At 72.2% G+C, this 112,137-nt stretch carries 109 protein-coding genes, 1 pseudogene and 1 riboswitch; of the genes and pseudogenes, 53 read left to right on the forward strand and 57 right to left on the reverse strand.

Going from position 1 to position 112,137, the window contains the following annotated elements:
• Positions 1-130: 130 nt before the first annotated feature.
• Positions 131-721, reverse strand: a complete 591-nt coding sequence (locus ACH34R_RS35230; RefSeq protein ID WP_397565898.1) for a GrpB family protein — start codon at positions 719-721, stop codon at positions 131-133.
• Positions 722-869: 148 nt separating this feature from the next.
• Between ACH34R_RS35230 and ACH34R_RS35235 the strand changes: the two genes are divergently transcribed.
• From ACH34R_RS35235 to ACH34R_RS35255, 5 genes are all read left to right on the forward strand, one after another.
• Positions 870-2,096, forward strand: a complete 1,227-nt coding sequence (locus tag ACH34R_RS35235) for an ABC transporter substrate-binding protein (RefSeq protein WP_397565900.1) — start codon at positions 870-872, stop codon at positions 2,094-2,096.
• Positions 2,093-3,001, forward strand: coding sequence for a carbohydrate ABC transporter permease (locus tag ACH34R_RS35240; protein WP_397565901.1), 909 nt, complete (start codon positions 2,093-2,095; stop codon positions 2,999-3,001). Before ACH34R_RS35235 ends, ACH34R_RS35240 begins: the two co-directional genes overlap by 4 nt.
• A complete protein-coding gene (locus ACH34R_RS35245; protein WP_397565902.1) occupies positions 2,998-3,825 on the forward strand; it encodes a carbohydrate ABC transporter permease in 828 nt (275 codons plus the stop codon). The genes ACH34R_RS35240 and ACH34R_RS35245 overlap by 4 nt, the downstream gene beginning before the upstream one ends.
• A gap of 24 nt (positions 3,826-3,849) precedes the next feature.
• A complete protein-coding gene (locus tag ACH34R_RS35250) occupies positions 3,850-4,758 on the forward strand; it encodes a dihydrodipicolinate synthase family protein (RefSeq protein WP_397565903.1) in 909 nt (302 codons plus the stop codon).
• A 373-nt stretch (positions 4,759-5,131) separates the two neighbouring features.
• The gene (locus ACH34R_RS35255) at positions 5,132-6,253 is read left to right on the forward strand and encodes an esterase-like activity of phytase family protein (protein WP_397565904.1); all 1,122 of its coding nucleotides are present in this window, start codon (positions 5,132-5,134) and stop codon (positions 6,251-6,253) included.
• A gap of 12 nt (positions 6,254-6,265) precedes the next feature.
• Here the strand turns inward: ACH34R_RS35255 and ACH34R_RS35260 are convergent, their stop codons facing one another.
• Genes ACH34R_RS35260 through ACH34R_RS35280 form a run of 5 tightly spaced genes read right to left on the reverse strand, consistent with a single transcriptional unit; the run spans position 6,266 to position 13,359 of the window.
• Positions 6,266-7,237: a hypothetical protein gene (locus tag ACH34R_RS35260; RefSeq protein ID WP_397565905.1), complete on the reverse strand. Its 972-nt coding sequence runs from the start codon at positions 7,235-7,237 to the stop codon at positions 6,266-6,268.
• Entirely contained in the window at positions 7,234-9,678 is a 2,445-nt protein-coding gene (locus ACH34R_RS35265) for an AAA family ATPase (RefSeq protein WP_397565906.1), read from the reverse strand. The genes ACH34R_RS35260 and ACH34R_RS35265 overlap by 4 nt, the downstream gene beginning before the upstream one ends.
• Entirely contained in the window at positions 9,678-10,835 is a 1,158-nt protein-coding gene (locus tag ACH34R_RS35270; RefSeq protein WP_397565907.1) for an exonuclease SbcCD subunit D, read from the reverse strand. The genes ACH34R_RS35265 and ACH34R_RS35270 overlap by 1 nt, the downstream gene beginning before the upstream one ends.
• 7 nt (positions 10,836-10,842) lie before the next feature.
• On the reverse strand, positions 10,843-12,624 hold the full coding sequence (locus tag ACH34R_RS35275; RefSeq protein ID WP_397565908.1) for an ATP-binding protein: 1,782 nt from the start codon (positions 12,622-12,624) through the stop codon (positions 10,843-10,845).
• A gap of 30 nt (positions 12,625-12,654) precedes the next feature.
• Positions 12,655-13,359 carry a helix-turn-helix domain-containing protein gene (locus tag ACH34R_RS35280; RefSeq protein WP_397565909.1) on the reverse strand — a complete coding sequence of 235 codons (705 nt, stop codon included), beginning with the start codon at positions 13,357-13,359 and terminating at the stop codon, positions 12,655-12,657.
• A gap of 96 nt (positions 13,360-13,455) precedes the next feature.
• Here ACH34R_RS35280 and ACH34R_RS35285 point away from each other — a divergent pair, with 96 nt between their 5' ends.
• Positions 13,456-14,097: a hypothetical protein gene (locus ACH34R_RS35285; RefSeq protein ID WP_397565911.1), complete on the forward strand. Its 642-nt coding sequence runs from the start codon at positions 13,456-13,458 to the stop codon at positions 14,095-14,097.
• An 11-nt stretch (positions 14,098-14,108) separates the two neighbouring features.
• Here ACH34R_RS35285 and ACH34R_RS35290 read toward each other — a convergent pair whose 3' ends face one another.
• Entirely contained in the window at positions 14,109-14,654 is a 546-nt protein-coding gene (locus ACH34R_RS35290) for an RNA 2'-phosphotransferase (RefSeq protein ID WP_397565913.1), read from the reverse strand.
• 72 nt (positions 14,655-14,726) lie between these two features.
• Between ACH34R_RS35290 and ACH34R_RS35295 the strand changes: the two genes are divergently transcribed.
• A complete protein-coding gene (locus ACH34R_RS35295; protein ID WP_397565915.1) occupies positions 14,727-15,119 on the forward strand; it encodes a hypothetical protein in 393 nt (130 codons plus the stop codon).
• Between the two features lie 33 nt (positions 15,120-15,152).
• Positions 15,153-16,115 carry a hydroxyacid dehydrogenase gene (locus ACH34R_RS35300; RefSeq protein WP_397565916.1) on the forward strand — a complete coding sequence of 321 codons (963 nt, stop codon included), beginning with the start codon at positions 15,153-15,155 and terminating at the stop codon, positions 16,113-16,115.
• A 78-nt stretch (positions 16,116-16,193) separates the two neighbouring features.
• Here the strand turns inward: ACH34R_RS35300 and ACH34R_RS35305 are convergent, their stop codons facing one another.
• The 8 genes and pseudogenes from ACH34R_RS35305 to ACH34R_RS35340 form a co-directional block, all read right to left on the reverse strand.
• Positions 16,194-17,123, reverse strand: coding sequence for an urease accessory protein UreD (locus ACH34R_RS35305; RefSeq protein ID WP_397565917.1), 930 nt, complete (start codon positions 17,121-17,123; stop codon positions 16,194-16,196).
• Entirely contained in the window at positions 17,111-17,743 is a 633-nt protein-coding gene (ureG, locus tag ACH34R_RS35310) for an urease accessory protein UreG (RefSeq protein WP_397565918.1), read from the reverse strand. The genes ACH34R_RS35305 and ureG overlap by 13 nt, the downstream gene beginning before the upstream one ends.
• 10 nt (positions 17,744-17,753) lie before the next feature.
• On the reverse strand, positions 17,754-18,431 hold the full coding sequence (locus ACH34R_RS35315) for an urease accessory protein UreF (protein ID WP_397565919.1): 678 nt from the start codon (positions 18,429-18,431) through the stop codon (positions 17,754-17,756).
• An 18-nt stretch (positions 18,432-18,449) separates the two neighbouring features.
• Positions 18,450-20,174, reverse strand: coding sequence for an urease subunit alpha (gene ureC, locus ACH34R_RS35320; RefSeq protein ID WP_397565920.1), 1,725 nt, complete (start codon positions 20,172-20,174; stop codon positions 18,450-18,452).
• Between the two features lie 243 nt (positions 20,175-20,417).
• Positions 20,418-20,720, reverse strand: a pseudogene (locus ACH34R_RS35325) (urease subunit beta); the annotation flags it as partial.
• A complete protein-coding gene (locus ACH34R_RS35330; protein WP_397565921.1) occupies positions 20,710-21,450 on the reverse strand; it encodes a sirohydrochlorin chelatase in 741 nt (246 codons plus the stop codon). The pseudogene ACH34R_RS35325 and the gene ACH34R_RS35330, both read right to left, overlap by 11 nt.
• A complete protein-coding gene (ureA, locus tag ACH34R_RS35335; RefSeq protein ID WP_397565923.1) occupies positions 21,443-21,748 on the reverse strand; it encodes an urease subunit gamma in 306 nt (101 codons plus the stop codon). Before ureA ends, ACH34R_RS35330 begins: the two co-directional genes overlap by 8 nt.
• Positions 21,749-21,761: 13 nt before the next feature.
• On the reverse strand, positions 21,762-22,712 hold the full coding sequence (locus tag ACH34R_RS35340; RefSeq protein ID WP_397565924.1) for an urea transporter: 951 nt from the start codon (positions 22,710-22,712) through the stop codon (positions 21,762-21,764).
• Between the two features lie 424 nt (positions 22,713-23,136).
• Here ACH34R_RS35340 and ACH34R_RS35345 point away from each other — a divergent pair, with 424 nt between their 5' ends.
• Positions 23,137-23,742: an ammonium transporter gene (locus tag ACH34R_RS35345; RefSeq protein WP_397565926.1), complete on the forward strand. Its 606-nt coding sequence runs from the start codon at positions 23,137-23,139 to the stop codon at positions 23,740-23,742.
• Here ACH34R_RS35345 and ACH34R_RS35350 read toward each other — a convergent pair.
• Both ACH34R_RS35350 and ACH34R_RS35355 read right to left on the reverse strand, forming a co-directional pair.
• Positions 23,669-24,661 carry a cytochrome d ubiquinol oxidase subunit II gene (locus tag ACH34R_RS35350; RefSeq protein WP_397565927.1) on the reverse strand — a complete coding sequence of 331 codons (993 nt, stop codon included), beginning with the start codon at positions 24,659-24,661 and terminating at the stop codon, positions 23,669-23,671. The genes ACH34R_RS35345 and ACH34R_RS35350 overlap by 74 nt on opposite strands.
• Positions 24,658-26,043: a cytochrome ubiquinol oxidase subunit I gene (locus ACH34R_RS35355; RefSeq protein WP_397565928.1), complete on the reverse strand. Its 1,386-nt coding sequence runs from the start codon at positions 26,041-26,043 to the stop codon at positions 24,658-24,660. The genes ACH34R_RS35350 and ACH34R_RS35355 overlap by 4 nt, the downstream gene beginning before the upstream one ends.
• A gap of 173 nt (positions 26,044-26,216) precedes the next feature.
• Here ACH34R_RS35355 and ACH34R_RS35360 point away from each other — a divergent pair, with 173 nt between their 5' ends.
• A complete protein-coding gene (locus ACH34R_RS35360; protein WP_397565929.1) occupies positions 26,217-27,050 on the forward strand; it encodes an SAM-dependent methyltransferase in 834 nt (277 codons plus the stop codon).
• A gap of 17 nt (positions 27,051-27,067) precedes the next feature.
• Here the strand turns inward: ACH34R_RS35360 and ligD are convergent, their stop codons facing one another.
• Complete coding sequence (ligD, locus tag ACH34R_RS35365; protein WP_397565930.1) at positions 27,068-28,042, reverse strand: non-homologous end-joining DNA ligase; 975 nt, start codon at positions 28,040-28,042, stop codon at positions 27,068-27,070.
• Positions 28,043-28,521: 479 nt separating this feature from the next.
• Between ligD and ACH34R_RS35370 the strand changes: the two genes are divergently transcribed.
• Positions 28,522-29,382 (forward strand): sigma factor-like helix-turn-helix DNA-binding protein, encoded by an 861-nt coding sequence (locus tag ACH34R_RS35370; RefSeq protein ID WP_397565931.1) that lies wholly within the window; start codon positions 28,522-28,524, stop codon positions 29,380-29,382.
• A 5-nt stretch (positions 29,383-29,387) separates the two neighbouring features.
• On the opposite strand, the gene ACH34R_RS35375 is transcribed toward ACH34R_RS35370, so the two are convergent.
• From ACH34R_RS35375 to ACH34R_RS35390, 4 genes are all read right to left on the reverse strand, one after another.
• Positions 29,388-29,801, reverse strand: coding sequence for an RNHCP domain-containing protein (locus ACH34R_RS35375; protein WP_397565932.1), 414 nt, complete (start codon positions 29,799-29,801; stop codon positions 29,388-29,390).
• Entirely contained in the window at positions 29,798-30,163 is a 366-nt protein-coding gene (locus ACH34R_RS35380; RefSeq protein ID WP_397565933.1) for an RNHCP domain-containing protein, read from the reverse strand. Before ACH34R_RS35380 ends, ACH34R_RS35375 begins: the two co-directional genes overlap by 4 nt.
• Positions 30,164-30,439: 276 nt before the next feature.
• The gene (locus ACH34R_RS35385) at positions 30,440-31,156 is read right to left on the reverse strand and encodes an HAD family hydrolase (protein ID WP_397565934.1); all 717 of its coding nucleotides are present in this window, start codon (positions 31,154-31,156) and stop codon (positions 30,440-30,442) included.
• Between the two features lie 36 nt (positions 31,157-31,192).
• Positions 31,193-32,152 carry a glycoside hydrolase family 19 protein gene (locus ACH34R_RS35390; protein ID WP_397565935.1) on the reverse strand — a complete coding sequence of 320 codons (960 nt, stop codon included), beginning with the start codon at positions 32,150-32,152 and terminating at the stop codon, positions 31,193-31,195.
• Between the two features lie 195 nt (positions 32,153-32,347).
• Here ACH34R_RS35390 and ACH34R_RS35395 point away from each other — a divergent pair, with 195 nt between their 5' ends.
• Positions 32,348-33,124 carry an SDR family NAD(P)-dependent oxidoreductase gene (locus ACH34R_RS35395; protein WP_397565936.1) on the forward strand — a complete coding sequence of 259 codons (777 nt, stop codon included), beginning with the start codon at positions 32,348-32,350 and terminating at the stop codon, positions 33,122-33,124.
• Positions 33,125-33,355: 231 nt separating this feature from the next.
• Here the strand turns inward: ACH34R_RS35395 and ACH34R_RS35400 are convergent, their stop codons facing one another.
• On the reverse strand, positions 33,356-34,288 hold the full coding sequence (locus tag ACH34R_RS35400; RefSeq protein ID WP_397565937.1) for a sporulation protein: 933 nt from the start codon (positions 34,286-34,288) through the stop codon (positions 33,356-33,358).
• A gap of 229 nt (positions 34,289-34,517) precedes the next feature.
• Here ACH34R_RS35400 and ACH34R_RS35405 point away from each other — a divergent pair, with 229 nt between their 5' ends.
• On the forward strand, positions 34,518-35,030 hold the full coding sequence (locus ACH34R_RS35405; protein WP_397565938.1) for a beta-class carbonic anhydrase: 513 nt from the start codon (positions 34,518-34,520) through the stop codon (positions 35,028-35,030).
• 17 nt (positions 35,031-35,047) lie between these two features.
• Positions 35,048-36,382, forward strand: coding sequence for a hypothetical protein (locus tag ACH34R_RS35410; RefSeq protein ID WP_397565940.1), 1,335 nt, complete (start codon positions 35,048-35,050; stop codon positions 36,380-36,382).
• Here ACH34R_RS35410 and ACH34R_RS35415 read toward each other — a convergent pair.
• Together ACH34R_RS35415 and ACH34R_RS35420 are read right to left on the reverse strand one after the other, a co-directional pair.
• Positions 36,303-37,079: a hypothetical protein gene (locus ACH34R_RS35415; RefSeq protein WP_397565941.1), complete on the reverse strand. Its 777-nt coding sequence runs from the start codon at positions 37,077-37,079 to the stop codon at positions 36,303-36,305. The two genes, ACH34R_RS35410 and ACH34R_RS35415, sit on opposite strands and share 80 nt — an antisense overlap.
• A gap of 84 nt (positions 37,080-37,163) precedes the next feature.
• Complete coding sequence (locus ACH34R_RS35420) at positions 37,164-37,748, reverse strand: TetR/AcrR family transcriptional regulator (protein WP_397565942.1); 585 nt, start codon at positions 37,746-37,748, stop codon at positions 37,164-37,166.
• A gap of 57 nt (positions 37,749-37,805) precedes the next feature.
• Between ACH34R_RS35420 and ACH34R_RS35425 the strand changes: the two genes are divergently transcribed.
• The 6 genes from ACH34R_RS35425 (at position 37,806) to ACH34R_RS35450 (ending at position 41,959) form a co-directional block, all read left to right on the forward strand.
• Complete coding sequence (locus ACH34R_RS35425; RefSeq protein ID WP_397565943.1) at positions 37,806-38,753, forward strand: ATP-binding cassette domain-containing protein; 948 nt, start codon at positions 37,806-37,808, stop codon at positions 38,751-38,753.
• Positions 38,750-39,580 (forward strand): ABC transporter permease, encoded by an 831-nt coding sequence (locus tag ACH34R_RS35430; protein ID WP_397565944.1) that lies wholly within the window; start codon positions 38,750-38,752, stop codon positions 39,578-39,580. The genes ACH34R_RS35425 and ACH34R_RS35430 overlap by 4 nt, the downstream gene beginning before the upstream one ends.
• Positions 39,581-39,656: 76 nt before the next feature.
• Positions 39,657-40,031 (forward strand): VOC family protein, encoded by a 375-nt coding sequence (locus ACH34R_RS35435; RefSeq protein ID WP_397565945.1) that lies wholly within the window; start codon positions 39,657-39,659, stop codon positions 40,029-40,031.
• A gap of 35 nt (positions 40,032-40,066) precedes the next feature.
• The gene (locus ACH34R_RS35440; RefSeq protein ID WP_397565946.1) at positions 40,067-40,462 is read left to right on the forward strand and encodes a YciI family protein; all 396 of its coding nucleotides are present in this window, start codon (positions 40,067-40,069) and stop codon (positions 40,460-40,462) included.
• Between the two features lie 156 nt (positions 40,463-40,618).
• A complete protein-coding gene (locus ACH34R_RS35445; protein ID WP_397565947.1) occupies positions 40,619-41,293 on the forward strand; it encodes a pyridoxamine 5'-phosphate oxidase family protein in 675 nt (224 codons plus the stop codon).
• Positions 41,294-41,545: 252 nt separating this feature from the next.
• Positions 41,546-41,959: a sensor histidine kinase gene (locus ACH34R_RS35450; protein ID WP_397565948.1), complete on the forward strand. Its 414-nt coding sequence runs from the start codon at positions 41,546-41,548 to the stop codon at positions 41,957-41,959.
• Positions 41,960-42,028: 69 nt separating this feature from the next.
• On the opposite strand, the gene ACH34R_RS35455 is transcribed toward ACH34R_RS35450, so the two are convergent.
• The 5 genes from ACH34R_RS35455 to ACH34R_RS35475 all read right to left on the reverse strand — a co-directional run bounded on the left by ACH34R_RS35455 (position 42,029) and on the right by ACH34R_RS35475 (position 52,524).
• A complete protein-coding gene (locus ACH34R_RS35455; RefSeq protein ID WP_397565949.1) occupies positions 42,029-45,301 on the reverse strand; it encodes a S8 family peptidase in 3,273 nt (1,090 codons plus the stop codon).
• Between the two features lie 427 nt (positions 45,302-45,728).
• Entirely contained in the window at positions 45,729-48,980 is a 3,252-nt protein-coding gene (locus ACH34R_RS35460; protein ID WP_397565950.1) for a S8 family peptidase, read from the reverse strand.
• Between the two features lie 335 nt (positions 48,981-49,315).
• Positions 49,316-50,134, reverse strand: a complete 819-nt coding sequence (locus tag ACH34R_RS35465) for a hypothetical protein (protein WP_397565951.1) — start codon at positions 50,132-50,134, stop codon at positions 49,316-49,318.
• On the reverse strand, positions 50,131-50,769 hold the full coding sequence (locus ACH34R_RS35470; RefSeq protein WP_397565952.1) for a hypothetical protein: 639 nt from the start codon (positions 50,767-50,769) through the stop codon (positions 50,131-50,133). The genes ACH34R_RS35465 and ACH34R_RS35470 overlap by 4 nt, the downstream gene beginning before the upstream one ends.
• A 69-nt stretch (positions 50,770-50,838) precedes the next feature.
• The gene (locus ACH34R_RS35475; RefSeq protein WP_397565953.1) at positions 50,839-52,524 is read right to left on the reverse strand and encodes a fibronectin type III domain-containing protein; all 1,686 of its coding nucleotides are present in this window, start codon (positions 52,522-52,524) and stop codon (positions 50,839-50,841) included.
• 240 nt (positions 52,525-52,764) lie between these two features.
• Here ACH34R_RS35475 and ACH34R_RS35480 point away from each other — a divergent pair, with 240 nt between their 5' ends.
• On the forward strand, positions 52,765-53,214 hold the full coding sequence (locus ACH34R_RS35480) for a hypothetical protein (RefSeq protein WP_397565955.1): 450 nt from the start codon (positions 52,765-52,767) through the stop codon (positions 53,212-53,214).
• On the opposite strand, the gene ACH34R_RS35485 is transcribed toward ACH34R_RS35480, so the two are convergent.
• Positions 53,166-54,416: an acyltransferase family protein gene (locus tag ACH34R_RS35485; protein ID WP_397565956.1), complete on the reverse strand. Its 1,251-nt coding sequence runs from the start codon at positions 54,414-54,416 to the stop codon at positions 53,166-53,168. The two genes, ACH34R_RS35480 and ACH34R_RS35485, sit on opposite strands and share 49 nt — an antisense overlap.
• Positions 54,417-54,556: 140 nt before the next feature.
• Positions 54,557-55,117: a DUF1707 domain-containing protein gene (locus ACH34R_RS35490; protein WP_397565957.1), complete on the reverse strand. Its 561-nt coding sequence runs from the start codon at positions 55,115-55,117 to the stop codon at positions 54,557-54,559.
• A gap of 113 nt (positions 55,118-55,230) precedes the next feature.
• Here ACH34R_RS35490 and ACH34R_RS35495 point away from each other — a divergent pair, with 113 nt between their 5' ends.
• Positions 55,231-56,325: an aromatic acid exporter family protein gene (locus ACH34R_RS35495; protein ID WP_397565959.1), complete on the forward strand. Its 1,095-nt coding sequence runs from the start codon at positions 55,231-55,233 to the stop codon at positions 56,323-56,325.
• A 4-nt stretch (positions 56,326-56,329) separates the two neighbouring features.
• On the opposite strand, the gene ACH34R_RS35500 is transcribed toward ACH34R_RS35495, so the two are convergent.
• From ACH34R_RS35500 to ACH34R_RS35525, 6 genes are all read right to left on the reverse strand, one after another.
• Positions 56,330-56,722, reverse strand: a complete 393-nt coding sequence (locus ACH34R_RS35500) for an STAS domain-containing protein (RefSeq protein WP_397565960.1) — start codon at positions 56,720-56,722, stop codon at positions 56,330-56,332.
• Between the two features lie 41 nt (positions 56,723-56,763).
• Positions 56,764-57,747, reverse strand: a complete 984-nt coding sequence (locus ACH34R_RS35505) for an NAD(P)-dependent alcohol dehydrogenase (RefSeq protein WP_397565961.1) — start codon at positions 57,745-57,747, stop codon at positions 56,764-56,766.
• Positions 57,744-57,995: a helix-turn-helix transcriptional regulator gene (locus ACH34R_RS35510; RefSeq protein WP_397565962.1), complete on the reverse strand. Its 252-nt coding sequence runs from the start codon at positions 57,993-57,995 to the stop codon at positions 57,744-57,746. Before ACH34R_RS35510 ends, ACH34R_RS35505 begins: the two co-directional genes overlap by 4 nt.
• A 3-nt stretch (positions 57,996-57,998) precedes the next feature.
• Positions 57,999-58,403 (reverse strand): hypothetical protein, encoded by a 405-nt coding sequence (locus tag ACH34R_RS35515; protein WP_397565963.1) that lies wholly within the window; start codon positions 58,401-58,403, stop codon positions 57,999-58,001.
• A 113-nt stretch (positions 58,404-58,516) separates the two neighbouring features.
• A complete protein-coding gene (locus tag ACH34R_RS35520) occupies positions 58,517-59,176 on the reverse strand; it encodes a response regulator (RefSeq protein WP_397565966.1) in 660 nt (219 codons plus the stop codon).
• Entirely contained in the window at positions 59,173-60,324 is a 1,152-nt protein-coding gene (locus ACH34R_RS35525; RefSeq protein WP_397565968.1) for a histidine kinase, read from the reverse strand. Before ACH34R_RS35525 ends, ACH34R_RS35520 begins: the two co-directional genes overlap by 4 nt.
• A gap of 223 nt (positions 60,325-60,547) precedes the next feature.
• On the opposite strand from ACH34R_RS35525, the gene ACH34R_RS35530 reads away from it, so the two are divergent.
• A complete protein-coding gene (locus ACH34R_RS35530) occupies positions 60,548-62,212 on the forward strand; it encodes a fibronectin type III domain-containing protein (RefSeq protein WP_397565969.1) in 1,665 nt (554 codons plus the stop codon).
• Positions 62,213-62,315: 103 nt separating this feature from the next.
• On the opposite strand, the gene ACH34R_RS35535 is transcribed toward ACH34R_RS35530, so the two are convergent.
• Positions 62,316-63,569, reverse strand: coding sequence for an MFS transporter (locus ACH34R_RS35535; protein ID WP_397565970.1), 1,254 nt, complete (start codon positions 63,567-63,569; stop codon positions 62,316-62,318).
• Between the two features lie 325 nt (positions 63,570-63,894).
• On the opposite strand from ACH34R_RS35535, the gene ACH34R_RS35540 reads away from it, so the two are divergent.
• From ACH34R_RS35540 to rfaE2, 9 genes are read left to right on the forward strand one after another with little or no spacing between them, the layout of a single operon-like run.
• Positions 63,895-64,962, forward strand: coding sequence for a hypothetical protein (locus ACH34R_RS35540; protein WP_397565971.1), 1,068 nt, complete (start codon positions 63,895-63,897; stop codon positions 64,960-64,962).
• A complete protein-coding gene (locus ACH34R_RS35545; protein WP_397565972.1) occupies positions 64,959-66,311 on the forward strand; it encodes a CocE/NonD family hydrolase in 1,353 nt (450 codons plus the stop codon). Before ACH34R_RS35540 ends, ACH34R_RS35545 begins: the two co-directional genes overlap by 4 nt.
• Positions 66,308-67,654: a YcaO-like family protein gene (locus tag ACH34R_RS35550; RefSeq protein ID WP_397565973.1), complete on the forward strand. Its 1,347-nt coding sequence runs from the start codon at positions 66,308-66,310 to the stop codon at positions 67,652-67,654. Before ACH34R_RS35545 ends, ACH34R_RS35550 begins: the two co-directional genes overlap by 4 nt.
• Entirely contained in the window at positions 67,651-68,862 is a 1,212-nt protein-coding gene (locus tag ACH34R_RS35555; protein ID WP_397565974.1) for a YcaO-like family protein, read from the forward strand. Before ACH34R_RS35550 ends, ACH34R_RS35555 begins: the two co-directional genes overlap by 4 nt.
• Positions 68,863-68,881: 19 nt before the next feature.
• Complete coding sequence (locus ACH34R_RS35560; protein WP_397565976.1) at positions 68,882-69,844, forward strand: ABC transporter substrate-binding protein; 963 nt, start codon at positions 68,882-68,884, stop codon at positions 69,842-69,844.
• Positions 69,841-70,932: a FecCD family ABC transporter permease gene (locus ACH34R_RS35565; RefSeq protein WP_397565977.1), complete on the forward strand. Its 1,092-nt coding sequence runs from the start codon at positions 69,841-69,843 to the stop codon at positions 70,930-70,932. The genes ACH34R_RS35560 and ACH34R_RS35565 overlap by 4 nt, the downstream gene beginning before the upstream one ends.
• Entirely contained in the window at positions 70,929-71,675 is a 747-nt protein-coding gene (locus ACH34R_RS35570; RefSeq protein WP_397565978.1) for an ABC transporter ATP-binding protein, read from the forward strand. Before ACH34R_RS35565 ends, ACH34R_RS35570 begins: the two co-directional genes overlap by 4 nt.
• Before the next feature lie 31 nt (positions 71,676-71,706).
• The gene (locus ACH34R_RS35575) at positions 71,707-72,768 is read left to right on the forward strand and encodes a glycosyltransferase family 9 protein (protein ID WP_397565979.1); all 1,062 of its coding nucleotides are present in this window, start codon (positions 71,707-71,709) and stop codon (positions 72,766-72,768) included.
• 56 nt (positions 72,769-72,824) lie between these two features.
• Complete coding sequence (gene rfaE2 / locus ACH34R_RS35580; protein WP_397565980.1) at positions 72,825-74,228, forward strand: D-glycero-beta-D-manno-heptose 1-phosphate adenylyltransferase; 1,404 nt, start codon at positions 72,825-72,827, stop codon at positions 74,226-74,228.
• A gap of 221 nt (positions 74,229-74,449) precedes the next feature.
• On the opposite strand, the gene ACH34R_RS35585 is transcribed toward rfaE2, so the two are convergent.
• The 10 genes from ACH34R_RS35585 to ACH34R_RS35630 all read right to left on the reverse strand — a co-directional run bounded on the left by ACH34R_RS35585 (position 74,450) and on the right by ACH34R_RS35630 (position 83,610).
• Positions 74,450-76,120, reverse strand: coding sequence for an amidohydrolase (locus tag ACH34R_RS35585; protein ID WP_397565981.1), 1,671 nt, complete (start codon positions 76,118-76,120; stop codon positions 74,450-74,452).
• A gap of 2 nt (positions 76,121-76,122) precedes the next feature.
• Positions 76,123-76,848, reverse strand: coding sequence for a phosphotransferase (locus ACH34R_RS35590; RefSeq protein WP_397565982.1), 726 nt, complete (start codon positions 76,846-76,848; stop codon positions 76,123-76,125).
• Positions 76,849-76,874: 26 nt separating this feature from the next.
• Positions 76,875-78,014 (reverse strand): ABC transporter ATP-binding protein, encoded by a 1,140-nt coding sequence (locus ACH34R_RS35595; RefSeq protein WP_397565983.1) that lies wholly within the window; start codon positions 78,012-78,014, stop codon positions 76,875-76,877.
• Complete coding sequence (locus ACH34R_RS35600) at positions 78,011-78,826, reverse strand: ABC transporter permease (protein WP_397565984.1); 816 nt, start codon at positions 78,824-78,826, stop codon at positions 78,011-78,013. Before ACH34R_RS35600 ends, ACH34R_RS35595 begins: the two co-directional genes overlap by 4 nt.
• Positions 78,819-79,712 (reverse strand): ABC transporter permease, encoded by an 894-nt coding sequence (locus ACH34R_RS35605; RefSeq protein ID WP_397565986.1) that lies wholly within the window; start codon positions 79,710-79,712, stop codon positions 78,819-78,821. Before ACH34R_RS35605 ends, ACH34R_RS35600 begins: the two co-directional genes overlap by 8 nt.
• 10 nt (positions 79,713-79,722) lie before the next feature.
• Entirely contained in the window at positions 79,723-80,781 is a 1,059-nt protein-coding gene (locus tag ACH34R_RS35610) for an ABC transporter substrate-binding protein (RefSeq protein ID WP_397565988.1), read from the reverse strand.
• On the reverse strand, positions 80,766-81,050 hold the full coding sequence (locus tag ACH34R_RS35615; protein ID WP_397565990.1) for a hypothetical protein: 285 nt from the start codon (positions 81,048-81,050) through the stop codon (positions 80,766-80,768). The genes ACH34R_RS35610 and ACH34R_RS35615 overlap by 16 nt, the downstream gene beginning before the upstream one ends.
• A 189-nt stretch (positions 81,051-81,239) precedes the next feature.
• On the reverse strand, positions 81,240-81,584 hold the full coding sequence (locus tag ACH34R_RS35620; protein WP_397565991.1) for an aminotransferase class III-fold pyridoxal phosphate-dependent enzyme: 345 nt from the start codon (positions 81,582-81,584) through the stop codon (positions 81,240-81,242).
• A 329-nt stretch (positions 81,585-81,913) separates the two neighbouring features.
• Positions 81,914-82,159 carry a hypothetical protein gene (locus ACH34R_RS35625; RefSeq protein WP_397565992.1) on the reverse strand — a complete coding sequence of 82 codons (246 nt, stop codon included), beginning with the start codon at positions 82,157-82,159 and terminating at the stop codon, positions 81,914-81,916.
• Positions 82,156-83,610 carry an NAD-dependent succinate-semialdehyde dehydrogenase gene (locus ACH34R_RS35630; RefSeq protein WP_397565993.1) on the reverse strand — a complete coding sequence of 485 codons (1,455 nt, stop codon included), beginning with the start codon at positions 83,608-83,610 and terminating at the stop codon, positions 82,156-82,158. Before ACH34R_RS35630 ends, ACH34R_RS35625 begins: the two co-directional genes overlap by 4 nt.
• Positions 83,611-83,738: 128 nt before the next feature.
• On the opposite strand from ACH34R_RS35630, the gene ACH34R_RS35635 reads away from it, so the two are divergent.
• Genes ACH34R_RS35635 through ACH34R_RS35665 form a run of 7 tightly spaced genes read left to right on the forward strand, consistent with a single transcriptional unit; the run spans position 83,739 to position 90,714 of the window.
• Positions 83,739-84,239, forward strand: coding sequence for a MarR family winged helix-turn-helix transcriptional regulator (locus ACH34R_RS35635; RefSeq protein ID WP_397565994.1), 501 nt, complete (start codon positions 83,739-83,741; stop codon positions 84,237-84,239).
• 28 nt (positions 84,240-84,267) lie between these two features.
• The gene (locus ACH34R_RS35640) at positions 84,268-85,299 is read left to right on the forward strand and encodes a hydroxymethylglutaryl-CoA lyase (RefSeq protein ID WP_397565995.1); all 1,032 of its coding nucleotides are present in this window, start codon (positions 84,268-84,270) and stop codon (positions 85,297-85,299) included.
• Entirely contained in the window at positions 85,292-86,038 is a 747-nt protein-coding gene (locus ACH34R_RS35645) for an enoyl-CoA hydratase/isomerase family protein (RefSeq protein WP_397565996.1), read from the forward strand. The genes ACH34R_RS35640 and ACH34R_RS35645 overlap by 8 nt, the downstream gene beginning before the upstream one ends.
• A complete protein-coding gene (locus tag ACH34R_RS35650) occupies positions 86,035-87,222 on the forward strand; it encodes a CaiB/BaiF CoA transferase family protein (protein ID WP_397565997.1) in 1,188 nt (395 codons plus the stop codon). Before ACH34R_RS35645 ends, ACH34R_RS35650 begins: the two co-directional genes overlap by 4 nt.
• On the forward strand, positions 87,222-88,028 hold the full coding sequence (locus ACH34R_RS35655; RefSeq protein ID WP_397565999.1) for an enoyl-CoA hydratase/isomerase family protein: 807 nt from the start codon (positions 87,222-87,224) through the stop codon (positions 88,026-88,028). The genes ACH34R_RS35650 and ACH34R_RS35655 overlap by 1 nt, the downstream gene beginning before the upstream one ends.
• Positions 88,029-88,081: 53 nt before the next feature.
• Complete coding sequence (locus ACH34R_RS35660) at positions 88,082-89,737, forward strand: AMP-binding protein (RefSeq protein WP_397566000.1); 1,656 nt, start codon at positions 88,082-88,084, stop codon at positions 89,735-89,737.
• A complete protein-coding gene (locus ACH34R_RS35665; RefSeq protein WP_397566001.1) occupies positions 89,734-90,714 on the forward strand; it encodes an NAD(P)H-dependent flavin oxidoreductase in 981 nt (326 codons plus the stop codon). Before ACH34R_RS35660 ends, ACH34R_RS35665 begins: the two co-directional genes overlap by 4 nt.
• Before the next feature lie 7 nt (positions 90,715-90,721).
• On the opposite strand, the gene ACH34R_RS35670 is transcribed toward ACH34R_RS35665, so the two are convergent.
• Positions 90,722-92,173 (reverse strand): MFS transporter, encoded by a 1,452-nt coding sequence (locus tag ACH34R_RS35670; protein ID WP_397566002.1) that lies wholly within the window; start codon positions 92,171-92,173, stop codon positions 90,722-90,724.
• A 124-nt stretch (positions 92,174-92,297) separates the two neighbouring features.
• On the opposite strand from ACH34R_RS35670, the gene ACH34R_RS35675 reads away from it, so the two are divergent.
• Together ACH34R_RS35675 and ACH34R_RS35680 are read left to right on the forward strand one after the other, a co-directional pair.
• Positions 92,298-92,783, forward strand: a complete 486-nt coding sequence (locus ACH34R_RS35675) for a MarR family transcriptional regulator (RefSeq protein WP_397566003.1) — start codon at positions 92,298-92,300, stop codon at positions 92,781-92,783.
• Between the two features lie 334 nt (positions 92,784-93,117).
• Positions 93,118-93,456, forward strand: a complete 339-nt coding sequence (locus ACH34R_RS35680) for a DUF3040 domain-containing protein (protein WP_397566004.1) — start codon at positions 93,118-93,120, stop codon at positions 93,454-93,456.
• Between the two features lie 105 nt (positions 93,457-93,561).
• Here ACH34R_RS35680 and ACH34R_RS35685 read toward each other — a convergent pair whose 3' ends face one another.
• Positions 93,562-93,828, reverse strand: coding sequence for a hypothetical protein (locus tag ACH34R_RS35685; RefSeq protein ID WP_397566005.1), 267 nt, complete (start codon positions 93,826-93,828; stop codon positions 93,562-93,564).
• Positions 93,829-93,894: 66 nt separating this feature from the next.
• On the reverse strand, positions 93,895-95,187 hold the full coding sequence (locus ACH34R_RS35690) for a DUF2252 domain-containing protein (protein WP_397566006.1): 1,293 nt from the start codon (positions 95,185-95,187) through the stop codon (positions 93,895-93,897).
• Positions 95,188-95,403: 216 nt separating this feature from the next.
• Between ACH34R_RS35690 and ACH34R_RS35695 the strand changes: the two genes are divergently transcribed.
• From ACH34R_RS35695 to ACH34R_RS35715, 5 genes are read left to right on the forward strand one after another with little or no spacing between them, the layout of a single operon-like run.
• Positions 95,404-96,471, forward strand: a complete 1,068-nt coding sequence (locus ACH34R_RS35695; RefSeq protein ID WP_397566007.1) for a dipeptidase — start codon at positions 95,404-95,406, stop codon at positions 96,469-96,471.
• Positions 96,449-98,089, forward strand: a complete 1,641-nt coding sequence (locus ACH34R_RS35700) for an ABC transporter substrate-binding protein (RefSeq protein WP_397566008.1) — start codon at positions 96,449-96,451, stop codon at positions 98,087-98,089. The genes ACH34R_RS35695 and ACH34R_RS35700 overlap by 23 nt, the downstream gene beginning before the upstream one ends.
• Before the next feature lie 40 nt (positions 98,090-98,129).
• The gene (locus ACH34R_RS35705) at positions 98,130-99,005 is read left to right on the forward strand and encodes a hypothetical protein (protein WP_397566009.1); all 876 of its coding nucleotides are present in this window, start codon (positions 98,130-98,132) and stop codon (positions 99,003-99,005) included.
• Positions 99,006-99,010: 5 nt separating this feature from the next.
• Entirely contained in the window at positions 99,011-99,217 is a 207-nt protein-coding gene (locus tag ACH34R_RS35710; RefSeq protein ID WP_111170334.1) for a tautomerase family protein, read from the forward strand.
• Positions 99,214-100,182, forward strand: a complete 969-nt coding sequence (locus tag ACH34R_RS35715; RefSeq protein WP_397566010.1) for a D-2-hydroxyacid dehydrogenase — start codon at positions 99,214-99,216, stop codon at positions 100,180-100,182. Before ACH34R_RS35710 ends, ACH34R_RS35715 begins: the two co-directional genes overlap by 4 nt.
• Before the next feature lie 61 nt (positions 100,183-100,243).
• Here the strand turns inward: ACH34R_RS35715 and ACH34R_RS35720 are convergent, their stop codons facing one another.
• From ACH34R_RS35720 to ACH34R_RS35730, 3 genes are read right to left on the reverse strand one after another with little or no spacing between them, the layout of a single operon-like run.
• A complete protein-coding gene (locus ACH34R_RS35720; RefSeq protein ID WP_397566011.1) occupies positions 100,244-101,122 on the reverse strand; it encodes an ABC transporter permease in 879 nt (292 codons plus the stop codon).
• Positions 101,112-102,053: a nickel ABC transporter permease gene (nikB, locus tag ACH34R_RS35725; RefSeq protein ID WP_397566012.1), complete on the reverse strand. Its 942-nt coding sequence runs from the start codon at positions 102,051-102,053 to the stop codon at positions 101,112-101,114. Before nikB ends, ACH34R_RS35720 begins: the two co-directional genes overlap by 11 nt.
• A gap of 48 nt (positions 102,054-102,101) precedes the next feature.
• A complete protein-coding gene (locus tag ACH34R_RS35730) occupies positions 102,102-102,593 on the reverse strand; it encodes an Lrp/AsnC family transcriptional regulator (RefSeq protein WP_111170331.1) in 492 nt (163 codons plus the stop codon).
• Between the two features lie 125 nt (positions 102,594-102,718).
• Here ACH34R_RS35730 and ACH34R_RS35735 point away from each other — a divergent pair, with 125 nt between their 5' ends.
• From ACH34R_RS35735 to ACH34R_RS35745, 3 genes are read left to right on the forward strand one after another with little or no spacing between them, the layout of a single operon-like run.
• On the forward strand, positions 102,719-103,750 hold the full coding sequence (locus tag ACH34R_RS35735) for an ABC transporter ATP-binding protein (RefSeq protein WP_397566013.1): 1,032 nt from the start codon (positions 102,719-102,721) through the stop codon (positions 103,748-103,750).
• On the forward strand, positions 103,750-104,733 hold the full coding sequence (locus ACH34R_RS35740) for an ABC transporter ATP-binding protein (RefSeq protein ID WP_397566014.1): 984 nt from the start codon (positions 103,750-103,752) through the stop codon (positions 104,731-104,733). The genes ACH34R_RS35735 and ACH34R_RS35740 overlap by 1 nt, the downstream gene beginning before the upstream one ends.
• Before the next feature lie 59 nt (positions 104,734-104,792).
• Positions 104,793-105,614, forward strand: coding sequence for a class I SAM-dependent methyltransferase (locus tag ACH34R_RS35745; RefSeq protein WP_397566015.1), 822 nt, complete (start codon positions 104,793-104,795; stop codon positions 105,612-105,614).
• Between the two features lie 4 nt (positions 105,615-105,618).
• Here ACH34R_RS35745 and ACH34R_RS35750 read toward each other — a convergent pair whose 3' ends face one another.
• Positions 105,619-107,436 carry an alpha/beta hydrolase gene (locus ACH34R_RS35750; protein ID WP_397566016.1) on the reverse strand — a complete coding sequence of 606 codons (1,818 nt, stop codon included), beginning with the start codon at positions 107,434-107,436 and terminating at the stop codon, positions 105,619-105,621.
• Between the two features lie 67 nt (positions 107,437-107,503).
• Positions 107,504-107,698, forward strand: a riboswitch (cobalamin riboswitch).
• Positions 107,699-107,884: 186 nt separating this feature from the next.
• Here ACH34R_RS35750 and ACH34R_RS35755 point away from each other — a divergent pair.
• The 4 genes from ACH34R_RS35755 to ACH34R_RS35770 are packed head-to-tail and all read left to right on the forward strand — an operon-like array spanning position 107,885 to position 111,518.
• Complete coding sequence (locus tag ACH34R_RS35755; RefSeq protein WP_397566017.1) at positions 107,885-108,880, forward strand: ABC transporter substrate-binding protein; 996 nt, start codon at positions 107,885-107,887, stop codon at positions 108,878-108,880.
• Positions 108,877-109,974 carry a FecCD family ABC transporter permease gene (locus ACH34R_RS35760; protein WP_397566018.1) on the forward strand — a complete coding sequence of 366 codons (1,098 nt, stop codon included), beginning with the start codon at positions 108,877-108,879 and terminating at the stop codon, positions 109,972-109,974. The genes ACH34R_RS35755 and ACH34R_RS35760 overlap by 4 nt, the downstream gene beginning before the upstream one ends.
• Positions 109,971-110,768: an ABC transporter ATP-binding protein gene (locus ACH34R_RS35765; protein ID WP_397566089.1), complete on the forward strand. Its 798-nt coding sequence runs from the start codon at positions 109,971-109,973 to the stop codon at positions 110,766-110,768. The genes ACH34R_RS35760 and ACH34R_RS35765 overlap by 4 nt, the downstream gene beginning before the upstream one ends.
• A gap of 18 nt (positions 110,769-110,786) precedes the next feature.
• Entirely contained in the window at positions 110,787-111,518 is a 732-nt protein-coding gene (locus ACH34R_RS35770; RefSeq protein WP_397566019.1) for a (2Fe-2S)-binding protein, read from the forward strand.
• Here the strand turns inward: ACH34R_RS35770 and ACH34R_RS35775 are convergent.
• Positions 111,460-112,053 carry a TetR/AcrR family transcriptional regulator gene (locus ACH34R_RS35775; RefSeq protein ID WP_111167640.1) on the reverse strand — a complete coding sequence of 198 codons (594 nt, stop codon included), beginning with the start codon at positions 112,051-112,053 and terminating at the stop codon, positions 111,460-111,462. The genes ACH34R_RS35770 and ACH34R_RS35775 overlap by 59 nt on opposite strands.
• Positions 112,054-112,137 lie beyond the last annotated feature (84 nt).

Below are 112,137 nucleotides of genomic sequence, written 5' to 3' on the forward strand. Positions count from 1 at the left end.
CTGGCCATCGGCCTGGTCCGCCTGATCGGCTGGACCAACATCGCCGCCGCCACCGATCACTACCGCAGCCACCCAATGGACGGCCTACAGCTACTCGGTCTTACAACCTGAGAACGCTTCGGCCCTGGGGTCAGGGGGCCGGGTCCGCGCGTTCCATGATGTCCTGGACGACCGAGGTCTTGGCGTCGGCGTAGTGCTGGACGTGTCGCCAGGTACGCCGGGCCAGCTCGCGTTTGGCGTCCGCGTACGTGTTCCGGTCGGCCTCGTCGGCGCGCAACCGGTCACGAAACCTCAGCATCCGGTCGATCTCGCCGACCCCTTCGCTGAACACGTGCATGTTGATGTCGGTGTCCGGTCCCTTGAGGAGCCGGTGCTCCAGCCATTCGGCCTCGCGGATCCACAGCCGGTACCCGGCCGCCTCCAGAGGCGGGACATAGGCGGACTCGTCGGCGGAGTCCGGTACGACCAGCAGCATGTCGATGATGGGCTTGGCGCACAGGCCAGGCACCGAGGTGGACCCGACGTGCTCCACGCGCAGGGCGGTGCCGCCGAGCACCGAGCGGACCCGCTCGGCCTCCCTGGCGAACAACTCGGGCCAGCGCGGGTCGTACTCGGCGAGGTGGACGGGCGCGTTGTGCGGCCGCACCGGACCGAGCCGGTACTTCTGGACGTCCGCGTCGCTGGTGTACGCGGGCTCAGCGCCGCTCTGGGCCGATGTCATCGATGATCTCCTTTCCGCAGGCAAGCCTTGCAACATAACAAGGATCCGGGGCGACCCATAATCGCGACTCTCCGTCATAGCGTTGACGACGTCAGATGTCTTACCTATGGTCCGAACCGTGTGACCCACGACACACGCTGGAGGGGCGATGCGGAGGGTCGGACCTGCTCGGTGGGCGGCGCTGCTGGTGGCGCTCGCCGCGTCCCTGGCCGGCTGCGGCGGCGACGGTGGAGGCGGGCCGGGCGCGCTCCGCTTCTGGCACTTCTACGGCCCGCCGGACAGCGCCACCGGAGGCCCGCTGGTCAAGCTGATCGAGAAGTACGAGCGGGCCCACCCCGGCGTGACGGTCGAGGTCAGGCACATCCCGTTCGGGGAGTTCAACCGCACACTGCTTCAGGCGGCGGCCGGGCGCGAACTACCGGACGTCGCGCTGATCGGGGCCACCGCGACGCAGGCCATGGCCGAGGCAGGCGTCATCTCGGACCTCACCCCGCGGGTCGCCGCCTGGGGGAAGCAGGCCGGCTTCCTGCCGGCGAGCTGGAACACCACCCAGGTCGGCGGCAAGACGTACGGCCTGCCCCACGTCGCCGACAGCTACGCGATCTACTACAACACCGATATCTTCCGCCGGGCCCGGACCGAACCGCCCAAGACCTGGGCCGAGCTGGGCGAGACGGCCCGGAAACTGGCCCGCGACGGCCGGCAGGGCCTGGCCATCAGCGGGATCGAGGGCGAGGAGGGGGCCACCGCGCTCGTCATCCGGCTGCTCGTGGCGGGCGGCGATCCGGCGAAGGTGGACACCCCGCAGGGCCGGGCGGCCCTGAGCCACGTCAAGGCCATGGTGGACCGCGGGGCCGTCTCCAAAGGGATGCTCGGCTGGAACGAGGAGGACGTCAAGAACCAGTTCGCCAACGGCCGGGCGGCCATGATGATCAACTCGGCCACCTACGTGAGCACGCTCCGCACCGAGAACCCCGACCTGAAGTGGGACGTGGCGCTGCTGCCCGGCGACGCCCGGCGGACCACCTTCCTCGCCGCCGAGAACCTGACGATCACCTCCGGCAGCGCGCGCCCGGACGCCGCCTGGGACCTGCTGACCTGGATGCAGCGGCCCGACGTGCTCGCCGGGTACCTCCCCGCGCGCAACAAGCTGCCCGCCAGGACCGACGTCCCCGACGACGGCGACGAGATCCGCGCGGTGTTCCGCGAACAGCTCCGCTCGGCCTGGGCCCCGACCGGCGCGCTGGCCCGCAACTCGACCGAGGTGTTCACCCACATCCAGGGGGCGCTCCAGGCCGCGGTCAGCGGCTCGGTACCGGTGGAGCGGGCCCTCGCCGACGCCCAGCGGAAGATCGACGAGGCGCTGACCCGGTGAAGCCCTCCCGCGTCCGGGCAGGGCGGCAGCGCGTGCCGCCGGTGGCCTATGCGTTCGTGCTGCCCGCCGTGCTGTTCATGGTGGCGACGGTGCTCTACCCGCTGGCCTTCACCGTCGACCTGAGCTTCCGCGACGTCGGGCTCAGGGAGATCGTGGCCGGCGGCGGCGAGTTCGCCGGCCTGGCCAACTACCGGGCCGAGCTGGGCGGCGCCGAGTTCCGCTCCGCGCTGTGGACCTCCATGGTCTACACCGTGGTCAGCGTGGCGCTGTCGTTCGCCGCCGGGCTCGCCCTCGCGGTGTTCCTCAACCACAGGTTTCCCGGCCGCGGCCTGCTGCGCTCGGCGCTGCTGGTGGCCTGGGTGCTGCCCTCGGTCGTCAGCGCCAACATCTGGCGCTGGCTGCTGGACGGCACCTACGGCCTGCTCAACGCCGCGCTGCGGGGGCTCGGGCTGCTCGACGCCGACGTGTTCTGGCTGGTGCAGCCGGCCACCGCGCTGGCGTCGGTCATCGTGGCCACGGTGTGGTCCACCGCGCCGTTCGCGATGATCCTGCTGTTGGCCGGGCTGCAGAGCATCCCCGGCCCGGTGCACGAGGCGGCCACCATCGACGGGGCCGGGCCCTGGCAGCGGTTCTCGCGGATCACGCTGCCCCTGCTGCGCCCGGTCAGCGTGACGGTACTGCTGCTGCTCTTCGTCACCACCTTCAAGACCTTCGACACGATCTACCTGATGACCAGGGGCGGCCCCGGCGACGCCACCACGATCCTGCCCATCCACGCCTACCTGGAGGCGTTCTCGTTCTTCCGGTTCGGCACCGGGGCCGCGGCCACCACGATCATGCTGCTGATCCCGCTGGCGCTGAGCCTGTTCTACTTCCGCGCGCTGCGCAAGGAGGAGGTCGCGTGAAGGGGGCGCGGGCCTGGCTGAGCACGGTGCTGGGGGTCGTGGTGGCGGGGGCGTACCTCATCCCGGTCTACTGGATGGTGGTCACCTCACTGAAGGAGCCGGGCGACATCTTCGCCACGCCGCCCCGGTTGCTGCCCGCGCCCGCCACCCTGGGCGCGTACACCGGCAGCGTCCTGGGCAGCCCCGGGGTGCTGCGCGGGCTGGCCAACAGCACGATCATCGGCCTGGCCACCACGCTGGTGACGCTGGCCCTCGCGCTGCCCGCCGCCTACGGCCTGGCCCGCTTCCGCATCCGGTTCGCCAACGCCGTCCTGCTGCTCTTCCTGGTCGCGCAGATGATCCCGGCGATCAACGTGGCCCTGCCGATGTTCGTGATCTTCAGCCGCCTGGACATGGTCAACACCTATGCCGGGCTGGTGCTGGCCAACTGCTCGCTGGCGCTGCCGCTGGCGGTGACCGTGCTGCGTCCCTACTTCCTCACCGTGCCCGGGGAGGTGGTGGAGGCCGCGCGGGTGGACGGCTGCGGCCACTGGTCGGCGTTCTGGCGGGTCGCGCTGCCGGTGTCGGTGCCGGGGATGGTGACCGTGGCGGTGGTGAGCTTCCTGGGGGCCTGGGGGGAGTTCGTGTTCGCGCTGTCGCTGACCACGCGGGAGGAGATGCAGCCGGTCAGCGTGGTACTGGCCGGGCTCACCAACGCCTTCGGCACCCGCTGGAACGACGTGATGGCCGTCTCGGCGGTCGTCGCCCTGCCGATCTTCCTGGCGTTCCTCTTCCTGCAACGGTTCGTCGTGGGCGGGCTGACCGCCGGGGCGACCAAGGGCTGAGCCACTACGAGCGAAGGACACCCGATGCACCACCCATCCAGCGCCGGCCTGGAGATCTGGGCGGCCACGCCGACCCCGTTCGGGCCGGACGGGGAGCTGCGCCCCGACGTCGTCGCCGAGCAGGCCCGCCACCTGACCGCGGCCGGGGTGAGCGGCGCGTTCGTCGGCGGGACGACCGGGGAGTTCGCGGCGCTGTCCACCGGGGAGCGGCTGGAGCTGGTGGCGGCGTGGGCCGCGTACCGGCCGCCGGGGCTGCGGCTCTGCGTCCATGTGGGGCACACCGCGCTCGGCGAGGCCACCGCGCTGGCCCGGCAGGCGGCGGAGCAGGGCGCGGACATGATCGCGGCGGTGGCACCGTACTACGGCTCGCCGTCCGGCGCGGAGGCGGTGGTGGACCACCTGGCGCAGATCGCGGCGGCGGCGCCCGGCGTGCCGTTCTGCTACTACCACGCCCCGGAGATGAGCGGCCTGCGCGTGCCCGCGTCCGCCGTGGCCGCCGTCGCGGCCAAGCGCATTCCCGCGTTCGGCGCGGTCAAGTTCACCGATGGCGACCTGCTGGAGTTCGCCCGCACGCAGGAGGTCTCCCCGCATGTCCGGGTCTACTTCGGCAGGGACGAACTGCTGCCCGCCGCGCTCGGGATGGGCGGGCACGCGGTGATCGGCAGCCTCTACAACTTCCTGGCCCCCGCGGCTCGCGAGGTGTACGCGGCGGCGTCCTCCGGCCGCCTGGACGACGCGGTACGCCTGCACCGCCCGTTCCGCGAGGTCGCCGACGTCGCCGCCAGGCACGGCACGCTCCCGGTCGTCAAGGAACTGGCCGCCCTCCTCGGCGGCCCGGACACCGGCCGCTGCCGCTCCCCCTGGCACCGCCTCACCGGCCCGGCCCTGACCGACGTCCGCCGCCTGGCCGACCGCCTCGCCACGCCCGGCTGAACAGGCCGCCGGGCGCGTTGCCGGCGGGATTCGGGCGCATTTCGACTACGTCCGCGACCGCGTGTTCGGGGCGGCCGAAAATGCCGCCGGCCGATAGGTGCACCAGTAAACCGGTATTTACCGACACGCCGAAAATCAGGTAGGGCGAATTCGTGGATACCCGTGAAAGACCTACGGCACGGCTTCGTGGACTTTTTTCCACCGATACGATGTCATTTTCCTCGCTATCCCCCAAAACGCGAGGAGAGAGATGAGAATTCGGCAAAGAGCGGGCCTTTCCCCGGCGGCCCATGGCGATGCCGGCCGGGATGCGCGAGGAAAGGACCGCCTTCGCCCCCCGTCCGGGAAGGGGTCCAGGCGGCGGGCGGTCGCGGTGGCCGCCGCGCTCCCCCTGGCGTTCGTGACGACCGTGGCCACCGTCGTACCGGCCGCCGAGGCCGCGCCCGCGCGGGTCCGCATCACCCGTTTCCTGGGCGAGCAGACGCTCCCCCACAAGCTGGAGTTCCAGAACACGACGGTCGGCGGCTTCTCCGGACTGGACCGCGACCCGCGCACCGGCACCTGGTACTTCCTGTCCGACGACCGCTGGCGCTACCAGCCGCCGCGCTTCTACACCGGGACCCTGGACATCGACAGGAAGACCGGGAAGTTCAGCGGGGTCAAGCTGACCGGCGTCGCCTCGCTGCGGCGGCCGGACGGCTCCGGCTACCCCGAGTACGGCAAGGCCGGTTCCCCCGACCCCGAAGCGATCCGCTTCGACCGGTTCAGCGGGCGGCTGCTGTGGAGCAGTGAGGGCGACCGCCCCGGCGGGACCACCACCGTGCCCGTCTCCCCGCTCAAGGTGCACTGGATGAACAAGAAGGGCACCGAGACCGGCGAGCTGCGGGTGCCCGGCAACCTGACCATGACCGACACCGACACCGGCCCCCGCCGCAACTCCGGCTTCGAGGGGCTCACCTTCACCCCGCACGGCATCGCCGCGATGGTCGAAGGACCGCTCCACCAGGACGGCGAGCCGGTGACCGCCGAACACGGCGCCCCGGCCCGGATCACCCTCTGGAGCCGCGGCGGCACGCCCAGGGGCCAGTACGTCTACCCGCTCGACCCGCTGCCCGCCGCCCCCGAGCCGCCCGACGGCCAGTCCGACGCCGGGGTGTCGGAGATCCTCGCCATCGACGACCACCGCTACCTGGCGCTCGAACGCTCCTGGCGAGAGGGCGCGGGCTACGCGGTGAAGCTGTACGAGATCGACCTGCGGCGCGCGACGAACGTGCTGCGCCGCGACTCGCTGGCCACCGGCCCGGCGTACCGGCCGGTGACCAAGAAGCTGGTGCTGGACCTCACGTCGTTCCGCAAGCCGGTCCAGAACCTCGAAGCCCTGGCCTTCGGCCCCCGCCTGGCCAATGGCCAGTGCACGGTGGTGATCGGCTCCGACGACAACTTCTCGCAGGAGGAGACCACGCAGTTCCTGGCCTTCGCCGCCAAGGGCTGCTGACCTGCCCGCGAGCTACGCCGAAGCGGCGGCGGTGCGCAACGCGCGGTAGAGCAGCCGCGGGTCGCCCAGCCGGTGGCGCAGCAGCTTTTCCAGGCCGCCGATCGGCGTGAGGTTCTGGGGGGCCCGCGGATCTTTGTAATCGACCCCGGCGAGCTGCGGCAGGGCCAGCGTGATCGAGTCGGCCAGCTCGATCACCTCGTCCGGCCGCAGGTCGGCGCCGGCCTCGCAGCGGGCGACCCCGGCCCACGGGGTCGCCGATCCGGACGGCAGCCGGACATACCAGGCGTGCCGCCGCCAGCTCGTGCCCATCAGGAAGATCGGGGTGCGCTGCCCGGGCGCGAGCGCCGACACCACCGCCGCCTGCGGCGGTGGCAGGTAGGCGGTGTGGTGGGTCTTGATGTAGCCGACCGTGCGCGGCAGGTGGGTGCGGCCACGCAACGGGCCGTCCACCAGCAGCAGCTCGTCCGCCCCCTCCTGCCGCCGGTGGCGTACGGCCAGCTCGACCTCCAGTTGGGTGACCTGCCGCTGCAACGCCAGCGACAGCTCGTCCATGCTGGCGTCGGCGGCGGGCAGCGCCTGGTAGACGGCGGCCGGTGTCTTCACGTCGGATGCGTACGGCGCGGCGCTGAACACCGACCGGCACACGTCGATCGCGGCCAGCGAGGCGCCCTCCGGGCCGCACCTGACGATCCCCGCCGCGTAGGAGGCGGCGATGCCGGGCGTCGGTGTCGCCCCCTGCGGGTCGTGCATCCACACCCGGGCGTCGATCCGGCGCACGCCGTCGGCGACCAGTAGTACGCCGGGCGGGGTGGCGCCGGGGGCGGGGCCGACCGGCCGCCAGCCGGCCGCCGCCAGCTCCACGTCGAGGTCGAGTTCGGCGCTGGTGGAGCCCAGCTCGGCCAGGGCCTCCTTGGTGAGCGCCGCGGCGTAACCCGGGTCCCACGGATCGACGCTGAACCGCGAATCCCGCATCGTCGTCGTCACGACATCACCCTCCGCAGGTGCGAGCCCTGGCCGTCGCGGTTGACCTCGAAGCGCACCGGCACCCGGTCGGCCAGCGCGGGCACGTGAGTGACCACGCCGACCATCCGGTCGTTGCCGGCGGCCAGGCGTTCCAGCGTGGCGGCCACCGTGTCGAGGGTGGCCGGGTCGAGCGTGCCGAAGCCCTCGTCCAGGAAGATCGAGTCCAGGCTTCTGGCCGCGGTCGCGGCGAGCCCGGCGACCTGGCTGGACAGCGCGAGGGCCAGGGCCAGCGCCGCCTGGAAGGTCTCCCCGCCCGACAGCGTGCGGGCGCTGCGCCGCAGCCCGGCCTCGGCGTGGTCGATGACCTCGATCTCGCCGCGCTCGCCGAGCACCAGCTCGTACTGGCCGCCGGACAGGTCGCTCAGCGTCACCGACGCCTCGGCCACCAGCAGCGCCAGGGCCTCCGCGCACAGCCACCGCTCGAAGGCGTTGGCCCGCAGCAGCAGGGTCAGCTCGTGCGCCACCTGCTCCTCGCGCTCCTTGGCCGCGGCCTGCTCGGCCAGCTCCTTGGCCTGGACGCGGTTCTCCCTGACCCGGGCGAGCCGGTGTTCGGCGTGGACGACCGACCCGGCCAGCGTCTCGTGGATGGCCTCCGGCGTGGCACCGGCCGCCACCTGCACCTCGTGCCCGGCCAGCCGGGCCACCAGGGCCGACCGCTCCTGGTCGCGGGCCCGCTCGACGGCCGCCAGCTCGGCCTCCACGCCGCCCAGCGCCTTGCGCTCGGCGGTGACGGCCTCCTCCCGCCAGGACAGCAGTGAGGTCCAGGCCGCGTGCAGGTCGGCGCGGTCGATCGGCGGGGCGCCCAGCGCGACCACCCGGTCGCGGGCGGCGTCCACCTCGCGCCAGGACCGCTCGGACTTCTCCCGCAGCTCCGCGGCCCGGCGTTCGGCGCGGGCCAGCTCGCCCCTGGCCGCCCGGGTGGCCCGCCGGGCCCGGGCCAGGCGTTCTTCGGCGGCCTCGATCGCGGTCAGCTCCGCGGCCACCCGCGCCCGGTCGGCGGCGGCGGCCCGGGCGGCCAGCACCGCGAGCTGGCCTTCCAGCTCGTCGGCCTTCTGCTTGGCCCTGGCGGCCTCGACCTCGGCCCGGCGGCGGTCGGCGCGGGCGCGTTCGAGGTCGGCTCCGCGGGCGCGGACCGTACGCTCGGCCGCGCCGAGATCGGCGGGCGCGGGGTGGTGCGGCAGCTCGGTGATGGCCCGCAGGCAGGTCGGGCAGGGCTCGCCGACGGCCAGGCGGCGGGCCAGGTCGGCGGCGGCGTGGGCGTCGCGCAGCCGCTCGCGGTCGCGCTCGGCCTCGGCGAGCGCCGCGCCGGCCCGTTGTTCGGCCTCGGCCGGCTTGGCCGCCCCGGTGGCGGCGGACGCGGCGGCGGCCTTGGCCGAACCGAGCGCGCGGGCCACCCGCTCCTGATCGTCCACGGCGGTGAGCAGGGCGGTCAGCGCGGCCTTGTCGCCGAGCGCGGCGCGTTCGTCGTCGGCCCGCTGCTCGGCCTCGGCCAGCTTGGCGACCTCGGCGGACATCCGGGCCAGCGCCTCGGCGGCCTGCCGTACGGAGTCGGCGAGCGTGGGGACGTCGGGCGGCATGGCCAGGGCGGTCAGGGCGGTGAGGCGCTGGCGCGCCGCCGTACGCTCCTGGCGCAGCGCCGCCGCCGCGTCGTCGCGTTCGCGCAGCGCCCGCAGGTCGCTCCTGGCCCGCTCGGCGAGGCCGCGCAGCGACTCAAGGCGGGCCGCGGCGGCCTGCTCGGCCGCCTCGTCGGCGTCGGCCAGCCGGGCCAGCCGGCCCCGAGCGAAGGCCGCGGCCTGCTTGGCGGCGTCCTCCTCGCGTACGGCGCGCTGCCTGATCCGCTCATAGACGTCGGCGTCGAGCAACTGGACCAGAAGGTCCTGACGTTCGCGCGGCTGGGCGTGCAGGAACTCGGCGAACCTGCCCTGCGGCAGCACCACGCACTGGGTGAAGAACCGGTATTCCAGGCCGGTGACCCGCTGGACCTCGGCGGTGACCGCGTCGCCCTCGGCGATCGGCCGCAGCACCGCGCCCATCAGGTCGTCCAGCCCTGCCGTGGCGGGCACCGACGGGTCCAGCTCGTCGAGCCTGGCCTCCTTGGTGTGCACCCGCCCCTTGGCGTCGCGTTGCAGGGCGCGGACCACCCCGTGCCGGTGGCCGGCGCTCTCGAACACCAGGGCCACCTTGCCGGAGGCGGCGGACGGCGCGAGCGCGTGCGCGATCACGTTCTCCCTGCCCCAGCGGGGGACCGTGCCGTACAGGGCGAAGCAGATCGCGTCGATGACCGTGCTCTTGCCGGCCCCGGTCGGGCCGACCAGGGCGAAGTAGTCGACGTCGGTGAAGTCGATGGTGACCGGCCGGCGGAAGCTGCCGAAGTCGGCGAGGTGCAGGTACAGCGGGCGCATCAGGTGGTCACCTCGTCATAGAGCCGGTCGAACAGCGCGGCGACGTTGTCGTCGTGCCGTCCGGCGGCGGTCAGGTAGTCGCGGAACAGCTCCCTCGGGCTGCGCCCGGCCGCTGCCGGACCGGCCTGGCGCACCGGGTTGACAGGGCGGAACCGCTCGTCGAGCACCACTTCGATGGCTCCGGGCAGGATCTCCCTGACGGTGTCGGCGAGCCCGGGGCGGGGTTTCTCCTCCACGATCACGCGCAGCCAGGTCTCGGTGTCCACGAGGTCGGCGGCCACGGCCGAAAGGCGTTCGAGCGTGCCGCGTACGGTGGCCAGCGCGCGGGGCGCGTCGAAGGCGACCTCGCGCACCACGGCGGGACGGCCGGGCTCGACGGTGATCAGCAGCGCGCCGGGCGCGTTGGCCTCCTCGCCGAAGTCGACCGCCAGCGGCGAGCCGGAGTACCAGATCGGGCAGGGGCCGGGGATCTGCTGGCGGCGGTGCAGGTGGCCGAGCGCGGCGTACTGGGTGGTGGACGGGAACGCGGCGGCCTCGAAGTAGTAGGAGAAGATCGACTGAGCCTCCCGCTCGCCGCCGCCGAACTTCCCGCCGGGCAGCGTGCCGTGCGTGGTGACCAGGTTGACGGTGTCGGCGGCGAAGCCGGCGGTGAGCGCGCCGATCAGCTCGCCGATCCGGCCCGCGTAGTCGCGGTTGTGGTCGGCGGCGGTGCCGGCCAGCACCTCGGCCGCGCGGATGACGTACCGGTGCGACAGGAACGGGAGCACGGCCAGCCGGACCGGCTCGCCCGAGCGGGCGGTGAAGGACAGCGTGCCGCCCGCCTCCGGGCGGCGAAAGCCGCCCACCACGTGGATGCCGAGCTTGCCGAGCACCGGCCGGTAGACCTCCAGGAGCTGCGGGTTGTCGTGGTTGCCCGCCAGCACCACGACGTCGCGCCCGCCCTCGCGCAGCGCCATCAGCGCGGGCAGCACCAGGCCCTGCGCCTCGGGGGTGGGCGCGGAGGTGTCGAACAGGTCGCCCGCCACGACCACCGCGTCCACGTCTTCGCGTCTGGCCAGCGTGACCAGCTCGCGGAGCACCGCGCGGTGCTCGTCCAGCCGGGAACGTCCCTTCAGGACCTTGCCGACATGCCAGTCGGCCGTGTGCAAGATCTTCATGTGTTCCTCAGAACGGAGGGATGTCGTCTTCCGGTGCGGTCCCGGGCAGCCCGGCGAACGGGTCGGCCGGTCTCGCCGCCGTCGTCACGGGCAGCGGCGCCGCCTCGGCGGGGCGGGTCGCCCAGGCCGGGAACGGGAAGTTCACCGTGAGCGGCACCGGGATCTCCGGCTGGGCGACGAACATGGTGCCCGGCTTGGCGATGGTCGCGCGCTCCCGGGCGGCCGTGGGCAGCCAGCCGTACTCCGAACGGGCGGCCTCGGCCGCGTCGAGCCGCCCGGCGACCCTGACCGCGCAGTTGGCCACGATCCGGCGTTCGACCTCCGAGGCGGTCTGCTGGGCCCCGATCAGGATCACCCCGAGGGAGCGCCCGCGCTCGGCGACGTCCAGCAGGATCTCCTTGATCGGCGAGTCGCCTTCGCGGGGGGCGTACTTGTTCAGTTCGTCGAGCACCACGAACAGCAGCGGGCGGGCCGAGCCGGTGCTCTCCTTGCGGGCGAACTCGCCGCGCAGCACCACGCCGACCACGAACCGCTGCGCCCGCTCGGGCAGGTTGTGCAGGTCGACGATGGTGACCTGGGCGTCAGAGGTGCGGATCGAATGCGCCGCCGCGGCCGGCAGGTCGCCGCGGACGATCGGCGAAAGCGGCCTGATCGCGCTGCGCAGCCGCCGCAGGAACGCGTTGACCGTGCCCAGCGGCACCTGCGCGCCCGCCCACACCGCGCGGGTGCCCTCGTCGGCGAGCCGCTGGTCGATGACCTCGACCAGGTCGGGGAAGGTGCGGATGGCGGGGGTGGCCTCGCCGTCCGGTGTGCGGATCAGCACCGCCCCGCCGTCGCCCACCGGCTCGGCCCACGCCCGCAGCCTGGCCGCGACCTGGCCGACCAGCATGGAATATTGGGCGCGCTCGTCATCGGCGTCGGCGAACACGAAGCGCAGCAGTTCCTCGCGGCAGAACTCGTGCAGGGTCCAGTAATAGGAGCCGACCCCGTGGGTGCGCGAGGAGACGTGCGGCACGCCGTTGGGGTCGCCGGGCCTGGGCGGGGCGAAGACGTGCACGCTCTGGAACGGCTTGGCGGGCAGCCCGAGCCGGCCGTAGGCGCGGATCGCCTCCGAATCCAGCCGGGTGTTGGCGTGGTCGAGGAACAGCAGGTCCTCGCCCTTGACCGAGAAGATCAGCGCCTTGGTGTTGGCGGCCTCCGCGCCCAGGGCCGGGGAGTTGAAGATCGAGTAGACCAGGAAGGTCGCGAAGGAGGTCTTGGTGGCCACGCCGGAGACCCCGGAGATCGACACGTGCGCGCCGCGCGTGCCGTCCAGGAAGTCGAAGTTGACGTACATCGGGTGCCCGTCGCGGCCGAGCCCGATCGGGACCCTGCGCTCCATGACGTCGAAGTAGAGCGCCTGTTCGCGGTCGGCCGACCCCGCCTTGTAGACCAGCGCGCCGGGCAGCGGCGGCACGAACACCTCGGGCTCCACCCGGGTGACGCGGACCTCGGCGACCTCCACGACGGCGGCGGGCAGCGCGCCCTCGGCGATCAGGAAGACGTCGGAGTCGTAGGTCGCGCCCTCGTGCCGCGCCTCGACCGCCGTGACCACCCCGGCCACCAGGACCGGGCCGTATCCCGGCACGTCTCGCCTGGTCACCACGACGTCGTCGAGCTGGGCGATCCTGCCGGGTTCGAACCCGACCCAGAACGACAGCGGCGAGGCCGCCTGGGTGCCGAGCACCCGCCCGACGGCCTCCCCCGGCTCGGCGTCACCGCCGGCGAGGACCGGGGCGTCGTCGATCACCAAACCATCCCCCAACCAATGAAATTGCGCTTATGCGATGAAATAGTCGAATTTACTGGCGTCGCCGAGCGTTCTCTCCAGCGTTCTGATCACCTTACGGGCATCGTCGTCGGGACCTGGCATGTAAAACGGCTTCCCGTCCCGCCCGAAAGTGATCGCCGAAGGCCCTTCCCACGGCCCGAGGTGATCGGCGCAGCGCGCGTAGTCCTGGTGCGGCTCGAAGCCGAGCCCGCGGGCGTACTCGACCCCGCCGAGCACCAGGTCGGCGGCCAGCTCGATCGGCACCTCGGTCCACCCCGAGGAGTAGTCGCTGAAGAAGAACTCCCGCCAGCGCCGCAGCTCCAGCTCGCTCATCACCTGCGGCCCGAACGCGTTCTTCGCACCCAGGCAGTAGGTGTCCACCAGGTAGCCGCAGACCAGCGTGTTGTCATAGCCGTGCCTGCGGGCCACCAGCACGCTGACCATGCCCGCCGCGCGGTCGTCCTCCGGGGCGGGGTCGGGCCACTGTCGCGAGGCGTCGATCGTGAGCCCCACGCTCCACCCGGCGCTCACCCAGCACCCCACCAGCTCGGCCCGGCCCGGCCCGGCGTCGCCGGCCGCCTTCTCCGCCGCCACGGCCCGGACCAGCGGGGTGATCACCGCCGGGGGGACGCCGAGCGCCCGCGCGATCTCCTTGGGCGATCTGCCCTGTCCGCGCAGCTCGCGGACCTCGCTCAACAGCTTTGCCGTGTCCATAGATGCGTCCATAGGAGCGCGAGCCTATCGAGGGCCACCGACAGCGGACCACCGACACCGCGGGTTTGTCGGTGCCGCCCTGCATCATGTGGGCCCATGGGACTCGCCATCGTCGTCGGCATCCTCGGCGCCGCCGACGGCCCGGACACCCGGGCCGAAATCACCGCCGAATTATCCGCCCTGCGGCGCCTGCTCACGCTGGCCGGGCTGCCCGCCTGGCACGAGCCACCGGAGCCCGGGGAGCGGCCGGCCGAATACGAGATGTACGGCTACCGCGGGCTGCACCACCTGCGCCGGCTCGCCGTCCACGTGGCGCACGCCGGGATGCTGCCCCCGCCGCTGGCCGCGGGCGGCGATCCCGCTGCCGACCCGCTGCTGCGCGCCGCCTACGACGGCGACCCCGACGGCGGCGGGTTCGACCACCTGGTCCACCACAGCGACGCCGAGGGCTACTACCTCCCCGTCGATTTCGCCGACGTCCTCTACGACGACTCGATCACCGGCGCGTACGTCGGCTCCTCCCAGCGGCTGCTGGCCGAATGCGAGCGCCTGGCCGCCATGCTGGGCCTGCCCGCCGGCCTCGATCCGTGGTCGGAGGAGGTCGAGGAGGCCATCGAGGGCGTGGGCCCGGCCGCCGCCGGGTGGCGGCGCTACGGGGTCGAGTCGTTCACCTGCCTGCAGCTCATCAGTGCCGCCCGCCGTTCCGTGACCACCGGCGCGGCCCTGGTCTTCTGCTGATCCCGCGCCCTTCACCCCGGGAAGCGGACGAACTCCGGCGGGACGTGCCCGACCAGCCAGACCCCGTTGTCGCTGACCTGGAACTCATGGCCTGCCCTGTGCATCGCCGCCGCGTCCACCACCAGCACCGCCGCCCGGCCGCGCCGCGCGCCCACCCGGGTCGCGGTCTCCCGGTCGGGCGACAGGTGGACGTGGTGGCGGTTCATCGGGCGCAGCCCTTCGGCGCGGATCGCGGCCAGGTTGCGGCCCACGGTGCCGTGGTACAGGACGGCGGGCGGCGGCACGACCGGCAGCCCCAGGTCGACCCGCACCGAATGCCCCTGACTGGCCCTGATCCGGCCGCCCTCGATGACGTATCGCCGCTTGTCGTTGTCGGCGACGACGCGTTCCAGTTCCTCCCGCGAGATCGGGAACCCGTGCGCGGCGGCGGCGCTCAGCAGCGTCTCGACGCCGACCCAGCCGTTCGGGTCGAGTTCGATGCCGATCCGGCCGGGCTCGTGCCGCAGGTGTTCGGCGAGATATTTCGAGATCCGAACCGATCGGCGGTCATCCATCATGCCGCCATTTTGTCGGACCACGTTGCTTTCATTGGCCGTGTCCATCGACATCGGTGAAGGCGGGGCCGGGCAATGACATCTGTGACGTTCCGTGACGAGACCGCGGCCGGAAGGCCGCTGGAGGAGTTCACGCTGCCCGGCCTGCCCGATCGGATATCCGCGCGGGCGCTCGTCCGGCTGCGGGTGCGCGAGGAGGTCGCCCGGCACAACGCGGGTCCCAGGCGGCGCCGCCGCGGCCTGGTCGCGCCGCTCGACGCGGAGGCCGAGCCGAACGGCTACGAGGCGGGCGGGCCGCGCCCGGTCGACTGGGAGCGCCAGGCCGACGCGGCGGAGGCGGCCTTCGCCCGCAACGGGTTCATCCTGCTGGCCGGTGAGCGTCAGATCGAAGACCTCGACGAGGAGATCGATCTGGCCGCCGATCCGGTGATCTCCTTCGTCAGGCTGCTGCCGCTGGTCGGCGGGTGATCACCGGCTGACCGGGGGCGATAGGTTGGCGGGGTGCTGAATGCGGCGTTCGTGCTGGACCCTGCGGTGTTCGACGACGTGTACGGGCCGTCGCTGGCCCGGCTGCGGCGGGTCGCCCGGGTGATCCACGGCCCGGCCGCGGAGCCGGGGCCCATGGCCGAGGTCGATGTGCTCTGCACGAGCTGGGGAGCGCCACGGCTGGACGCGGCGTTGCTGGCGGCGGCCCCGCGGTTGTCCCTGGTGCTGCACGCGGCGGGGTCGGTGCGGGCGTTCGTCACGCCGGAGTTCTGGGCGCGGGGCGTTCCACTGGTGTCGGCCTACCGGGCCAACGCCGTGCCGGTGGCCGACTTCACCGCCGCGCAGATCGTGTACGCGCTCAAACAGGGGTGGCGGCACGTCCTCGCGGCCAGGGAGCGGCGGGCCCCGGTCGCGCCGATGCCCGCGCCCGGCACGTACGGCGCGCGCGTCGGCCTGTTGTCGCTCGGCGCGGTCGGCCGGCTGGTGGCCGGACGGCTCGCCGCGCTGGACGTGGAGGTGATCGCGCACGACCCCTACGCCGGCCCCGCGACGGCGGGCGTCCCGCTGACCGGGCTCGACGAGCTGTTTTCGACCTGCGACGTCGTCAGCGTGCACACCCCGCTGCTGCCGGAGACCGCCGGGCTGGTCGGCGCGGACCTACTGCGTTCGATGCGCCCGGGGGCCACGCTGATCAACACGGCCCGCGGGCGGATCATCGACGAGCCCGCCCTGGTCGAGGTCCTGACCGAGCGGCCCGACCTGTTCGCGGTCCTCGACGTGACCGACCCCGAACCACCCGTGCCCGGCTCGCCGCTGTTCACCCTGCCCAACGTCGTCGTCACCCCGCACCTCGCGGGCAGCCTGGGCGCCGAACGCGCCCGCCTCGGCGCCCTGGTCACCGATGAGCTGGAACGCTTCGCCGCCGGCCTGCCACTGGAACACGCCCTCACCCGCGAAAGCGCGGAAAGGCTCGCCTGACCCACCGGCGGCTCACCCGCCGGGCCACGGCCACCGCGTCGCTCGCCGCCCCGCCGGCACGGCGGTGACCGTCGCACGTCAGAACCGGCGGCGGCCAGGGGCCGGGCCGCCGGTGATCAGTCGGCGCGCGGTGTCCCAGAGCCGGGCCAGCGCGTCGGTGATCTGCGGTGACTCGGCGGCGAGCAGCCGTGCCCAGGCCCCGGTATCGCCCGGCAGCACGCTCGCGCCCGCCGTCAGGCCGCCGCCCGGCTCGCGCAGCGCCTCGTGCAGCGCCCCGGCCAGCGCCGGGGCGGGCACGGCGGAGGTCACCGCGTAGAACGACGCCATCACCCCGTGATCGCCGAACACGGCGGGCCCGGTGACGGGCGAGCGGGCGGGCTCCAGCCGGATCGGGTCGGCGAACAGCAGCCGTCCGGCCTGGTCACGCGCCACAAGGTCGCCGCAGTAGGCGGTGTAGGCGTGCCGTTCGCCGTGGGCCAGCCGGCCGGCGAGCACGGTCTCGGCCACCAGCACGCTCGCCGAGCGGTCCACGTCGAGCTCGACCCGCTGGTAGAACCGCGACCCGGCGTACGGGATCACCGGATCGGGCAGATACTCCAGGTAGGCCCCCGGACCGGCGCTGATCGTGACGAGCTGGGTGGCGTAGTCCTGCTCCATCCGGTAGACCTTCGTGGCCGCCTGGGTGGTCACGTGCAGCGAGGCCCCCGCGCCGCACGACAGGTCCATCCGGTACCGGTCGCCCTGGAGCACCCCGCCGCCGGAGGACATGACGATCACGTACGGCAGGTCCGGGCGGTCCTGGTCGTAGTAGAGCGGGCGCATGATCTGGAGCGGCGTCTTCTGGTAGTGCCGGACCAGCTCGGTCCGCCCGCCGCGCCGGGCGAAGGCCAGGTCGAGCAGGCCGACCTTGCCCGGGCTGCCCACCGGCAGCGTGTCGAGCGCGGCGCCGTGCCCGGCCACCGCCTCGGGGACGCCGTCGATGGTGTACCGCGAGGTCACGGTGAGCACGCGACCGACCTGTGGCCGTTGACGAACGCGGCGACCTCCGGCACCCCCGCGCCGGTCAGGCAGTCGGTGAGGATGACCGGACGGCCCGAGCGGACCCGCAGGGCGTCGCGTTCCATCACCGCGAGGTCGGTGCGGACGTAGCGCGCGATGTCGGTCTTGTTGATGACCAGCAGGTCGGAGTCGGTGATGCCGGGCCCGCGCTTGCGCGGCATCTTCTCCCCCTCGGCGGTGTCCAGCACGAACACGAACACGTCGGCGAGTGCCGGGCTGAAGGTGAGCGTGAGGTTGTCGCCGCCGCTCTCGTACAGCAGCGTGTCCAGGCCGGGGAACCGGTCCACCAGCTCGGCCCCGGCGGCCAGGTTCATCGTCGGGTCGTCGCGGACGGCGGTGTGCGGGCAGGAGCCGGTCTCCACGCCCACCACCCGGGCGGGCGCGAGGATCCCGGCCAGGGTGCGCCGGACGTGCTCGGCGTCCTCCTGGGTGTAGATGTCGTTGGTGACGACGCCGACGCTGTGCCCCTGTTCGATCAGGATCGGGGTCAGCGCCTCGATGAGCGCGGTCTTGCCGGAGCCGACCGGACCGCCGATCCCGACCTTGAGTACGTTCTCGCTGGGCTCCATGGGCCGCCTTTCAGGTGGTGAACAGCCGGGCCGGAGCCCGTTCGTGCCGGGCCGAGACGGTGTCGGCGAGGGGCGTCGCGGCGTGCAGGTCGGCGGGGCCGCGGGCGGCGAGCGCGAGATCGGCGGCGCGCCGGATCGCGGGGGCGGCCCCGGCGAGGACGGCCTGCGCCCGGCGGAAGTCCAGCGCGCCCAGCCGTACGGCCGCGCCCGCCCACCCCGCCGCGTACCCGAACAGCTCGCAGGTGACCGCGTCCGCCACCGGCACGCCCAGCCCGGCGTGCGCGACCCCGGCGACCACGGCCTGGTTGCCCGGCGCGGCCCCGGACTCGACCAGCGCGGCCAGCCGGGCGAGCGACGGCGTGCCGAACACCAGCACCGCCGTCCGCAGCACCTGGCGGCCGGTGCGGACGGCGGCGGCGCGCACCTCGCGGTTGAGCTTGATCGCGTGCAGCCCGGCGTCGGCCTCGGCGACCGCGTCCCAGTCGCCCGCCACGGCGGCCCGGTGCGCGAGCGCCAGCGCCGCCGCGTCCCCAGGACCCGCCGCGTTCACCAGCATGTCGGCGAGCAGGCCCGGCACGTCCGTACCGCCCTCCTGGAGGTACCCCTCAAGCCCGTGCGACAACGTGTACCGGCCGCTCGGGAAGGCGGAGTCGGTGAGCTGGAGCGCGGCGAGCAGGGCGGGCCTCACGGTGGTCTCGCCTCGCTGTCAGACGAGGTAGAAGAGATGGTTCAGCGGCAGTTCGGCGGCGGGCTCGATGGTGGCGTGCTCGCCGTCCACGGTGACCTTGTACGTCTCCGGGTCCACCGTGATCTTCGGTAGCGCCGAGTTGCGGAGCATGTGCCGCTTGTCCACCGACCGGGTGTGGCGCACCCGGCGGATCAGCCGCCGCAGTCCCAGCTTCTCCGGCACGCCCTCGGCGATGGCCGCGTCGGACATGAAGGTCACGCTGGTCTTGCACAGGGCCAGGCCCATCGCGGCGAACATCGGGCGGTAGTAGACCGGCTGCGGCGTCGGCAGCGACGCGTTCGGGTCGCCCATCTGGGCCCAGCTCACCAGACCGCCCTTGATCACCAGCGCCGGCTTGGCGGCGAACGACGTGAACGGCCACAACACGATGTCGGCCAGCTTGCCGTCCTCCAGCGAACCCACCGTCTCGGCGATGCCCACCGTGCGGGCCGGGTTGATGGTCAGCTTGGCCAGGTACCGCAGCACCCGCGCGTTGTCGTTGCCCGGCGCGTCCTCCGGCAGTTCGCCGCGCTTGTCCTTGCAGTGGTGCGCGGTCTGAAAGGCCCGGGTGAACGTCTCCCCGATCCGGCCCATCGCCTGGGAGTCGGAGGAGAACATGCTGATCACGCCCATGTCCTGGAGCACCGTCTCGGCGGCGATGGTCTCGGCGCGCACCCGGCTGTCGGCGAAGGAGACGTCCTCGGGGATGTCGTGGCTCAGGTGGTGGCAGACCATCACCATGTCGAGCAGTTCGTCCACGGAGTTGACCGTGTACGGCAGCGTCGGGTTCGTGGACGACGGCAGCGCGTTCGGCTCCCCGGCGATGCGGATCAGGTCGGGCGCGTGCCCGCCGCCCGCGCCCTCGGTGTGGAAGGTGTGGATCGCGCGGCCGTTGATCGCGCTGATCGTGTCCTCCAGGAAGCCGGACTCGTTGAGGCTGTCGGAGTGCAGCGACACCTGGACGTCGAACTCGTCGGCCACCCGCAGCGCGCAGTCGATGACCGCGGGCGTGGCGCCGAAGTCCTCGTGCACCTTCAGCGCGCAGGCCCCGGCCCTGATCTGCTCGGCCAGCGCACCCGGCACGCTGCTGTTGCCCTTGCCCATGAGCCCGATGTTGATCGGCAGGCCCTCCACCGCCTGGAGCATCCTGGCGATGTTCCACGGGCCGGGGGTGCAGGTGCAGCCCCGGGTGCCGTCGGTGGGGCCGGTGCCGCCGGCGATCAGCGTGGTGATGCCGTTGCTGAGCGCCTGCCTGGCCTGCTGCGGGGAGATCAGGTGTACGTGCGGGTCGATCGCGCCCGGCGTGGCGATCATGTTCTCGCCGGACAGCATCTCGGTGCCCGCGCCGATGATCAGGCGGCGGTCCACGCCGTTCTGGGTGTGCGGGTTGCCCGCCTTGCCAATGCCGGCGATCTTGCCGTCCTTGATCCCGATGTCGCCCTTGACGACGCCGAGGACCGGGTCCAGCACCAGCGCGTTGGTGATCACCAGGTCGAGCGCGATGGTGGCGTTCAGCGCACTGGGGTCGGCGGCCATGCCGTCGCGGCCGGTCTTGCCGCCGCCGTACACCGCCTCGTCGCCGTAGTGGCCTGCGGTGTGGTCCTTTTCGACCTCGACCATGAGGTCGGTGTCGGCCAGCCGCACCCGGTCGCCCACCGTGGGGCCGAACATGTCCACATACTGTTTGCGGGTCATCGTGGCCATTCGGTGTCAGCCCTTCTTCCCCTTGCCGCCCTTGGCGGCGGCCTTGGCGCCGGTCGTCTGCCTGGCGGTCCTGGCGGCGGCGGTCTTCCTGGCGGCGGGCCTGCGCGCCGGGGCCGGGCGGCCGGCGGCCCGTTTGGCGCGGGCCGGGGCGTGCGTGGTCACCGTCGCGGCCGGTTCCGGCTGGTCGGCGAAGCCGAGTTCGCGCATGCGGCGCAGCGCGCGGGCACGCGCGTCCCTGGCCCTGATGCCGCCGTCGAGCAGGTTGTTGAACCCGACGACGCGCATGCCGCCGCCGTACTCGACCAGCGTGACCTTGTGCGTGTCACCGGGCTCGATCCGCACGGCGGTGCCGGCCGGGATGTCCAGGTGCATGCCGAACGCCTTCTCGCGGTCGAAGCGCAGTGCCCGGTTCGCCTCGAAGAAGTGGAAGTGAGAACCGACCTGGACCGCCCGGTCCCCCGTGTTGCGCACGGTCAGCGTGACCGTGGCCCGGCCGGCGTTGATCTCGATGGGATCGTCGGCGTACTCGATTCTGCTACGCGCCATGGTGGTCCGCTCCCTCGTGGTGATGGTGGTCGCGGGCCGCGAGCACGGCGGTGATGCCGTCCTCGTCGTAGCGCGAGAAGCGCTCCTCCGCGGTGGTGACCCGCTCGCGGACGAGCCGGACCATGGCGGCCGGGCCGAGCAGCGGCCCTCCGTCCACGATCCTCGGATCGGCGGGGAGCGGCGGGCGTACGAAGGCGGCGGGCAGCACGGCGACGGACTCCGCGCCGAGCCGCAGGCACCGCTCCACCCCCTCGGCCAGGTCGGGATCGCCGCCGAGCAGGGCGACCTCGACCAGGTCGGCCCCGTCGCGGACCAGCCGCGCCACCCGGAACAGCTCGGCGTCGGCCTCCGGCGATGCCGCCGGGGCGACCAGCAGCGCGGCCCGCCCCTTGGCGGCGTTCCCGCGGGCGGCGGCGAGCAGCAGGCTCACCAGGTGGTTCACCTCGCTGAGCGGCTCGGTGAGCAGCAGTTCGCCGCCGCGCCGCCCGCGCCTGGCCCAGGCGAGCGTCTGCGCGGCGTCCCTCAGCAGGTCCGGGTCCCGGCCCAGGGTCATCGGGACGACGGCCACCGGCGCGGGCGCGGCGAGCACCGCCGACAGCTCGCGCCCGGGGGCGACGGCCTCCGGCTCCAGCCCGCCGAGGGCCTGGCCGTACCCGCTCTCGTGCCCGCCCACCAGGACGACGCGGCGCGTCACCGGATCGGCGTGGTACGGCGCGCGCACCTCATCCACCGATCGGATCATGGACGGAGACGAGTTTCGAGCCGTCCTTGAACGACGCCTCGATCTGCATGAGCTTGAGCATCTCCCGCACGCCGTCCATGACGTCCGCGGGTTTCACGACCCGCTTGCCCAGCCGCATGCACTCGGACACCGTCTTGCCGTCCCTGGCGGCCTCCAGGATCGCGACGCTGATCAGGGCCACGGCCTCGCTGTAGTTCAGCTTGACCCCCCGGTCTCGGCGCCTGGCCGCCAGGTCGCCGACCACATAGATCATCAACTTGTCGATCTCGCGCGGTGCGAGGTTCATGGGAAGCTCCTTGTCAGGACGCTCGATGGATCTTGGAAAACATCGGGACGGCCGCCAGGAAGGTCCACGTGACCAGGACGAACGGCCAGGTCAGCGCTGGTCCGCCGACCGGCTTGAACAGGGCGCTGACCGCCGCGCCGACGACCACCGCGGCCACGGCCCCGAGCGCCGCGTACAGCGCGCCCATCGACGTGAGCGCCACGAACACCCCGCACAGGGCGATGGCGGTCAGCACCGCGTTGTAGCCGTAGAGGCCCGCGCCGATGTCGGCTGCGGTCGCCCCGAGGAGCGCGCCGACGACGATCCCGATCGCGCTTCCGGCGACCGCGGCGAGCGCCGCGACCCGGCTGGCGACCAGGAGGCCGACCAGGAAGACCAGCCCCACGTACCACTTGTCCTGGAAGAACACCTGGCCGATGCCGTTGAGCAGCCCCTGCCAGATGTCCGTGAAGGTCAGCGAGGCATCCCTGGCCACGGGGGGCCTGACGGGAAACCTCGCCTCCCACACCCGCCCGAACGCCGGGCCGCCGATCATCACGAGCGAGGTGACCACGCAGAAGGGCGCGGTGAGGGCCGGCACGTCATACGGCGCGAGCAGCGTGGTGAGCGCCGCGGTCACCACGGCGCCCAGTACCGAGGCGGCGATCACCACCAGCACGGTGACCCAGGTGAGGTCGAAGAACAGCACGAGGGCGACGCCGATCAGCGTCCCGTTGAACCCTTCGAGGCCGATCGCGATCCGGTCCCGGCCGACGCCGAGGACCCACGCGGTGACCGTCGAGACGAGCGCGCCCAGCAGGCCGAACACGGCGAACCGCCATCCGCCCAGGAACAGCGCGAGCAGGAACAACAGCGCGGTCCAGACATTGTTCTGAAACTCGACCTGGCAGACGCCGCGCAGGGTGGCGAGCGGCAGTTCGCGCGGCCGCACGCCGTCCTGGTGATCTGTGGAATTGGCGGACACGTTGGCGGACTCCGATCTGAACCGCTCGGACACCCTCGGGCGCCGCGGGAGACCACGGCGGCGGCCACCTCAGGGCGGCACCGGGCCGAGGCCCGAGAAGAAAGTGGGTTTCTGGACCAACTGTCGGAATCCTCCCCTTCCGTCCGCAGCGCAGTCCGGCGGCAGCCGATTCCGCGCGAATGATTTACCGAAAGCCGCGAAGTTCATCCACTCCCCCCTATTGAGAAAAAGGCGGATTGGAGGTGGTTTTGCGGCGTCCTGCCACGCGTACCTCTTCATGGAGCCCCCCGCCGAACGCGGGGCGAGGGTGGGCGATGCCGGCCGGACTGAACACCGGTGACTCCGCGTGGGTGCTGGTGAGCACCGCGATGGTGGTCCTGATGACCCCTGGCCTCGCCTTCTTCTACGGCGGGATGTGCTGAGCATGCTCTTCATGGCCTTCGTGTCGATCAGCCTGGTGACGGTCCTGTGGTTCGCGTTCGGGTACGGCATCGTCTTCGGCCCGGATGCCGGCGGCCTCGGGCTGATCGGCTTCGGCGATCCGCGCTTCGCCGGCATCACCCCGAGCGAGCTGCACGGCTCGGTGCCCACCCACGCGTTCGCGCTCTTCCAGCTCACCTTCGCGATCATCACGGTGGCGCTGATCAGCGGGTCCGTGGCCGGCCGGGTACGGCTCGGGCCGTGGATCCTCTTCTCGATCCTCTGGGTGCTCCTCGTGTACTTCCCGGTCGCGCACTGGGTGTTCGCCCCCTCCGGGTGGCTCAGCAGGTGGGGGGTGCTGGACTTCGCGGGCGGCCTGGTGGTCGAGCTGAACTCCGGCATGTCCGGCCTCGCCCTCGCCATCGCGCTCGGCTATCGCCGGGGCAGACCGCCGGTCAGGATGCGGGAGACCGAGGCCGAGCAGATCGCCGGCTCCGACGTGCAGTTCGGGCAGGAGGCGGGAACGGCGGGGCCGCTCACCGGCGTTGCTGGAGGTAGTAGAGCCAGACCAGCGACGGGACCAGCAGCACGGCCCCGGCCGCCACGCTGACCAGGGTGGCGGTGAGCACGGCCGGGGTCGCCGCGGCCTCCCGGTAGCCGAGGGACGGCGGCAGCATCAGCGGGTACTGGGCGACCGCCCACCCCCACAGCACGGCGGTCACCGCGAGCGCGGAGGCGGCGCGGGCCGATGCGAAGCGCCGCAGCCAGAGCAGGGCCAGCGCCGCCGTACCCGCCAGCGCGGAGACGACCACCAGCGGCAGCGCGCGGCCGGTGAGCCCGGCGAAGAGCGCGGGCGCGTCCGCGCGCAGCACGCCGATGCCGCCGAGCGCCACGATGCCCATCGCCACCCCGGTGACCAGGGCCCGGGTGCGGAACTCCGCGGCCAGGCCCGCCTCGCCCGCCCGCCGGGCGTCGTCGCACAGGTAGGCGGCGGCGAGGTACGCGCAGACGCCCACCGCGAGCACCCCGCCCAGCAGCCCCGTGGGGTTCAGCCAGCTTCCCACCAGGTCGCCCGCGGCCAGCCCGGGCGGCACCCGCCCGGAGGCGATCGCCCCCGCGACCGTGCCGAGGAAGAAGGGGGTGAAGACCGAGGAGAGCGCGAAGATCGCGCCGAACAGCCGCCGCTCCCACAGCCGCTCGCCGACCTTGCGGAAGGCGAAGGCCGCGCCGCGCGCGATGACGCCGAGCGCCACCAGGGTCAGCGGTATGTAGAGCGTGGACATCACCGCGGCGAACACCCCGGGAAAACCGGTCCACAACACCACGATCACGAAGATCAGCCAGACGTGGTTCGCCTCCCACACCGCGCCGATCGCGTGCTCGATCAGCCGCCGCCTGGGCAGGCCCGCCGTACTCCCGCCGGACACCAGGTCCCACAGCCCGGCGCCGAAGTCCGCCCCGCCGAACAGCGCGTACAGCGTGAGACCGGCCCACAGCACCCCCAGGGTGAGCTGGGCGGGCTCGGTCACGAGGGCACCTGTCCCGGCTCGGGCTCCGGTTCCTGCGGGGCGAGCGGCCGTTCGCCGCCGGCCAGCCGGCGTAGTACGTACACCGTGACGACGGTCAGTACCACGTACACGGCGGACACGATCAGGAACCCCGCCCAAAGCCCGGGCGCGGGGTTGACGGCGTCGGCCGTGCGCATCCTGCCGTACACGATCCACGGCTGCCTGCCGACCTCGGTCACCACCCAGCCGGCCTCCACCGCGACCGCCGCGGCGAGCCCCGACAGCGCGGCCAGGCGCGGGAACCAGCGGGAGCGCGGCAGGTCGCGCCGCCGCCACCAGGCCAGCGCGAACCACGCGGACAGCGCCAGCAGGAAGAACCCGATCCCGACCATGAGGTCGAAGGCCAGGTGCACCACGGTCACCGGCGGGCGGTCGGCGGGCGGCACCTCGGAAAGCCCGCGTACCACGGTGTCCGTGCTCTCGCCGACCAGTATCGAAAGGGCCCCGGGGATCTCCAGCCCGTACCGCAGCCCCTCGCCGGTCGCGAACCCGCCGATCGTCAGCGGCGCGTCGGGGCCAGTGCGGTACAGCCCTTCCATGGCGGCCAGCTTGACCGGCTGGTAGTGCGCGAGGAAGCGGGCGGCGAGGTCGCCCACCAGGATCTGGAACGGCGTGACGATCGCGGCCACGGTGAACGGGATGGCGAACCCCAGCCGGTGGTAGCGGTCCCGCCGGCCGCGCAGCATCGCCACCGCGTACACGCTCGCCGTGGCGAACCCGGCCACCATGAACGCGGCGAGGATCATGTGAACGGTCTGCGGCGGCGTCGCCGGGTTGAACATCGCCGCCCACGGATCGACCTGGGTGATCCTGCCGCCGTCCAGGGTGAAGCCGCGCGGCTGGTTCATCCAGGCGTTCGCGGTGACCACGAAGAACGCCGAGGCCACCCCGGCGACCGCCACGGGCACGAGCGTCCAGGCGCGCAGCGCCGGGGACAGCAGGCCGCCCGTGTAGAGGTAGATCCCGATGAAGATCGCCTCAATGAAGAAGGCGAACCCCTCCAGGGCGAAGGGCAGGCCGATGACCTCGCCGTACAGCCCCATCATGCCGGGCCACAGCAGGCCCAGCTCGAAGCTCAGGATGGTGCCGGAGACCGCGCCGACCGCGAAGAGCACGCCGGTGGTGCGGGCCCAGCGTTCGATGAGCCGGCGGCAGTCGGGGTCGCCCCGCCGTACCGCCCGCCACTCGGCGATCAGCAGCAGCGCCGGCATCCCGACACCCATGCAGGCCAGCACGATGTGCCAGCCGAGCGACAGGGCCATTTGAAGGCGGGCCGCGACGAGGTCGGCGCCGGCGGCCGGCCCGAGCGCGTCGATCGCCGACCGCACGATGCAGTGGGGCACCACCGGCGGATTCCCTCCGGCCGGTCGCGGCACTCCCCCGGGCGGCGGATGAAACGGTAAAACCCGGCGCGGCGACGCGCCGGATATGAAACATCACACAACGAAGAAAGATCCTGGTTAAAATCCGTACACCTCGTGACCGACGATCACGACTGTGGGGGGACGGAGCACGAATGACCGAGCGCGAGACGGCTCCGCCGGAGATCAACACCGGCGTGCCGAGCGTCGCACGGGTCTATGACCACTTTCTCGGCGGCAAGGACAACTTCGCCGCCGACCGCGCGGTCGTCGCTGAGGTGATCAGGGCGATGCCGCCCGGATGGCGCCCTTCGACGAGCGCGCTGGACAACCGGGCGTTCCTGCGCCGGGCGGTCCGGTACCTGGTTCGGGTGGCGGGCGTGCGGCAGTTCCTGGACATCGGTTCGGGCCTGCCGACGCAGGGCAACGTCCACCAGGTCGCCCAGGCGGCGCACCCCGACTGCCGTGTGGTCTATGTGGACAACGATCCGATCGTGCTCGTCCATGCCAGGGCGCTGCTGGCCCGCGATCCCGGTACCACGGTCATCACCGCCGACATCCGGCGTCCCACCGAGATCCTGGACAATCCGGTCGTCCGCGGCTTCATCGACTTCCAGCAGCCGGTGGGGCTGCTGCTGGTGGGCATCCTGCACCACATCCACGACCACGAGGACCCGGGCGGCATCGCCCGCCGCCTGGTGGCGGGCGTGCCGCCGGACAGCTACCTGGCCATCTCCCACTTCCGCGATCCGGGGCCCGAGCATCCGGAGGAGTCCGAGCTGGCCGCCCGGCGCGAGCAGATCTTCACCGAGCGGCTGGGCGTGGGCCGGTGGCGCACCCAGGAGGAGATCGTCTCCTTCTTCGGCGACCTGGAGCTGGTCGAGCCCGGCGTGGTGCCGCTCCAGGAGTGGCGGCCCGATCCGGGCGACCTCATCGAAAAGCACGAGATCTACCACACGTTCGTCGGCGGGGTGGGCCGCAAGCGCTGAGGCCGGGGCGGTGGGGGTCAGCCCGCGATCCGGCCCTCACCGTCCTCGCGGCGGACCTCGCCGGGGCTCTTGTCGGGTTTGAGCCCGCGCCAGGCCGGGTGGCGCATCATGCCGTCGCCGGTCCACTCACCGAACCGCACCTCGCCGACGAGCACCGGCTCCACCCACTGCGCCTCGCGGGCGTGCTCGCGCGGTACCGGCCCGTCGAACGGCGGGTCGTCGCGGCGCAGCGGGGCCAGCCGCCCGGCGAGGTCGCGCAGCGCCGCCTCGGTGAACCCGGTGCCGACGTGCCCGGCGAACACCAGCCGGCCCTGCGCGTCGGGTACGCCGAGCAGCAGCGACCCGATCGTCCCGGACCGCCGTCCCGCCCCCGGCTTCCAGCCTCCGATGATCACTTCCTGGGTGCGGAGGTTCTTCACCTTCGTCCATTCGGCGGTGCGCCTGCCCGGCCGGTACGGCGAGTCCAGCCGCTTGGCCACGACCCCCTCCAGCCGCCACTCCTTGCTCAGCTCCACCGCCCTCGTCCCGGCCCCCGCGCCGGAGAACCACGCGGGCACCTGCCAGCGCGCGCCCGGTGTCACGATGTTCTCCAGGAGTTCGCGCCGCCCGGTGTACGGCAGGCCGACCACCGCCTCGGCGTTCACGTGCAGCACGTCGAACAGCAGGTACGTCACCGGCACCGCGCCGACCAGCTCCGCGACGCGGGCGGGCCTGCGCTGGTGCATGCGCGGCTGCAACGCCTCGAAGGACGGCCGCCCCTCGTCGTCGAACGCGACGATCTCGCCGTCCAGCACGAGATCGCGCCCGCCCACCGCCCCGGCCATCATCGCCAGCTCGGGGTAGGCGGCCGTGACGTCCTTGGCGTTGCGCGAGACCAGCTTGACCGCGCCGCCCTGCACGTACGCCAGCGCCCGCACGCCGTCCCACTTCATCTCGAACCCGAAGCGGTCCTCGGCCGCCGCCTCCGGCAGGCTCCCGAGCATCGCCATCATCGGCGCATACGCTGGCAAACCAGTCACACGGTGATAAATACCCAGGTAGCCCCACTTGGCCCCCGCGTCGGGTCCGGCCACCCGGACCTCCGCCACATCACCCGTCCCGCCCGGCCGGTCCTGAATCAACGGGTAAAAAGAGGACCTTTTCCAGCCGCCAATTCCACGCTCCCGGATATATCGCCGAACCCTCGCGCACGGCCCGGCGGGAGTGACATGCTGAAGACATGCGAGGCGGCTACCGGGAAAAATGCAATGACGAAATGCCCACATTGCAGTGAATCGGCCGATCAGGCCGGTCCACCTGCTCGACTCTGCGAGGTCCCATGCCATCAGCGGAGGAAGTCCTTGCGTCCCTGATCCGGGACAAAAGAGCCGGACGAATACTGGCGGAAGCACTCGAAACAATTCCAGACGGAGAGTTCACGAACGCGCCGAGTGACGAGTCTGTCCAGAATGCGGTGAAGCTCAGCGCCCAGATGATTCGCCGGGTTTACCCCGACTCCTACGGCGACGCCCTGCCCGGCCTGCACCTGATCGCCGAGCACGAGATCGCCCCTCAGGAGATGGCCACCCGCTACCGCTACGCGCTGGCCCGCGACGGCATCCGCACCTGGGGCGACCTCGCGGACTGCGACGAGATCCGGCTCCTCGACATCCACATGTTCGGGTCCACCTGCCTGGCCGCCGTGGTCGAGGCCGCCGTGTGGCGCATGGCCGTGATCGCCCTGGACGGCTCCAACCAGTTCACCGGACCGGCCGCGACGCCGTCCGCGCCACCGGAGTGGATCGCGCTGCCGCTGCGTCCGCTGGTCGCCTGGGCGGTCGCCGAGCGCGGCGCGACCACCCTCGACGACCTCCTCGTCCTCTCCCCCGCCCTCGGCCCGCTGCCGGCCGGGATCACCAGCCAGTGGCGGCAGGCCAACGCGGTCAACCTGCGCGCCTTCGTCGGGGCCGCCGCCGACCCGCCCGACCTCGCCGTACTCCTGCGCGCCCTGCTCACCGAGGTGGACGGCCGGCGCGAGCTGATCTTGACCCAGCGCACCTTCGCCGCCCGGCCGCAGACCTACCAGGCCCTGGGCAGGCGGCTCGGGGTCAGCGCGGGCCGGGTCAGGCAGTTGGAGGAGTCGGCGCTCAGCCGGCTCGGCTACGCCGTCGCCACCCCGCGCTACACGCCGCTGCGGTGGCATCTCGACGAACGCCTGCGCCAGGCGCGCACCCTCGGCCGGCCCGCCGACACGACGCTGACCGACCCGGACCCGGTGCTCGCCAGGCTGCTCTCCTGGCTGTGCGAGACGCACGCGGACGCACACGCCTACTCCCCCAACCACCTGCCCTGACCCCGCTACAGCGCGAGCAGCGCGCGCACCGGCATGCGGGGGTCGGACAGCGGCCGGACGGCGATGCGGATCAGCGCCAGCGCGTTGTCATCGCCCGCGATGCGGTTGACGCTCAGCCCGCCACAGGACAGGCAGTGATGGATGATCAGCCACTCCCCGTCCGGCCTGGCCGTGACGCTCAGCGCCGCCATCCGGCCGCCGCAGCCCGCCCGCCGGTCGCCGGGCACCCGCTCGTCGAGGTGCCGGCTGGTCAGGCAGTTCGGGCAGTGGTTGCGATGGGCGGTGCCCGGCGCGGCCAGCGGCACGTCCAGCCGGCAGCCCACGCAGCGAAAGGCGTCGCCGCCCACGTCGCGGACATCCGCCTTGCGCCGCTGCGGCCTGCGCGGACGCGGTTTGCCCCGGGACCTCTCGCGCTTCACAGGTCACCGAACGCTTCCAGCGGGAACGGCGGCTGGGCCAGCGGCCGTACCGCCATCCGCATCAGGATGAGCTGGTTGTCATCCGAGCAGATCGGGTTGGAGGTCAGCTCGCCGCAACGGGTGCAGCGGTGGATGACCATCCATCCGCCGTCGCGCAGCACCGCGATGGCGATCGGCGCCATCCGCGATCCGCACTCGGACGGCCCGCCCTCGACCCGGTCGATGACGTGCTGGGAGTAGAGGCAGCTCGGGCAGTGGTTGCGCCGGGCCCCTGCGGGCCCGACGGCGGTGACGGTCAGCCCGCAGCGCACGCAGGCGAAAGTGTCGGTGCTGACGATGGAACGAATGGATTTGGCGGACACGGTGGAAGACTCCTTGCCGAGATGGTGCGTAGGAAAGCAGCAAGGAAGCGCCGAGCGTGTCTCAGAAGGCAGGCGTGCGCGAGCCGGGATCCGGGCCGCGCTGACACGAGAGGACGGTCAGTGACGGGTTTCGCGCACGGCACGCAGAGACGCGCTTGGCGCTGACTGGCACATAAACCGTTCCCCTTCCAGGCGCGAACGCCCAACCTCCACCGGTGTGTCAGCGGACACGCTAGCAACGCCCCGCCGCCGCGCGCGATCCATTTTTCCGGCGCGTCACCGGGCGGCCGTGCCCAGGATGGCGGCGATGACCTGCTCGGTGTCGGCGAGGTCGGGAAGGATCAGGTCCGCCCCGGCGGCACGCAGCGTCTCGGCGTCGCAGGAGCCGGTCGCCACCGCCACGACCCGCGCGCCGCCCAGGCGTCCGGCGCGCACGTCGTTGGGCGTGTCGCCGATCAGCACGGTGTCGGCGGGGGTGAACGGCCCGCCGTACTTGACGGCGGCCCGCTCCTGGGCCAGCCGGACCAGCTCGGGGCGGTCCTCGTGGTCCATCCCGTAGGCCCCGACGGAGAAGTCCACGAACCGGTCCAGCCCGAAGGCGCGCAGCTTGCCGATCGCGATCGGCTCCATGTTCCCGGTCAGCACCGACTGGATCACATCGTCCCGCCCGGCGAGCGCGGTCAGCACGTCAACGGCCCCGGCGAGGATGCCGCCGTACTCGCCGAGCCCGGCCTCGTACCGCACGAACGCCTCGGCCAGCGCGCCGCCCAGCGATTCGAGCAGCGCGCCGGTGGGGTCGGTGATGCCGTGGCTGCGCAGCATCTCCGCGCTCATCGCGCGGTCGGTGCCGCCCATCGTCAGGTCGGCGGCCTCGCGCATCGGCTGGCCGGTGACGCTCAGGAACGCCTCTCCGTAGATCATGCGGCCGAACCCGCGAAGGCTGATCAGCGTGTGGTCGATATCCCATAGGACGAGTGTTTTGTCGGTCTGCACGACACGCACGCTATCCGAGCCGCCCCGGGCGGTGGTTCAGCAGCTCAGGTTGCCGCCCGGGGTGGTGCCGAGGATCTGCACGAACCGCTGGTACGCCTGGATCCGGCTCTGCACCTGCTGCGGGTTGCCGCCGTTGCACTCCATCGCCCCGTTGATGCTGCGGATGGTCTCGCCGAAGCCGCGGCCGTTCACGATGGCGTCGTGCGGCGTCATGGTGCCGGGCCCGCTCTGGGTGTTCCAGTACCAAAGCGCCGTCTTCCAGGAGACCGCCGAGTCGTTCTCCACGAGCCAGGGGTTGCGCAGCAGGTCGAGGCCGAGGGCGTCGCCCGCCGCCTTGTAGTTGTAGTTCCAGCTCAGTTGGATCGGGCCGCGTCCGTAGTAGGCGGCCTGGCCAGCCGGGCACCCGTACGGCCGGCTCGCCTCGCAGTAGTGCGGGTAGTTGGAGGTGTTCTGCTCGACGATGTGGACCAGGCCACCGGTCTCGTGGTTGACGTTGGCCAGGAAGGCCGCGGCCTCCTGCCTGCGCACGGTGTCGCTGCCGGTCTTGGCGAAGCCGGGGTACGCGCTCAGTGCGGCGGTGAGCCCGGCGTAGGTGTAGAACGGCCGGCGGTTCGGGAACATCTGCTCGAACTGCGCCTCGGTCACCACGAACCCGGTCGGGTCGGGCGTTTGGGTCACCGTGGGCGTGGGCGTGGGGGTCGGGGTCGGTGTGGGAGTCGGCGTCGGGCTGGGCGAGGGGCCGCCGCCGTCGCAGGTCCCGCGGTCGGCCCAGACATAGGCGTTTCCGGGCACCTCGTTCTGCGTCCACCAGCGGGCGGACCAGTTGTGGCCGCCGTGGGAGGCGATCATCCCGCCGTGGTAGACCGAGGTCGGCTGCCATGCCGCCGCGCAGACCGCCGCGGCGGCGGAGGACATGGGGGCGATGATCGCCACCACGCCGGCGACGACCGCTGCCGCGGCCACCGACGCGGTGATCCTTAGTCCGCGTATCGACACCTGACCACTCCTTCGTACGGCGCGGCCGTACCGGCGGCGCACATTCTTTTAGGAAAGTTTCCTAAAAGTCAACGCGATAGTAGTTTTCGCCGCCCGCCTCCACAAGGCCCAACCGGCCCTGCTGCCAGTGACTCCAGCGTGCCTCGACCGGGGATGCGGATGCTTTGACGGTCTCGTTCACCACAAGGAGCACCGATGAGTGATATGTCCGACAAGACGGCCCTGGTGACAGGGGCGTCCCGCGGCATCGGCCGGGCCGTCGCGCGCCGGCTGGGCGCCCAAGGAGCCCTGGTCGCGGTCCACTACGCCACCAATGAGGAGGGCGCGGCCGAGACCGTGGCCGCCGTGCGGGAGGCGGGCGGGAGCGCCTTCGCCGTACGCGCCGAGTTCGGCACCGGCGCCCGGCCCCTGGAAGCGGAGATCGGCGAACTGCTCACCGAATTGGCGCGCGGACTGGACGGCAGGACGCTGGACGTGCTGGTGAACAACGCGGGCACCTGGGTGGGCTCGTTCGAGGAGGTCACGCCGGAGGAGTTCGCGCGGGTGTTCATGGTCAACGTGACCGCGCCGTTCTTCCTGGTCCAGCGGGCGCTGCCGCTGATGAGCGACGGCGGGCGGATCGTCAACATCTCCACCGCCAGCACCAGGATCGCCCTGGCGGGCGAGGCGCCCTACGCGATGACCAAAGGCGCGGTGGAGCGAATGGGCTTCGCCCTGGCCAACGAGCTGGGCAAGCGGGGCATCACGATCAACACCGTCGCCCCCGGCCCGACCCCCACCGGCAACAACCACCACTGGCTCGGCGACCCCCGCTCCTCCGCCGCCATCGCGGGCGCCACCGCCCTCAACCGCCTCGGCCGCCCCGAAGACATCGCCGACGTCGTATCCTTCCTCACCTCTGACGACGCCCGCTGGCTCACCGCCAACCTCATCGACGCCAGCGGCGGAATCTGGCTCGGCCCCAAACTCTGACCCACCCCGGACAGCCGCCGATATCCCCTCACCGATCCCCAGGGGTCAGACGACCGTGGGATATCGGAGTTCAGAGACCACGAACACCACCCCAAAGATCACACCACCCGCGACAAGACGACCTCACACACCCGCGAGACGGGGACTGCAGGCCGCCGCCTTACTCACTACCTCCCCCAAAGCCTCCCCCACCACCTATGGACAGATGGGAGGGGAGGCTCAGGAGATGGGCTACCAGTCGCCGTCGGACTCTTCGTCGTCGGACTCGAAGATCTCTTCGGCGACCTCGGCGGCGACCAGGCCGCCCGCCAGGCCGACGGCGCCTGCGGCGGCGACCGTGCCGAGGCCGGGGCCGCCGTGGTGGTGGTCGTGGTGCTCGTAGTGGCCGGTGTGGCCGGCGTATTGGGACAGGGTGTTGAGCCAGGCGTCGATCTCGGTGGGCCAGTCGCGGTGGAGGGCCTCGTCGTGGGTGGTCTGGAGGCGGGCGATGGCGTCGCCGCCGAGGCCGCCCGCGCGGCGGTCGGCCTCAAGGACGATCTGCAGGCCCTCGGGCGAGGTGACGAAGGTCAGTTCGACCTCGTTGACCCGCCAGGCGTGCCCGCCGTGCGGGTGGAGCTCGATCTCCTGGTAGAAGGGGAGGTCCTGGTGCGCGCCGTAGATGTGGCCCATCTCCAGGTCGGCGGACCGCACCGTGAAGCCCAGTGCCGCGAACGCCGCGAGGACCCGTTCCTGGGAGGGCAGCGGCTCGACCGCGAACATGTCGAGGTCGCCCTTGTCCACGGCCTTGGCGATGGCCAGCTCGGTACGCACGCCCAGCGCCATCCCGGGCAGCGGGCGCCCCTGGACCTGGCTGATCGGCAGCTCCCACGGCAGCGGGATCTGGAACGGGATCGTCCGCTGCTCGCCCTTGCGCAGGGTGAACGGCTCGGCCACCCGGGCCCGATGGAACTCCGCCAGCCCCTCGTGCTCCCCTTCGGCGTGCTCGGCCTCGGCCTTGGCCACCAGGCCCAGCGTCACGTGCTCGATGTCGGCGTCGAAGTCGCCGCCCGCCAGGCGCACCTCCCCGGCCAGCACTCCGCCGGGCAGCACGCTCCGCACCGAAAGGACCGTATCCACCGAGGGCGCACCGACGCCGAAAGCGCCCATCAGCCGTTTGAAGACCACGAACTCTTCCCTCCTGATCCGCGCCGCGGCATGCGGCGACCGCTTCTGAAACGATCACCGAGCCCGTGCGGTTCCGGATGGCGGCCGGGGACTCGTCGGCCGCGCCCTCTCCCCGAATCGCGCACTATGAGTTACATTGTCAGCACGCGAAGTGAGCCCGAATCGGATCCAAGCGTAGCGGCGAGACGCCGCGAATATGACCCTTGACCCGGCAACACGAGGATGGGCCATGTTCATCGAGCACAAGGTAAGCGCGTTCGACGACGTACTCACCGCGAGCCGGGAGAATTCCCACCGGTTCGCCCATCCGGGCCTCACCGGTCGCGCGGCGCGCGGACTCGCGGTGGTGACCTGCATGGACTCCCGGATCGACCCGCTGGGCCTGCTCGGGCTCAAGCCGGGCGACGCGAAGATCCTGCGCAACGCGGGCGCGCGGGTGACCGACGACGTGCAGCGCACGCTGGTGCTGGCGGTCTACGTGCTCGGCGTCGAGCGGGTGCTGCTGATGCCGCACACCGACTGCGGGATGACCAAGGTCACCGACGGCGACGTCCACGACCTGACCGCCAGGCACGGGGTGGACACCCGCAGCCTGGAGTTCCACACCGTGCCCGACCAGATCGCCGCCCTGCGCCGCGACCTCACCCGGCTCAAGGCCAGCCCGTTCCTGCCCGATGACCTGGCCGTCTGCGGGGCGATCTACAACGTCCACACCGGCATGGTCGTGCCCGTCGGCGCCTGACCGCTAGGCTCCCCGGCATGAGGGAGCCGTCGTGGGTGGCGGCGTGGACGGGCGGGCGGCCCGCCGTGCACGTCGGCAACGTCGCGGAGTTCAACGCCGAGTACGGCGGTGTCGCCGCCGGGCCCGACCACTACTCCTGCCTCGCGGTCTTCGCCGGGCCGTGCCCGTCGGCCGTGGTGCTGCCCCGGCAGGTGGACGCGGCCTGGATCGCCGGCCTGTCGGCGGTGCTCGGCTGGGGCGAGGTGGCGGTACACGCCGGGCTGGCGCGTGACGGACGGCTGTCGGCGGCGATCGCCGCGCGGCCCGCCCTGCTGGCCGCGCTGCGCTCGGGCGAGGCCCCGGTGCTGCCGTGGGGCCGCACGGCCGCCTTCGAGCGGGTCGTGCCGTCGCCGCCGGGGGTACGCGAGGCCGTCACCACGTTCGAGTCCAAGCGCCGCGCGCACGCGCTGTTCCGCGAGCTGGCCGGTGACCACCCGGGCGTCGTGGTGCCCGGGCAGCGGCCGGCCGGCTCCCGCCGGGAGCTGCGCCGGGAGTTACGGCGCGCGCGGCGGGCGGGCCCGCCGCTGGTGGTGAAGACCGAGTACGGCGTGGGCGGTTCGGGCACGACGATCGTCAGGCCCGGCGCCGGTCGGGCCGGGCCGGCGGCGCGCGGCGAGGGCCTGCTGCTGGAGGAGTACGTGCCGGGCGAGGGCCCGTACCGCGACCCGACGTTCGACGCGGTCATCGACGCCGAGGGCGCGGTCCATCCGGTCGGCGCGGGCGCGATGGCCGTCGATGGCACCGCCTACCAGGGCGTCACCGTCGGCCCGGGGGCGCTGCCGGGGCCGCTCGCCGCGACCGCCGAGCGGTTCGGCGTCGCGGTCGGCCGGGCGCTCGCCGCCCACGGCTACCGCGGCTGGTACGACGTGGACTTCGTGACCGGCGAGACCGGCCTGCTCGCCCCCACCGAGATCAACCTGCGGCTCACCGGCCCCGCCGTGGCGTTCACCATCGCCGCCCGCCTGGACCGGCTGCGCGGCGGTCGGCACCTGGTGCGGACGCTGGACCGGCTCCCGCTGGGGGCGCGACTGCCCCCGGCGGCGCTGCGCGCGCATGTCGAAAGGCTCACCGAGGTGTGCCGGGAGCTGGGGGCGGTGCCGCTGGTCACCTGCCCGACGGCGGCGTTCGACCGGCTGCCGTACCTGGGGATGGCGCTGGCGGCGCTCGATCACGCGGCGCTCGACGCGGCCGAGCAGGCGGTGCGCTGGGCGAACCGCGCGCTCGGCGCGATGTTCACCGAAGTCGGTCCTGTAGGGAGACCGGCCTTTTGGCCACGTAGACGACGACCACGATCGCGGCCAGCATCAGCGTGATGTTGAAGACGTAGACGAGGGCGGCCTGCGCCGGCCAGTCGTTCTTGGCGGTGAGCCGGTAGAAGTTGTCCTGTGGCCACCAGGAGGCCAGCAGCCAGGTGACGGCCAGGTGCGTGAGGGTGGTCAGCACCGGCCCGCGCCGGGCCCTGAGCAGCATGTTCCGGCCGAACAACAGGAAGCCGACGCCGATTCCGAAGGCGACGCACTCGACCAGGTAGAGCCCGAAGAACAGCGACGCCCACGGCTGCGGCACCGCGGTCAGGTCGGTGGAGTAGGGCCAGAAGACGTTCGTGAGCAGGAACGCGGCGACGGCCGCGATCGGCGTGGTGATCGCGATGGCCCCGGCCGAGGTGGTCGGCTGGACCTGGTAGGTGCCGCCCTTGGCCGTGGACACCGTGCGGTACTCCTGGGCGGGCAGCGGCAGGCTCTCGTAGTCGACCTGGCCGCCGGGCGTCCGCGGCAGGCCGTCCACCAGGGCGATGACCTCGGGTAACCGCCGCTGTGGCACCAGCCTGGCCAGGAACTCGCGTAACTCCCTGGGCCGCACCCGGCCATCGGCGACGACGTAGGCGACCAGCTTGGTCTCCCACACCGCGGTCTCGACCCTGGCCACCGCGCACTCCGCCACCCGGGGGTGACTGCGCAGTTTCCGTTCGACGTCGGTGTAGTCGGTGTAGTCGCTGGACTCCTTGGGCATCCGGCATACCCCCACAGACCGGTTCAGGCGGCGCTCATCAGATGATCCCATGCCATTACCGCGATCGACAGCGATCTGGCGGATCTACCCGGTCTTCGCGACGACGCCGTTCTCGAAGGCGCGCAGCACGGCGGGGGTGACCCCGTGGCGGGGCAGGTCGCCCCGCTCGGCCGACTCCCAGCCGCTGTAGGTCAGTGCCCAGATCACCTGCTGGATCCAGGCGGCGGGGACCTGGTCGTCGAACACGCCCTGGCGCTGGCCGCTGCGGATCAGCTCGATCACGCTCGGCGCCTCGGGGTCGGGGGCCCAGGGGGCGTCCCGCATGACCTGGTTCATCCCCGGGTCGCCGAACAGGAACGCGATCCGGTCGCCCACCTCGACCATGCCCGCGATCAGCCGCCGGATGCTGCCCAGCGGCTCGGCGAAGTCGACCGCCGCGTCCTTGACCGACGCCTCGATGGCCGCCAGTGAGTCGACCACCGCGGCCCTGATCAGCTCCTCCCGGTCGGCGAAGTAGCGGTGCAGCGTGCTGCGGCCGACCTCGGCGCGCTCGGCGATGTCGGCCAGCGTGGCCGTGCGGTCGCGGGCGAGCGCCGAGGCCGCGGCCGACAGGATCGCCCGGCGGGTGCGGTTGCGGGTGCCGGACTCGGAGGCGGCGGGGCTGCTCACCGTCGAACCGTAGCACGAACGTTTGCTTTTGGGACTTCGATGTCCCATAGTGAGCGCATGAACTCCCATTCGATCCTCGCCGAAGGACTCCGCAAGCGGTACGGCGACACCTACGCCCTCGACGGGTTCGACCTCGCCGTACGCGAGGGCACCGTCTGCGGGCTGCTCGGCCCCAACGGGGCGGGGAAGACCACCGCGGTCCGGATCCTCACCACGCTGCTGCGCGCGGACGGCGGCCGGGCGTCCGTGGCCGGGTTCGACGTGGCCGCCCGGCCCGCCGAGGTGCGCTACCGCATCGGGCTGGCCGGCCAGGCCCCCGCGGTGGACGAGATCCTCACCGGCAGAGAGAACCTGGAGATGTGGGGTCGGCTGTACCACCTGGGCAGGCGGACCGCCCGGGCCAGGGCGGGCGAACTGCTGGACCGGTTCGGGCTGGGCGAGGCCGCCGACAAGCGGATCAAGCACTACTCCGGCGGCATGCGCCGCCGCCTGGACCTCGCGGCGAGCTTCATCCTGGCCCCCCGGGTGCTCTTCCTGGACGAGCCCACCACCGGCCTGGACCCGCGCAACCGCGACGAGGTGTGGCAGGCGGTGCGCACCCTGGTGGCCGCGGGCAGCACCGTGCTGCTCACCACCCAGTACCTCGACGAGGCCGACCGGCTCGCCCACCAGATAGCGGTGCTCGACCGCGGCCGGATCATCGCCGACGACTCGCCGGACGCGCTCAAGTCCATGATCGGTGGCGACCAGATCGACCTGGTGCTGCGCGAGGAGCGCGACCTTCCGGCCGCCGCCGAGATCCTGGCCGCCGTCACCGGCGCCGCGCCCACGGTGGACGCCACCGCCCGCAGGGTCACCGCCCCCGTCAGCGACCGGATCGGCGCGCTGACCGAGGCCATGCGCCGGTTGCGGGAGGCCGCCGTGGAGGTGGAGGACGTGGCGCTGCGCCGCCCGACCCTCGATGAGGTCTTCCTCAGCATCACCGGCAAGGAGGCGGCGGCGTGAGCGCGCTCATCTCCCCCGTCGTGCCGCGCACGGCGGCGCGGAAGCTGGGCTGGGTGCTGTCGGACGCGTGGGTCATCGCCAGGAGCAACCTCATCCACCTGACGCGCAACCCGGCGGGGATGGCGAGCATGCTGCTGTTCCCGATCGTCATGGTGGTGATGTTCGGCTACGTCTTCGGCAGCGCGATGACCGTCGCGGGCGGCGGCGACTACCGGGCCTTCCTGATGCCCGGCATGTTCGCCCAGACCATGGCGGTCGGGGTCACGACCACGCTGGTCGTGGTGTCCACCCAGGCCACGTACGGCGTCACCGACCGGTTCCGGTCGATGCCGGTCTCGCAGTCCGGGGTGGTACTGGGCCGGGCGCTGGCCGACATGGCCGGCTCGGCGCTGGAGCTGGCCGTGCTGATCGGCTGCGGGCTGGTCGTCGGCTGGGGGTGGCACAACGGGCCGCTGCCCGCGCTCGCGGCGGTAGGGCTGTTGCTGCTGCTGCGGTTCTCCCTGATCTGGGTCGGCATCTTCGTGGGCCTGAAGCTGAAGCCGGAGTCGGCGGGCGCGTCGTGGATGCTGATGCTGCCGCTCACGATGATCGCCAACACGTTCGCCTCGCCCGCGCAGATGCCCGGCTGGCTGGGCGCGCTCGCCGAGTGGAATCCGCTGTCGGCCACGGTCGCGGCCTGCCGGGAGCTGTTCGGCAACCCCGGCTGGAGCGGCGATTCGTGGGCCGCACAGCACTCCCTGGCGCTGGCGGTCGGCTGGCCGCTGCTGATCACGGCGGTGTTCCTGCCGCTCGCAGCCCGCACCTACCGGCGGCTGGACCGGGTTTGAGAGGCATGTAGAGAACGCCCTCCCGGCTCCGACCTCATCATGAGGCGCCCATCGGGGGCGCCGGGAAAGGAGCGTCATGGGACGGCCAGTGGTGCACTTCGAGATCATCGGCGGCGATCCGGCGCGGCTACAGGACTACTACTCCGAGCTGTTCGGGTGGGAGTTCCACAAGGGCGACGCGGCCACCGGGGAGGTCTCCGCCCCGGGCCGGTACGGCTTCGTGGACGGCGGCTCGACCGGCGGGATCAATGGCGGCGTCGGCGGCGGCCCGGGGTTCTCCGGGCGGGTGCTGTTCTATGTGGAGGTGCCCGACGTCGAGGAGGCGCTGCGCGAGGCGGAACGGCTGGGCGGCAAGCGGGTCATGGGGCCGGCGGGCGACCCGGGCACCCTCGTGGTCGGGCACTTCACCGACCCCGAGGGCCACCTCGTGGGAGTGGCCGGTACGGCGTGACACGGGCCGGGCCGTACGGTGAACGGGGAGACACTGTGAAGTACCTGATTCTGATCTACAGCGATCCGGTGACCTGGGCGCATCCGATCTTCGCCCGGCATCCGGCGTATCTGGACCTTCCGCCGCAGGAGCGGGAGGAGATCGAACGGCGTGCGCGGGAACTGTTCGCGGAGATCACCGAGTCCGGCGAGCTGGTCGCGGGGGCCGCGCTCGCCGACCCGGCGAGCACCAGGACCGCCCGCGCGCCCGGCGGCGTCCCCGCGATCACGGACGGCCCGTACCTGGAGGCCAAGGAGCACCTGGCGGGCTACTTCGTGGTGGAGTGCGCGAGCCGCGAACGCGCCGAGGAGATCGCCGCCCGGTTCCCCGACGCCAGGTTCGGCGCCGTGGAGGTCCGCCGGATCACCGACACCGCCGAAGGCCGGGTCTGACCCTGCCGGGTGCCGGGCGGTGTGCCATGGGAGGGCAAAACTCGCCTGCCGGGCGGTTGCGGCCGGGGCCCGCGGGGCAGCAATCACCCCGCGCGTCCCGGTCGGCCGGGACGTGGCGAGAGCCGTACCCGCACCACGCGGACGGGGGGAACGCCGATGTCCGCACACAGGGGCGCGCACGCGCCCGGCGACCTGGGCCGCCGCATCGCCGAGCGGCGTGCGGCCATCGGCCTGTCCCAAGCCGAGCTGGCCGAGCTGGCCGGCATCGACCCCGGCTACCTGCGGTACCTGGAGGAGAACCCGGCCAGCCCCACCGGCGAGACGCTGCTGCGGGTGGCCCGCGCGCTCGGCACCACCAGCGAGGGGCTGCTGGGCGGAGCGGCGGGCCGCCCGCCGGGCGGCGGCCGTCCTCCGGCCGCCCCCGGCCTTGAGACGCTGACCCGCGCCGAGTGCATGCGGCTGATCTCCCCAGGCGGTGTGGGCAGGGTCGCCTTCGACGACGGGACCGGCCCCATCGTGCTGCCGGTCAACTACCGCGTCCAGGACGAGGCCGTGGTCTTTCGCACCCGGTACGGCGGCGGGCTCGACAAGGAGCTGGACACCGGCCTCAGCGGGGTCGAGTTCAAGATCGCCTTCGAGGTGGACCGGATCGACGACGCCCAGCGCACCGGCTGGAGCGTGCTCATCCAAGGCCCCGCCCACCACATCACCGAGGCCGAACTCCCCGAGGTGTCCACCCTCGGCGTGGAGCCCTGGCCGGGCGGCGACCGCGAACTCTACATCCGCGTGACCTCCGACCGCGTCACCGGCCGCCGCATCGTCATCACCTGACCGCTTCCCGCGACGCGCCCACCGTCCCGTCACAGAGCTTTCCATCGCCGTTACGTCAAGAGCTATTGAATGGAATCGATGGGAGAATCGACGAATAGGCGAGATCGCCGACGGCCGGCGAGGGGGACCTGGGCGCATCTCCTCGGACGCGTTCTTCGGGTAACCGAAAGCGACCGTACGCGTTCCAGGCGCGACCACGATTCTTCGTGGCCGCACCGCCGCGCAGCACGAGATTTGTGAAGGGGACACAATATGGTAACGGACGAAGTGGGAGTCGAAGCAGCGCAGACTCTCGCCCAAGCCCTCGCCACCCATCTGGAACGCTGGTCGGAGCGCACGGGGATCAAGGTCGAGACGTGGGCGCTGCCCACGACGGACGTCGAGTCGTACATCACCCGGTCGGTGCTGGCCGCCGTCCGCGAGGCGCTGGCCAACGTCGAACGGCACAGCGGCGCCGAGACGGTCTCCGTCGCCGTGACGGTGGGCGCGACCGGGCTACGGATGACCATAAGTGACGACGGCATGGGGTCCGACGCGCCGGTGGAGGGGCGCGGCATCGACCTGATGCGGACCGCCTTCGCCAACGCGGGCGGCGACCTCGACGTCAACTTCGTGCCCGGCGGCGGAGTGACGGTCACCGGGGCGATCCCGTTCGGCCGGAGGTGACGGCAGACGCAAAGTGGTTCGCGGGCCCGCTCGTCGTGACGCGTGCCCGCGAACCCTCTCGAATGAGACTTACGAGGTCAGCCCGTAGGCCCTGATGACGGTCTGGGCGAAGGTGGTGTCACCCGAGCCCGCCGACAAGCGCAGCGACACGAAGTCACCCGCCGCCGGGTTGTGCACCAGCGCCGTCCACTGACCCTGGACCCGGGTCACCGGGGCGGGCCGCCAGGTCTTGCCCTCGTCGAAGGAGACCTCGGCCTTGGGCCGGATCCCGCCCGAGGCCGCCCCCGGCTGCTCGACCAGGAGCCGGATCGGGGTGAGCGCGGAGCGCCTGGCCCGGTTCAGCTCGTCGAGGCCCTGGGGGGCCGCCCGCACATGGAGCATGGACAGTGGCGTGATCTCCGCCGTGGTGCCGGAGCGGAAGGTCCACCTGGCGTCCACGGCGGTGGACAACGCGGCGTACGGCACCTGCCGCCGCCCGGACATCGTCACGGTGTAGACCGACTCCCCGGCGGGCACCCTGGCCCCGGGGGCGCAGATCGCTCCGCCCGGAGGCTCGCACGTCCTCCTGGCGAGTTCCTTGCCGTCCTTGGCCAGGCTGACCGCGACCGAGGAGTTGTCGTCCCTGCTCAGACGTCCGGCCCCGGAGTCGCTGAACAGGACGCTGTCGAGCTGGAGGTAATCGCCGGCGCGCATGGAGTAGGGGGACGGCGCCGCGCCGAACACGGCGGTGTTCCACACCTCGGTATGCGACCCGCCGGTGATCTCCCTGCCCGAATCCGCGCTCTGGTGACCCATCCCGTTCTCATCGAGCAGCACCATTCCGGACTGCCACTTGAGGCCCTTGACGGGAGATCGGTAGTGGACGACCGTCGCGGGCACGTGCAAGGGGGTGTCGGTCAGCCCTTCGCCATAAGGGCCGACCAGGGCCAGGCCGTCCCCCGGCACACCCGCGCCCCGGTAGTTCACCGTGACCTTGTCGAGATCGGCTTTCCTGACCCTGTAGACAGGGTCACTGGGAAGACCGCCCTCGGCGGTGTTGTAGAGGTCGTACCGGTAGGGACTCGGCGTCGCGCCGGACTTGACCAGCGTGGTATGCACCTTGAACGACAGGCCGGGCGACTGTGAGGGCACCACGAAGAGGCGTTCCTCGTTCCAGAAGTAGCTGGACCCGACAGAGTCCTCACCGTGGTAATACCTGGTCGTGAAGGCGAGCGCATGCCGCCGGGCGGTCGGGTCGTCGACGGACTGCACGACCTCCTTGGCCGCGCCGAGGTCGATCGTCACCTGCCTGGTCTGTTCAGTGAGCCGGACCGGCGGCGGCTGGGCGTACGTGATCTTGCCCTCTCCTCCATCGAACGTGCCGTCCAGAAACCATTCACCGGCCGGTAGCCGGACCGAGCCCGTGCCGTCGCGAACCTCGATCCACTCCCGCTGCTGCAACGCGAAGTTGTAGGCGAAGACCCAGCCCGTCTGGCCCGGCTCTCCGCCCTTGGTGGTGACGGTCAGGTCGTGGGACTCCGGTTCGATGTACGCGCCGGCCAGGGTGCGCACCACCGTCTCCCCCGCGGTCGCGGTGACCACTCCGGCGTACGCGCCGGGTTCGACCCCATCGGCCGCCGCCGCCGTGACGGTGACCGACGCCTCACCCTTGGCGGGCACTGTAAGCCGGTCGGCCGACAGGCTCAGCACCCCCGCCGGGAGCGGCCCGCTACCGACGGGCGCGATGGCCAGGTCCAGAGTGACGGGCGCGTCGCCGGTATTGGTGTAGGAGATGGCCTTGGTGGCCTGCTGCCCCTTCTCGTGCGGCCATCTGAGCACCGAGGACACATTGCCCGGGACCGCGACGACGGTCTGAGTGAGCGCCTTGGCCGCCTCCAGGCGTCCCGCCCCCTGCTCGAACGCGCTGGCGTCGGTCTTGGGGGTGGCGCTGCTGATCAGCGCCGACTTCAGCCGGTCCCCCCGCCAGTCCGGCCGCCGCTGGGCGAGGATCGCCGCCGCGCCGGCGACGTGCGGCGTCGCCATCGAGGTGCCGGAAATCGCCCCATAGGAGCCTTCCGGCGTGCTCGGTACGGCGGCGGTGATGTCCACCCCCGGCGCGGTGATCTCCGGCTTGATCGCGCCGTCACCGATGCGCGGGCCGCGGCTGGAGAACTCGGCCAGTTGGTCCTGCTTGTCCACCGCGCCCACGGTCAGCGCGGCATCCGCGCTCCCCGGGCTGCCCACCGAGCCCTCCCCCGGACCATCGTTACCGGCGGCGATCACGAACAACGTGCCCGTCTGCTCGCTGAGGACGTTCACCGCCTCTTCGAGCGGATCGGGCGTGCGGCTGTCCGTCCCGCCGAGGCTCATGTTGACGACCTTGGCCTTGACCTCGTTGGCCGCCCACTCCATCCCGGCGGCGATCTCCGACTCAAATCCGCCGAACTCGCTGAGCACCTTGCCGACCGCGAGTTTCGCATCCGGTGCCACACCCCGGTACTTCCCGCCGGAGGCCGCGCCCGTCCCCGCGATCGTCGAGGCCACATGGGTGCCGTGACCGACGCGGTCGTTGACCTCGGGCTCGTCGGTGCTGAAGCTCTTGGCGTGAGCGACCACACCCTGGAGGTCAGGGTGGGAGGGGTCATAGCCGGTGTCCAGGACGGCCACGGTCACACCCTTGCCGGTGTACCCGCTCTTCCACGCCTCCGGCGCGCCGACCTGCGGCACGCTCGTGTCCAAGGACGGCATCCGCCGCCCGTCCAGCCACAGCCGCCCGACCCCGCCCGCCAGTGACCGAGCGTTCGCGCCACCGGTCAGCGCCTGCCACGCCGTCGTCGCGTCGCTCTTGGGCACCTTGACCGATGCCAGCCCCAGGGCCCCACTGCGCCAGGTGGGCGCCGGTGCGCCGGATAACCGGAACGTCGCCGCCGCCGCACCGGTCGTCCGGGCCATGACCGGAACGTCCTTGCGGTGCGCGTCGTCGTATTTCCACTCGATGAGCTGCGTGACGTCGAACAGCCGCTCATCCAGCAGTCCCCGCGCGACCAATGGAGCCGCATCGGATGGAAGGACCACCAGATGGTCTTTCCTCTTCAGTGTGGAGAAATGAACCTTACGGCCCTTGCCCGGCCGGACCGAATGGCCTGAAGGCGAGATCGTGACCTTGTCGCCGGTGATGAGCGTGACGGTCTTCACGCCCCCCGTGGCCGGTCCTTCGGTGCTCTTCGGAGCAGGGGATGCCGACTTGACCTGCTGGTTCTGTTCGCTCGAGCCGTCCGGGGGCGGCGCGCTCGCGCTCGCCACTCCGGTCGCCGCGGACGCCACTGCCAGGGCGAGCGCGGTGACCACCGAAAAGTGCCTCATAGGCGAAACTCCCATTCGTTGAAGGGCATTTCTGCCTTACCCCGAGCATGATGCGGGAGTTTTTCGCCGAGTACAAGCCGGCGGCATTGCGGCAGTCGCGATTTCCGCATATTAGCGACACAGAAAAGCGTGCCCGGCCGGTAATATAACGAATCGCACGGCCGTGCAACAAAAGCGACATCTAATGTTCTGCATGGTCAGGCCCAATGCTAAATTGATTTCAGTGAGCTGGACCACCGGCAATTCGGCGACCGGGCGATCCGCCGGGCGCGACGGTGGCCTCCCCCGCCGGATCGCCCCCTTTTAACGCATGATCTCTGCATCTGCCGGATGGCATGGTGCGGTCGGCCGGAGGTGACGGCAGACGCAAAGTAGTTCGCGGGCCCGCTCGTCGTGACGCGTGCCCGCGAACCCTCTCGAATGAGACTTACGAGGTCAGCCCGTAGGCCCTGATGACGGTCTGGGCGAAGGTGGTGTCACCCGAGCCCGCCGACAGGCGTAGGGACACGAAGTCGCCCGCCGCCGGGTTGTGCACCAGCGCCGTCCACTGGCCCTGGACCCGGGTGACCGGGGCGGGCCGCCAGGTCTTGCCCTCGTCGAACGACGCCTCGGCCTTGGGCCGGATCTCATCCGAGTCCGCCCCCGGCTGCTCGACCAGGAGCCGGATCGGGGTGAGCGCGGAGCGCCTGGCCCGGTTCAGCTCGTCGAGGCCCTGCGGGGCCGCCCGCACATGGAGCATGGGCAGCGGTGCCCCCTCCTCCGCCGTGGTGCCGGAGCGGAACGTCCACTTGGCGTCCACGGCGGTGGACAGCGCGGCGTACGGTACCTGCCGTCGCCCGGACATCGTCACCGTGTAGGCCGATTCCTCGGGGGGCAGCTCCATCTCGATAAGGCAGCTTGCATAATCCGGCGGCGCGCACGCCCGCTTGGCCAGTTCCTTGCCGTCCTGGACCAGGCTGACCGCGCCCGACGAGTTGTCCTCCCAGCTGACCCGTCCGGCCCCGGACTCGCTGAACAGGTCGTAGTCGAGCTGGAGGTAATCGCCGTAGCGCTTGGAGTAGGTAGACGCCGCCGCGCCGTATACGGCGGTGTTCCATGTCTCGGTGTACGACCCGCGGGCGAGTTCCTCGCGCGAAGCCCAGATACGGTGACCGAACCCGCTCTCATCGGGCAGCGTCATTCCAGATCCCCACTTGAGGCCCTTGACAGGAGATCGGTAGTGGACGACCGTCGAGGGCACGCGCAGAGGGGTTTCGATGGGGAACGAGCCATAAGGGCCGACCTCGGCGATTCCGTCCGCCGGCACACCCGCGCCCCGGTAGGTTGCCGTGACCTTGGCGAGATCGGCTTTTCTGACCCTGTAGGAAGGGTCACTGGGAAGACCGCCCTCGGCGGTGTTGTAGAGGTCGTACCGGTAGGGACTCGGCGTCGCGCCGGACTTGACCAGCGTGGAATGCACCCTGAACGACTGGCGAGGCGCCTGCGAGGGCACCACGAAGACGCTTCCCTCGGTCAGGTTATAGCTGAACGTAACCCCACCATTGGCGCCGGACTGCTCGGTCCGGAGGGCCAGCGCATGCCGCCGGGCGGTCGGGTCGTCGACCGACTGCACGACCTCCTTGGCCGCGCCGAGGTCGATCGTCACCTGCCTGGTCTGTTCATCGAGCTGGAGCGGCGGTGTGTGGGCGATCGTGACCTTGCCTTGTTCTCCATTGAAGTAGCCCGCCAGCACCCATTCACCGGCCGGTAGCCGGACCGAGCCCGTGCCGTCGCGAACCTCGATCCGCTCTTCCTGCCACGATGTGAAGCTGTAGACGTAGACCGAGCCCGTCTGGCCGGGTTCCCCGCCCTTGGTGGTGACGGTCAGGTCGATGGTCTCCGGTTCGATGTACGCGCCGGCCAGGGTGCGCACCACCGTGTCGCCCGCGGTCGCGGTGACCACTCCCGCGTACGCGCCGGGCTCGACCCCATCGGCCGCCGCCGCCGTGACGGTCACCGACGCCTCACCCTTGGCGGGCACTGTAAGCCGGTCGGCCGACAGGCTCAGCACCCCCGCCGGGAGCGGCCCGCTACCGACGGGCGCGATGGCCAGATCCAACGTGACGGCCGCATCACCGGTGTTGGCGTAGGTGATGGTCTTGGTGGTCTGCTGGCCCTTCTCATGCGGCCATCTGAGCACCGAGGACACGTTGCCCGGGAGGGCCACGACGGTCTGGGTGAGCGCCTTGGCCGCCTCCAGGCGTCCCGCACCCTGCTCGTACGCGTTGCTGTCCGTGTGCGGGGTGGCGCTGCTGATCAGCGCCGACTTCAGCCGCTCTCCCCGCCACTCCGGACGCCGCTGGGCCAGGATCGCCGCCGCGCCCGCGACGTGCGGCGTCGCCATCGAGGTGCCGGAAATCGCCCCATAAGAGCCTTCCGGCGTGCTCGGTACCGCGGCCGTGATGTCGACGCCAGGGGCGGTGATCTCCGGCTTGATCGCGCCGTCACCGACCCGCGGGCCGCGGCTGGAGAACTCCGCGAGCCGGTCCTGCTTGTCCACCGCGCCCACGGTCAGCGCGGCATCCGCGCTTCCCGGACTTTCCACCGTGCCCTCTCCCGAACCGGAGTTACCGGCGGCGGCCACGAACAGCGTGCCCGTCTGCTCGCTGAGGACGTTCACCGCCTCTTCGACGGGATCGAGCCTCCGGTCGTCGGTCCCGCCGAGACTCATGTTGACGACCTTGGCCTTGACCTCGTTCGCCGCCCACTCCATCCCGGCGACGATCTCCGAGTCGTACCCGCCGTACCTGCTGAGCACCTTGCCGACCGCGAGCTTCGCGTCCGGTGCGACACCCCGGTACTTCCCGCCGGAGGCCGCGCCCGTCCCCGCGATCGTCGAAGCCACATGGGTGCCGTGACCGGCGTGGTCATTGATGTCCGGCTCCAGCGAACTGAAGCTCTTGCTGTGCGTGACCACGCCCTGAAGGTCAGGGTGGGCCGGATCGTAGCCGGTGTCCAGGACGGCCACGGTCACACCCTTGCCGGTATAGCCGCTTTTCCACGCCTCCGGCGCACCGACCTGCGGCACACTCTTGTCCAGAGACGGCATCCGCCGCCCGTCCAGCCACAACCGCCCGACCCCGCCCGCCAGCGACCGAGCGTTCGCGCCGCCGCTCAGCGCCTGCCACGCCGTCGTGGCGTCGCTCTTGGGGACCTTGACCGCCGCCAGCCCGAGCACCCCGCTACGCCAGGTGGGTGCGGGCGCGCCGGACATCCGGAACGTCGCCGCCGCCGCACCGGCGGTCCGGGCGATCACCGGAACGTCCTTGCGGTGCGCGTCGTCGTATTTCCACTCGATGAGCTGCGTGACGTCGAACAGCCGCTCATCCAGCAGTCCCCGCGCGACCAATGGCGCGGCATCCGACGGAAGGACCACCAGATGGCCCTTCCTCTCCAGCGTGGAAAACCGGACCTTACGGCCCTTGCCCGGCCGGACCGAATGGCCTGAAGGCGAGATCGTGACCTTGTCGCCGGTGATGAGCGTGACGGTCTTCACACCGTCCTGCGGAGCGGGGTGGGCCGGCCTGAGCTGCCGGTCCTGCCCCTCGGGTACACCTGGGGGCTCACTCGCGCCCGCCACTCCGGTCGCCGCGGACGCCACTGTCAAGGCGACCGCCGCGATTACCGAAAAGCGCCTCATAGGAGAAACTCCCTTACTTACTAGGGTATTTCTGCCTTACCCGGAGAATGATGCGGGAGATTTACACCGGACACAAGATGGCCCTCGGCGAGACGGTGGCGATTTCCGCGCACTAGCAAAGCGAAAAAGCGTCCTCAGCTATTAACCTAAAAAATCATGTGGCCGTGCAACGAAAATGGCCTTCGGTGATTCCCATGGTCGGGGCGGCGGTCGATCGGCTGTCGTGCGCCGCATCACGGAAGATTCGCCGGCCGGGCCGGCCCGCCGACAGCGGCGACCGGCTCCCCTGCCGGATCGCCGCCTCTTAACGCACGATCTCCGCGTTGTGTGGACGGTCACGCCGCCAGGGCGGTGGCCGCCGCGGCGATGTAGAGCAGCCCGCCCGCGCAGACGGCGAGCCCGGCGAGCGGCGGCAGCCAGGAGGTCACGACGCTCAGGCGCGGGTGGACGGACAGCAGGCCGTACCCGCGCACGGTCGCCACCCCGACGGCCGTCAGCGTGAGCGCCATGCCCGCCCCGAACGCCAGCACCAGGGCCACCGCGCCCACCGTCCGGCCCGTCAGCAGGCCGCTGACCAGCACGATGAACGCCGACGGCGACGGCAGCAGCCCGCCCGACAGCGCCAGCGCCAAAAGCCCGCGCCGCGACCAGGGATCGAGCGCATCCCCATCATGGCCGTGGCCGTGCCCGTGCCCGTGCCCGTGGCCGTGCCCGTGCCCGTGGCCGTGCCCGTGGCCGTGCCCGTGCCCGTGGCCGTGGCCGTGGCCGTGGCCGTGACCATTAACCTGGCGGCGGGCCGACAGGTGACGCCACGTCAGGTGCGCGCCCACTACGGCCACCACCGCGCCCGCGCCCGCCTGCAACCAGGCCGTCACCCGTTCCGTGGCGAACCCCGAGCTCAGCCACACCCACACCACCGCGAGCACCAGCACCGACAGGGTGTGCATCAACGCGACGATGGCCCCCAGCCGCACCGCGTCCCGGTACCGCCCCCGCGCGCCCACCAGATAGGCCGCGGTCACGCTCTTGCCGTGCCCCGGCGCCACCGCGTGCACCGCCCCCACGCCGAACGCCACCGTCAGCAGCAGCCAGAAGGCCGCGTTCCCGTCGAACAGCTCGATCAGCCGCTGCTCCGGCCCCAGCAGCCCGTTCACGCGGCCACCCGCCCGCGCCGCGCCCGCCGCCACACCAGTACCCCGGCCGCCGCCAGCACCACCGCCAGCGTCCCCGCCCCGAGCGCCCACACCGCCGCCGGAGGGCCGCCCGCCGTACCCGCGACCGGCACCCGCTGGGTGCCCGCCGACGAGGTGAACATCACCTTCCCCGAGGCCGCGCTCACCACCGTCCGGTAGGCGGGGTTCAGGTCGGTCAGCGGCGTCATCGTCAGCTCCACCTCCGACACCGGCCCCGGGCACTCGAAGGTGAACCGGGCCCCCTCGGCGAGCAGGTCGCGCAGCTCCGCCAGCCGCCCCGGGCACGCGCGCCCGCGCTGCGCCACCCGCACCCGCGCGAGCAGGTACGTCCGCACGGCGGCCGAGCGCCCCAGCTTCTGCTCACCGGTCAGCGCGGTCGACACCGGCCCCGACCCCGGGTCCTCGAACGCGCCCAGCGACTGGCCGAGCGCCACCCAGTCGTCCTCGGCCGACCGCCAGGCCAGCTCGACGCGGGGGCCGTCGGCGCGCAGGCTCGCCGTCGAAGGCGGCCCGAAGGGATGCGCCGCGGCGGGGGCCGCGAACGCCAGCAGCAGGACCGCGAGCAGCGCGGCCACGGATGGTATGCGAAAAGGCACGAACGACTCCACGAACGAAACGAAGAAAAGGCGGCGCGGACGCCGGACGGGCGCCCGCGCCACCCCGGTTCACCTGGTGACGGTGATCAGCGGGCTGGTGATCTTCTGGTTCTCACTGGACAGGTAGACCAGGTGGGTGCTGCCCCGGCGCACCCACGGGGGCATCCGGAAGGTGTGGGACAGCCGGCCGAGTTCGTCGGCCCTGGCCTCGCCGAGCGGCACGCCGTCGCGGCCGTGGCCGCCGTGCTGCGCCACGGCCTCCTTGCCCCGCGTCTCGCGCAGGTAGACGCGCACGCGCTCGCCCGGGTCGTAGCCGTAGGCGGTCGCGGTGACCTTGTCCCACCGGCTCGCCTCGGTCTTGTCCACCGTGACCTGCTCGCCGACGGTGTTCTCCGGCGTGCGCAACTCGTTGACGGTACGCTCGCCGCGGTCGTTCTTGCGGATCAGGAACCCGTCGTGGTGCTCGCCATTGGCGTAGCGGGCCTCGAACCTGATCTGGTCGCCCTCGACGTCGATCAACTGGTAGAGCTGGGTGTTCTGGCTGGAACTGCGCACCTCGGCGCCGTTGCCGGTCCAGTTCTCGCCGTTGTTCAGCGCGTACATCTTGCCGCCGGAGACCGACACCACGTAGGCCACGCCGTTGTGCACGGTGATGGACTTACGCGCGGAGGCCAGGTTGCCCCGGCCGTAGGAGTGGTCGTGGCCCTGGAGCGCCAGGTCCACGCCGTACTTCTCCAGCAGCGGCCCCCACTGGCCGCGTACCTGCGGGTTGTTGCGCGTGCCCGTGGTCGAGTAGACGGGGTGGTGGAAGGTCACCACGGTCCACTTGTTCGGGTTGTCCTTGAGGACCTTCTCCAGCCAGGTGGTCTGCGCGGCCATCAGCGCGGCGTTGCCCTGGTGGTTGGAGTCCAGGCCGATGAACCGTACGCCCTGGTAGTCGATGTAGTAGACGGTCTGCTTGAGTTCGGGGTTGCCCGGCCCGTTGTCCGGATAGGGGAACTGCGGCCTCCAGAACGACGACAGGCCGCCGCTGTACTCATGGTTGCCGGGGATGGACAGGTTGTTGATCTGGCTGTCGATGAAACCGGCGGCCTTGTACCACTGACCCCACTCCTCCTCGCTGTTGGCGGAGTTGATGAGGTCACCGGCGTTGACGATCATCTTGGCCTGCGGCCGGTCGGCGAAGGCGTGCCGGAACACCCGGGGCACGGCCGAGTCGATGTAGTTCTGCGCGTCGCCGTAGTAGATGAAGGAGAACGGCTCGAACTTGCCCGCGGCGGTGGTGAAGTCGTGCCATTCGCTCCAGTTCGTGCCGTCGCCGACGCGGTAGGTGTAGCGGGTGGCGGGCTTGAGGCCGGTGAACTCCACCGTGTGGTAGGTCGAGGCGTAGCCGAGGGTGGTGTTGACCGGGGTGCTGGACTGGGCCTGCACCCTGGTCACCGCGCCGGCGGGCGGGGCGACCTGGCCGAGCGCCCGGGGCGCCTCCAGGATCTCCGCCTGCGCGAACTCCGCCGTCGCCTCCGCGCGCCAGGTCACCTTCTGGCTGGCGGCAGGGGTCGTGGTGGGGGTGAGGATGACGCGGTCCGGCACCGGGGAGGGCTTGTGGACCTCGGCGGCCGGATGCTTGGGCGGGGCGGCGTAGCTGAACGCGACCGGTGCGAAGGCGAGGCCGCCTACCAGCACCGCGCCGGTGCCCAGCGCGGCGAGGCGCACATGGCGGCGCCGGGCCGGTTCGGGGAGGGTGGGGTGGTTCACTGATGGTGCTCCTGGGAAGGATGTGACGCCCGTTGCGAGAGTGCGGCGGGCCTCGGCATTCATTCCATGGGCGGTCGACACCCGGATGTCCATTGGCCGTCCGGCGCGTTAACGCAAGATCCATTTCGGTACGAATCGGTAGATGTCGGGCAGGGGTCACACCGCGTTCGCCCGCCGTTCACGCGGCCCCGATGAAGTGAGCCCGACGCTGGCCCCAGTGATGACCGAAAGGCAGGCCCGGTGCCCCGACCGCTCGCCCTGATCGTCGGCGTGCTCGCGCTCGGCACCCTGTTCGTCCCCCCGCACGAACCCTGTGCCGCCAAGGGCGATGCCTTCCTCGACGCCCAGACCCCCGGCGTGCTGACCATCGAGCCCGGCGAGTGCTTCACCGATCCGGCGGGCGGCCATGTCCGTTACATCCCGTGCGACGAGCGCGGGGCCGCCAATCAGGCGTACGGCTTCGTCCATGTGGCGGACGGCCCCTGGGACCGTACGGCTCTCGCCGCCCACGCCTGGCGCGTCTGCGGGACCGGTTTCGCCCGCCAGTGGCCGGGCGGCCGGGCCACCGGCCTGGCGTACTACCCGGTCCTGCCGACCGCCGCCACCTGGGCCGGCGGCGACCGCGACATCATGTGCGCCGCCTATCGCACCGGCGGCCCGCTGACCGGTTCCCTCCTCCCCCGCCACTGACCTGCGAGGCGCTTCCCGAGGCGTTGCGCGGGGGCTTCGACGAAACGCCAGGTCAGCGCGGACAGGCCGAGCAACAGCGCGACCACGGCCGCCAGAATGCCGAGCCTGACGGACATCGAAAGGCCGGCCGGATCCGGCCAGAACCATTGCGCGCTTTCCAGGAACAGCGGATGGAGCAGGTATATCGAATAGCTGACCAGTCCCAGCCAGGTGAGCGGGGCGGGCATCTTACGATTTCGCAGCGTCATACCGATGAGGAAAGTGAGCCAGGCCGCCACGATCGCCGCCTGAAAACCCGGCCGGCCACCGGCCAGCCAGATTCCGGCCAGTGGTACCAAGGCCATCCAGGAGGCCCGTTTCCAGGAGATCTCCGCGCGCTCGGCCCGATAAAGGGCCGTGCCGGCGAACATGGTGGCCAGGATGAACAACCCCTCCCAGGGACCCGGGTAATTCTGGTTGACCGCGAGCAGCGTCAGCACGGTGAGCCCGATCACGATCGCACCCGCCCGCCGTACGCCGCCCGACGCCCTGAAGGTGGCCACCAGCCCGGCCGACACCAGGGCGATGACCACCACGACGACCGCCAGCATCTCCCCCGGCCCGGCGGAGGTCAGCAGACGGGAGGGGAGCACGCCCGCGCCCAGCGCGGCCACGGCGATGAACCCGAGCGCGGCGCGGGAGCCGCGGCGATGCACGCCCAGCACGTACATCGCGGTGAGCAGGAGGTAGAACGCCATCTCGAAGGACAACGTCCAGAGCACATTGACCACGTTGGGCATGGCGAACAGATTCTGGAGCATCGTCAGGTGCCCGAGCCCCAGCGCCACGGGCCGGGTTCGCCACCAGCCGTCGAGGGCGTCCCAGCCGAGCGCGACGAGCAGCGCCATCCCCGCCACACTGACGGCGAACATCGGATACAGCCGGAAGAAACGCGAGATCCAAAACCCGGGCACGCTGCCCCGGCGTTCCAGCGACGCCGGCACGATATAGCCGCTGACCAAGAAGAACACCAGCACGCCGTACCAGCCGGGCTCGAATACCACCTTGATCGGCATCCGGTGCTCGGGGAACAACGGCGACAGCGCGTGCTCGAAAACCACCATCAGCGCCGCCACCCCGCGCAGGGCGTCCAGCCACCCGAGCCGCCGATCGTTTACCGGCCGCGACTCGTGCTTCCGCTCCTGCCCTTGGATGGTCGCCATCTGCGGATCATAATGGCGGCGCACGGCCTCGGTGAATATCGAAAAAGCGGCGACATTCAGAACACGCCGGGCCTCAGGCGGTCATTTCCCGGAAATCGCGCGCTGCGGGTTACTCCGGCGTGGCCCGGCCCGGGGCGAGGTCAGCGGAAACGGACCTTGAGGCGGCCGTAGCCGAGCCTGCCGGTGATGCGGATGCGGGGGCCGCCCGGCTGCCGGCGCTTGGGGGCGCGGCAGACGACCCTGCCCCACTGGCACTCCACGCTGTCCACGTCGACATCGGCGTCGCTGGGCACGGTGAGCAGGGCCGAGCCGTATTCAAGCGACAGCTCGATGTCGATCACCGGGTGCTCGATGACCGCGTGGCTCAGGTCGAGGACCACCCCGCCGTAGTCGGACTCGATCCGCAGGGCGCGCGGGACGCGCCAGGCGCCGGTGCGGGTGATGCGCCCGCCGGTGCCCTTCAGCTCGACGACCTTCTCCGGCTCGGCGCCGCCCAGGTCGGCGGTGAGCGAGGTGAGGTCGCCGCGGGAGCGGGCGGCGAGGGCGCCGGCGACCCGCTCCTCCATTTCCAGGGAGGTCAGCCGGCCGTCGGCGAACGCCTGTTGCAGCAGTTCGATGGCCTGGTCACGCTCCGCGTGGGTGACACGCATCAGCGAGTCGGACGGCGCGGCGGCAAGAGGGCCACTTCCGGCATCGGGCATGGGCGACAAAGCCATAATGATGCCATGGTGACGCCATAATGACGTCATGTCAACTGCTGACATATGGGGCATATGTGACCTCACTGTCATAAACAGCCGTCATGCTGGGAGGGGTGCATACGTGGCTCAGCGATCAGGTGAAGACACGGCTGGGCACGTTCGGCCACCAGGTGCCCGCCATCGTGCAGAGCGCCGTGGGTTCGGCGGTGGCGTGGATCGTCGCGGTCCAGTTGCTCGGCCACGCCCATCCCCTCTTCGCCCCGATCTCCGTGATGATCTGTGTCGGCGTGGGGCTGGGGAACCGGCTGCGCCGGGTCGCCGAACTGGTGGTCGGCGTGACCCTGGGCGTGGGCATCGGCGACCTGCTGGTGTCCTGGATCGGTTCCGGACCATGGCAGATGGCGCTCGTCATCGCGCTGGCGATGGCCGTGGCCGGGCTGCTCAACAGTGGTGAGCTGTTCGTGACGCAGGTCGGGTCCTCCGCGGTGCTGGTCACCATGCTGGTGCCCGGGGAGGACGTCGGCGGGCTCGACCGCATGGCCGACGCGCTGACCGGCGGGGTCGTCGGCCTCATCGCGGTCGCGCTGCTGCCGGCCAGCCCGGTGGCCATCGCCGGCCGGCACCTGTCCCAGTTGCTCGACGCGCTGTCCACGGTGCTGGAGCGGGCGGCGGACGCGATCGACCAGCGGGACGCCGACCTCGCGGCCGAGGCCCTGGAGAAGGGGCGCACGACGCAGTCGCTGGTGGAGGAGTTCACGGCGGCGCTGGTGAACAGCAAGGAGATCACCATGATCTCGCCGCTGCGCAGGCATCACCGGGCCCGGCTGGCCCGGTACGAGACGGCCGCGCTGCCAGTGGACCTGGCGCTGCGCAACGCGCGGGTGCTGGCCCGCCGTACGCTGGCCGCGCTCGGCGAGCCCGGCCCGCCGCCCCGGGCGCTGGCGGAGTCGATGCGCGAGGTGTCGGAGGCGGCGCTGCTGCTCCAGCTCGAACTGAACGCCGGGCGCGAGCCGATGCTCGCCCGGCAGGCGCTGCTCGCCGTCGCCGCCCGGGAACGGCCGACCAACCTCGGCTTCTCCGCCAACGTCACCCTCGCCCAGCTCCGCTCGATCGCCGTGGACCTGCTCCAGGCCACCGGGATGGACCACGACGAGGCCACCGCGGCGCTGACCCCGCTGACCGAGAACCAGCGGCGGCGCGCGAGCTGAGGGCTCAGTGGGCCCCGAGGGCCGCGGCGATGGCGTCCTGCACAGTGTCGTGTACCCATATGTGCGCGTGTACGCCGGTGACGGCCAGCAGGCGCGAGGGCGCGTGCCGCAGCGCGGCCAGGCGTACCTCCCCGCCGTATCGTCGCGTCTCGCTGGCGCACAGCAGCAGCACCCGCAGCCCGGCGCTGTCGATGAACGGCACCTCCGACAGGTCGAACACCACGTGCTCGCCCCGGTCGCGGTCGCGGCGGGCGCGTTCGATGTAGCTCTCCAGCTCCCCCGCGGTGGCGAAATCCAGCTCGCCCGCCACCGCGATCAGTGTCACCGCGGGCAGGTGCGCGTGTGCCAGCGCCAGGGGTCCGCACGGTACGTCCGGCCGCCGCCGCCCGCTTGCCATGTCCGAACATTAGACCCCACCGGCCCATCGGAACAGGCCGATCAGGCGACCGAGATGACGAGCTTTCCGGCCGCGCGGCCGGCCCGCAGGTGAGCGATGGCCGCGGGCAGCTCGTCCAGCGGATAGGAGCGCTCCACGACCGGGGTGAGCGCGCCGGTCTCGATCAGCTCCGCGAGGTAGCGGAGATCCGCCTCGCGCGTCCGGCTGAGCAGCCCGCGCAACTTCTGGCGCACGAACGGGGACCACAACTGCGCCCGGACCTGCCTGCCCGCGCCGCCGGTCCAGCGCCCGCCGACCTCGGAGCCGACGAGGACGAGCCGGCCCCGTGGGCGCAGGATCCGCCGCAACGCCCCCAGCGAGCGCTGACCGCCCGTGTCCAGGATGAGGTCGTAGCGCCGGGAGCCCGCGGTGGGTTCCTCCTTGGTGTGGTCGATGACGTGGTCGGCTCCGATCGAGCGGACCAGGTCCACCTTCGCGGTGCCGCACGCGCCGGTCACCCGCGCGCCGAGCGCCTTGGCGATCTGCACCGCGAACGTCCCGACGCCGCCGCCCGCGCCGAGGATCAGCACCTCCTCGCCTTCGCGCAGCTCGCCGCGGTCGCGCAGCCCTTGAAGGGCGGCGAGCCCGGACACGGCCACCGCCGCGGCCCGCTCGAAGGTGGTGTTCGCCGGGAGGGGCACGAGCGTCTCCGGGCGGGCCAGTGCGTACTCGGCGTAGGAACCCTCGCAGGCGCCGAACACGGCGTCGCCCGGCCTGAACCGGGTGACGTCCCGGCCGACCGCCGCGACGGTGCCCGCGAGGTCCATCCCGAGCCCCGGATCTTTCGGCCGGCGCACGCCGAAACCGACCAGGCGCACGAGGTACGGCAGGCCGGTGACCGTGTGCCACACCCCCTGGTCGAGCCCGGCCGCGTGGACGCGCACGAGCACGTCGCCGGGCCCCGGTTCCGGCCGCTCGACCTCACTGGCGCGTAACGTCTCGGGCGAGCAGTATTCGTGCCGGATGACGGCTTTCATGGTCGTCATGACCTTTCCTCTCTGGAATCGGATGTGTCCGGGTACTGGAAGACCGCTTCCAGCGGGACGCCGAACACGCGGGCGATCTGGAAGGCCATCTCCAGCGAGGGCGAGTAGCGCCCCTTCTCGATGGCGATGACGGTCTGGCGGGTGACGCCGAGCCGGTCGGCCAGCTCGGACTGGGTCATCTCGCCGTGGGCGAACCGCAGCGCGCGGATCTGGTTGGTGACCTTGGTGGGCTTGGGTGAGTTGACCAACGTTCAGAAACCCCGGCGGTAGGCGACGATCTTGACGACCGACGTGGTGAGTCCGTCGAGGACGAAGCCCAGGTAGAGCGTGTTGGCGATCCAGAAGTGCTCGAACCGGGCGAGGGTCAGCGCGAGCGCCGCCACCGCCCCGATGGCCAGGGCGCCATATCCGGCGCGCTTGCCGTACTGATCGATGCTCTTGTCCCGCTCGTCGTTGAGACCCACGTGCTCGGGCGCCAAGATCGCCGAACCGATCACGCCGAGGATGTTGGCGGCGATGCCGGCGCCGATGGCGATGAGCATCGGCGCCGCGTACTCGGCCGGGGGCTCCTGCCCGAGCACGGTCACGAAGTAGGCCGCCGGCACGATCAGCGTGACCACCGCGTACACCCACGCCCGCTTCTCCTGAAAGGACATGCCGCTCCCAGTGCGAAAGACCTGATGTAAAGAAAACCAGACATCAGTAAATGTAAAGCGGCGCGGACATGATGTCAAGAATCCTTAACCTCACCGGGGCGCGGAACGGGCCCTCAGCGGGAGCGCGGGACCACCAGGCCCGACTCGTAGGCGAACACGACGAGCTGGGCGCGGTCGCGGGCGCGCAGCTTGGTCATGGCCCGGCTGACGTGGGTCTTCGCGGTCGCCGGGCTGATCGACATGCCCGCGGCGATCTCGTCGTTGGACAGGCCGCGGGCGACCAGCGCGGTCACCTCGCGCTCGCGGTTGGTGAGCGCGTCCAGGCCGACCGGGGCGGGCTGGGGGCGGCGGGAGACGTACTCGCCGATCAGCTTGCGGGTGATCGCCGGCGATAGGAGCGCGTCGCCGCGGGCGGCGATCCGCACACCCTGCAACAGGTCGTCCGGCTCGGTGTCCTTGACCATGAAGCCGCAGGCCCCCGCGCGCAGCGCGGTGTAGACGTACTCGTCCAGGCCGTAGTTGGTCAGGATCACCACATGGACACCGCTCAGCCGTTCGTCGGCCGCGATCCGCCTGGTGGCCTCGATGCCGTCCATGACCGGCATCTGCACGTCCACCAGGGCGACGGCGGGGCGGTGTTCGAGGGCCAGGGCGATGGCCTGCTCGCCGTTCGCGGCCTCGGCGACGACCTCGATGTCGTCCTCGGCCGACAGCAGCGCGCGGAAGCCGCCGCGGATCAGCGCCTGGTCGTCCACCAGCAGGACACGGATCATCGGGCCTCCTCGAACACCGGCGCGGGCAGCGCGGCCCGCACGCTGAACCCGCCCTCCGGCCGCGGCCCGGCCGTGAGCGTGCCGCCCAGCGCGGTGACGCGCTCGCGCATGCCGAGCAGGCCGACGCCCGGAACGTGTGGTTCGTCCGGGCTCGCCCGCCCCTCGTCGTCCACCCGCACGACCAGCTCGCGATCGTGGTAGTCCAGCCGCACGGAGGCGGTGGTCTCCCCCGCGTGCCTGGACACGTTGGTCAGCGCCTCCTGGACGATCCGGTAGGCGGCCCGGTCGACCTCGGGCGGCAGCGCCCGGCGTACGCCCTCGATCGTCACCGTGGCGGGCAGGCCGGTCGCGCGGGCGCGCTCGACCAGCTCGTCCAGGCGGTCCAGGCCGCTGGCGGCGGGCTCGCCCTCGGCGGGGTCGCGCAGCACCTCCAGCGTGGCCCGCAGCTCGCGTACGGCGTCACGGCCGGCCTCCTGGATGGCCAGCAGCGCGGCGGGCACCTCCTCGCCGCGTTTGCGGGCCAGGTGGACGGCCACGCCCGCCTGCACCTTGATCACCGAGATGCTGTGCGTGAGCGAGTCGTGCAGTTCCCTGGCGATGCGCAGCCGTTCCTCTCCGGCACGGCGCAGCGCGGCCTCCTCACGGGTCCGCTCGGCCTCGGCGGCGCGCCGCTCGACCTGTTCGAGGTACGCCTGCCGGTGCCTGGCGGTGGTCGCCGCGACCCCGGCGGCCAGGAACCAGCCGAGCAGCAGCACCGTGCCCTGGACGGTTTCCAGCGGCGGATCGCCGGTGTCCGCGGACAGGGTCAGCGCCAGGCCGGCGACCAAGTACACCGTGCCGGCCGCGGCGGGCAGCGCCCGGTGCCCGGCCCGGACCGCGCCGAACACCGCGACCAGCACGGGAAAGGCGGCGCTCGGATCGGGCAGGGCGTCCACGCTGTAGACCAGCATGGCGGCGGTCGTGATCAGCAGTACCGCCCGGGGCGCGGACCGCCGGGCGGCGAGAGCCAGCGAACCGGCCAGTACGGCGGCGAAGCCCACCGGCCCGGTGCCCGGCGTGACCAGGGCCACGGCCAAGAGCAGCGCGGCCACCACCGCCGCGAGCGCCCCGTCCGCCACGAGCGGCCGCCCGAGGTGCGCGTTGTTCATCCGGCAACGATATGACCCCGCAGGTCGTGGGCGCTTCCCCACCAGGTCGTAGTCAGACCTACCACGCGTGTGGTATCCGCCGCCGAAGTGCCTTCCGCAAAGCGTCTTGACCAGGGACATCGGGTGGGTGTCAGAGCGACCACGACGAGACTCTTTACTGTTAGGAAACTTTCCTTTATGTTGAGGCGACCCCCCGGCTTGAACCCCCCAAAGGACGAACCAGATGAAACGAACGCTCATCGCCGTGGTGCTGGCCGTAGCCGGCGCCACGATCCCGTCCGCGGCGGCGACCGCCGCCCCACTCGGCACCACCGGCGCGGCGGCGCACACCCAGGTGGCCGCCGCCGCCTGGGCGCCCTACACCTCCTACAGCGCGGGCACGGTCGTCACGCACAACGGCCAGGACTACGAGTGCGTCCAGAGCCACACGTCCCTGCCCGGCTGGGAGCCGAACGCCGTACCGGCCCTGTGGAAGCGGGCCGAGGGCGGCGGCGACCGCACCGCGCCCAGCATCCCGGGCAACCTCCGCTCGACCGGCTCGACCAGCGACAGCATCTCACTGGCCTGGAACGCCTCCACCGACAACGTGGGCGTCACCGGCTATGACGTCTACCGCGGCACGCAGCGGGTGGGCACCGCGACCGGCACCACCTACACCGACACCGGCCTGGCCGCGTCCACCAACTACACCTACACCGTGCGCGCCAAGGACCAGGCGGGCAACACCTCCGAGCCGAGCGCTCCGGTGACGGCGAGCACCTCCGGCGGGACCGGCACCCCCGGCCAGCCCGGCGCGGCGACCGCCACCTCCACGGACAACAGCATCTCGCTGACCTGGGGCGCCTCCAGCGGCACGGTGACCGGCTACCGGGTCTACGAGGGCACCGCCCAGCGGGCCGAGGTGACCGGTACCAGCACCACGATCTCCGGCCTTGCCAAGTGTGAGAACCACACCTACATCATCAGGGCCTACAACTCGGTGGGCGAGTCCGCGGGCCGCGAAGTGAGCGCCAAGACCACCGGCTGCACCGGCGGACCCGAGAAGCTGCCCGGCGCGCCGTACCTCTACATGGGCTGGGGCAACCCGCCGGACCCGGGTACGGTCATGGACGCCACCGGCGTCAAGGCCTTCACGATGGCCTTCATCCTTGCGCAGAACGGCTGTAACCCGGCCTGGGACGGCCAGCGTCCGCTGACCGGCGGCGCCGACGCGCGGGCGATCAACACCATCGAGTCCAAGGGCGGCAGCGTCGAGATCTCCTTCGGCGGCTGGTCGGGCAACAAGCTCGGCCCGAACTGCTCCACCCCGCAGGCGTACGCCGACGCGGTGCAGAAGGTGATCGACGCGGTGACCCCGGCGGCGGTCGACTTCGACATCGAGAACACCGACGAGTTCGGCAACTACACCGTGATGGACCGCATCCTGAACGCCCTGAAGATCGTCAAGCAGCGCAACCCGAACGTCAAGATCGTCGTAACCATCCCGACCTTCAAGACGGGCCTGAGCAACGACGGTGTCCGCCTGGTCAACCAGGCCAAGGCGCTGAACGTGCCGATCGACAACTACACGATCATGCCGTTCAACTTCAACGGCACGAACATGTACACCGACACCGTCAACGCCTCCGAGGGCCTGAAGAACTCGCTGAAGAGCGCGTTCGGCTGGAGCGACGCCGAGGCGTACGCCCACATGGGCATCTCGGGCATGAACGGCTACTCCGACCAGCGTGAGCTGACCACCCCGCAGATCTGGACCCAGATCCGCGACTGGGCGAAGTCCAAGGGCCTCACCAGGCTCGCCTACTGGGCGGTCAACCGCGACCGCGCCAACGGTGGCGGCGCCCCGCAGGGCGAGTGGGAGTTCACCCGCATCACCGCGGGCTTCTGACCCACCTGATCCACCGGGTTTCAGACCCGCCCCGGAGAGGGCCCCGCCGCGTCGGTGCCCTCTCCGGCACCCCCCCGGACCGGCCGTGCGGCGACCGGCCGGTTCAAGTCCGGGCCGCCGCGGCGCGCGGCCCTTCCACGGACAGGGCGAGACGCGGGACCATGGCCAGCCACACCGCCCCCGGCACCGCCATGAGCAGCCCGAGCCCGGCGAACACCGGCCCGATCCCGGCCGTGTCGATGAGGCCGCCGGTCGCCGCCGCCGACACCCCGAGGCCCAGGGTGGCGGTGGCGCTCCACAGCGCGGTCACCCGGCCCCGGTTGTCGTTGGAGGTCGCGTTGAGCAGGGTGGTCATCGCGGCCGGGCCGTACACCACCTCGGCCGCCGCGACCAGCCCCCACAGCGCCAGCGCCGCCGCGATGCCGACCGGCAGCCCGAGCAGCATGGTGACCAGCCCCTCGGCCAGGCAGGACACCCCGATCACCCGCAGATGGACGCGCGCGGGCAGCGTCCGCAGCCGGGCGGCGGCCACGACGAGCACCACGCCGCCGGCCGTGCCCTGAACGGCGTAGAACCACCCGGTGCCGCCGTCGCCCAGCTCGTACACGCGCAGCGCGAGGTAGGTCATGGCGGTGATCGTGCCGCCCAGCCCGAGGCAGAAGAACGCCTCAAGGAGCAGCAGCGCGGCGACCACGCGGGTGCGCGCCGCCACGGCGAGGCCCGCGCGCAACGACCGCCACCAGCCGGCCGGCGGGCCGCCCGCGTACCGGTCTCCGGACCGGACGCTCCAGGTCAGCCACACCGACCCCAGGAACGAGACGGCGTTGACGACGAACGCCCAGCGCCAGCCCACCAGGCCCACCACGACACCGCCCGCGACGCCGCCGACCGCCTGCAACGCCAGGCTGTTGACCTGGACGGCGGCGGAGTACAGCGGGTACTCCTCGGGCCGGGCCAGGCTCGGCATCCACGCGTTGCGGGCGGCCTGGAAGACGAACCCGGCCGCCGCCGAGGCGAAGGTCAGCGGGTAGACCAGCCACAGCCGCCCGGGTTCGTCGGCGACCAGGAACGCGGCGGCCAGCACCGCCATCGCCACGTCGGTCACCAGCATGACCGTGCGCCGGTCGGCGCGGTCGGCGAGCACGCCGCCCCAGACCCCGGCGAGCGCCCCCGGCAGGTAGCGGACGGCCAGCGTCAGCCCGGCCGCCATCCCGGCCCCGGAGTGGTCGTAGACCATCGCGAACACCGCGACCGCCGAGAACCAGCCGCCGCAGACGCTGACCAGGTTGCCGAGCCAGAGCCTGCGGAGGTCGCGATTGCCGGCCAGCAACTCGCGGAGCGTCCGCGCGGGTTCCACTTGCCCCTCCCGGTTGACAGTGGGAATGATTCTCATTGCTGCCCGACCATATATCAAGACTTGACAATGATTTTCATTCCATGAATTACTGCCCCATAGATGCGGACCAAATAGGGCAGTTCGCCCCGTATCGGGAGGGAGGTGACGCGGGATGAAGGTCAAGAAGCTGAAGGTCCAGGCGCGTAACGCGGCTGTGCACTCGTCGAACCACGCCACTGTGGCGCCGGCCAAGACGGCCTGGCGCTAGGCCGAGCGAAACCCGGGTGCGGGCATGACCCAACCACGCCCGCACCCGGGCCCACGATGCTACTCCTGGAGGAAAACCATGGTGGAGGGTCCGGCGCAGTGGCCGCCAGGGACCACGTTCGTGCCCACCGAGGAGGGCTGGCTGGTCCACGGGCCCGACGAGGATTTCATGGTCCTGGACGTCCCGGCGGAGAACCGGCGTGCGGTCGCCGACCTCATCGCCGGGCGCCTCGACGCCGCGACCGCGGCGAAAAGCATCCCCGGAGCCGCCGACCTGCTCGCCGAGCTGACCCCGCCTCCGCCGCGGGCGGGGGCCAAGGCAGAGGTACTGCTCGTGGGGGAGGGCTTCTTGGCCGACGAACTGACCGCCGAACTGGCCACCCGCCCGGACGACTTCTCCCTCCGGCGCCTCCCGGACGACCACGCGGTACGCGAGGCCCTCCCCGGCCGCGCCGTCCGCCACCCGCTGGACGGATTCGCGGTCCGGCACGCCGCCGACGACCTCGCCCCACGGCAGCCCCCGGACGACCATGCGGTACGCCAGGCCCCCGCCGCCCCGCACGCCCCGGCCGGCTCCGCGATACGGCATACCGCCGACGACCTCGCCGTACGACACCCCCTGGACGACCACGCGGTCGGGCACGCCGCTGACGACCTTGCCGTACGGCAGCTCGCGGGCGGTGTCATGGGACCGGATGCCGGTACGGCGGTGCTGGTGGCGTGCGCGGAGCGGCTGCCGGACGCGCGCTGGCGCGAACTGGACGCGCGGTGCAGGGACGCGGGCATCCCCTGGCACCGAGGGCACAGTGAAGGACGCCGCTGGTACGTCGGCCCGTTCACCCCCGCGCATGGCGGGGCCGGATACGAGGACGTGCGGCTGCGCCGGCTGGCCGCCTGCCCGTGGCCGGAGGAACTGGCCGCCTACTGGGCCTTCCTGGACGGCGGCGGGCTCCCCGCCGCCCCCGCCGACCCGCGCGGCGCCGTGGTGGCCGCCGCCCTCATCGCCGCCGACCTCCGCGCCTGGCGGGCCGGTCTTCCGCCCCCAGGGGCCGGCGTCCAGGTCGGCATCGACCTCCACTCAGGCCGCCTGCGGCGCCACCCCGTACTCCCCGTCCCGCACGGCCTGATGCGCGAGACCCCGGCATGAGCGGAGCGCCGGAGGCACGACCCGGGCCGGTGGTGGCGGGGATGGCCGCCGAGCTGGTGCTGCCCGGCCGGATCCCGGCGGCGGCCGTGGTGATCCGCACGCCGTACGGCATCGCCGGGTGCCTGCCGGAGGCGCGGTCCTTCGCGGCGGCCGGGCTGGCCTGCCTGGTACAGGACGTACGCGGACGGCACCTGTCCCCCGGGACCTTCGCCATCGGCCGGGACGAGACCGCCGACGGGCACGCCACCCTGGACTGGGCGGTCGCGCAGCCGTGGTGCGACGGCACGGTGTTCCTGTACGGCGTGGCCTACGAGGCGTACGCCGCCTGGTGCGCCGCCGGGCACCCGGCGGTGGGCGGGATCATCAGCCGCCAGCCGTGGCCGCCGATCGCCGCGCCCGCGCTCGACGACGAACTATGGTGGCGGACCGAACTGGCCCGCCCCGGGCTGTTCGAGGAGATCATGGCCGGCCGGCCCGAGCCGGACGTGGCCGGCTGGCCGGTGGACATCGGCCCCTGGCCGCCCGCGCCCGGCGGCCACCGGGAGGCGATCGCCCGGGTCACCCGGGCCGCCCGCGAGGTCACCGCGCCCAGCCTGCACCTGGGGAGCTGGCTGTGCCGGTCGGCGGAGACCACCGTGCGCCAGGCCGCGCTCGCCCCCGGCACCGACGTCGTGATGGGCGGCTGGGCCAGCGCGCTCACCCACCGTCTGCACGAGACGTGCGCCCTGGACGTACCGGTCGAGCCGCATCCCTTCGAGCTGGCGCTGGACTGGCTGGCCGGGCGGCGGCAGGGCCGGTGCCTGCTGCTCGGCAGCGGGCGCTGGACCGACGCCGATCCGCTGCCGCCCCGCCGCACCGGGCAGGCCGCGCCCGCCGTGGAGAGCGGCCCGGTCCGGCTGCGCCACGACCCCGCCCGGCCCTACCCGTCGGCGCCGCACTCGGCGGACCTGGCCCCGCTGGCGGACCGCCCCGACGTCGTACGGCTGAGCGTGCCGGACCCGCCGCCCTGGCACGGCACGCCACTGGTCACCGCCGAGGTGAGCACGGACGTCCCGGCCGAACTCGTCGCCACGCTCGTCCACGAACGGCCCGGCGGCGTGGCGACCCGGCTGGCCGACGGCACCGCGCCGGTGCGTCCAGGCGTCACCGGGTGCGAGATCCGGCTGACCGTGGGGGCGGTCGAGCTGCCGCCCGGCCACCGGCTGCACCTGGAGCTGACCGCGGGCCGCCCGCCCCGCCACCGCGCGCCCGGCGTACCGGCCGAGATCACGCTGTCCGGCCTCGCCCTGCACCTGCCCCGCCCGCGCGGCGGGGCGTTCCCCGAAGCCGGAGCAGGAGCCGCCTTGTGAGGACGCTCATCGACGACCGCACCGGCCTGATCCGGCGGGTGGACTTCCTGGAGCCGGAGCCGTGGTGGCCCGCCGGGCTGGCCATCTGCACGGCGGAGGTCGGCTCGCCGTACCGGCTGCTGCCCTGGCCCGCCGACCGGGTGGCCACCGGCACGGCGTTCGGCGACCCGGAGCGGGCCAGGCGCAGCGCGATCGGCGAGGCCGCCGAGCGCTACTGCGGCAACTTCGTGCCCGCGGGACTGCGCCGCGCCGCATACCGCGACCTGCGCGAGCCCGCGATGGACCCGGCGAGCGCGGCGCTCTACTCCGACGCCCAGCACGCCACGCCGGGCTTCCCGTTCCACCGCTTCACCCGGGACCTGCCGGTGCTGTGGACCCCCGGGACCGACCTGACCGGCGGCACGCCGGTGTGGCTGCCCGCCTCGCTGGTGTACGTGAACTACTTCAGTCCGCCCAGGGACCACGAACCCCCCACCAACTACGCCAACCTCGCCGGAATCGCCGCCGGGCCGTCCCTCGACGCCGCGCACACGGCCGCGCTGGAGGAGGTCATCGAGCGGGACGCCACGATGATCTGGTGGGCCAACGCGCTGCCCGCCGCGCCCGTCACCGGGGCAGGCCATCCCGTGGCGCCGCTGACACCGCTGCCCGAGCCCGGCTGGTACCACGCCGGCGGGCTGCGGTACCGGGTCGTGGCGGTGCCGACCGTCTTCGAGGTCGCGGTACTCGGGGTGCTGCTCGACGACCGGGCGGCCGGCATCGCCACCTTCGGCGTGGCGGCCCGGCCCGACCCGGCGCAGGCCGTGGCCAAGGCCCTGGCCGAGGCCGTCACGCTGCGCCGCTACGCCCTCGGGCTGCTCGACCCCGAGGGCGAGATCTGGGCCGCCGCCGACGCGGGCGTGATCGACCGCGGTGTGTTCAAACCGCATCGCGCCGACCGGGCCTACGCCTCCTCCTACCGGCCCGACTACCGCGACGTGGTGGACCTCGGCTGCCACAGCCAGATCTGGCTGGACCCGCGGATGCGCGCCCACCTGGGCCCGATCACCTCCGGCCGCGAGGCGATCCCGCTCGGCGAGCTGCCCCGGATCGACGGCGACCCGCTGGACGGCTACCTCGCGCGGATCGCCGCCCAGGGCCTGCCCGCCTACGCGGCCGACCTCACCACCCCCGACGTGGCCGCCGCCGGGATCGCGGTGTCGCGGGTGATCGTGCCCGGCGCGTACGCCAACGCCCCGGCCGCGTTCACCTGCCTGGGCGGCGAACGGATGCGCGGCGATCCCGCCCGGCTCGGCCACCGGCCCGCCGCCGTGGCCAACCTCGTCCCCCTCCCGCACACATGATCGGCGTCGACTCCCGCCTCGGCGTGGTCACCGCGCTGCGGACCGGCACGCTGCACGGGACGCTGCACGTGGCCTTCGCCGACCTGGCCGGCACCGGCGGGCACGGCCTGCCGCTCGGCAACCCCACGGTCAGCGGGGCCTCCTGGCACGATCCCGGCCAGGCCCGGCTGCGCGCCCTCGGCGAGGCGGCCGAACGCTACTGCGGCCACCTGGTCCCGGCCGCGCGGCTGGCCGAGGCCACCTGGCACGACCTCGCCCCTGACGCGGTGGACCCGGCCGGGCTCGCCCGCTACTCCGCCGCCCAGCTCCGGCGGCCCGGTTTCCCGTTCACCGGGTTCGCCCGCGACGACCGCATCCCCTGGGTGCGGGGCACCCGGCCGGACGGCACGCCGATCTGGGTGCCGGCCGAGCTGGTGTGGCTGGCCCCGCTGGGCGCGCGGCCGGCCGTGCTGCCGGTGTCGGGGGGCATCGCGGCGGGTCCCGATCCGGCTTCTGCGCGCGCCGCCGCGCTGGCCGAAGTGGTCGAACGGCACGCGCTGGCCACCGCCTGGCTGTCCGGACGCCGCTTCCCCGCGCTGCCCGCGAGCATGCCGCCGCGGGTGCCGGGGCTGCGGCTGCGCGGCTTCGCCGTCCCGAACCTGATCGACGCCCCGGTGGCGTTGTGCCTGGCGCAGGACGCCTCGGGGCTGCTCGGCGTGGGCTGCGCCCTCGCCGCCGACGGCCGGATCGCCACCTCGCTGGCGAAGGCCGCCGCCGAGGCGGTCCAGTCGCTGGACACCACGGCCCGGATCGCCGCGGGCGGCCTGCCCGAGTGGGAACGTCCGTACGGCCCGCTCGCCGGGCACCGGCCCGACCGGGCGTACGCCGCCGCCTACCGCCCGGACTTCGCCGACGCCGTCGATGTGACCTGCCACCTGCAACTGCTCGCCGACCCGGCGTTCGCGGCCCGGATCGCCGCGCGGTTCGCACCCGCCGAGCCGTGGACCCCCGCGCCGCCGTGCGACCCGGAGGCCGCGCTGGCGGCACGCGGGCTCACGCCGATCACCGTCGATCTGACCACGCCCGACGTGGCCGCGTGCGGGATGTCCGTCGCGCGGGTGGTGGTGCCCGGATTACGGGCCACGACACCCGCGGCCTTCCCGATGCTCGGCGGCGGCGCGGAACCCCTGCCCGCCCGCCCCTGCCTGTTACCGATACCCCATGCGTGATCAATTCAGGAGAGACCCCATGCGCAGATCGATCGCCGCTTTGGCCGTGGCGGCGCTGGCCGCTCTGGCGGGTACGGCCGGCTGTGGCGGCGGCGAGCCCGCCCAGCAGGCGGCGCGACCGGACGAGCCCGCCCCGATCGAGGTGACCAACTGCGGGGCGAAGTACCGTTTCGACTCGCCGCCGAAGCGGATCGTCGCCTCCAGCACCATCGCCACCGAGATCGTGCTCGCCCTGGGCGCACGGGACCGGCTGGTCGGGGCCGTCGCGCCCGGCGAGCTGCTGCCCGAGGCGGCGGCGGCGTTCAAGGGCGTCAACATCATCGCCGAGTCGGCCTTCCCGCCCCCGTCCAAGGAGACGGTCTTCGCCGCCAACCCCGACTTCGTGGTCAGCGGCTACCCCGACGACTTCGGCCCCAAGGCCCTCGGCGACCGCGCCAGGCTGCGCCAGGAGGGCGTCAACTCCTACCTGCTGTCCGGCAACTGCCCGGACCACAAGGCCACCGTCGAGGACAGCTACACCGACATCCGCGAACTCGGCCGCCTCCTGGGCGCGCCCGCCAAGGCCGAGGAACTGGTGGCGAAACTCTCGGCCGAGGTGGACGCCGTCAAGCCGGTCGGCGGCACCCCGACGGTCTTCGACTACGCGAGCGGCATGGAGAAGGCCGCCACCGCAGGCTCCAACGGCCTGCTCGACGACCTGATCCGCCGGGCCGGCGGCAAGAACGTCTTCCCCGAGGTGACCTCCTACTCCCAGATCTCCTGGGAGGAACTGGTCAAGCGGGACCCCGACGCGATCGTCGTGGAGGACCAGGCGTTCGAGCCCGCGGCGAAGGCCATCGCGTTCCTCACCTCCTACGAGCCGATCAAGAACGTCACCGCGGTCAAGGAGAAGCGGTTCATCGTCATCCCGGTCAACGACACCCAGCCCGGCCTGCGCAGCGGGCGGGCGCTGCGCACCCTCGTGGCCGGGCTCGCCCGGTGAGCCGGGTATCGGAGCCTTCCGCGCCTTCCTCCGCACCGCCCCGGGAACGCACGGCCGCGCCCGCGCGCTCCGGCCGCCTCGGTTTCGCGGGCCTGATCCTGCTGCTCGGCGCGGTGCTGCTGGTCTCGCTCGTGGTCGCCGTGGGGCTCGGCCCGGTGTCGATCCCGGCGGGCGACGTGGCGCGGATGCTCGGCCACCGGCTGGCGCCCTGGCTGGTGAGCGAGGCCCCGGCCGGGCCGCAGTCGGTCATCGTGCTGGACATCCGCTTCCCCCGGGTGCTGCTCGGCGCGGTGGTGGGGGCCGGGCTGGCCGCCGTGGGCGCGGTGCTCCAGGGGGTGCTGCGCAACCCGCTCGCCGACCCGTACATCATCGGGGCCAGCTCGGGGGCCTCGCTGGGGGCGGTGCTGGTGATCCTGGCGGGGGTCTCCCCCTTCGGGCCGCTGTCGCTGCCGCTGTCCGCGTTCGCCGGGGCGATGGCCGCGTTCGGTTTCGTGCTCGGCATCTCCCGGCGCGGCGGGCAGCTCGCGCCCACCCGGCTGATCCTGGCCGGGGTCGCGGTCGCGGCCCTCACCGAGGCGGTGACCAGCTACATCGTGCTCACCACGCCGGACAAGGAGGTGCGGACCGCGCTGTTCTGGACACTCGGCGGCCTGTCCGGCACCCAGTGGCGGGACGTCGGCGTGCCCGCGGTCATCGTCCTTTCTGCGACGGCGTGGTTCGTCACCCGTGCCACCCTGCTCAACGCCCTGGTGCTCGGCGACGAGGGGGCCACCGGCCTGGGGGTGGAGGTGGACCGGCTGCGGCTGCGGCTGATCACGGTGAGCGCGCTGGTGATCGGCACGGTGGTCGCGGTCAGCGGCGGCATCGGGTTCGTCGCGCTGATGGTGCCGCACGCCGTACGGCTGGCGGCCGGGGCCGACAACCGGCACCTGGTCCCGCTCAGCGCGCTCACCGGGGCGCTCCTGCTGGTCTGGGTGGACGTCGGAGCGCGAATGCTCAACCAGCCCGACGAGATCCCCATCGGAGTGATCACCGCCGTGCTCGGCTCTCCCTTCTTCCTCTTCCTACTGATCAGGGCGGACCGTTGAACATCGAGATCCGCGACGTCTCGTGGCTGCACGTGCTCCACGAGATCACGCTCAGCGTGCGCTCGGGCGAGGTGGCCGGGCTGGTCGGTCCCAACGGCAGCGGCAAGACCAGCCTGCTGCGCTGCGTCTACCGCAGCACCCGGCCGGACGGCGGGCGGATCACGGTCGGCGGGATGGACGTCTGGCAGGCTCCGGCCCGCGAGGTCGCCCGCACGGTGGCGGTGCTCGCCCAGGACACCCCGGCCGACCTGAACAACTCGGTGGAGCAGATCGTCGGCCTGGGCCGCATCCCCTACCTGGGCGCGCTCGGCCGGTTGTCCGCCGCCGAGCGGACGCTGATCGCCGACACCATCGAACGGCTGGAACTGGGCCCGCTGCGCCGCCGGCCGTACGCGACGCTGTCCGGCGGCGAACGCCAGCGGGTGCAACTGGCCCGCGCGCTGGTCCAGGAACCCAAGGTGCTGATCCTGGACGAGCCGACCAACCACCTGGACCTGCGCCACCAGGTGGACGTGCTGCGCCTGGCCCGCTCGATCGGGGTCACCGTCCTGGTCACCCTGCACGACCTGCAACTGGCCGCCGCCGCCTGCGACCGGCTGGCGGTGCTGAGCGAGGGGCGGGTCGTGGCCGAGGGCCCGGCCGTGGAGGTGGTCACTCACGACCTGCTGCGCCGGGTCTACCATGTCGAGGCCCACGTCACCCCCGGCCCCGACGACCTGCCGAGGATCTTCCTGCCGGTTTGACGGCGGCCGGGCGGGGCAGCCGACGTACCAGATGAGCACGACCATCGACGGGGTGCGGCGGATCGCCGTACTGCGCGCCAACGCGCTGGGCGATTTCGTGATGGCGCTGCCCGCGCTCGCGGCCGTCAAGGCGGCCTACCCGGGCGCCCGGCTCACCCTGCTCGGCCACGAGTGGCACGCCGGCCTGCTGCGCGGGCGTCCCGGGCCGATCGACGAGGTGGTGGCGCTGCCGCCGATCTCCGGGGTGGGCACCACCGACCCCGGGCATCCCGTGCCGCCGGGCCTGCTGGAACGGCTGGCCCGGCGCGGCTTCGACCTCGCGCTTCAGATGCACGGCGGCGGGCTCTACTCCAACCCGTTCGTCCGCGGCATCGGCGCGCGGTTCACCGCCGGGCTGCGCAGCCCGGACGCCGTGCCGCTGGACCGCTGGGTCCGCTACGCCCACCACCAGCACGAAACGCTCCGGCTGCTGGAGGTCGCCGCGCTGGTCGGCGGGTCCACGGCCGCCGTGGAACCCGTGCTGGCCGTCACCGGCCGCGACCGCGCCGAACTCGCCGCCGTGCTCGGCGACCCGCCGCCCGGCCTGGTCGCGGTCCACCCTGGGGCCAACGACCCCCGGCGCAGGTGGCCGCCGGAGCGGTTCGCCGCCGTGGCCGACCGGCTCGGCCGTCCCGTCGTCGTCACCGGAACCGGGCGTGAACGGGAACTCGCCGATCGGGTCGCCGCCGCCATGCGCGCCCCCGCGACGGTGACGGCCGGGCGGCTGGGCCTCGGCGCGCTGGCCGCCCTGTATCGGCGCTGCGACCTGCTGATCGCCAACGACACCGGCCCGCGCCACCTGGCCGCCGCCGTCGGCACCCCCACCGTGGGGATCTACTGGTGCGGCAACATCGTCAACGCCGGGCCGCTGACCCGGACCTCGCACCGGGTGCTGATCTCCTGGCTGACCCGATGCCCGGCCTGCGGGGCGGACGGCATGGACCCGGAGGCCGGGCTGTGCCCGCACGAGACGTCCTGGGTGGCCGGGGTGCCCGTGGAGGCCGTCGCCGAACAGGCCGCCGATCTGCTGGACCGGCAGGATGCCGGCCGTTGACCAGAACAAGGACCACGGCCTCGACTTCACCGCCGCCTCCCGGGTAACGGACCGGCATGACCGATGAAACCGTGGACGCGGTCGTGGTCGGGGACGTGATGCTCGACTCCTGGCTGGACGGCCGGGTCGATCGCCTGGCGCAGGAGGCGCCGGTGCCCGTGGTCAGCGTCGAGGCCGTGGCCGAGGCGCCGGGCGGCGCGGGGAACACCGCGGCCAACCTGGCGGCGCTCGGCGCGCGGGTGCATCTGGTCGCCGTGGTGGGCGACGACGACCGCGCGGGCACACTGGCCGGGGCGCTGCGCGGGCTCGGCGTGCGGGCCACCCTGCTGCCGGTGCCGGGACGCAGGACCACCCACAAGCGGCGGCTGCTCGGCCGCGGCCGGCTCGTCGCCCGCTACGACGAGCAGGACCGCGACCCGATCCCGCCTGACGTGGAGGACGCGCTGGCCGGCCTGCTGCCCGCCCTGGTACGGCGGGCGGACGTGGTCATCGCCTGCGACTACGCGGCGGGGGTGTGCACCGAGGGCGTGCGGCGGGCGCTCACCGGCCTGCCCCGGCTCGTGGTGGACGCGCACCGGGTCGCGCCCTGGCGGGGCTGCCGGCCGTACGCTGTGCTGCCCAGCTACGCCGAGGTGCTGGAACTGCTCGGCGAGGACGGCGCAGGCGAGGACCGGATCGGCTTCCTGACCGCCCGCTCCCGGCGGCTGCTCGCGGCGACGGCGGCCGAGCTGGTGGTGACCACTCTGGACGGCGAGGGCACGCTGCTGCACCGGGCCGGGCGCGAGCCGTACCGGACCCTGGCCGAACCCGCGCCCGAGCACATGGCCACCGGCGCGGGCGACACCTACACGGCGGCCTTCGCGCTGTGGCTGGCCGAAGGGGCCACGCCGGAGGAGGCGGCGCGGGCGGGGCAGGCCGCGGCCTCCGTCGTGGTACGCCGCCCCGGCACGGCGACCTGCACTCTTGCGGAACTGCTGCGGGCGCTGCGCTCCGGCGACCCCGCCGAACAGGTGGCCGAGCGCGTCGCGGAGCACCGCCGCGCGGGCGAGCGCGTGGTGTTCACCAACGGCTGCTTCGACGTGCTGCACCGCGGCCACATCGGCTACCTGGAACAGGCCCGGCGGCTCGGCGACGTGCTCGTGGTCGCGGTCAACGACGACGCGAGCGTGGCCCGGCTGAAGGGGCCGGGACGCCCGGTCAACCCCTGCCGCGATCGGATGGCGGTGCTCGCCGCGCTGGACCCTGTGGACTACGTGGTGCCGTTCCGGGAGAACACCCCCGAGCGGCTGCTTCGCCTGATCCGCCCCGACCTCTACGTCAAGGGCGGCGACTACACCGAGGAGATGGTGCCGGAGGCGCCGCTGGTGCGCGCGCTGGGCGGGGATGTGCGCATCCTGGACTACCTGCCGGACCGGTCCACCACGGCCCTGATCGCCCGGATGCGCGAGATCCCCGGGTAGCGTCCGCTACGCGACGGACCCGTAAACGGGCTTGCCCGCCCACTCGTAGGTCACGTACACGATCCCGGCGCCGGTGGAGGCCGTCCCGGTGAGCCGCAACCCGGTGGGCCGGCGGCTCGGGCGCGGCCGGGGCCCCGGAGGCCGAGGCGGGCGGGTCGTAGCCCGCCTGACCCCCCACACGGGGATCGGGCCCCCGCCTCCCGGGGACCGATCCGCGCGGGCTATGCCAGAGCCGGGAGCGTTCCCGACTCATAGACCGGGCGGCCCCCGGCCAGCGTGAGGGCGGGCGTGATGCCCGCGAGGTCCTCGTCGGCCACCGACATGACGTCCTCGTCGATGACCACGAGATCGGCCAGCAGCCCGGGGGCCAGCGTGCCCTTGCGGTGCTCGGCGTGCTCCAGGTAGGCCCCGGCCGCCGTCCACAGCCGGATCGCCTGCTCGCGGGTGAGCCGCAGGTCGTCCGGCACCTCCGCGTACGGCCGGGGGCGCGCCCCCACGAACGTCGCGATGCCGCGCCGCCAGTCGGGGAAGGTCACCGGCGCGTCGGAGCTGTCGGCCACCAGCACGCCCGCGGCCAGCAGCGCGCCCGCAGGGAAGGCCCGCGACCAGCGCTCCGCGCCGATGGAGCGGGTCATGGAGGCACCGCTGTGCGTCTTCATCAGCGAGCTGGTGATGACGCCGATGTCGTGTTCGGCGAGCCTGCCGTACAGCTTCTCGTCCAGCAGCGTGCCGTGGATGAGCGCGTGCCTGGCCATCGGCCACGGGTCGGCGGTGAGCGCGCGGATCATGCCGTCGGCCGCCGCGTCCGCCGCCCGGTCGCCACAGACGTGTACCTGGGCCTGGAGCCGGTGGCGGTGGACCAGCTCGATCTGCCGCATCAGCTCGTCGTACCGGGCCTCGTCGTCGGCCCCGGGGGTGACCAGGTGCCCGTGGCCGCCGGCCGGGTACGCCTCGTACACCCAGGCCGTGCACTGCGTGGGCACGCCGTCGGCGAACAGTTTGCAGCCGCCCACCCGCAGCCACTCGTCCCCGAGCCCGGTCGCGGCCCCCATGTGCGCAAGGGCCGCCGCGAGCCGTTCGGCGGAGCTGGACGGCGAGGGCCAGTCCCAGTGCAGCAGGGCGTTGACCCGCACGGTCATCCGGTCCGCGACGCGCAGGGCCGTGTAGTCGCGCAGCAGTTCGGGCCAGACGGTGGGGTCGGTGACGCTGGTGATGCCGAGCGAGTTGAGCGTGCGCATGGCCGCCACGATGGCGTCGCGCCGCTCGTCGGCAGCGTGCTCCGGGACGTACGCGGTGACCAGGCCCTTGGCCGACTCCAGCAGCAGCCCGGTCGGCTCGCCCGCCGCGTCGCGGACGACCTGACCGCCCTCCGGGTCCGGCGTGTCGCGGGTGATCCCGGCCAGCCGCAGCGCCGCGGTGTTGACCAGCACCGAGTGCCGCGAGGCGTGATGCAGGATGGCGGGCCGGTCGCCGGTGATCGGGTCGATCAGGTCCCGGTGCGGGCCGGGCGCCCCGTCGAACTCGGGGATGTTCGCCTCCCGCCAGCCCTCCCCCACCAGCCAGGCGCTGCCCGCAGGTCCGGGCGGGCCCGCGGCGAGCGCGTCGCGCAGCTCGGCCAGCGTCCGGAACGCCCCCATCTCCACCGAGTAGGGCGGCCCGGACAGGCCGAACATGGCCAGGTGCAGGTGGGCGTCGTTGATGCCGGGCAGTACCGTGCGCCCGCCCAGATCGACCACCCGCGCGCCCAGGCCGGCCGTCGCGCGGCACTCCTCGTCCCCGCCGACCGCGACGATCCGGTCTCCGGCCAGGGCGATCGCGTTCGCGGTGCTGAAGGCGTCGTCGACGGTGAGCACCGTGCCGCCGTGCAGTACGAGATCCGCTTGCGCAGTCATGCTCACCAGCCCGCTTCCAGCACGCGGTCCAGCGCCGCGGCGAACTCGTCGGCCATCGCCGGGGTGAAGGACAGCGGCGGCTTGAGTTTCAGGATGTTCCAGTGCGGGCCGGTGGGATACGCCAGCACCCCCTCGTCCTTGAACCGCTCGCAGATCATCAGGGTCTCCTCGGCCGCGGGCTCCTTGGTCTGGCGGTCGCGGACGAACTCGACGCCGCTGTAGAAGCCCTGCCCGCGCACGTCGCCGAGCGGGTCGGGCCGGCCGCGCATCACACTCGCGGCGAGGACGGCCAGGTCGGCGATCCGCGCGGTGGGCAGCGCGTCGCCGAAGTCGATCAGGCCGGACACGCGGGCGCGCTGCCCGGTGCGGGTGACCAGCACGTTGAAGGCGTTCAGGTCGTGGTGGACGACCGCGACCGGCAGGTCGGCGAACCGCTCGGCCGGCACCGGCGCGTACGCGTCCCGTACCCGTTCCAGCCCCGCGCGCAGCTCCCCGTCCGCGACGTACGGCAGCGCGCCCGCCAGGGCGGCCCCCATGTGGCCGAACTCCCAGTAGTGCGGCGCGGGCGGGTCGGGGTGCTCGAAGGCGGCCGTGGCCGCGGTCGGCCGGCCGGTCACCGCGCCGACGTCGGCCATCGGCTCGGCGGAACGGCGGCCCGCCTCGGCCAGCGGCCGGCCGAACTCCCGCTCGAAGCGTTCGTCGGTGTGGTCGGTCTTGGCGGCGGCCACGCGGTGGCTCCCCTCCCCGGGCTGGTTCACGGCAGGACCGGTGCGGCGGACCGGGCTTCGGGCACGGCGGCTCCGGCGGGGTCGGCCACGACGGCCTGGTGCGCCGGGTCCCACGCCACGGTGACCTCGTCCCCGGGCGCGGCCGGCAGCGGCGGCCCGACCGGGCGCATCGCCATGCCGGTGGTGCCGTCGGCGAACCGCAGGCCCACCTGGTGGTGGGTGCCGACGTACACGACGTCGGTCACCGTGGCCGCGACCCGGTTGTGGCTCTCGGGGATTTCGGTCTCGTCCGCGAACAGCTCAAGGCGCTCGGGACGCACGATGACCACGCCGCTGCCGGTCTCGGGGGCCTTCTGGACCCGCACCGAGAACCGTTCGCAGCGCAGCACCCCGGCCTGCCGGTCCACGGTCCCCCGGAAGCAGGTGGACTCGCCGAGGAACTGTGCGACGAACAGTGTCTCGGGCCGTTCGTACAGGTCGGCGGGGGTGCCGACCTGCTCGATCCGGCCCTCGTTGAAGACCGCGATCCGGTCGGACAGGGTCAGCGCCTCGTGCTGGTCGTGCGTGACGAAGAGGAACGTCATGCCGAGTTCCCGGTGCATGCGGGCGATCTCGCGCTGCAACTGGTCGCGCAGCCGCCGGTCCAGCGCGCCGAGCGGTTCGTCCATCAGCAGCGCGCGCGGCTGGTAGACCACCGCGCGGGCCAGCGCGACCCGCTGCTGCTGGCCGCCGGAGAGCTGGGTGGGCAGCCGGTCGGCGTACGGCTCCAGGTGGACCAGCTTCAGCGCCTCGGCGACCTTGGTCTCGATGTCGGCCTTGGACATCCGGCGCTGCTGGAGCGGGAAGGCCACGTTCTTGGCCACGCTCATGTGCGGGAACAGCGCGTACTGCTGGAAGACCACGCCGAGGTTGCGCCGGTGCGGCTTGAGCCGGGAGACGTCCCGGCCGTCGATCTCGATGGAGCCGGCCGACACGCCGACGAAACCGGCCAGCATCGACAGCATGGTGGTCTTGCCCGAGCCGGAGGGCCCGAGCAGGGTCATGAACTCGCCGGGGGCGATGTCGAGCGAGACGTCGTCCACGGCGGGCCGCGCGGTGCCGGGATAGACCTTGGACACCCGCGAGATCCGGATGCCGTGGCTGCCGTCGCTCGGAGTTGGGCTCATGATGTGCTCCGCTTGCGGCGTACGAGCAGCGGAACCAGCAGGACGATGCTGGTGGCGGCCACCATCAGACTGGACGCCGCGGCGATCGTGGGGTCGATCTCCAGAGTGATGGAGTTGTACATCTGCACCGGAAGCGTCTGAATGTCCGGCGTCTGCAGGAACAGCGCGATGACCACCTCGTCCAGCGAGGTCACGAAGGCGAACACGAAGCCGGACAGCACGCCGGGCGCGAGCAGCGGCACCGTGACGCGGAAGAACGTGGTCAGTGCGGTCGCGCCGAGCGTGGCGGCGGCCACGTCCATCGTCCGGTCGTACCCGGCCAGGCTGGTGGACACCACGGTCACCACGAACGGCAGCGCCAGCACGGTGTGCGCTGCCACGAAGCCGGTCGCGGTGCCGTTGAGCTGCCAGCGCAGGAACACGCCGTAGATCGCCACCGCCACCACGATCCCCGGCATGATCACCGGCGTCATCATCAGCGACCTGATCGCGTTGCGGCCCTTGAACCGCGCCCGGTCCAGGCCGAAGGCCACGCCGACGCCGAGGACGGTGGCCGTGAGCGCCACCAGGAACGCGATCTGCACCGAGGTGAGCAGCGAGAACATCCACCGCTCGGAGTTGAAGAACGCCTCGTACCAGCGCACCGACCAGTTCTTCGGCGGGAACTCGAAGGTGCCGGCGCCGGAGAAGCTCATCGGCACCACGACCACGGTCGGGGCGGCCAGCAGCAGCGCGACCAGGGCGACCACCGACTTCAGGCCCCAGCCCAGGGCATGGTCGCGGCCGACGGCCGGCTTGACCGCATCACTCATCGCCCACCGTCCCACTGAGCGCGGTGAACGGCCGGGTGAACCGCGACACCACGAAGAGCACCAGCAGCGTGATCATCAGCAGCACCGCGCCGAGCGCGCCCGCCCCGCCGAAGTCCAGCAGCGCGCTCACCTCCTGCCCGATCACCTGGGGCGCCAGCGACTGCTGTGGCGAGCCGAGCAGCGCCGGGGTGATGTAGAAGCCCAGCGTCATGATGAAGACCAGCGAGAAGCCGGACAGCATCCCCGGCACCGAGAGCGGCAGGTAGACCTTGGCGAACGCGCGCCGGCGCGGGGCGCCCAGGCTGGTGGCCGCGTCCAGCAGCCGGGGGTCGATCTGCTTCATGGCGCTGTACAGCGGCAACACCATGAACGGCAGCATCACCTGCACCATGGCCACCGTCACCCCGGCGACCGTGCCGAGCAGCACCACGCCGTCCAGGCCGATCAGGCCGAGCATCCGGTCGATCGGCCCGTCCCGCCGCTCCAGCATGTACCAGGCGAAGTTCCTGGCCATCATCGACGTCCAGAAGGGCAGCAGCACCAGCACGGTCATCACTCCGCGCGCCCGCGGCCCCACCTTGGTCATCGCGTACGCGTAGGGGTAGGCGACGATGAGCGTGGAGCCGGCCACGATGAGTGCGGTGACGAGCGTCCGCACGATCACCGTGACCGAGATGCCGTCGTGCAGCAGGGCGACGTAGTTGCCGAGGCCGGGGGCCGGATCGGTGAAACTCTGCCAGACGATCGTGGCGATCGGGTAGACGAAGAACACCAGCAGCAGTGCCGCCGCGGGCAGGATCAGCCAGCCCGCCGCGTTCCGCCGCGCCCTTCCGGTGCCGCGCGCGGGGGTGACTCCGGGCGGGGCCTTGATCGTGGCGGTGGTCATCGGTGGGTCCTCAGCCGGCCAGCCACACCGTGTAGCGCTCGGTCACCCTGTCGAAGTTCTTGCCCCACCAGTCGTCGCGCATCCGCACCACGCCGCCCTTGCGGTCGTCGGTGAAGGGGTTGAGCTGCGACTGGATCTCGTTGTACTTGGGCTTGATCTTGTCGTTCACCGGTTGCACGGAAGCCAGCTCCGCGAAGTGCGCGGACGGGCCGTCCTTGGCCGCGAAGGCGATCAGCTTCATCGCGGCGTCCTTGTTCGGCGCGCCCTTGGGGATGACCAGGTCGTCCCAGTTGACGATGGTCTTGTCCCACACGGTCTTGAACGGCGCGCCCGCCTTGAGCGCCTCGTAGGCACGGGCGGTCAGCACCAGGCCCATGTCCACCTGCCGGTCCACCAGCATCTGCTGCATCTGGCCGTAGGTCTTGGCGAAGGTGGTGACCGGCTTGATCGGCTCCATCTTCTTCAGCGCCCGCTCCACGTCGAGCGGGTAGAGCTTGTCGGGGGCCACGCCGTCGGCGAGCAGCGCGGCCTCAAGGATGCCGACGGCGACATCGGGCGGTACGATCCGCCGGCCCGGATACTTCTTCACGTCGAAGAAGTCGGCCAGGGCGGTCGGCGGATCGGAGGCGTACTTCTTGGTGTCGTACATGAACATGAGGTTGTAGAAGTAGGCGGGAACTCCGCACTCTCCCACGGTCTCCGGCGGGAACGCCGACTTGTCCACCACGGAGAAGTCAAGTTTCTCCAGGTAGGTGCCACAATATTGGGAAGCCGCCGCGGCGCTGGTGTCCACGAGGTCCCAGGTGACCTTGCCCGCGTCCACCATGCTGCGCAGCTTGGCCTCGTCCATGGGGCCGTCGTTGCGGACCTTGATCCCGGTCTCCTTGGTGAACGGGTCCTGCCACGCGGTCTTCTGGTGACCCTGGAACGGGTTCCCGGTGGACACGAACGTGAGCGACTTCTCGCCCGCGCCGCCTGGTGAGCCGCCGATGCTGCATCCCGCGGCCAGGGTCACGGCGAGGCCCACGCCGGCCAAGGCCCTGGCCTTGGTACCTATGTTCCGACGCACGACCTTCCTCCGGTATTGCTGGAACTGTTTGTCGATTGCGGCTCGGCGCTGCCCCCGGCGGCTTCCGGCCCGAACCAGCCCACTGCCCTGACCTGGCGAATCAGAACCTGGACCGGTTTGTCCAACTGCTCCTCGCTGATCACCAGCGGAGGAGAGAGGACGATGTCGGCGCCCGAGGCGCGGACGATCACGCCCTCCGCCCGAGCCCCGCTCTGTACCGAGGCGGCGTCGCCGGACGCGAACCTGAGCATCAGCCCGAGGCCGCGCACCCGCAAGAACGTGATCCAGCTACTCCAGCGGCTCAAGCGCGGTGAGCAGCCGGTCTCCGAGTCGATTGGCGCGGTCCAGCAGGCCCTCGCGTTCGAGGATGTCGAGGTTGGCCGGCGACACCGCCGCCCCCACCGGATGCCCGTCGCAGGGGAATCCGCGCAGGAACGAGGCCCCGTCGGCGCAGGTCTTTATCGAGCACCCGGCGCCCGATGCGGACCGCCCCCCAAATGTATCCGCTGAACAGGCCCTTGGCCACGACGATCATGTGCGGTTCGACGCCGAAACGCTCGGCGGCGAACCAGTGCCCCGGTCCGGCCGAACGCCGTGACGATCTCGTCAAGGATGAGCAGAATGCCGTGCCCGCGCAGAACCTCCTGCACCCTCGGCCGGTAGTCCGCGGGCGGCGGCACCATGCCGCCGACGCCGAGCACCGGCTCGCCGATGAACGCGGCGATCCGCTCGGGGCCGATCCGCGCGATCCGCTCTTCCAGCTCGGCGACCAGAAGGTCGGTGGCGTCGGGCCCGTGGACCACGCCGTGCGGCCTTGCCCAGGAACTCGATGCCGGGCATCAGCGGCCCGTAGCCCTCGCGCAGCCGGTCGATCCCGGTCGCGCCGGGCGAGCCGCCGCCCATGCCGTGGTAGCCGCCGGCGCGGGCCGGAACGATGGTGCGCCCCGGCTCGCCGTTGTCGCGGTGGGCCGGCCGGGCGGGCCTGATGGCGCTCGTTGCCCTCCGAGCCGCCGTTGGTGAAGAAGACCCGTCCGATCCCGGCAGGGGCCAGGCTCAGCAGCCGGTCGGCCGCCCGGATCGACGGTTCGTTGGAGTGGTCGCCGAAGGAGGAGCCGGACTCCAGGCGGCCGATCTACGCGGCGGCGACGTCGGCCGGCTCGGTCCGGCCGTGCCCGACCGGGCACGGCCACAGGCCGCAGGTGCCGTCGATGTACTCGTGGTCCTTGATATCCCGCACCAGCGCGCCCTGGCCGCGGTCATGGATCATCGGCCAGGCGGGGGCGCCGATCACGGTGTGCGGATGGATGATGCTGAAGGTGTCCGGCTCCGCGGGGGCCGGCGCGTCCTCCTCCTTCACGACCTCACCGATCTCGTTCACAGCTTCACTGACACGGACTTGGTCTCCAGGTAGGCGTCGATGCCCTCGCTGCCGCCCTCGCGCTCCTGCCCGCTGTTCCTGATGCCGCCGAAGGGCAGCTCGGGCCGCACCGGGAAGGGGTCGTTGACGCCGATCAGGCCGAAGCTCAGCCGGTCGGCGGTGCGCATGACCCGGTCCATCCGGTTGGAGTAGACGTAGGCGGCCAGGCCGTAGTCGGTGGCGTTGGCGCGCTCGACGACCTCGTCCTCGTCGTCGAAGGCGTAGATGGGCAGTACCGGGCCGAACGTCTCCTCGCTGCTGATCAGCATGCCGTCGTCCACGCCGGTCAGCACGGTCGGCTCGTAGAACGCGCCGGTCAGCCTGGCGTCGCCGGGCTCCCAGCGGCGCCCGCCGGTGAGCGCCGTCGCGCCGCGCTTGATGGCGTCGGCGACGTGCCGCTCGACCTTGTCCAGGCCGGCGAAGTCGATGAGCGGCCCGATCGTGGTGCCGGTGGTGGTGCCGTGGCCTACCCGCAGCTCGGCCACCCGTTCCAGGACGAGGGGCACGAACTCCTCCAGCACGGTCCGTTGCACGAACAACCGGTTGATCGAGATGCAGCTCTGTCCCGCGTTGGCGAACTTGGCGGCGACGACCCCGGCGGCGGCCGAAGCCAGGTCGGCGTCGTCGAACACGATGGCCGGCGAATGCCCGCCCAGCTCCAGCGAGGTGCGGCGCAGGTGCTTCTCGGTCGATCTGATCAGGCTCAGCCCGACCTCGGTGGAACCGGTGAAGCTCACCTTGCGCAGCCTGGGGTCGGCGAGCAGCGCCCCGGCCACCTCGGCGGGACGGCTCGTGGTGATCGACTGGACCGCGCCCGGGGGCAGGCCCGCGTCGGCGATGATGCGGATCAGCTCGGTCGCGATCAGCGGGGTCTGCTCGGCCGGCTTGGCGATCACGGTGCAGCCCGCGGCGAGCGCCAGGGAGACCTTGCGGACCAGCATGCTGGCCGGGAAGTTCCATGGGCTGATCGCCAGCGCGGGGCCCACCGGCTCGCGCATCACCAGTCCGGGGCCCGCGGCGTTCGGCGGGGTCACCCTGCCGTACGCCCGGCGGCCCTCCTCCGCGGCCCACTCCAGCATCCGGGCGCTGCCCAGGATCTCGCCGCGGGACTCGCCGAGCGGCTTGCCGTTCTCCGCCGTGAGCACGGCGGCGAGCCGGTCGGCGTCGGCCCTGATGCGGTCGGCGGCCCTGCGCAGCGTGGCCGCCCGCTTTTCGCTGGGCACGTTGCGCCAGGTCTGGAACGCGGCGGTGGCCGCGGAGAGCGCCGCGAGCGCGTCGCCGGGGCCGCCGTCGGCGACTTTCGCGATGACTTCCAGCGTCGCGGGGTCCACCACGTCGAAGACGGAGGCACCGGAGCGCCATTCACCGTCGATCAGCAGCGTGGCGGATGTGTCGGCTGGGTCAACGGCCATGGCGCCGCCTCCTTGCTCGGGTTTCGCTGTCGTCCGTCGGTGTATGCAGCAGTGTTGGCACCCCCTGTTGTTTTTGTCAACACACACAATCGGCGATCTCGCAGTGTCGTCCACTTTACAGTGGAAGCATGAACGCCCACCCCACGCGCTCATCCTCCACCGCGGCCGAGGCCGCCGAGGAGCGCCCGATGCTGCCGATCAGAGAGTTGCTCTCCTATCGGCTGCACCGCGTGGCCAATGCCCTCTCACGCAGCGCCGCACTGCGCTACCGGCGGGAATTCGACGTGACGCTGCACGAGTGGCGCACCATCGCCCTGCTCGGCGCCGACGAGCCGCTGACCGTCAACCGGCTCGCCCGGCTGGCCGGGCTGGACAAGGCACAGATGAGCCGGGTGATCGGCAAGCTCACCGAGCGCGGCCTGATCGAGCGGGAGCCGGGGCCGGGCCGTAGGACACAGCTCACACTGACCCGCAGCGGCCGGGTGCTCTACCGCGGCCTGATCCGGGCGGCGAACGAGCGCAACGACGCCTTCCTCGTCTGCCTTACCCCCCTTGAGCAGGAAGTTCTCGACTCGGCACTGAACAAGTTGGCCACGCTGGCAAAGGTTCTCGAACGCTCCGAACACTGATCGCCGCCCACCGGCCACCCCCTCCGCAATGGGTCTTGGTGTTGACGATGACAACACCAAGCTATATATCTGCTGCTACGACCCATGCGGTGCCAACCCCGAGGAGGCGTACGTGCATGGCGACCGCGTCACGATCTGTGAGTGCTTCGCCCGAGACGGACTCCAGCACGAGGAGGCGTTCGTCCCCACCGGCGTCAAGATCGAGTTGATCGAAGCGTTCCGCGAGGCCGGCTTCACCAGGATCGAGGCGACCAGTTACAGCCATCCAGAACGGGTTCCCGCCTTCCGCGACGCGAGCGCGGTACTCGCCGGGCTGACCCACACGGACGGCGTGGCCTACAAGGCGACCTGTCCCAACCCCCGTGCCGTGCGGCGCGCCCTGGCCGACCTGGACGCCGGGCACGGCGCGACCGAGCTGAGCCTGCTGGTCTCGGCCACCGAGTCGCACACCGAACGCAACCTCGGCACCACCCGGGAACGCCAGTGGGACAAGGTCGCCGAGATGGTACGGCTGGCCATCGGCCGGTTCCGGCTGGTCGGCGTGATCTCCGTGGCCTTCGGCTGCCCCTTCGAGGGCGCGGTCGACCCCGCGGTCGTCGCCGAGGACGTCGCCCGGTTCGCCGAACTGGGCGTCGATCTGGTGACACTCGGCGACACGACCGGCCTGGCCACGCCGAAGACGGTGTCCGCGGCCTTCCGCCGCACCCTCGCGGCGCACCCCCGGCTCCCGGTGGTGGCCCACTTCCACAACACTCGGGGCACCGGGATCGCCAACTGCGTCGCCGCGCTGGAGGCGGGCTGCCGCGACTTCGACACCGCGATCGGCGGCGTCGGCGGGCATCCGGCCCAGATCCACTACGGCGGCGGCATCACCGGAAACGTCTGCACCGAGGACCTGGTGAACCTGCTGGAGTCGGAGGGCGTGTCCACCGGGCTCGACCTCGACCTGCTGTTGGCCGCCTCGCGCCGGTGCGAACAGGCGCTGGGCCGGACATTGCACAGCATGGTGGCCCGCGCCGGTTTCGGCCTGACCCATGGAGAGGTACGCCAGGATGCCTAATGACGACGCCGAAGTGCTGATCAGCGAGCGGCGCGGCGCCGTACAGGTGCTGCGCTTGAACCGGCCGGCCAAGCTGAACGCGCTGAACACCGCGCTCACCCGGGCGCTGCACGACGAGCTGCGCCGGGCCGACGAGGACGACGCCGTGCGCGCGGTGGTGCTCGCCGGGGAGGGCCGGTCGTTCTGCACCGGGGCCGACACCTCCGAGTTCGCCGTGCTCACCCCCGCCGACAACCGCGCGGTGATCCGGCGCTCGGAGCTGACCACCAAGACCCAGGCCATGCTGCAACGAATGCGCAAACCCATCGTGTCCGTCGTGCAGGGCCACGCCCTGGGCGGCGGCGCGGGCCTGGCCATCGGCTGCGACATGATGGTCGCCGCCGACGACGCGTCGTTCGGCTATCCGGAGGTGCGGCACTCGCTGGTGCCCGCGATCGTGATGACCGGGCTGCAACGCCAGCTCGGCCGCAAGCTCGCCTTCGAGCTGGTCAGTACCGGGCGCCGGCTCACCGCCGCGGAGCTGGCCGAGAACGGCCTGGCCAACCGGGTGACACCGGTGGACCAGGCGTTCGACACGGCCATGGAGATCGCCACCCGCTGGGCCGAGGTCAACCCGCTGGCCATGTCCGCCATCAAGGACCTCTTCTACCGGGTCGCCGACCTGCCGTTCGACCAGGCGATGCGGACCGGCGGCGACATCAACGCGATCATGCGCGGATTCGCGGGGGCGGGCGGATGAGCCCACTCGCCGGGATCACCGTGCTGGACTTCTCGCGGGTGCTGGCCGGTCCGATGGCCACCCAGATCCTCGCCGAGCTGGGCGCCGAGGTGATCAAGATCGAGCAGGCCGGCGGCGGGGACGAGTCGCGGCACTTCGAGCCGCGGCTGCCCGGCGGCGAGAGCGCGTACTTCTTCGCCTTCAACCGCGGCAAGCGCTCGGTGACCCTCAACCTGAAGAGCCCGCGCGGCCAGGAGATCGCCCGCGGACTCGCCGAGCGCGCCGACATCGTGGTGGAGAACTTCCTGCCCGGCGTGATGGCCAGGCTCGGGCTCGGATATCAGGACCTTTCTGCCATCAACCCCGGCCTGGTGTACATCTCCAACACCGGCTTCGGCCAGGACGGCCCCTACGCGAACCGCAAAGGCTACGACACCATCTTCCAGGCGCTGTCCGGGATCATGGCGCTCACCGGGCACCCGGGCTCCCCGCCCGCCAAGGCCGGGGTACCCATCTCGGACATGACCTCCGCGCTGTGGATCGTGGTCGCCGCGCTGACCGGCCTGGTCGGCCGGGGGCGTACCGGCCGGGGCGCGCACGTGGACCTGGCCATGATGGACGTGCAGGTCAGCCTGCTGGCGCTGGCCGCCGCCCGGCTGTTCGCGCTGGATGAGGACCCGGTGCGGACCGGCACCGAGCACCTGGGGCGGGTGCCGTCGGCGGCGTTCGAGTGCGCGGACGGCGGGTGGCTGCACATCAGCGGCAGCGACCAGCACTGGAAGCCGCTGTGCGACGTGCTCGGGCTGCCCGAGCTGGCCGCCGATCCGGACCTGGCCGCCAACGCGGGCCGGGTGGCCCAGCGGGCGAGGGTGATGGCCGCGCTCGAAACCGCCATCGCCGGCCGGCGGCGCGACGAGCTGGCCGACGCGCTGCGCGCCGCCGACGTGCCGGTCGGCGAGATCAACTCGGTGCGCGAGGTGCTGTCGGACCCGCACATCGACGCGCGGGAGATGGTCGGCCATTTCGAGCACCCCGTGGAGGGCAGGTTCCCTGCCCTGCGCACCCCGATGCGCATCGACGGCCTGGAAGGGCCGCCGCTCGCCGCCCCGCCGCTGCTGGGCGCGGACACCGAAGCGGTGCTCAGCAAGATGCTCGGACTGGATCCGGCGGAGATAGCCCGGCTGCGCGAGGAAGGGACGATCTAGTGTCCGACATCGAGGACGGACCGGTGCTCGTGCGCCACGACGGGAACGTGGCGCACGTCGTGCTGAACCGGCCGGCCGCGCGCAACGCGCTGAACCTGGCGATGTGCCACCGGCTCCGCGAGGTCTTCGAGGACCTGGACTCCGACCCGGACGTGCGGGTGGTGCTGCTCAGCGCGAACGGCCCGGCCTTCTGCGCGGGAGCCGACCTCAAGGAGCGCCACGGCCGCGACGCCGCGTGGGTGCGCCGCAGGCGGCTGGCCTCCTTCGCCGCCTACGAGACCATCGAGCGGTGCGCCAAGCCGGTGGTGGCCCTGGTACGGGGTCCCGTCGTGGGCTCCGGCGGGGAGATCGCGATGAGCTGCGACTTCATCATCGCCGGGGACGACACCACGTTCAGGTTCCCTGAGCCGCACCGCGGCACGGTGGGGGCCACCCAGCGGTTGCAGCGGGTGATCGGCCGCGGCCGGGCCAAGGAGCTGCTGTTCACCGCGCGGGTCATGGACGTGCGCGAGGCCGCCGCGGTGGGCCTGGTCGCGCGGGTCGTACCGGCCGATGACCTGCTCGCCGAGGGCGCGCGGGCGGCCGAGACGATCGCGAGCGCGCCCCCGCTGTCGATCGGCCTGACCAAGCAGGCCGTGGACCTCGGCTCGGAGACCGACCTCGGCAACGGCGTCCGGATCGAGATGGCCGCGATCGAGCGCTGCCTGGCCGGCGGCAGGACGAATCTCGACCGTCGCCCGCCCGACGTTCGCAAAGGTCAGGGGCTTCCGGCACGGCCCGCGAACGACCAACTATATTCCGGATAAGGGGGACCTTCTACGCCTTCCCTGGATGGCGTCCGAGGAGGAGGGCAGCGACCATGACGCAGTCCGCCGCCGGGCCGGTGACCGGCGTCCTCTCCCCCGCGGACCTGGCCGCGGCCTGCCCGCTGACGGCCGATGCCGCGCTGCGCCGGGCCGCCGTGACCGGGGGCGAGGTGGAGGCCGTCGTCACGCCGCGCGAGCGGATCGCCTACGGTGAGCTGGCCGAAGAGGTGGCCGCCATCCGGGCCGCGCTCGCCGCCGCCGGGGTCGGCCGGGGCGACCACATCGCCGTCTGCCTCGGCAACGGCCCGCGCTGGGTGGCGCTGTTCATCGCGATCGGCTCGCTGGGCGCGGTCACCGTCCCGGTCAACACCCGGCTGCGCGCCGGCGAGACGGCCTACCTACTGCGGCAGTCGCGGGCCCGCATGCTCTTCGTCGCCGACCGGTTCCTCAAGATCGACTTCATCGGGACGCTGCGCGAGATCTGTCCCGGCGTGGACTCCGCGCTGCCCGACCCCGCGCTGCCCGACCTGCGCTCGGTCGTCGTGATCGGCACCGACGTACCGGCCGCGGCGACCCGCTGGGCCGGCTTCCTGGCCGGTGCGAGCGGTCCGGTACCGCCCGCCTCCGAGCCGGACGACGTGCTGCTCATCCAGTACACCTCGGGCACCACGTCCTACCCCAAGGGCGTCCTGCTGACCCACCGCAACATGTGCGCGGACGCGTACTTCTCCGGCACGCGACTCGGCCTGCGGCCCGGCGACCGCTTCCACAGCGCCCGGCCGTTCTTCCACGCGGCGGGCAGCACGCTTTCGGTGCTGGCCAGCGTCCAGCACGTGACCACACTGGTCACGATGGACCGGTTCGAGGCCGGCGAGGCGCTGCGGATCATGGAGGCGGAGCGCTGCACGCACTTCGCCGGCAACGACACCATCGCGCTGATGCTGCTCAACCACCCCGACCGGCCGCGCAGAAAGCTGGTGCTGCGCGGCGCCTGGGCCGCCGCCTCCCCCACCGTGGTACGCCGGATCGTGGCGGAACTCGGGGCGAGGGAGTGCGTGGTCGGCTACGGCCTGTCCGAGGCGTCCCCCAACGTCGCGCAGTCGGCCTGGTGGGAGCCCGAGGAGGTGCGCGTCTCCGGCCGGATGCTCCCGGAGCCGGGCGTCGAGGTACGGATCAGGGACCTGGAGGGCGGCGCGGACTGCCCGCCCGGCCGGCCCGGCGAGATCCTGGTGCGCGGCTGGAACGTGATGCGCGGCTACTACGAGATGCCCGACGAGACCCGGGCGGCGCTGTCGGCGGACGGCTGGCTGTCCACCGGCGACCTCGGCACGCTCGGCCCGGACGGCCGGCTGAAGTTCGTCGGCCGGGCCAAGGACCTGATCAGGGTGGGCGGCGAGAACGTGGCCCCGGCCGAGGTCGAGGACGTACTGCACCACCACCCGCAGGTCCGGCTGGCGGCGGTCGTCGGCGTGCCCGACCCGCGGCTGGTGGAGGTGCCGTTCGCGTTCGTGGTGCTGAAGGACGACTGCCGGGCCGAGCCCGAGGAGATCCTGGACTGGCTGCGCGAACGGCTGGCCGGCTTCAAGGTCCCCCGGCACCTGCGGGTGATCTCCGGCTTCGAGCATATCGGCATGACCGCCAGCTCCAAGGTGCAAAAACGGCATCTCGCTGCGTACGCGGAGCGGTTGCTCGCCGGTGAGGAGCAGTGAGCCGGTCCGGCGGGCCGCGGATCGAGACCCCCGTCACCCGGCTGCTCGGCATCGACCTGCCGATCGTGCAGGCGGGCATGTCATGGGCCTCCTCCTGCGCCGGACTCCCGATCGCGGTCTGCAACGCGGGCGGCCTCGGCGTGATCGCCGCCGGGCCGATGCGCCTGCCCGACCTCGCCCGCACGATCGAGCAGGTACGGGAGGGCACCGACCGGCCGTTCGCGGTGAACCTCCCGCTGTACCGGCGCGGAGCCGAGGAGGTCATGGACCTCCTCGCCCGGATGGGCGTCCCGGTGCTGATCGCCTCCCAGGGCGGCCCGCGCCGGTACCTGAGCAGGTTCAAGGACCTCGGCACGCTGTGCCTGCACGTCGTCGCGGGCGAGGAGCACGCGCGCAAGGCACTGGACGCGGGGGTGGACGGGCTCGTCGTCGTCGGCGGTGAGGCCGGCGGCCACCCGCCGGCCGCCCTGGTCTCCACGCTGGTCATGGTCAGGGCCGTGGCCAGGTTCGCGCCCGGCACGCCCATCATCGCCTCCGGCGGGCTCGCCGACGGCGCGGGCCTCGCCGCCGCGCTGGCGCTCGGGGCGGGGGCCGCGCAGTTCGGCACCCGCTTCCTGGCCAGCACGGAGTCCAGCCTGCACCCGGCCTACAAGGCCGCGGTGGTGTCCGCCGGGGTCGGCGACACCCTGACCGTGGGGCGCGACCTCGGCGTGATCCGGGTGCTGGCCAACGACTTCGCCGCCCGGATGGCCGAACTCGAACACGGCGGTGCCGACGTGGACAAACGCCGCGCGCACTTCGCCTCCACCAGCCTGCGCGCCGCAGCGCTGGAGGGCGACGTCGCCGCGGGCAAGGTGGAGGCGGGCCAGTCGGCGGGGCTGATCGACTCCATCCTGCCCGCCGCCGAGATCGTCCGCCGCCTGGTCGCCGAGTACGCCGACGTGGTGAGCGGGCTGCCCCACGTACAGGAGCCGTGACGCGCGCTCACCCGCGCGGCGTCTCCTTTTCCGGGCGGGGCAGCAGGAACATCAGGGCGGCGGCGGCGAGATAGCAGGCGATCTGCCAGGGCAGGATCGCGGCCAGGGCGTCGGCGTACGCGGCGGGGCCTGGGGGCGCGGCGTCCAGGCGGGCGAAGAACACCGCGCCGAGCGCGGCGACGCCGAGCGCGCCGCCGAGCTGGGTGACGGTGTTGAGCACACCTCCCGCGGCCCCGGCGTCCCTGCCGGGCACTCCGGCGAGCACGACGTTGATCAGGGAGGGCGCGGTGAGCCCGAGTCCCGCGCCGCCCAGGAACAGCGGTACGGCGAGGGCCCACGAGGACGGCTCGCCGCCGCGGACCATCACCAGCAGGACGACCTGGGACGCGGCCAGGACCAGCGCCCCGGAGGCCGGCAGGGCGCGGCCCGCGCGACCGGCGAGGGCCGCGCCCACGCCGGAGGTGAGGATCGACCCGATCGCGTACGGCAGGATCACCAGGCCGGTCTCCAGCGCGCCGCGCCCGGTGCCTGCCTGGAGGTAGAGGGACAGCAGCAGGAAGAAGGACCCGAGCGCGCCGAAGAACAGCAGGCAGACCGCGAGCCCCGCGCTGAAGGAGCGGACGCGCAGCAGCGCCGGGTCGAAGATCGGCTGCCCGCCGCGCGCGGCGCGCCGCCGTTCCACCGCGATGAAGAGCGCGCCGACCGGGAGCGCGCAGGCCAGGAGGGCGAAGCCCCACCAGGGCCAGCCCCACTCGCGGCCCTGGACCAGGGGCAGGAGCAGCAGTACGGCGGCGAGCGCGGCGAGCGCCGCGCCGGGCAGGTCCAGCCGCGAGCCGTCCGGCACGCGGGACTCGGGCATGAACCGGCCGCCGACGGCCAGCGCGAGGACCGCGATCGGCAGGTTGACCCAGAAGATCGCCCGCCAGCCGAGGCCGAACAGATCGGCCTCGACCAGGACGCCGCCGAGCAGCGGCCCGGCCACCGACGCCAGGCCCAGCACGGCCCCGTAGGCCCCGAGCGCCCGCGCCCGCGCGGCGGGCGCGAAGGAGGCTCGGATGACGCCGAACACCTGCGGGATCATCAGGCCGCCGGCCAGCCCCTGGACGACCCGCATGCCGATCAGCAGGCCAGGGGACGCGGCCAGCCCGCAGCCCGCCGAGGCCAGCGCGAACGCGGCCAGCCCGAGCAGGAATACCCGGCGGCGGCCGAACTGGTCGCCGATCCTGCCGCCGGTGATCAGGCCCGCGCCGATGGCGAGCGGGTATCCGGCGATCGTCCATTGCAGCGCGGCCTCTCCGGCGCGCAGGTCGGCGGCGATGGCGGGGGCCGCGACGCTGACGATGGTGGCGTCCAGGAGTTCCATGAAGGACGCGAGAAGGACGGCGGCGAGCACGAGGCCCGCCGCGCGCCCGGACAGTCCGGGCGGAGAGGTGGTGGTGGTGCCGGTCGTGGTGGTCATGCTTGGAGTGCGCTCCTCGCATCGGTACGGTAAAATTAGCTGCGCTACACAGTTACTGCGTCGCGCAGTGAGTATATCGGAAATTTCGCTGCGCGACGCAGCGATCGGCGGGAGGGGCGGCACCGTGGCGGCGACGAACGAGGAGCGGGCGGCCCTGCTCGGCGAGCTGGTCACGCGTTCCATCCCGGGCTGGGCCATCGCGGTCGTACAGCTCAACAGCGCCGTCGCCACCCGGCTCGGGGTCACCGACACCGACGTGCTGTGCCTGCACGTGCTCGACCGGTACGGCCCGGCCACCCCCGGCACGCTGGCCAAACGGGTCAACCTCACCACCGGGTCGGCCTCGCGCATGATCGACCGGCTGGTGGCCGCCGGCTGCGTCCGCCGGGTGCCCGACCCGGCCGACCGCAGGCGGGTGCTCATCGAGCCCACCCAGGAGGGCCGGGACCGCGCCGCGACCGCCTACGCCGGGCTGGTCGCCCGCACCCGCGACGAACTGGCCGGGTACACCGACGAGGAGCTGCGTCTGCTGGTGCGGTTCATGGCGGCGGCAGAGCGCGACACCGCCGCCGAGGCCCAGCGCTTCCAGAGCACCGCATCGGGCGACTGAAGCCACGGCTTTCCGCTTCTGGACGCTCTCGTTGGGCATCCCTGTCGCCGCGCTTCCCGGGAATTGGCCACCTTTCCCGGGAATTTACCGGAGGTGGCGGAGGATCTGCGGTAAATCGGTCAGGTCCAGGGACGCCGGTTCCTGAGTTCGGCCCGGTGGCGACCCGGGTGCGATTCGCCGTCACCGCGCGGGGGTAGCGAAGTGATTGAGTCCCGCATACGCGAACACAAGCGAAATCGTCACGAATGGCCGGCGCCGTCGCCGGGCGCGTCCGCCGGTCATGCGGACGACGGATGGCCGCAGCCGGACCGGCCGGCACTGGCAGGTGATCGGCATGGGATTGTCCAGATACGAGCAGCGGGTGCTACAGGAGATCGAGCGCTGGTTCCACCGCACCGACCCCGACTTCGCCATCGCCATGTCCGCCCTCCCGCCCGGCCCCGGCCCGCCCGCCGAGACGGCCCGCGACCAGGCCGGTGACGACGTGACCGGCCGGGAGCTCACGATGGTGGCGCTGGCCATGCTCGCCTTCGTCCTGCTGCTGACGGGGGTGACGGTGTACGCCTCCCGCCCGTCGTGCATCCCGCCGCGCAGCGGGGCCGGCGCCTCGGGCGTCACGCCGGTCCGGCCCGCCGAGGCCCACAACACCACGGGCGTCCTCTGCCACCGCTGAACCCTCGGCATTGACGAAAGTCAATGGTCCCCGGCGACGTCCGGCGACAATGCCTTCACCGCTGCCTACGAGCATCGATGGAGGCAGCGAAATGAACGGCGAGCTTTACAGATTCACCGTGGAAATGGCCACTGCCGGCGCGGAATGGCCACGGGAAATGAGCGAGGCGGGCACCGGCGGGATATTGGTGGTCTTCGCCGCGCTGTTCGCGGTCGCGTGGTGGCGGTGGCGCGCTGCGGTCAGCAAGGTGGTCAACTGCTCCAAGACCAGGCCGGCCGCAGCGCCGCAGCGGAGGGGAGCCCGCCCACAGCGCCGGGCCGGCCGGCACCGCGAACAGCGCCATGCCGCGATCGGCTTCGCCTTGCCCTTCACCCGGCCCAGGCTAGCCACGACCGGCCGGTGCCCCCATTGCCGAAAGTCAATACCCGCGCCGGGCGCTCACTCCTGCGGCAGCAGCCTGCCGTTGCGGAACAGGTCCACGAAGAGCTGGTGGTCCTCGCGGGCGCGGACGCCGTAGGCGTGGGCGAAGTCCACCAGCAGCGCGGTGAACGCGGCGCCGTCGTCGCCGATGGCCGCCACGATGGCCTCCTCGGTGGAGAACGCGACCAGGTCGTGGCCGGAGTGGTCGTCGGCCACGGCGTGCATGCGGGCCACCGCGACGCCCAGGTCGCGCACGACCGAGTCGAACTCGTCGGGCTCGTTGACCTCGTCCCAGTCGAGGTCGGCGGAGTAGGGCGAGATCTCGGCGACCATCTGGCCGACGCCGTTCAGCTCGGTGTAGCCGAGCCAGGGGTCGGCGTACGCCTGGAGGGCGCGCTGGGACTCGGCGGTGCGGTGTCCCTGGTGGCGGAAGTAGGAGGTGACGCGCTCGTCTTCGATGTGCCGGGCGACCGCCGGGGTCTGCGCCTGCTTCATGTAGAGGATGACGTCGTTCTCAAGGGCCTGGGTGTGCCCTTCCAGCAGCAGGTTGTACGACGGCAGGCCGGCCGAGCCGATGCCCACGCCGGTGCGCACCGCGACGTCCTTGATCGTGTGCTCCACGCCCGTCGACTCCGGGACCGTGGCCAGGTACCCGGCGAACGCCGCCTCCACCGCGCTCCGGGTCTCCGCCCCGACCGCCCGGCGGCCCTCCATGACGGCGAAGCGGCGGTCGTAGTTCTCGATCGTGGTCTCCACGTCGAGCAGGGCCACCCGGGTGTTGAGCCGGGCGCGTTGCAGCACCCGGTGGAGCGCCCCGGTCGTGGTGTCCAGGGTGAGCGAGCCGAGCGCCGTGTCACCGGACCCGCAGATGGCGGTCAGCTCGGCGAGGTAGGACCCGGCGAAGCCGGTCACCAGGTCGGTGATCGCCTCGTCCGACAGCGCCTTGGCGTACCCGATCAGCGCCAGGCTGGCCACCAGGCGCTTCAGGTCCCAGACGAACGGGCCGACGTACGCCTCGTCGAAGTCGTTGACGTTGAAGACCAGCAGGCCGGAGGAGTTCATGTAGGTGCCGAAGTTCTCCGCGTGCAGGTCGCCGTGGATCCACACCCGCGAGGTCTTGCCGTCCAGGTAGGCGTCGTCGGCGAAGGCCCCGGTCATGTCGGCGTAGAACAGGCAGGCACTGCCCCGGTAGAAGGCGAACGGCGAGGCCGCCATCTTGCGGAACTTGCGGCGGAAGGCGGCGGGGTCACGCTGGATGGACGGACCGAACTCGGTGACGAGCACATCGCGGATGTGCCGGGAACGCTCCATGGCACGCACGCTATCCCAGCGGAGACCGCCGTGATCGCCGGTTGCGCAGTCGTGATCTACGCGACCAGAGCGACAGAATTCACCCGCTCGCCAGATCGACGAATCTCGTCATTTCTGCGGATCGATACGACGATTCGCCTGCATATCTAGACATAATATGAGGTGGTCTCGTAGTGTCGCCCCAAGGTTCTCGCCATTCGACCCCTGGAGGCGACGTTGCCCCCCTCGCCGATCGACCTGCACGCCGCCACCACAGTGGTCGACGGGAGCACGGTCATCGAGCTCAGCGACGAGCACATCGAACGGATCCGGCGAGGCGGCGTCACCGCCGTCAACCACACCGTGACCGTCCCCTACGCCGACACCGTCACCGCCCTGCGCCAGGTGAACGAGTGCCGCCGCTGGATCGACGGGCACGCGGACTCGGTACTGCTCGCCCTCGACGTCGCCGACATCGCGCGGGCCAAGACCGAGGGCAGGGAGGCCGTCATCCTGGGCCCGCAGGACACCGAGATGATCGGCGTGGACCTCGACCTGCTGGGCACCTTCCACGACCTCGGCGTACGCATCCTGCAACTCACCTACCAGCGGCAGAACCTGCTGGGCAGCGGCTGCGGGGAGTCCTCCGACTCCGGGCTCACCCACCAGGGGCGCGCCTTCGTCCGCGAGATGAACGAGCTGGGCGTCCTGGTGGACGTCTCGCACTGCGGCGAGCGCACCGGCCTGGACGCCATGGACGCCTCCGGCAGGCCCGTCGTCGTCACCCACTCCTTCTGCGACGCCCTGTCCCCGCACATCCGGGCCAAGTCCGACGCCTACCTGCGGCGGCTGGCCGAGCAGCGCGGCGTCATCGGGATCACCAGCCTGTCGGCCTTCCTCTACCACCCCGGCGACCCGGCCCGCCGCCCCGACCTGGCCCGCTTCGTCGAGCACGTCTCGCGCGTCGTGGAGGTCGCCGGGATCGACCACGTCGCCGTCGCCACCGACTATGACGAGACGCTCACCGAGGCCATGCGGGCCGAGCAGGCCAAGGCCAAGGAGTTCCACAACCTGCTCGGCGACTGGCCCTGGGACCAGCGCCGGGCCGTGGGGATGGACGACCACTCGCACTTCGCCAACTTCACCGCCGCCCTGCTGGACGGTGGCTTCTCAGCGGAGGAGGTCGGAAAAGTCCTCGGGGGCAACTGGCTGCGGGTCTTCGCCGAGGCGTGGAAGCCCGGGCCATCGATGTCGAACCCCTCTCCCCGCAAGGAGACATCCGATGAGAAGACGCACCCTCTTTAGCACCCTTTCCAGCACGTTCTCCAGCGCGGTCGCGGCCGGCGCCGCGCTGGCCGTACTGGCCGCCTGCGGCGGGGGCGGCGCGCCCCCGTCCGGCGCCCAGGGCACGGCCACGGCGAACGACGGACTGACCGCCGACGTCCGCCTCCAGGACGAGACCAAGCCGCAGGGGCCGCCCAAGCCGGGCGGCCGGCTCGGCATCATGATCCGCCTGGACGCCACCGAACTCGACCCGCACCGGATGTCGGAGACCTCGGCGTTCGTCATCAACGAGCAGATCTACGAATCGCTGGTCCACTCCTACCGGGGCGAGATCCAGCCGGCGCTGGCCGAGTCGTGGAAGCAGAGCGACGACGGCAGGACGCTCACCTTCACACTCCGCGACAACGCCTACTTCCACAGTGGCCGCAAGGTGACCGCCGACGACGTCGAGTACTCCCTGGAGCGCATCAAGGATCCCAAGACACGGGCCCCGCGGGCGCGCAGTTACGAGTCCATCTCCTCGGTCACCGCCGAAGACGACCAGACCGTGGTCCTGAAGCTGTCGAAGCCCAACGCGGCGATCCTGACGCTGCTGTCCACCTCGGCCTCCTCCGTCGTGGACCGCACGGTGGCGGAAAAGGACGGGCTCAACGGCGGCGTGGACGGCGGCAGCGGCCCGTTCAAGCTGGCATCAAGGGTGACCGGCCAGACCATCAAGCTCGACCGGCACGACAAGTACTGGGAGAAGGGCGTCCCCTACCTGGACGGCCTGGACTTCACCTTCAACCCCGACGACAACGCCCGCGCCGCCGCCGTCCGCAGCGGCACCATCGACTTCCTGTGGCGTCCGGCTCCCGAGTTCATCGGCGCGCTGAAGGCCGACCAGGCGCTGAAGTGGTACGGCGGGTCCGGCTCCCTGTCGCTGCACCTGCGGCTGAACACCGGCAGACCGCCGTTCGACAACGTCAAGGTACGGCAGGCCATCTACCACGCGCTGGACCGCCAGGAGATCCTGAACGTCGCCAACTCCGGCTTCGGCACCGCGCTGAACGCCGGCTACCTGCCCCCCGACCGGTTCGGCGCGCTGACCGCGCCGGTGTACGGCAAGCCGGACATCGAGAAGGCCAAGGCGCTGCTCGCCGAGGCCGGCCACGCCGGCGGCTTCGAGGCCAAGCTCATGGTCATCGCCACCTCCGCGTTCCAGGTGCGCTCGGCCGAGGTGGAACAGCAGCAGCTCGCCAAGATCGGGATCAAGGTGACCATCGAGTCGGTGGAGGCCACCATCGCCGACTCCAAGACCAAGTCCGGCGACTTCGACATGTACCAGTCCGGTTTCGGGCTGACCTACGACCCGGACGAGCGGTTCTCGGCCAGCTTCCTCAAGGGCGGCGGCCTCAACTACGGAAACTGGAGCGATCCAGAGTACGAGCGGCTGGTCGTCGAGGCCCGCTCGGAGCTGGACTCCGCCAAGCGCGCCGAGCTGTACCAGCAGGCCGAGAAGATCCTGGCCGAGCGCGGCCCGGTCGCCATGACCTTCCTGAACGCCGACTTCGACATCGTGCAGAAGGACGTCATGGGCTACCAGGGCGACTCCACCCCCACCTACCGCTTCTACCGGCACCTCTGGCTCGACCGCTGACGAGCCGCAGGAGCACCGACCCGTCGAAAGGGCCACATCCATGGCGTCCGTGCCGCTGACCGACCGCTACATCATGGCGGCCAGGCTCAAGGGTTACCTGAACAAGCACGCCGAAGCCGTAGCGCTGCTCACCGAGGCGCTGGAGCTGGATCCGGGCAGCGCGCGGCTGCTGCGGTTCCGCGGCCACCGGCGCATCTCGATCGGCGACTACGCGGGGGCCGCCGATGACCTGCGCACCGCGGCCGGCCTCCTGGGCCGGGTCGAGGACGAGTACGAGATGTACCAGCCCGAGGTGGAGAAGGACATCGTCAGCCTCGTCCTCGACCGGCCCGGGGAGGTACGCCCGCAGCACCTCCTCGACAGCGAGGCCGCCGGGGACCCTGCGGCGCTGGACCGGTACATGACCACGCTGCACACCTCGGTCTGGTACCACCTGGGCGTCGCCCGGTACCTGCTGGGCGACTTCGCGGGCTGCGTGCCCGCCTTCCGCGAGGCGGAGAGCGCCGCCCGTCACCAGGAAGGCGTCGTGGCCGCCCAGGACTGGCAGTACATGGCGCTGCGGCGGCTCGGCCGCACCGCGGAGGCGCGGGCGGTGCTCGACCGGTTCCGCGCGATCGACCTGGCCGCGGAGGAGCACTTCGTCGGCTACGAGAGCCGGATGCGCCTCTACACCGGCGAACTGACCCCCGAAGAGCTGTGGGCGACGCTGGACGGCGACGACCTGCGCACCGCGACCCAGGGCTACGGGCTGGGCAACTGGCACTACTGCAACGGCGACACAGAAAAGGCGCGGGAGGTCTTCGAGGCGGTGCTGCGCACCGGCGTCACGCACGCCTTCGCCTACCTGGCCGTGCGGGCCGAGTACGCCCGCGACCCCGATTTCACCGGTGCCCGGGCGGCGGGCGGGAAGGACTGATTCACATGGCGATCATCCGTGTCGAGCTGGGGGCGCGCGATCAGGCGACCCGCGAGGCGCTCATCGCCGACCTGACCGACGTGATGGTCAAGTACGGCTCACCGCGCGAGAGCACCCAGGTCATCCTGTACGAGGTCTCGATGGACCTGTGGGCCAAGGGCGGCGTTCCCTACAGCAGGCGCGCCGCCCGGGCGGCCGAAGGGACGGCATGAGCGCGCCCCACGTGCTGCTCAGCGAGAACCTGTCGGAGATGGCACCGTGGCTGCACGAGCGCCATCCCGGCGGGCGCTTCACCGTCGTGCCGGACGCGGGCCCGCTCCCGCCGGACTGCCTCGACGCCGAGGTCATCTTGCGCAGCGCCATGAACGAGGACCTGTTCGACGACATCCTGCGCGCGGCGGGCAAGCTGCGCTGGGTGCAGATCACCGCGGCCGGCTTCGACTGGATCGGCGGCGAGCCGCTGCGCCGCAGGCTGGCCGAGGGCCTGGTGCTCACCCGCTCGGCGCACTCCTACAGCGTGCCGATCGGCGAGTACGTGATCGGCGCGGTGCTGATGCACTCCCGGGGCTTTCCCGCGCTGCGCGCGGCGCAGGAGCGCCGGGAGTGGGTGAACACCGTCGCCACCGACTTCATCGGCAGCACGATGCTGGTGTTCGGCACCGGGTCCATCGGCTGGGAGGTGGCCTGGCGGGCGGGCGCGCTCGGGGCCACGGTGCTCGGCGTCAACCGCACCGGCGCGCCCGCCCAGGGCTTCACGCGCGTGACGCCGGTCGCGCGCTGCCTTGAGGTGCTGCCCCAGGCCGACTGGGTGGTGCTGGCGATGCCCCTGACCCCGGAGAACCGGTACCTGATCAGGGCCGAGCACTTCGCGGCCATGAAGCCCTCCGCCGTCCTGGTCAACGTGGGGCGCGGCGCGCTGGTGGCCGAGGAGGACCTGGTGGCGGCGCTGACCGGCGGCCGGATCGCGGGCGCGGTGATCGACGTCTTCGAGGAGGAGCCGCTGCCTGCGGCCAGCCGCCTGTGGGAGCTGCCGCGCACGACCCTCACCCCGCACACGTCCTTCCGCGCGTCGGGCAACCTGCGCCGGTTGTACGCGGACTTCTGCGCCAACTACGACCGCTTCCTGGCGGGCGAGGCGCTGGAGGGCACGATGCGGCGGCCCGAACTCGGCTACTGAGACACCACGATCCCCGGGCGGAATCTCCCGCCCGGGGATCTTTGCTGCCTGGAGTGGCCGGTCAGCGACCGCGCAACCGGGGGTCCAGGGCGTCGCGCAGGGTGTCGCCGAGCAGGTTGAACCCCAGCACGGTGATCATGATGCAGACGCCCGGCACCACGGACGGCCAGGCCGACAGCTCCATGAACGCCTTGCCCGAGGACAGCATCGAGCCCCATGACGGCTGTGGCGGCTGGACGCCCAGCCCGAGGTAGCCGAGCGACGCCTCGATCAGGATGGCGTAGGCGAGGCTGGTGGTGAACTGCACGGCGATGGGGGCCACCGAGTTCGGCAGCACGTACCTGGTGATGATGCGCGTGTTGCTCAGCCCCACCGCCTGGGCGGACTCGACGTACGGCTCCTTGCTCACCGAAAGGGCGGTGCCGCGCACGATCCTGGCGAAACTCGGGATGAACACGATGACCAGCGCCATGATCAGGTTCTCTGTGCCGGGCCCGCGGGCCGCGACCACGGCCAGCGCCAGCAGCAGCGTGGGGAAGGAGAAGATCACGTCCATGGCGGGCGTGATCACCCCGTCCAGCACGCCCCGGTAGTACCCGGCCAGCAGCCCGAGCGCGACGCCGATGACGCCCGCGCAGGTCACCACGATGAGGCTGACCGTCAGCGACGTGCGCGCCCCGTACAGGGCGCGGCTGAGCAGGTCGCGGCCCGCCTCGTCGGCGCCCAGCGGGAACGTGCCGCCGGGCCCGGCCAGGCGCTGGGCGGACATCGCGGTCGGGTCGTAGGGGGCGAGCAGCGGCGCGAACACGGCGGCGAGGGTCATCACGGCCACGATGATCAGGCCGGCCGCGCCGATCCGGTCTCGCAGGATCGCGCGGAGCAGATTCCCGCCGCCACGGCGCGCGACCGGTGGCGGCGCGGATGCCAGATCAGTGACCACTGCGAAGCCTCGGATCCAGGTAGACGTAGACCAGGTCTACGAGAAGGTTGACCACGACGTAGAAGAGGGCCAGGAAGAGCAGGGTGCCCTGGACCACCGGATAGTCACGCTGGCTGATGCCGCGGATCACCATGGTGCCGAGGCCGGGCCAGGAGAAGACCTGCTCCACCACGACGGTGCCGCCGAGCAGCGCCCCGGCCTGGATGCCCCACACGGTGACCACCGGGATCAGCGAGTTGCGCAGCGCGTGCCGGGCGACGACGACCCGCTCGCTGAGGCCCTTGGCCCGTGCGGTCCGCATGTAGTCCTGGTTGAGCACTTCCAGCATGCTGGAGCGCGTCATCCGCATGCTGATCGCGGCCAGGCTCGCGCCGAGCGTCACCGCGGGCAGCATCAGGTACGCGAGCCCGATCGTGCCGCCCGGCCCCGACCCTTGCGAGGGCAGCCAGCCGAGCGTGACCGAGAAGAGGTAGACCAGCAGGATGCCCAGCCAGAAGTTGGGCAGCGACAGGCCGATCAGGGAGACGAGCCGCGAGGCGGCGTCCAGGAAGCCGTTGCGCCGGGTGGCGCTGAGCACCCCGAACGGGATGGAGATGACCACCGAGACCACCAGCGCCGACACGGCCAGCAGCAGGGTCGCGGGGAAGCGTTCGGCGATCTCGGCCAGCACCGGCCTGCTCGTCCGCATGGAGGTGCCGAGGTCGCCTTGCAGCAGGCCGCCGAACCAGGTGAGGAACTGCTCGTGGATCGGCATGTCCAGGCCGAAGTAGCGGCGCATCGCGGCCTCGACCTGGGGATCGCCGAAGTCCTGTCCCATGATGGAGCTGATCACGTCACCCGGGATCATGCGGATCACGAAGAACGAGATGACCGAGATGCCGAAGAGCACGGGCACGACCGAGGCCAGGCGGATCAGCGTGATGCGCAACATGGGCCACTCCTAGGTGCGGGGGGGTGAGCGCGACCCACATCGGGGGCCTCAGTCCAGGTCTGTCACGTTGTCGTCGATGGCGATGTCCCTGGCCCACTCGTGGAGGCGCTTGGCGACGCGAAGCACCATGACGGTCCGGCTCTCCATGACGCCGTCCAGGTTGCCCAGCCGGCCGGTCCAGAAGGTCCGCATCTCGTTGCTGGAGGCGAAGTAGCCGACCGCGATGATGTCGAACTGCCCGGTCACGTGGTAGACGTAGGCCATCTCGGGCATGGCCGCGAGTTTTTCGATGAGGTCGTCCGTCGCCCCGGGGGCGCTTTGGATCTCGAACAGGGTGTGGACGGGGCGGCCCATGAAGGGCGCGCTCGCGATCGCGGCGAAGTGGAGGTGGCCCTCGGCCACCAGCCGCTCGACGCGCCGCCGGACGGAGCCCTCGGACAGGCCCACCTTCGCGGCTAACGCGACGTTGCTCTGGCGCGGATCCCGGACCAGCTCGCGAACGATGCTGCGGTCCTTCTCGATCGAGCCTTTCGGCGGCATTCTTCCCCATCCCAAGGAATGTCGTACTTCGACGGTCACATGAGCCTAGACGACGAGAATCGTGTGTGCAACACTCCAAATCTACGAAGAACGCCGCTTACGGTGTGCTGTTCACTGGAGGCTGTATGGCCTTGCTGGAGGTCCAGGACCTGCGGACCGAGTTCCGCGCCGCGCGGGGGCCCGTGACGGCCGTCGATGGGGTGTCGTTCAGCGTCGACGCGGGCGAGATGGTCGCCCTGGTCGGCGAATCGGGCTGCGGGAAGTCGGCCACCGCCCAGTCGATCATGGGGCTGATCGTGCCGCCGGCCGGCCGGGTCACCGGCGGCAAGGTGCTCTTCGAGGGGCGCGACCTGCTGCGGATGAAGCCCCGCGAGCTGCGCGCGGTGCGCGGCGGCGGAATGGCCATGATCTTCCAGGACCCGATGACGTCGCTCAATCCGGTGCTCACCATCGGCCGCCAGCTCACCGAGGCCCTTGCGGTCCATCTGGGACTGCGCGGCCGGGCGGCGCACGCGCGGGCGGCCGAGCTGCTGGAGATGGTCCGGATCCCGGCGGCGGAGTCCCGGCTGGCGTCCTATCCGCACCAACTGTCCGGCGGCATGCGCCAGCGCGTGATGATCGCGATGGCCCTGTCCTGCGAGCCGCGGCTGATCCTGGCCGACGAGATCACCACGGCCCTGGACGTCACGATCCAGGCGCAGATCCTCGAACTGCTGCGCGACCTCGCCAGGGACACCGGCACCGCGGTGCTGTTCATCACCCATGACCTCGGTGTGGTGGCCGGCATGGCCGAGCGGGTCAACGTCATGTACGCGGGCCAGATCGTCGAGCGCGCCGGCACCGTGGCGCTCTTCCATCGGCCGCGCATGCCCTACACCTGGGGGCTGCTCGGTTCGGTGCCCCGGCTGGACCAGGCGCGCGGCGGCAGACTGCGGCCGATCGCCGGGCAGCCGCCGGAGCTGTCCGCGGTGCCGGAAGGGTGCAGGTTCGCTCCCCGATGCAACCATGCGCGGGACATCTGCCGCGACTCCCCGCCTCCGCTGACACCCGTCCCCGAGGACGGACTCACCCGCTGCTGGGGCATGCGCCCGGCCGCCGAGGGCGGCTGGCTGTCCCCCGACGACCGGCACGCCGAGCCAATGATCAAGGAAGCCTGATGTCCGATCCCGCCCCCCTGCTGCGTGTACGCGATCTCGTGGTCGACTTCAAGGTGCCCGTCAAGGGCTCGCTGCGCCCCGGGCGGCTGCGCGCGGTGGCCGGTGTGGACCTCGACGTCGTGCGCGGCGAGATCCTGGGCGTGGTCGGCGAATCCGGGTGCGGCAAGTCCACGACCGGGCGGGCGATCCTGCGCCTGCTGCGGCCCAGCGCGGGCAGCGTCGCCTTCGACGGCACCGAGCTGACCACGCTGCGCCGCGGCCCCATGCGGGCCATGCGCCGCCGGATGCAGATGATCTTCCAGGACCCGTACGCGTCGCTCAACCCGCGGATGACCATCGGAGAGCTGATCGAAGAACCGCTCCTGGTCCACTCCGGCCTGCCCGCCGCCGAGCGGCGGGCCAAGGGCCTGGCCACGATGGACCTGGTCGGGCTCAGCAGGCACTGGCACGGCCGCTACCCCCACGAGCTGTCCGGCGGCCAGCGCCAGCGGGTCGGCATCGCCCGCGCGCTGGTCAGCGGCCCGGAGTTCATCGTGGCCGACGAGCCGGTGTCGGCCCTGGACGTCTCCATCCAGGCGCAGATCGTCAACCTGCTGGAGTCCTTGCAGGACGAGCTGGGCCTGACCATGCTGTTCATCGCGCACGACCTGGCCGTGGTACGCCACCTGTGCGACCGCATCGCGGTGATGTACCTCGGCACCGTCGCCGAGATCGCCGACTGTGAGAGCCTCTACACCCGCCCCCGCCACCCCTACACCCGGGCGCTGCTGTCCGCCGTGCCGATCCCCGACCCGCTGGTCGAGGCCGGACGCCGGCGCCGCATCCTGACCGGCGACGTACCGAGCCCGCTCGCCCCGCCCACCGGATGCCGGTTCCGCACCCGCTGCTGGAAGGCCCAGGACATCTGCGCGGCCGAGGCCCCCGCCCTGGCCCTCGCCGCCCCCGGCCACCAGGTCGCCTGTCACTTCCCAGAAGAGCCGTGACGCCACGCTACAGTTAGGTTAGGCTCGCCTTACTTCAAGCGAGGTTTCCGGAGGGCGTCATGACGAAGGTCGACGGCTCGGCCCTGGAGAGCGTGGCGGCGACCGCACTGTGGACACTGCGCAACCGAGCCCTGGAGGCGGCACGCCCGAAGTCGCCCTTCTCCGATCCGCTGGCCGTCCAGATCTATCAGGCCATCGACTACGACTACGCGAAGTTCGGGCGGCCCAGCCAGTCGCACCCGCTCCGGGCGATGGCGCTGGATCTCGCGATCCGCTCCCATCTCGACCGCCATCCGGGCGCGCCGGTGGTCGCGCTGGGCGAGGGGCTACAGACCACGTACTGGCGGCTCGGCGGCCCGCGGACCGACTGGCTGTCGGTCGATCTGCCACCGGTCATCGCGCTGCGGGAACGGCTGCTGCCCGCCGAACCGCACATCACCGGCGTCCCGGTGTCGGTGCTGGACCGGAGCTGGATGGACGCCGTGCCCACCGGGACCGAGCCGTTCATCTCGGCCGAGGGCCTGCTGATGTACCTGGAGCCCGCCGAGGCGCTGGCGCTGATCGCCGACTGCGCCGCCCGCTTCCCCGGCGGCGGCTTCTTCTTCGACTCGATCCCGCCGTGGTTCCGGGACCGCACGCTGAGCGGGCTCCACCTCACCGCCCGCTACACCGCGCCGCCGATGCCGTTCGCGCTGACGGTCTCCCAGACGCTCCGCCTGCCGCAGGAGATCCCGGGTGTGGCCGCGGCCAGGGACGTCCCGCTGCCCGCCGGGCGCGGGCTGTGGCGGTACGGCTTCGTGAAGACCCTCGCGGACCTGCCGCCGCTGCGCGAACGCCGGCCGTCCATCACCCTGCTCACCTTCGACCGCCCGGCGGGCTGACCGCTCAGACGAAGCTCACGAACCACCACAGCAGCGTCCCGCCCACCACCCCGGCCGCCGCGAGGCGCGGCCACAGGCGCTGCCCGCGCCACCGCCAGACGCCCAGGACCAGCGCGGCGAACAGCGGCGCGACGGCGTACACCAGCCACGCGGGCACGCCCGCCGCGAGTACGGTCTCGTTCGCCGCGACCACGTCGTACAGCCCGTACCCCAGCAGTCCCAGGAAGGAGAGCCCGGCGACCCCCGCGAGCAGCGGCGGCACCGAGCGCCACCCCGACCACCGCAGTGCCGCCGCCCCGACCTGGACCAGCGACACGACCGCGAGGGCGGCGAGCAGCGCGAGCCACCACCACTCGCCGCCGGCCAGCATCCGGTACGGCATCGCGGTGGGCAGCAGCTCCCCCGGGCGGGAGATCCGGTAGGGCGGCACGGCCCGATCGCAGGGGACCGCGGCCGAAGCCGGGTCCGCGACGAACGCCGAGATCGTCGTCCGCCCGCACAGGCTGGACAGGAACACCGCGTGCCCCACCCCGGCGAACTCGGCGAACCGGGCGCGCGGCAGCCGCTCCGCCGCGGGCCGGGCCGTACGGCCCGGCGTCGTCGGGTCCAGCGCGCCGCCGACGACCAGCACCGGCGCGCCGGTGCTCGCCGCCTCGCCCGCCGCGTACGGCAGCCGCCACGCGTCGCACACCGCCCGGTCCACCACCGTGGTGAACAGCCGGGCCGGACGTTCGCGGGCCGCGGGGTCCACCTCGTCCTGGCACTGCACGGCATGGTAGAGACCCAGGGCCCGGGAGGTGAGGGCCGGTCCGGCGGCGTCGGCGAGCGCGCCGAGCAGTTCGTCCCGGCCGCCGGCGAGGGCGTCGATGATCGTGGGCGCGACCGGGACGAAGTCCACCTCGTGCAGCGCCTCGGCGAGGATGGTCATGATGTCCTCACCGGTCAGCCGTACCGTGAGCGGGCCGCCGGTGAGCGGGTCGGTGGTGACCACGCTCGCGGGACGCGCGTCGTACCGGGCGACCATCGCGGCGAACCGCCCCGGCAGGTCCGCCCATGTGGAGGACGCGCCGGGGCCGAGGCCGCGCAGGGTCGCGTCCAGGTTGGCCTGCGCGTCGCCGTACCAGTCCACCTCGGCGGGCAGGAACGAGTCCAGCACCACCGACCGCACCCCTTCGGGATCGGCCGCCGCGGCGGCCAGCATGGAGCGGGTGGAGTAGCTGACCCCGAACAGGTTCCACTTCGGGTAGCCGAGTGCGCGGCGCAGGCCGGCCACGTCGGCGGCGATCTCAGCCGTGGTGTATCCGCGCAGGTCCACCCCCTGACGGGCCAGCCGCTCCCGGCAGGCGTTCGCGCCCCGCGCGATCCCGGCCGTCTCCGCCCGCATCGGCCCGGGCCCGGCGAGCGCGTCGAGCACGCCCCGAGCGATCTCCGGGCAGTCCAGCGCGGGCTCGGACCACCGGCTGCCCCGCTGCTCGATCACCACCACGTCGCGGTCGCGCCCCAGGATCATCTCCGACAGATATCCGGTGAGCTGGATCGATCCAGACCCGGGCCCGCCGCTGGTGTAGACGATGGGGTCGGGCTTGCGATCGGAGGCGGCCGATCGGTGTACCGCGAACCCGACCTTGATCGTCCGGCTCCCGGGCACGTCCCGCCGTTCGGGCACGATCAGAAAGCCGCATCGCGTACCGGCGGGCATCTGAACCGGGCACGCCCGGTCCTCGATCGCGGGCGCGGGCGCGGCGGACGCGGGCGTGGGCGCGGCGGCGACGAACATGATGGCCATGAGCAGGGGGGCGATCAGGGCCCGTGGGGAGATCACAACGCCCCAGGCTAGCGATCGGCCCCCCGGAACGGCGACGCTCCGGCGGCCTGACGCCGGGTGCGTGGTGGAATGACCGGTTTCGTGGGATGATGATGGAAAGGCGAGCGTGGACGAGGAAGCCGGTGTGAATCCGGCGCGGTCCCGCCACTGTGATCGGCGAGCGAGTTCCCACGACGCCACTGCCCCCGCCCGGGGTGGGAAGGCGGGGACGAGCTTCGACCCGAAAGCCAGGAGACTCACGCGGTCGCCTCCTCGATGAACTGGGGCGGATCTCCCCGGAGAGGAGTGGCCGGATGGCCGCTGGGCCGACGGGCGCGCCGCGTGGCGGTGGCGTGCCCTTAACGAGCCCGCGTCCGCCCGGCGGCGACCGGCGTAGTCCGCAGGGTCGTCTCTCTGATCCCGGTGGTTCTGTCCCGCTGCGCAGATTCCGGGAGAGGAACCCTCCATGCCGGGCAGACGTCCCAAGTCCCTGCCACTCGCCCTGTTCGCCGCCTGCGCCGTGCTGCTGGCCGGCTGCGGGGGCGCGCCCGCCGAGGTCGGGGAGGCCGCGCGGGCCCCGGTACCGGCCGGATTCCCGATTACCGTCGACAACTGCGGCGTGCGGACGACCTACGAGCGCCCGCCCCGGCGGGCGGTGTCGCTGAACCAGCACGCCACGGAGGTGCTGCTGGCCCTCGGGCTCGCGCAGTCCATGATCGGCACCGGCTACCTGGACGACCGGGTCCTGCCCGAGTACCAGGCCGCGTACGACGGCGTGAAGGTGCTGTCGGAGAAGTACCCGTCGTTCGAGGCGTTGCTGACCGAAGAGCCCGACTTCGTGTACGGCGGCTTCGCCAGCACCTTCGACGAGAAGGAGGGCCGCGCCAGGAACGCCCTGGCCAAGGCGGGCATCGACACCTACCTCAACATCGAGGAGTGCGCCACCGGCCCGGTGACCATGGCCATGATGGACCAGGAGATCCGCAACGTGGCCCGGATCTTCGGCGTGTCCGGCCGGGCGGAGCCGCTGATCACCCGGCTGCACGCGACCCTCGACGGGGTGAAGGGCAGGCTGGCCGGGGTCGCCCCGGTCAAGCTGTTCGTCTACGACAGCGGCGACAAGACCGCCTTCACGGCGGGCGGGCGCGGCGTCGGCAACGAGATCGTCGAACTGGCCGGAGCCGAGAACGTGTTCTCGGATGTCGGCAAGGCGTGGGGCGACGTGTCGTTCGAGCAGGTGGCCGAGCGCGCGCCGGACTGGATCGTGATCTACGACTACGGCGAGCAGCCGGTGGCCGACAAGAAGCGGTTCCTGCTGTCGAACCCGGCGCTGGCGGACGTTCCGGCGATCAAGGCGCGGCGCTTCGCGGTGCTGCCGCTGTCGTCGGTGGTGCTCGGGGTGCGCGCGCCCGCGGCCGTCGAGTCGCTGGCCCGCCAGATCCACCCCGAACGGTTCCGGTGACCCCCCGCACCGCGCTGGCCGGCCGGGCGGAGGCCGGGCCGCTTGCCGAGCCCGCCCGGCTGCCCGGACGCCGTCCCGGTCTGCCGTATCCGCTGGTGATCGGCCTGCTGGCGGCGCTGCTGTGCGCGGCGGTCACGGCCGGGATCGCGGCCGGGTCGATCCCGCTGCCCCCGGGGCAGGTGTGGGGCATCCTGGCCCACCGGATCCACCCCGCACTGGCCGACCCGTCCTGGTCGGCGGTCCGGGAGACCATCGTGATGGACGTACGGCTGCCGCGCGTGCTGCTCTGCGCGGTGGTCGGGGCGGGCCTTTCGGTGTGCGGGATGGCGTTGCAGGCCCTGGTCCGCAACCCGCTGGCCGATCCGATGCTGCTCGGCGTCTCCTCGGGGGCCACCGTCGGGGCGGTGTGCGTGGTGGTGTTCGGCCTGACCGTCTTCGGGGCGTTCTCGCTGCCGGTCGCCGCGTTCGCCGGGGCGCTGGCCGCGCTGGTGGCGGTCTACTTCCTGGCCAGGTCGGGCGGCCGGATGACCACGATACGGCTGGTGCTGGCGGGGGTGGCCACGGCCGAGGTGCTGTCGGCGGTGGCCGGGTTCCTGGTGGTGACCTCCAGCGATCCGCACAAGACGCAGTCGGCGCTGCGCTGGATGCTGGGCGGGCTGGCGGGCACGACCTGGCCGGTGGTGTGGGCGCCGGCCGGGGCCGTCGTACTGGGCACCGCCGTACTGCTGGGCGTCTCCCGGCCGCTGAACCTGCTGCTGGCCGGGGAGGAGGCCGCCACCGCGCTGGGGCTGGACGTACACCGGTTCAGGGCGGCGCTGTTCGTGCTGGTGGCCATCATGATCGGGACGATCGTCGCGGTCAGCGGGTCGATCGGCTTCGTCGGGCTGATCATGCCGCACGTGGTGCGGCTGCTGATCGGGGCCGACCACCGGCGGGCGCTGCCGGCCACGGCGCTGCTCGGGGCGTCGTTCCTGATCGCGGGCGACCTGTTCGCGCGGACGCTGATCACGCCTGAGGAGATCCCTGTCGGGATCATCACGGCCCTGGTCGGCGGGCCGTTCTTCCTGTGGCTGATGCGGAGGCGGTCGAGATGACGGCGCGGGCGGCGGCGCTGGCCGTACAGGACGTGTGGGTGCGCGCGGGCGGCCGGGACCTCGTGCGCGGGGTGACGCTGGACGTCGCGCCCGGCGAGGTGGTGGGGCTGGCCGGGCCGAACGGCGCGGGCAAGACCACCTTGCTGCGCACCCTCTACCGGGCCCGCCGGCCGTCCTCCGGGCGGGTGCTGCTGGACGGGCAGGACGTGTGGCGAATGCCCGGCCACTGGCTGGCCCGCCGGATGGCGGCGGTGCTCCAGGAGACGGCCGGCGACTTCGACCTGACCGTCTACGACGTCGTGGCCATGGGCCGCACCCCGCACAAACGCGCCTTCGACGGCGACGACGCCGCCGACCGGGCGATCATCGCCGCGGCGCTCGACCGGCTGGACGTGACCGGGCTGGCGTACGCGCCCTTCGACCGGCTGTCCGGCGGGGAGAAGCAGCGGGTGCTGATCGCGCGGGCGCTGGCCCAGCAGCCCGGGACGATGGTGCTGGACGAACCGACCAACCACCTGGACCTGCGCCACCAGCTCGACGCGCTGGAGCTGGTACGCGGGCTCGGGGTCACCGCCGTGGTCGCGCTGCACGACCTCAACCTGGCCGCCGCGTTCTGCGACCGGATCTGCGTGCTGGACGCGGGCGCGGTCGTGGCGGTCGGCGCGCCCCGCGAGGTGCTGACGCCCGCCCTGTTCGCCGACGTCTACCGGGTGGACGCGGACGTCGCCGCGCACCCGGAGACCGGCGTCCCGCAGGTGACCTTGCGAACCGGACGCGCCGGGCCCCCGGCCTGAGACTGGAGTGTCGCCGGCATGGAATCCCTTCGCGCGGCCTTGGCAGAGGTGGCCGGATATGGCGCGTTCTTCGCCCTTCGGGTCGGCGGCGGCGACGCCGGCTGGCACAGTGTGCGGGAGGACTACGCGCGCGGGTTCGCCGATCTGGTGGCGGCCACCGCCGCCAGGCACGGCACGCGCGAGCTTCGCGTCGGCGCGTCGATCGCCCAGCTCGGGCACGCCGCCCGGCTGTGGTCGCCGGTGCTCGGTACGGCGCTCGCGCACGGCGTGGTCCCCGACCTGAGCCGCCTGGACCGCGCCGACGACGGGCCAGCGCTGCGCCTGGCGACCCTCGCCTGCCGTCCCGCCGGACCTCCGGAACAGGCCGCCGGCCTGCTGTACGACGTGGTCGTGCGGGATCACCTGGAGCCGCTGGCGGCCGGCCTGCGGGTCAAGGTCGCCCCCGGCCTGCTGTACGGCAACGCCGCCTCCGCCCTGGCCGAGGCCGCCCGCGCCGTGGTGGCCGCCCGCCCGGACCTCACCGCCCCCGCAACCCGGCTGACCACCGCCCTGCTGGCCTACGGCGGGCTGGCCGGGAAAGGCGCGATCATCGCGCCGGGGCTGGAGTTCCGGCGGACCACCTGCTGTCTCTATTACCGGGCGCCCGGCGGGAGCAGGTGCGGCGACTGCGCCCTGCTCGGCGAGCCGGCGGTCAGGCGACCTCGGCGGGACGCAGGACGCCGCCGACCACCAGCAGGATCTGCTCGGTGAGCTGCTCGGGCTTGACCGGGCCCTTGGGGTCGTACCAGCGGTAGATGTCGGTGAGCATGGTGACGATGAGGTTGGCCGCGACGCCCGGGTCCAGGCCGGCGGCCAGGGCTGCGTCGTCGAGGACGCTTTCCAGCAGGTCGCGGAAGTCGGCGGTGGTCCGGTGCGCCCACTGCCGGAAGCGCCGGTGGACGGCCGGGGACAGCTCGCTCTGCTCACTGAACAGGATGGAGTAGAACGTGCGGTTGACGATCGCCGAGGTCACGTGGGTGTTGATCACCGCGCGCAGCCGGGCGTGCGGCGTCTCGCCGCTTTCCCGGTCGGCCCGCAGCCGGGCGTCGTGGTCGTCGAGCAGGTCGCGCACGATGCGGTCGAGCAGCCAGCGCTTGCTCTTGGCGTAGGAGTAGACGGTCGGCCGGGAGATGCCGGCCGCGTCGGCGATGTCGTCGATGGTGGTGTTGCGGTAGCCCTTGGCGCGGAAGACCTTGGCCGCCGCGCGGATCAGCGCGCCCTCGTCGGTCGCCCGGGCTCTCGCCATCACCGCTCCTCACCTTGGCCCCGTCGCGGGGGCCAGCATAGCCAACCGCCCGGTCAGTATGCCCCGGCGGCCTAGAAACTTAAC

This window comes from Spongiactinospora sp. 9N601, from assembly GCF_044326295.1.
Taxonomy (GTDB): domain Bacteria; phylum Actinomycetota; class Actinomycetes; order Streptosporangiales; family Streptosporangiaceae; genus Spongiactinospora; species Spongiactinospora gelatinilytica.

Bases quoted from the DNA above. Each gene is read 5' to 3' on its own strand.
- ACH34R_RS35230 (WP_397565898.1), bottom strand. From the start codon at position 721: ATGACATCGGCCCAGAGCGGCGCTGAGCCCGCGTACACCAGCGACGCG.
- ACH34R_RS35235 (WP_397565900.1), top strand. From the start codon at position 870: ATGCGGAGGGTCGGACCTGCTCGGTGGGCGGCGCTGCTGGTGGCGCTC.
- ACH34R_RS35250 (WP_397565903.1), top strand. From the start codon at position 3,850: ATGCACCACCCATCCAGCGCCGGCCTGGAGATCTGGGCGGCCACGCCG.
- ACH34R_RS35265 (WP_397565906.1), bottom strand. From the start codon at position 9,678: ATGCGCCCGCTGTACCTGCACCTCGCCGACTTCGGCAGCTTCCGCCGG.
- ACH34R_RS35270 (WP_397565907.1), bottom strand. From the start codon at position 10,835: ATGAAGATCTTGCACACGGCCGACTGGCATGTCGGCAAGGTCCTGAAG.
- ACH34R_RS35280 (WP_397565909.1), bottom strand. From the start codon at position 13,359: ATGGACACGGCAAAGCTGTTGAGCGAGGTCCGCGAGCTGCGCGGACAG.
- ACH34R_RS35285 (WP_397565911.1), top strand. From the start codon at position 13,456: ATGGGACTCGCCATCGTCGTCGGCATCCTCGGCGCCGCCGACGGCCCG.
- ACH34R_RS35290 (WP_397565913.1), bottom strand. From the start codon at position 14,654: ATGATGGATGACCGCCGATCGGTTCGGATCTCGAAATATCTCGCCGAA.
- ACH34R_RS35295 (WP_397565915.1), top strand. From the start codon at position 14,727: ATGACATCTGTGACGTTCCGTGACGAGACCGCGGCCGGAAGGCCGCTG.
- ureG (WP_397565918.1), bottom strand. From the start codon at position 17,743: ATGGAGCCCAGCGAGAACGTACTCAAGGTCGGGATCGGCGGTCCGGTC.
- ureC (WP_397565920.1), bottom strand. From the start codon at position 20,174: ATGGCCACGATGACCCGCAAACAGTATGTGGACATGTTCGGCCCCACG.
- ureA (WP_397565923.1), bottom strand. From the start codon at position 21,748: ATGAACCTCGCACCGCGCGAGATCGACAAGTTGATGATCTATGTGGTC.
- ACH34R_RS35345 (WP_397565926.1), top strand. From the start codon at position 23,137: ATGCTCTTCATGGCCTTCGTGTCGATCAGCCTGGTGACGGTCCTGTGG.
- ACH34R_RS35360 (WP_397565929.1), top strand. From the start codon at position 26,217: ATGACCGAGCGCGAGACGGCTCCGCCGGAGATCAACACCGGCGTGCCG.
- ligD (WP_397565930.1), bottom strand. From the start codon at position 28,042: ATGATGGCGATGCTCGGGAGCCTGCCGGAGGCGGCGGCCGAGGACCGC.
- ACH34R_RS35370 (WP_397565931.1), top strand. From the start codon at position 28,522: ATGATTCGCCGGGTTTACCCCGACTCCTACGGCGACGCCCTGCCCGGC.
- ACH34R_RS35395 (WP_397565936.1), top strand. From the start codon at position 32,348: ATGAGTGATATGTCCGACAAGACGGCCCTGGTGACAGGGGCGTCCCGC.
- ACH34R_RS35405 (WP_397565938.1), top strand. From the start codon at position 34,518: ATGTTCATCGAGCACAAGGTAAGCGCGTTCGACGACGTACTCACCGCG.
- ACH34R_RS35410 (WP_397565940.1), top strand. From the start codon at position 35,048: ATGAGGGAGCCGTCGTGGGTGGCGGCGTGGACGGGCGGGCGGCCCGCC.
- ACH34R_RS35415 (WP_397565941.1), bottom strand. From the start codon at position 37,079: ATGCCCAAGGAGTCCAGCGACTACACCGACTACACCGACGTCGAACGG.
- ACH34R_RS35425 (WP_397565943.1), top strand. From the start codon at position 37,806: ATGAACTCCCATTCGATCCTCGCCGAAGGACTCCGCAAGCGGTACGGC.
- ACH34R_RS35435 (WP_397565945.1), top strand. From the start codon at position 39,657: ATGGGACGGCCAGTGGTGCACTTCGAGATCATCGGCGGCGATCCGGCG.
- ACH34R_RS35445 (WP_397565947.1), top strand. From the start codon at position 40,619: ATGTCCGCACACAGGGGCGCGCACGCGCCCGGCGACCTGGGCCGCCGC.
- ACH34R_RS35450 (WP_397565948.1), top strand. From the start codon at position 41,546: ATGGTAACGGACGAAGTGGGAGTCGAAGCAGCGCAGACTCTCGCCCAA.
- ACH34R_RS35455 (WP_397565949.1), bottom strand. From the start codon at position 45,301: ATGAGGCACTTTTCGGTGGTCACCGCGCTCGCCCTGGCAGTGGCGTCC.
- ACH34R_RS35460 (WP_397565950.1), bottom strand. From the start codon at position 48,980: ATGAGGCGCTTTTCGGTAATCGCGGCGGTCGCCTTGACAGTGGCGTCC.
- ACH34R_RS35485 (WP_397565956.1), bottom strand. From the start codon at position 54,416: ATGGCGACCATCCAAGGGCAGGAGCGGAAGCACGAGTCGCGGCCGGTA.
- ACH34R_RS35490 (WP_397565957.1), bottom strand. From the start codon at position 55,117: ATGCCCGATGCCGGAAGTGGCCCTCTTGCCGCCGCGCCGTCCGACTCG.
- ACH34R_RS35500 (WP_397565960.1), bottom strand. From the start codon at position 56,722: ATGGCAAGCGGGCGGCGGCGGCCGGACGTACCGTGCGGACCCCTGGCG.
- ACH34R_RS35505 (WP_397565961.1), bottom strand. From the start codon at position 57,747: ATGACGACCATGAAAGCCGTCATCCGGCACGAATACTGCTCGCCCGAG.
- ACH34R_RS35515 (WP_397565963.1), bottom strand. From the start codon at position 58,403: ATGTCCTTTCAGGAGAAGCGGGCGTGGGTGTACGCGGTGGTCACGCTG.
- ACH34R_RS35520 (WP_397565966.1), bottom strand. From the start codon at position 59,176: ATGATCCGTGTCCTGCTGGTGGACGACCAGGCGCTGATCCGCGGCGGC.
- ACH34R_RS35525 (WP_397565968.1), bottom strand. From the start codon at position 60,324: ATGAACAACGCGCACCTCGGGCGGCCGCTCGTGGCGGACGGGGCGCTC.
- ACH34R_RS35530 (WP_397565969.1), top strand. From the start codon at position 60,548: ATGAAACGAACGCTCATCGCCGTGGTGCTGGCCGTAGCCGGCGCCACG.
- ACH34R_RS35540 (WP_397565971.1), top strand. From the start codon at position 63,895: ATGGTGGAGGGTCCGGCGCAGTGGCCGCCAGGGACCACGTTCGTGCCC.
- ACH34R_RS35545 (WP_397565972.1), top strand. From the start codon at position 64,959: ATGAGCGGAGCGCCGGAGGCACGACCCGGGCCGGTGGTGGCGGGGATG.
- ACH34R_RS35555 (WP_397565974.1), top strand. From the start codon at position 67,651: ATGATCGGCGTCGACTCCCGCCTCGGCGTGGTCACCGCGCTGCGGACC.
- ACH34R_RS35560 (WP_397565976.1), top strand. From the start codon at position 68,882: ATGCGCAGATCGATCGCCGCTTTGGCCGTGGCGGCGCTGGCCGCTCTG.
- ACH34R_RS35575 (WP_397565979.1), top strand. From the start codon at position 71,707: ATGAGCACGACCATCGACGGGGTGCGGCGGATCGCCGTACTGCGCGCC.
- rfaE2 (WP_397565980.1), top strand. From the start codon at position 72,825: ATGACCGATGAAACCGTGGACGCGGTCGTGGTCGGGGACGTGATGCTC.
- ACH34R_RS35585 (WP_397565981.1), bottom strand. From the start codon at position 76,120: ATGACTGCGCAAGCGGATCTCGTACTGCACGGCGGCACGGTGCTCACC.
- ACH34R_RS35595 (WP_397565983.1), bottom strand. From the start codon at position 78,014: ATGAGCCCAACTCCGAGCGACGGCAGCCACGGCATCCGGATCTCGCGG.
- ACH34R_RS35600 (WP_397565984.1), bottom strand. From the start codon at position 78,826: ATGAGTGATGCGGTCAAGCCGGCCGTCGGCCGCGACCATGCCCTGGGC.
- ACH34R_RS35605 (WP_397565986.1), bottom strand. From the start codon at position 79,712: ATGACCACCGCCACGATCAAGGCCCCGCCCGGAGTCACCCCCGCGCGC.
- ACH34R_RS35630 (WP_397565993.1), bottom strand. From the start codon at position 83,610: ATGGCCGTTGACCCAGCCGACACATCCGCCACGCTGCTGATCGACGGT.
- ACH34R_RS35635 (WP_397565994.1), top strand. From the start codon at position 83,739: ATGAACGCCCACCCCACGCGCTCATCCTCCACCGCGGCCGAGGCCGCC.
- ACH34R_RS35640 (WP_397565995.1), top strand. From the start codon at position 84,268: ATGGGTCTTGGTGTTGACGATGACAACACCAAGCTATATATCTGCTGC.
- ACH34R_RS35645 (WP_397565996.1), top strand. From the start codon at position 85,292: ATGCCTAATGACGACGCCGAAGTGCTGATCAGCGAGCGGCGCGGCGCC.
- ACH34R_RS35650 (WP_397565997.1), top strand. From the start codon at position 86,035: ATGAGCCCACTCGCCGGGATCACCGTGCTGGACTTCTCGCGGGTGCTG.
- ACH34R_RS35660 (WP_397566000.1), top strand. From the start codon at position 88,082: ATGACGCAGTCCGCCGCCGGGCCGGTGACCGGCGTCCTCTCCCCCGCG.
- ACH34R_RS35670 (WP_397566002.1), bottom strand. From the start codon at position 92,173: ATGACCACCACGACCGGCACCACCACCACCTCTCCGCCCGGACTGTCC.
- ACH34R_RS35680 (WP_397566004.1), top strand. From the start codon at position 93,118: ATGGGATTGTCCAGATACGAGCAGCGGGTGCTACAGGAGATCGAGCGC.
- ACH34R_RS35690 (WP_397566006.1), bottom strand. From the start codon at position 95,187: ATGGAGCGTTCCCGGCACATCCGCGATGTGCTCGTCACCGAGTTCGGT.
- ACH34R_RS35700 (WP_397566008.1), top strand. From the start codon at position 96,449: ATGAGAAGACGCACCCTCTTTAGCACCCTTTCCAGCACGTTCTCCAGC.
- ACH34R_RS35705 (WP_397566009.1), top strand. From the start codon at position 98,130: ATGGCGTCCGTGCCGCTGACCGACCGCTACATCATGGCGGCCAGGCTC.
- ACH34R_RS35710 (WP_111170334.1), top strand. From the start codon at position 99,011: ATGGCGATCATCCGTGTCGAGCTGGGGGCGCGCGATCAGGCGACCCGC.
- ACH34R_RS35715 (WP_397566010.1), top strand. From the start codon at position 99,214: ATGAGCGCGCCCCACGTGCTGCTCAGCGAGAACCTGTCGGAGATGGCA.
- nikB (WP_397566012.1), bottom strand. From the start codon at position 102,053: ATGTTGCGCATCACGCTGATCCGCCTGGCCTCGGTCGTGCCCGTGCTC.
- ACH34R_RS35730 (WP_111170331.1), bottom strand. From the start codon at position 102,593: ATGCCGCCGAAAGGCTCGATCGAGAAGGACCGCAGCATCGTTCGCGAG.
- ACH34R_RS35735 (WP_397566013.1), top strand. From the start codon at position 102,719: ATGGCCTTGCTGGAGGTCCAGGACCTGCGGACCGAGTTCCGCGCCGCG.
- ACH34R_RS35740 (WP_397566014.1), top strand. From the start codon at position 103,750: ATGTCCGATCCCGCCCCCCTGCTGCGTGTACGCGATCTCGTGGTCGAC.
- ACH34R_RS35745 (WP_397566015.1), top strand. From the start codon at position 104,793: ATGACGAAGGTCGACGGCTCGGCCCTGGAGAGCGTGGCGGCGACCGCA.
- ACH34R_RS35755 (WP_397566017.1), top strand. From the start codon at position 107,885: ATGCCGGGCAGACGTCCCAAGTCCCTGCCACTCGCCCTGTTCGCCGCC.
- ACH34R_RS35765 (WP_397566089.1), top strand. From the start codon at position 109,971: ATGACGGCGCGGGCGGCGGCGCTGGCCGTACAGGACGTGTGGGTGCGC.
- ACH34R_RS35770 (WP_397566019.1), top strand. From the start codon at position 110,787: ATGGAATCCCTTCGCGCGGCCTTGGCAGAGGTGGCCGGATATGGCGCG.
- ACH34R_RS35775 (WP_111167640.1), bottom strand. From the start codon at position 112,053: ATGGCGAGAGCCCGGGCGACCGACGAGGGCGCGCTGATCCGCGCGGCG.